Consider the following 92,486-nt stretch of genomic DNA (forward strand, 5'->3'; position numbering starts at 1 on the left):
CGCGTTGCAATATTCGCGGTAGGCGTTGTGCAGGTTGAAGAAGGCGCTCTCGCCGTAGTTGAGGCGGAAGTCGCGGGGGCTGTAGTGCATCTCGCCCTTGAAGCCGGCCTTGCGGGCCGCGGACTCGAACAGCGCGGCGAAGGCATCCGGCGAGGGCTTGCGGTTGAAGAGGAAGTCGAGCAATGCCATGGCTTTACCAAAAGAAATCAGGCGATGGACTCAGGAGGAGCCATTCTCCGTGCGCAACCCTACAGGACCGGCACAGCCGCACCAACCCGAGCAGAACCCACTAAGAGTGACGAATACAGCCTCATTGGAAATGGGCACGTTGACAAGGGTCAGCAAATCCTCGGTGGCGAAGGCATAGCGTGGTAACAGCTGCCCTCAAACGAACCCAGGAGATTCGCCGTCCATGTTTCCCGAATACAGAACGCTGATCACGAAACTCAAACACACCGATGCCCACTTCCAGAAGAAGTTCGACCAGCACAATGCGTTGGATGAGGAGATAACGAAACTGGAAAAACACAACGCCAGTGATTACAGCAACGAAGTAAGAGACCTGAAAAAACAGAAACTCAAACTGAAAGAAGAGCTGTACGAGATTCTCAAGCAGCACTCGCAACAAACACCCTGACACTCACCCCAAACCGCCTATCCCGCTGCCTGCATGCAAACCTCCTGCACGCAGGCAGCGGCCAAAGGGCGGGCCACCCAAGGCCCGCCACTCACACTCAGGCCTTGGAGCAGCTGGCCGGCGCCCAGTCACCCATATCGGGACTGTTGCACACGTCGCTGACCATGGTCGCGCCCTGGCTGGCGACCTTCTGGCTTTCGGCACGCTTGGCCTCGGCCTTCTGCAGGGTGCGCTCGGTGGCCACGGCTTCCTTCGGCACCTTCTTCGCGGCGGCGGTGGTCGCCTTGGTGCTGGCCTTGGTGGTGGACGCCTTGCTGGTGGAAGTTTTGCTGCCGGACGCCTTGGTGCCGGTGGCCTTGCCGCCCTGGCTGGCGACGCTCACCGGGTTCTCGGCGGCGACCACCTGGGTCACGGTCTGACGCTCGACGCCCACGGTCTGCAGGTCACGCTCGTAGGCCTGGGTGTAGGTGTTGATGTTCTCGCCGGCACGGCCGTCCACGGCAGCCATCAGGGCGTTGGTTTCCTGCAGGCCGGCCACGATCTCGGCCATGCGCAGGCGACCTTCGCTGTCGCTGATGCTCTTCGACTTGCGGGCGCTCATCAGGTTGTTGAATTCGCGCTGGTAGCAGCTCTGGGCGGCGCTGGCGTAGCGGATGCTGCGGTCCAGTTCGCCGCTGCTGCTGTCGATGTCGGCGGCGTAGGAGGCGATGCGCGCGTTGTCGTCGGCGATCTGCTGCTGGCGCGCGGTGTAGTAACCGGCTGCACCGCCCACCAGTGCGCCACCGGCGGCACCGATCAGGGCGTTGCGACCGGCGTGCTCGTCACTGGACAGGCCGCCCGCCAGAGCGCCGATCACGCCGCCGGCGATGGCGCCGGTGGCCACGGACTGGGTCACTGCCTGGTCGGAGGCGCGCAGCTGGCTCACCGGCTGGTAGCACTGCGGGTAGTACTCCGCCTTGGTGGTGGCGGCAACCTTGGAGCTGGGCGAGCCCATGCCGGCACAGCCGGTGAGCAGGACGCTGGTGCAGGTAACCGCGGTGATCAGCGCAGTGCGCACCGCAGAGAAAGCCGGAATGTTGCGTGGAGTAGCCATAGCCATGGTCATTGCTCTCGTTCTATGAGTTGTCCTGGTTCATGCGAACGCACAGTCGTCCGCCTGATCTTCATCCCTGCGCCCTGCCTGGGTACCGGATCGTTGCCGACCGACGCTCAGGGGCCGAGCAGTTCTTTCAGAATCACGTCCTTGTCCGCCTTGCGCTGTTGCCGATATTGGCTGACATGCTTGACGAAAAGCGTGGCCCGGTTCACGAGGCTCTTGCCCAATACCGGGTTTCGGTTGAGTTCCTCCTTGGTTCGCTGGAACTGCGCCTGGATCACCGCGTCGGTATAGCGGGTGCCGGTGGCCAGGTTGTCAATATAGATCGCCAGGGCGCCGTCGAGCGCCGTACGGCCGTTGGTCATCGCGCTCTCGTAGAGCTTGGCGGCGTTCTCGTCCTTGGCCGCCTGGGCCTGGTCACGGCTCTTCTTCAGGTTGGTCAGGCGGATGTTGTAGTTGTTGATGGTCTCGGCCACCAGGGCGGCGGACTGTATCAGGTTGCCCGCGGCCTCCTCGCGCTGTTTCGCGATCAGCGAGATGTTGCGCTTGAGTTCCTCGTTGACCAGCGCCAGGCGCCCCTGCAGCTCCGGGTCGGTGCTGCTGGCGATCACGCTGTCGAGCAGTCGGGTGGGGTCCTGGTCTTCGCTGATCTCGTCGGTGAGGGACGAGGATCGGCCTTCGGCCTTCCATTGCTCGAACAGCTCCTTGTAGCGCGAGCGCGGGGCCGAGAGTGCACCGATGGCCACGCGAAAGCCCGTGGTCTCGTTGCGCTGCTCGGTGCCGTCGGCGGCGAACAGGGGGTACTCGCGGCGCATGCCGGTGAACAGCGTCATTTCACCTTCCAGGTAGTTGCCGCCTTTGACCACGAAGCCGCCGTAGGTTCCCTGGCGACGCCCCGCATGCACCAGCTGGAAGGATTCCTGGACCATCTCCGCGGCGTTGCCGATCACATCGAACAGGCCGATCGGGTTGGGCTTCTTCAGGCCCACTGGCAGCAGCCGCGCCGCCTGGCCGGTGCCGCCGGCCACCTGGTTGAACACCGCCCAGTCGGCCAGCGGGCCGTCCCCCTCGGCACCTTCCTGCTTGCGCGGGAACAGCCGGGCTTCCAGCTCCTGGCGGCTGACGGCATGGGCGCCACGGGCGGCGTATTCCCATTCCACTTCGGTGGGCAGGCGCACGAAGGCGACGCCGCCCTCTTCCGCCTTGGTGCCCCGGCCGCTGACCGGCAGCAGGTCGCGGTGGTTCTTCAGCAGCCAGGCACTGTAGACGGCGGCGAAGCGCTCGGCGTCGAAGTGCGACAGGTTGACCTTCGGCAGCCGCGCCGCCATGCCCGGCTGGGCCGGTTCGCACGCCGGCGGCTCGCCCTGGCCGGCCAGGGACGGCGCCTGGGCCATCACCAGGTCGTACTGGCGCTGGGTCACCTCGTACTTGCCGACGAAATACAGCATGGGCTTGAGCAGCGTGCCCTTCTCCGGCTTGGGCAGGCCGGGGCCGACCTTCGCCTGCCAGGGCTTGGGCAGGTCGTTGAGGGTGAACTGGCCGTTGATGTAGTCGCGCCGGTAGCCGGAGATGAACGACTGCTGGTAGCCCGTCTCGCCTTCGCTGAAGGGGTAGCCGAGGCTCACCTCGCGGTCGTCCAGCGCCCCCTTGGCCAGCACGTAGACGTAGCGGAAGGCCATCTGCCCCTCGCAGGGCAACGGCAGCAGCACGTCGTCGTCCATCGGCTTGGGGTTGTAGAGCGGGTCCGGGTCGGCCTGGGCCACGGCGGCGACCAGGGACAGTGAAAATGCGACTGTCAGCAGCTTATACATCACGTAGTCCTTCCGAGGCTTCGATGCGGGCCGCGCGCCACCCACCGGAGGCAGCGGCCAGGGCGCTGCAGCCGAGGGTCGCCAGCAGCGCCAGCAGGTAATGGGAGAGTTCCAGCCGGCAGGCCTGTTCGCCCTCGGCCGACTGGAACAGCTGGTTCAAGCCACTCTCGGCCGCCAGGTACAGCAGGCCGGCGAGCACCAGGGCGATCAGCCCCGTATAGAGCGCCTGGAGCACCACGAACAGCACCAGGCCGAAGGTCGGGAAGCCCAGCAGGCGCAGCACCGAGAGGTCGCGGCGCTTGCGTTCCACCGCCGCCAGGGTGCTCGCCGCCATGGCGGCGAAGGCGCCGGCCAGGGCGAGCGCGGCGATGACCCAGAACACCAGGGTCAGGTTGCGGCTCAGGGCGCGCACCTGGGCGATGGCCTGGGCCTGGGTGGAAACCTCCAGGCCGCGCTCGGCGAAGTACAGCCGCAGCGGCTCCACCGCATCCAGGTCGCGGGCGTAGAGGCGGAAGCCGGGGTAGACCCGCGCCCGCGTGGCGCCGGCCTCGACGCCCGGCCAGCCGAAGCGCGGCACGGCCAGGCCGTCGCGGTAGTCCTCCACCGCTTCCAGCAGGTCGAGCCGGGCAAACAGCGCCGGACGCGGGTAGGCCTCCAGGGGCAGCACCGCCTTGACCCGCAGGCGCGTGCGCTGGAATTCCGGCTGGCCGTTGCTGGCGCGGCCGAAGGCGGCGGTGAGCAGCGCACCGGCCTGCACGCCGAGGCGCTCGGCGGCGCGCTGGCTGAGCACCACCTCGTCGGCGCCGGGCAATTGCGCAGCATTCACCAGCGGATCGCCCTCGGCGCTGGGGACCATCTCCACGGTGAGCGGCTGCGCGCTGTCGTCGGCGTACAGGTCGGCAGTGGCGGCGATCTGCCGGGTGCGGGGCACCACGAAGGCCACGTCGGGCCGGGCCGCCAGCTCGGCGATGCCCGCCAGGCTGAACCGCGCACCGCCCAGGGGGATCACCTCGCGCACGGCCGGATCACGCTCCAGGCGCTCGGTGAGGGTGCTGACCAGGCCGTGCTTGAGGCCGAACAGCACCAGCAAGGGCGCCACCACGGCCACCAGCGCCAGCACCGCGCACAGCGACAGGCGCGCCTCGTCGCGGTAGTCGTCCCAGGCCAGACCGGCCAGCAGCGCGCCGCGCATCAGCGGGCCTCCGCCAGGGTCGCGGTGACGCCGCCATCGGCGCCGCGCTGCAGGCCGATGGGCAACGGCACCAGCCCGGCGCGCTCGGCCAGGGCGTGGTCGTGGGTGGCCACCACCAGGCACAGCTCGCGGTACTCGGCCTGCTCCACCAACAGGTGCATGACCCGCTCGGCATTGAGCGGGTCCAGCGAGGCGGTGGGTTCGTCGGCCAGCAGCAGGCGCGGCTGGTGCGCCAGGGCACGGGCGATGCCGACCCGCTGGCGCTGGCCGACGGAGAGTGCCGCCGGGCGCTTGTGCAGCTGGTCGGCGATCTCCAGCTGCTTGGCCAGGCGCTCGACGCTGCCGTTCTCCGGCAGGCCCAGCAGACGCCGGGGCAAGCCGATGTTGCCGGCCACGTCGAGGTAACCAAGCAGCCCACCGGTCTGCAGCACGTAGCCGATGGCGCGACCGCGCAGGGCCGCCAGGGCGTCCTGCCGGCCGTCACGCCAGAGCGCGGCGAGGTCGTGCTGGCTGCCGGCGTCGTCGAACTCCATCAGCGCGCCCGGGTCCGGCGACAGCACCAGGGCCAGCAGGTCGAGCACAGTGCTCTTGCCGCTGCCGCTGGGGCCGACCAGGGCCAGGCGCTGGCCGCCGCGCAGATCCAGCCGGGGGATCTCCAGGCTGTAGCGCTGGCTGCCCTGCCCGCGCGTCTTGCGCAGGTCGCGGATGCGCAGCATCAGGGCAGCGTCGACAGCGGCACGCGGTAGAGGGCGTCACCGGGGGCGGCGTCGCCGAAGCGCACCCAGTTGGCGGTGTCGTTGTGGAAGGTCTCGTAGAGGCGGATCTTCGATTCCAGCTCGTCGATGAAGTCTTCCTGCTCGGCCACCGACAGCGACAGCCACAGGTCCTGGCTCATGTTCAGCGCCTTGCTGCGGTACGGCAGGCCGTCCAGGTACTCGCCCAGCAGGCCGCTCTCGGCCAGGTTGCCGCCCTGGGTCAGCTTGGCCGGGTCGCGGCTCATGTAGGCGCTGGCGCTGGCGATTTCCTGGAAGAAGTCCTTGGGCGAGCTCTGGGTGCGGCGCGCGGCGTCGACGATCACCTTGAGCGCCTGCTGCAGGTCGTTGAGCTGCAGCTTGGTGAGCAGCGCACAGACCTGGAAGGCCGGCAGCTGCGGGTTGGTCAGGTCACGGTCGGAGGTCCAGGCGGTGACCAGTTGCGGGGCACGGGCCTGGTTGCGGTGGCCGAGAAAGTCCATATGCATGGCGTAGCCCACCGCCTCGGTCTTGGCGGCGATGCTGGCGCCACCGGTGGGCGCCTCCAGCTCGGCGTTGCTGCGCACCTTGTGCACCAGGTCGGCGAAGGTGCTGGCGATCTCGTTGACGCTCTCGCCGAACTTCTTCACGTCGCCGCCGCCCACGGGGATGTACAGGTCGCCGATCTGCGGGTTGGCGTCGGCGGTGAGCACGCGGTACTGCTGCTCGGCGAAGCTGTGGTTCTTCTTGCCGGCGTCGGTCTTCAGGTGCAGGGCGTAGATCTTGATCTGCTTGCGCAGCGCCGCTTCGCGCACCTCGGCCTCGTTCATGTGGGTCTGGCCCAGCGGGTCGCTCTTGCGCAGCGCGCCGGCATCGCTGACCAGCAGGATCAGGCGGCCGCCGTAGCCGCTCCAGTCCATGCCGTCGACGGCCTGCATCACGCCGGCGAAGGCGTCTTCGTTGAAGTCGTGGCTGGAGACGTTGGTGGCCTTGACCTGCTGGGCCAGCTCCAGGAAGCGCGCCGGGTCGCGGCCCTCCTCCAGGCTGACCAGGGTCTTGGCGGTGTACTGCAGGCCCGGCGTCTTGTCGGTGTTGTTGCGGAACCCGACCATGCCGAAGCTGACGCTGTCCAGCTCGCCCCGCGCGGCGATCTCGCCGTGGAGCTGGTGGACCACATCACGCACGCGGTCGATGTAGGGCTGCATGGAAACGGAGGTGTCCACCACCAGCACGATGCCGGTGCGGAAGGCGTCCGACGAGGCCGCTGCGGCGGGCTTGCCGTCCCCCTGCTTGCGCGGGGTGTCGCCCGGGTCGATGGAGGCGACGTTGAGCACCTGCACCGGCTGGCCGTTGCTGTCGAAGCTCTCCCGCGCGTCGAAGATCGGCAGCAGGTAGAACTGGTCCTGGGGCACGGCGCTGGCCGGCGGCTCGATGGCCACCAGCTCGGGGTCGGTGGCGTCGCCGAACTGGGCCTGGTGCACCGCGTTGCGGGCCTTGGCCGAGTCCATGAGGAACTGCTCCACCTGGTTGGCATCACGCAGGAACATCACCGGCGAACGGCCCGAACGCTCGGTGAACTTCAGCACCAGGCTCTGCTTCCAGTCGCTGACCTTGTCCAGCGGCAGCCAGCCGTCGCGGTGGCCATCGCTGGAGGCGCCCACTTCCACCCAGGGGGTGCCGTTCACCACCTGGCGGGCATACACGTAGAATACCGAGAAGGCCGGCACCGCCTCGCCGTCGCCCTGGCCACCGGCCTGGCTGGCGAAGCGTGCGCCGGGCTTGCTCAGCACGCGTTCGAAGAGGGTCTTCTTGCCGGCCATCAGCAGCGGGCGGTCGCCGGCCTGCACGTCGGTCGCCGGGGTGGCCTGGGTCGCTACCGTGGCCGTGGTGGTATCGGGCGTGGACGGGGTGCCGGTGGTCGGCGCCGTGTTGCTGTCGTCCCGCACCTGCACCACCGGCGGCGTGCTCTCGCCACCGCGGTTGAGCCACCAGTAGCCACCGCCCCCCAGGGCGGCAACGCCGAGGGCGGCCAGACCGGCGGCGACGATCAGCGGCGCACGGCTCTGCCCTTCGGGCTTCTGCGTGGCGACCATCTCGGTGTCCAGCACCGATTCGCGCTTGCGGCCGGCGCCGCTGTCCGCCACCGGCGGTGCGGGCGGCACCTGGGTGGCGGCGTCGGGAATGGAGACGGTGACCGGGGTCAGCCCGGTCATGCCGCTGGCGGCCGGCGGGTTCACCGCACTGGCAGAGGTGCCGGGCAGGTCCAGCGGGCGGAACTGGGTCGCTTCGTTGTCGTCGGCCACCGGCGCCACGGGCGCGGCCGGCAGGCGGTCGAGGGCGGCGATCAGCGCGGCGGCGTCGGGGTAGCGGTCGTTCGGGTCCTTGGCCAGCAGCCGGGTGAGGATCTCCTGGTAGCGCCCCTGGGCGATGGGCAGCTCCGGCAGCGGCTGGGTGATGTGCGCCAGGGCGGTGGACAGCGAATCGGTGCCCACGTAGGGCAGCTGCCCGGTGAGGATCTCGTAGAGCACCACGCCCAGGGCGTAGAGGTCGGCGCGGCCGTCGATCTCCTGGCCACGGGCCTGCTCGGGGCTCATGTAGCTGGGGGTGCCGACGGCGAAGCCGGCCTGGGTGAACTGGGTGCGGTCGTCCAGCGCCTTGGCAATGCCGAAGTCGGAGAGCACCGCGCCGCCGTCGGCGCGGAACAGGATGTTGGCCGGTTTGACGTCACGGTGCACCAGGCCCTGGGCATGGGCGTAGCCCAGCGCCGAGGCGATCTGGCGCAGCCACACCAGGCCCTGCTCGGGGCTAAGACCGGCGGCGATACGCTCCTTCAGGGTGCCGTTGGGCAGGTACTCCATGGCCATGTAGTACAGGCTGCCGACGTTGCCGATGTCGTAGATGGTCACCGTGTGCGGGTGCGACAGCCGCGCCAGGGTCTTGCCCTCACGCAGGAAGCGCTCGCAGAAGCTGGCGTCGTTGGCCAGCGCAGCGGCCATCACCTTCAGCGCCACCTTGCGTTCCAGCGAGCGCTGGGTCGCCAGGTAGACGACGGCCATCGCGCCATCGCCCAGTTCGCGCTCGATCTCGTACCCCGGAATCTGAATGTCCATGCTGGTCTTTTTTTCTTTCTCAGGATGCTTTGACGACTACCGCCGTGATGTTGTCCGGCGCGCCCCGGGTCAAGCCCAGATGCACCAGGCTGCGGACCACCTGGTAGGGGTCCGCGTGGCCCAGCACTTCGCACAGTTCGTGGTCGTCGGCGGTCTTGTTCAGACCGTCGCTGCAGAGCAGGAAACTGTCTCCCGGCAGCACGACGAACCGCGATTCCTCCAGCTCCAGGTCATCCTGCACGCCGATGGCCCGGGTCACGATATTGGCCATGGGGTGCGCCCTGGCCTCCGTTTCGTTGAGCAGGTGGCTGTCCACCAGATCCTGGACGTAGCTGTGGTCGCGGCTGATGCCTTCCAGGCGCCCCTCCCGCAACCGGTACAGGCGGCTGTCACCGGCCCACAGGCAGGTGCCTTCGCCCCCGCGTGCGGCCAGCACCACCACGGTGCTGCCCATCATGTTCACCCCGCGCTGGGCCGCCTCGGCCCGCACCAGGGTGTTGACGTGCACCAGCGCCGCGCGCAGGGCCTCCACGTAGAGGTCCAGCGCATCGGTGCAAGGCACGCCACGGAGCGTATCGACGATCAGGTTGCTGACGTAGTCACCGGCGGCGTGTCCGCCCATGCCATCGGCCACCACCCAGAGCCCGCGTTCGCAGGCGTCCAGGCAGGCGTCTTCGTTGACCTGGCGGACCATCCCCACATGGCTGTGGCTGGCCGACTGGTACTGCGTGACAGGAGGCAGCGGCATCACAGGCTCCCGAAATCGATCTGCCCGATGGCCGGGGGCTGGCCGACGGCGCCCTCGCCCACCAGGAAGCGACTGAAGTAGCGGGTCGGCGGCAGCCCCTGGAACCTCACCAGTTGCGCCTCCACCCGTTGTGATCCCCGCCCCCAGAAGAAGCTGCAGCCCTCGCCCGCCAGTTGGCCGAGCACCGCGCGGCGCGCCGCCTCGCCCTCCACCGGGTAGGCCAGTGCGCCCAGGTCGCTGACCCGGGGCGTCACCCGTGGGCTTGCCTCCGGCGCGCCCAGGGCCTGGACCCCGCGCTCGAAGGCATCGACGTCCGCCTCCGGCTCCAGGGTCGGCAGCAACAAGGCCTCGGCCTGTTCGAACCAGGCATCGGCGCCCCCCACCAGCGCGCCGCTGTTGCACGACGGTTCCAGCGCCACGGCGATGGTGAGGGGGAAATAGCGGCCCACGCGGTCGATGCTGGGCATCATCACGCCGGCCACCGCCTCGGGCACCAGCAGGCCCGGGGCGATGCTGAAGCGCCACAGCGGGCTGATCAGGTAGGCGTCGAGCCAGGCGCCGCCCAGCTCGGCCTGGCTTTCCGCCATTCCGGCGGCCAGCCAGCGGTCCCAGGCCTCGATGAAGGCCGGGGTCAGGCCGCGATGGATGAAGTCGCCGCGGCCGGCGAGCTTGCCGTAGAAACCCGCTGCGCTCATAGCCGCTCCGGCAGGCCGAAACCGCTCACCACGCGGCTGCGGAACGGGTTGAAGGCGCTGCTGGCACGCAGCTCGCTGGAGATGCTCAGGTTGTCCACGCGCATGCGCAGGGTGAAACGGTCCGGCGCGTTGCCCTGGGTCAGGTCGGACTGGTCCAGCAGGCGGAACCAGGCCCACGGGCCCTCCAGGGTCAGGCCGGAACGGCCGGCGCTGGTGGGCGGAGTCACGCTCAGGCGCACCACGCCCAGGCTGTTGGGGCTCGGCCACTGCATGGCCACCGGGCGGCTCGGGCCGTGGTCATAGCTGAACTGCTGGCCGTCCAGGTCCAGCTGGAACTGGTCGATGGCGGCGTCCATGGCCACCGCCTTCAGCTCAAAGCGCACCATCGGCGTGGTGTTGCCGGAGCGGAAGAAGGCATCGCGGATCTGCGCCGCACGCTGGAAGGTGCCCAGCACGCCGGCACTGATGCCCAGCTTCTCCGCTGCGCCCGGCTGCCAGCGCCAGGTGGTGGCGGAGGTGTCGACGTAGGGCTGCAGGTACTTGCGGAAGTAGCTGTCCATCACCCCGCCGACGCCGAAGAAGGCGCCGAAGTCGTCCAGGGTGGCGTCGCGGGTGCTGTTGCGGTCCAGCGGGTAGCGACCGGCCAGGGACTGGCGGTAGACGTTGACCACCTCGGCCGTCCAGGCGGCGTTCAGCTGGTTGCGGATGCCGCCCATCATGGTGTTGGTGGAGGCGCTGACCACCGATTTGACCAGCCCCTGCACCAGCGGCGGCTGGCGCTCGGCGCCGAGGCTGACGCGCTGGGCGGCGGCCTGGGCCTGGTTCTTCGCCTCGCCCAGCAGCTGGTCGCCGCTGGCGCCGCTCATGGCGCTGAGCTGCACGTAGAGGGCGTTGAGGTCAGCCAGCAGGGCCTCGATGGGCGCGGCGGTGTCACCCTCGCCCTTGTCCACCAGGCTGTTCAGCTCGGCGAAGTGGCGGCTGATGGGGTCGTCCGCACCCGGCTGGGCCGGCTGCTGGGTGTCGTCCCCGCCCTGCCCCACCAAGGCCTTGAGCTTGTCGACGGCGCCGTTGCCTTCCTTCGCCAGCTTGGCGGCGGCCAGGCGCTCTTCCTTCTGCAGGTCGGTCTCCTTGGCCACGGCTTCCAGCAGCTTCTTCAGCGGCGACTGCGGGCCGGACAGCACCCGCAGCACATCGGCCGCCTGGCCGGTGCTGGTGATGGGCACGAAGTCGATGTCAGCCAGCAGCGCATCCCACTGCCGCAGGTAGTCCTGGAAGTACAGCTGGCGCACTTCCAGGGCCAGGCTGGCGGCGTCCTGGGCGTCCTCCACGGTGCGGCCGAGCACCCACTGCTCCTCGGCCAGGGTCCCGGCCTGGCTCAGGCTGGAGACCATGAACACCTCGCGGTAGCCACGCTGGGTGAAGAAGCCGGGCAGCGGCTCGTTCAGCGGCTTGCCGCTCTTGCGTGCGAAGACCAGCGCGGCGTCGCGACCGGCGGCTTCGCTGATGCGGAAGTCCGGCACGTTCTGCGGCAGCTTCTGGCGCTTGACGCGATCGTACACGCGCTGGGCGACGGAGAGCTGCTGCAGCTGGCGACGGGTGTCCTGCACCAGGTCGTCGTCCAGGCGCACGGCCGGCGGCGCGCGGTCGTACAGCGCGGCCAGGTGGTCGTTGAGGGCCTGGCGCTGTTCCGGCGCCAGGTCGCGGGGCAGGCTGCGGTCCCAGTCCAGGGCGATCCAGGCCTTGATGAAGTCGCCGTCGTAGTGCTCCGGGTCGGCCAGCATCAGGTAGGCCTTGAGGCCCTCGTAGAGGAAGTCGGAACTGCCGCCCCCGCGCAACTGCTCTTCCAGGCGCGCCATGACCCGGGGGGCCATGACCGCGATCAGCAGCTTGCGGTACACGCTGGCGCCCTCGGCGCCGAGCATGTCGCCCTGGTAGAGGCCGAAGCCCTCGGCCCAGGACGGCGCATCACCCGGCGCATTGCGGATGGCATTGAGCAGCGGCAGCACCGCCAGCACGTCGCGCTGGGCCGGGCTGAGGGCCTGCAACTGGCCGTGCAGCGGCTTCACCCGCGCATCCACTTCGGCGATGTAGGCCTGGTTGGCGCGGAAGCTGGCGATCCACACACCCAGCACGGCCAGCACCAGCACCACGGTGGCGGCGAGCACGCCCCGGGCGATCCAGGTGCGCTGGCGCTCCACCTTCGGGTTGGCGCCCACCAGGCCGCGTTCGCCGAAGGCCACCTCGCGGAACAGCCGCTCGATGAAGTAGCTGCGCCCGGTGCCGGTCTGGCGCGCCAGGTGCTGGCGGTCCAGGTTCATGCTCTGGGCCATGGCACCGATCAGGCGGTCGATGGGGCTGCCTTCCTGGGTGCCACTGGTGAAGTACACGCCGCGCAGCAGCGGGCGCTCTTCATAGGGGTTGGGCTTGAACACACCGTCGAGGAAGCCCGACAGCGCATCGCGCAGGGCCGCGAACTGCTGCGGGAAACCGTAGATCAGGTCGCGACGGGCAGGGTCGCGCTCCTGCTGCAGGCGCTCCACCAGGCGCTCGTTGAGGCGCTGTTCGAGCAGGGCGAACTCGCTGCCGAACACCGACAGCGGGCCTTCGGCGCTCTTGCCGTCGTCCAGGGCGAAGGTCATGCCCCAGACCTGGGCGCGCTCTTCCTTGCTCAGCGCGTCGAAGAACTCCATGAAGCCCGGCACCAGGTCGAGCTTGGTGAGCATCACGTAGATGGGGAAACGCACACCGAGCTGGGTGTACAGCTCCTGCACCCGGGCGCGGATGGCGCGGGCGTGGGCGGCACGCTCGGTCTCGCTGCCCAGCAGCAGGTCGGACAGGCTGATGGCGACGAAGGCACCGTCGATGGGGCGGCGCTTGCGCTGGGTCTTGAGCAGGTCGAGGAAGCCCAGCCAGGCGGCCTTGTCCACCTCGGCGTGGCTGTCCTGGGTGGTGTAGCGGCCGGCGGTGTCCAGCAGCACAGCCTCGTCGGTGAACCACCAGTCGCAGTTGCGGGTGCCGCCGACGCCACGGATGGCACCCGAGCCCATGTGCTCGGCGAGGGGGAAGTTGAGGCCGGAGTTGACCAGCGCAGTGGTCTTGCCCGAACCCGGCGGGCCGATGATCACGTACCAGGGCAGCTCATAGAGGTTGCGCCGCTCATGGCCGCCGAGCTTGGCGCGCTTGAGCAGGGCCAGGGCCTCGTCCATGCGCTGCTTGAGGGTGGCCAGCTCTTCGCTGGTGGCCACGGTGGCGGCGTCGGGAGCAACGGCCACCAGGCCCTGCATGACCTTGGCCGCGTTGCGCCGGGCCTGGATCAGGCGCAGCACGCGCCAGCCGATCCACACGGCGAACAGCAGGATGATGATCACCCAGCGCACGGTGGCCGAAGCCAGGGGCTCGAAGCCGCCGATGGCGATGAGCGGGCCGACGAACCAGATCACCAGGCTGAGGGCGATCAGGCCCAGCACCGGGATGACCCAGCGGGCCAGGAAACTGAAAAACGCCTTCACTCGACGCCCTCCGCGAAAACAGTGATCTCCACCCGGCGGTTGCGCGAACGGCCGTCGGCGGTGTCGTTGGATGCGACCGGCTCGGTGTCGCTGCGGCCTTCGGCGCGGAAGCGCTCGGGCTGGCCGGTCTTGGCGGCGAGCACGTCCATGACCTGCTGGGCGCGGTCCTGGGACAGCTTCCAGTTGGACGGGTAGCGCAGCGTGGCGATGGGCCGGTTGTCGCTGTGGCCGGTGACCAGCACCTGGCCCTTGACCTTGCGGATCGCCTCGGCGATGCGCAGCAGCAGCGGCTGGAAGTCGTCGTCGATGCTGGCGCTGCCGGAGGCGAACAGCTGGTCGCCACGGATGGTCACCACGGAGCGGTCCACGGCGTCTTCCACGGCCACCTTCTGGGCGCGGATCTCGTCGGCGAGGAAGCCGGCCAGGCGCGGGCGCTCGACGATCTTCGGCTTCTGCGGCGGACGGTCGATGGTCTGCACCGGGATGTCGCCCAGGGCATGCAGGTTCTTGAACACCGGCTCGGCCTCGGCGGCCAGCTTCAGCCGCATGCCGAACAGCAGGGCCAGCAGCAGCGCGGCGCCGATGGCGATCACCACCCAGGGCGGCAGGAACTGGCGCAGGCGGTCACGGGCGACCACCAGGCCGCGCCAGTGCGGCGACAGCTCGCGCTCGATCTCGCCATGGGTGGCGCGGATGGTGGCGGCCACCCGCTCGCGCAGCGCGTCGAGCTGGCTGCGGCCGTCATTCATGACCCGGTAGCGGCCTTCGAAGCCGAGGCTGATGCACAGGTACAGCAGTTCGAGGATGTGCAGGCGCTGGCGCGGGTTCTGCAGGCAGTGGTCGAGCAGCTGGAACACCTTCTCGCCACCCCAGGCCTCGTTGTGCAGGGTGATCAGCAGGCTCTGCTTGCCCCACTCGCTGGCACTGCCCCAGGGGGTGCTCATGACCGCCTCGTCGAGGGCGGTGCAGAGCACGTAGCGGCTGAGCATCACCTCGTCCTGGGGGACGCCGGCGGCGCGGGCCTTCTCTTCGAACTGGCGCAGGTAGCCCAGCAGCTGCGCGCGCAGGCTGGCGGGCATCGGGTGGGCGATGGTGTTGCGCAGCCGGGTGAGCAACGCCAGCATCGGGCCGGCGGCGTTCTCCAGGGGGTTCAGGCCCAGGCCGCGCGCGGTGAGCATCGGCCCGCTGGCCGGAGCCGGGCCGGGCGGCGGTGCGTCATGGCGCGGCGCCGTCGGCTCGGGGCCACGCCCGCCCGGGCGCGGCATGATCATGGTGCGGTCGTTGTTGTTGCCGCCACTGCCGCCACCGATGGGCGGGCCGCCGAAGGGATCGTCGATCGGGTGCATCGCGAATTAACTCCGGATGGCCCAGAAGGCCAGGTTGAGGCCGGGGAACTTGCCGGCGATGTGGAAGGCGAAGCCGCCGGAATGCACCAGCTGCTTCCAGTGGTCGCTGCCACGGTCCAGTTCGAAATAGGTGCTGCCGGCGTGGTACGGCAACTGGCGCGGCGCCACCGGCAACGGCAGCAGGCCGATGCCCGGCAGCTGCAGGTTGACCAGGTCGCGGATGTGCTCCACCGAACCCACCTTGGCCTGCTGCGGGAAGTGGCCACGGATGGATTCGCCGGGCACGTCGGCGCGCACCACGAGGATGAACGCGGAGTTCTCCAGCAGGGTGCGGTCGGCCAGCATCGCCACGTGCACGCCGTAGGCCTTCTCGACGATGGGGATCGGCACCGCACGGCTGTCGATGACCATCGACAGGGCCTGGCGCAGGGCCAGCATCACCGGGGCGAAGCTGTTGGCCAGGTCGTCGTGCTCGTAGGCCGGGTATTCGGCCGGGCGCCGGCCACTGGCGGTGAAGGTGGAGAACTCGCCGGCCAGGGCCACGGCCTCGCGGTAGAAGTCCTCGGGGTGCAGCGGGGCAATGCGCGCCAGGTGCGCCACCAAGGGCTCGGCACGGTTGACCAGTTGCAGCAGCAGGAAGTCGGCGATTTCCGAGGCGCCGCCCGCGCCGGAGGCGACCACGCGGCCGGCCAGGGCTTCGCCACGCTGGTGCAGCAGGCCCAGCAGCTCGCTGCGGAAGGCCGCCAGCGGCTTGGACACGGCCACGTCCAGCAGCGGCGGGATGTAGGACTCGTCCAGCACCACGGCGCGGTCGGCGCGCTTCTCCAGCACCCGCACCACGCCCACGGCGGCGTATTCGCCCAGGCCGTCGCGCTCGGTGACCAGGCGCAGGGCGCGACCGCCGATGGACACGGGGGCACGGCTTTCGAAGGCGGCGTTGTCGTCGCGCACTTCACGCACCTGGCTGCGGTAGCGGGCACCGCCCAGCTCCTCGCCCTCCTCCACCGTGTCGCGGGCACCGGCCCGCTTGAGCGGCAGCGCCAGGTAGATGATGCCGTCACGCAGGCTCTCTTCCACGTCGAACGGCTCCGGCGCCACGTCGTCGCCGGGGATGTCGAACGGGGTGCCGTCGGGCAGCAGGCCACGGGCGGAGAGGATCGCCAGCTTGCCCTGGGTGAGCAGCGACTCGTCGATCTTCAGCTCGGAGAACCCCCAGCTGCCGGGGCGCAGCGAACGGCAGCGCCCTTCCACCAGGGCTTCGAGGTAACGGTCATGCTGCTGGAAGTGCTGCGGACGCAGGAACATCCCTTCCGACCAGACCACACGGTTGTTCCATGACATGGGCTGTCTCCGCTTTTCAGTGTTCGGTGATGGGCGCCGGCGCGACGGTCACGCCGCGTGCGCCGAACTTGAGGCTGTAGGCGCTGGTCTGGTTCAGCGGAACGGTGATGACGTCACGCCAGACGGCGGCATCCAGTTCGCGGTAGCCGACCACGATGCCGAACTGCCGGGTGCCCTCGTCGAGGGTGCGCTCCTGCATCTGGCGATCGGACGGCTTGACCAGCAGTTCGTCCTGGGCGACCAGGTCGGCGGCGAGGGTCGCCTGGGCCTTGTCCACCAGGGAGAAGTAATCGGCACGGCTGAAGGTGGTGGCGTTGCGCAGCTCGTACAGGCGCACCCGCACCGGGGTGCCGGCACCGCCGGGCAGCGCGTTGAGGTCGGCACTGGCTTCGATCTGCAGCTGCACCACGGTGGGCGGCGGCGGGGCTTCCTTTTCCGGCTCGGAGGCACAGGCGCTGAGCAGCGCGGCCATGGCGAGCAGAAGAATCCTTGGCATTCGGTACGTCCTCGTTGACTGCTGTTGATCCACGGAAGCGACGGCGGGACGGGCCTGGCCACGCCCCGGCAGGCGGGCGGCGCTAGCCACCGCGCAACCTGGCGCTGTGCTCCTCGTAGGCGCGACTGAACTCGCGTCCGAACAGGTCCTGGAAGTCGTCCTCAGCCTCCCGCGAGATGCTCGCGTAGAGGTCGGTGAACAGCTCCCAGTACTGCGACTGCCGGGAACCCGGCAGCAGGGCCGACAGGCCCGATGGCTTGCTCAGGCGGGCTTCGAGGGTGGCGGGTTCGAAGCGCTTGAGCAGGTGCTTGATGGCGGCCTGCACACCGGCCATGACGGCCAGCTGGTGCGCCTTGACGTCATCGAAGCTCTCCTTCACCGCCTGGTCCGGCGGCATGAAGGCGGCGTTGCCGTGGCGCAGCAAGAGCAGCAGCGCCTCGTCGGCATTGGGGGCGAACTTGAGCGGGTTGTTCTCCACCGGGCGGATCATGGTCTGCGACATGCGGAACTCGCCCTTGAGGCTGGAGCGCGCGCGCAGCACGTCCACCAGCCCCTCCACCATCAGCCGGTAGCTGCGCCCGATGGCCTCCATCTGCGCAGCCGCCTCGGCGCGGTCGATGCGCAGCTGGGATAACCCGGCACCGCGCAGGAAGGCTTCCAGCAACTCGCCCTGGGGCGCCTGGGTAGCCCCCTGGGGCGGCGTGGCGGCAGGCGGCGTCGGCACCGGCATGGCCGCGGCCAGGGGTTCGAGCGGCGGCGTGGCGATGGCGGCGTGGGTGGCCTGGGCGGTGGGCGTCAGCGCCGGGGCGACGGGCACGTCCACAGGCGCTTGCACGGGCACGGCCACCGGCGTCTCGGCCTGGGGGCTCGGCTCGAACGGGGTACTGCCGAACAGCACGGCCATCGGGTCCGGCTGGGCGGCGGCCTGGGGCGGCGGCACGGACGTGGCCTGGGCATCGCTGACAGGCGTGCCGATCCCGGCGAAGAAATCCTCGGGCACGTGCACCGGCGCCGGCTCGGGCACCTGGGGCGTGGCGGCCGTGGGCATCGGCACCGGGATCGACGGAGCCGCCGACGGGGTGGAGAGTCCGAGGTCGGCAAAGGGGTCCCAGTCGGCCGGTATCGCATGGGCCTCGGCGGCGGCGGCCGGGGGCGGCGTCACGCTGGGCAGCGGCGGCGGCGCGGGCGGAGCCACCGGTGTCGGCGGGCGGAAATCATGGCGCTCGGCGGGCACGTGGTCGGGAATCGCGGCCGCCGGCGGTGGCGCCGGGTTGAGGAAGTCGAACAGGTCCGGCTTGGTATCCAGCGGCGAGCCGCCCATGGGCATCTGGGTGGCCGAGGGCGCGGCGTAGGGTTCGGGGATGGCGCTGGAGGCGACCTGTCGGCTCATCAGCGCATCGAAATTGCTGAACGGGTCCGCACCGCCCACCGACGGAGCAGCGGCCGGGCCACTGGAGAACGGCTGCGAGGTGGCCGGCGCGGTGATCTGCACGAGGATCTCGTACTCGCCGAGCTTGAGCACTTCGCCATCATTGAGGCGCTCGCTGTTGCCCCGGCGCAGGCGGATGCCCGACTGCGCGAGCATCACGCCGTTGGTGCTGGTGTCGGTGAGGTAGTAGACGCCGTCACGGCTCTGGATGGTGCAGTGCTGGCTGGACACCAGGCGCTCGGGATCAGGGAGCACCCAGTCGTTTTCCGTACCACGACCTATCCTCAGTTCACCACGGTCCAGCTCGGCGTCGGGACGTTGCCCGGGGGTGAGCTTGTGATAACTGGTGATGGTCAAACGCAGTGGCATTGCGACTCCTTGCACATCTCACTGGAGAGGGGCGCGAACACCGAACCCTTCGATGCCGTGCAACAGCGCGCCGGTCCGGACCCTGCACGTGCCCCTGTTTCGCCAAGCCGCGCGAACACTCTCAGCGAAGAAAAATCTGATGGCTTTAGCCGACTTATCTTAGAACGAAAAAAGTAAACTTTTACAATCCGAAGAGGCTAGCGTCGACTAGCGCACATCTGTCGGTTGTGGTTCGCGTTTGTCTTGACAAGGGCAAAATACGACCCGAAAAATGGATAGGAGTTGCAGCGGTTGAGGCCAGAAAAATGGCGTCACCAAGACGTTGATCCAAGGGACTGTGATCAAGTCGTACGTCTGCTCCAGAACCATGCTCGCCCCAGCCCTGACAAGGAGAACACCCACCGTGGTGGACGTGTCGCACCTGCTTTCCCCCGTTTCCGCCGAGTCCCCGTGCGGTGACGACCTCGAATACGACGCCTCGTATCTCGAACTCGAACGAATCGCCCAAGGCCAGCCCGAACGTCAGATGGGCGACTCCGTGCTGCCTGCCGAACCGCCCGCGTGGCGCGACGTGCGCGAGCTGTCCAGCCAGTTGCTGGGCCGCAGTAAGGACCTGCGCATCGCCAACTACTTCCTGCAGAGCGCCATCGCCCTGGAAGGCCTCGCCGGCCTGGCCCAGAGCCTGACACTGGTGCGCGAGCTGCTGACCCAGTTCTGGGACGGCGTGTACCCGCAGCTCGACGCCGACGACGACAACGACCCGACCTTCCGCATCAATGCCCTCACCGGCCTCGCCTCCGAGCCGGTGATCCGCCTGGTGCGCGAGGCGAACCTGACCAGCTCCCGTGCCTTCGGAGCGGTCACTTTGCGTGCTGCCCTGAACGCCCTCGACCTGCAGCGGTTCCCCAGCGAGACGCTGACCGCCGAGCAGCTCCAGGGCGCCTTCCGCGACACCGACCCGGCGCTGCTGGAAAGCACCCGCCAGGCCCTCACCGATGCCCAGTCCGCACTGGCGGCCATCGAGTTGACGCTGTCCGACCAGGTCGGCTCGGCCCAGAGCGCCGACCTCGCCCCGCTCAAGCAGCTGATCCGCCAGGCCCTGCAGATCGTCAAGGAGCACGCGCCCCTGGACGACAGCGCGCCGGCCGAAGACGCCGCGACGGACGACGGCGACGGCAGTGCCGGCGAGAGCCCGGTCGCCGTGGCCAGCGCGCCGCGCGCCGCCCCCCACGAGATCAACAACCGCGACGACGTGTTGCGCACGCTGGACCGCATCCTCGCCTACTACGAGCGCCAGGAGCCCTCCAGCCCGGTTCCGATGCTGCTCAAGCGTGCCCGGAAGCTGGTCACGGCGGATTTCGCCGAGATCGTGCGCAACCTCATCCCCGATGGGATGTCGCAATTCGAGAATTTGCGCGGCCCCGAGTCCGAGTAACCCCGATCCGGCAGACCGCGCATCCGTTACCGGCTAGCGGCCGATGACGCCCCAACAGCCGTAAAGGCAGCGAAGGAGGAGCAACCATGGGTAGCACCAGCAGTCAGAAATTCATCGCGCGCAACCGCGCACCCCGCGTCCAGATCGAGTACGACGTGGAGCTCTACGGCGCCGAGAAGAAGGTGCAGTTGCCCTTCGTCATGGGCGTCATGGCCGACCTCGCCGGCAAGCCGGCCGAGCCCCAGGCCGCCGTCGCCGACCGCAAGTTCCTGGAGATCGACGTCGACAACTTCGACTCGCGCCTCAAGGCCATGAAGCCGCGCGTCGCGTTCAACGTGCCCAACGCCCTGACCGGCGAAGGCAACCTCTCCGTGGACATCACCTTCGAGAACATGGACGACTTCAGCCCGGCCGCCGTGGCGCGCAAGGTCGACTCCCTGAACCAGCTGCTCGAAGCCCGCACCCAGCTCGCCAACCTGCTGACCTACATGGACGGCAAGACCGGCGCTGAAGAACTGATCATGAAAGCGATCAAGGATCCGGCCCTGCTACAGGCCCTGGCCAGCGCGCCGAAGCCGCAGGACAACGAGCCGCAAGCCTAAGAGGACAACCAGATGGCCGAGTTGATGACCGACGCCGCGCCCCAGGCCGGCCAGACCACCGAGCAGACCAGCGAGTTCGCCTCGCTGCTGCTGCAGGAATTCAAGCCCAAGACCGACCGGGCCCGCGAGGCGGTGGAAACCGCCGTGCGCACCCTGGCCGAGCATGCGCTGCAGCAGACCAACCTGATCTCCAATGACGCGATCAAGTCGATCGAATCGATCATTGCCGCGATCGACGCCAAGCTCACCGATCAGGTCAACCTGATCATGCACCACGCCGATTTCCAGCAGCTGGAAAGCGCCTGGCGCGGCCTGCACTACCTGGTGAACAACACCGAGACCGACGAGCAATTGAAGATCCGCGTGCTGAACATCTCCAAGGGCGAGCTGCACAAGACCCTGAAGAAGTTCAAGGGCACCGCCTGGGACCAGAGCCCGATCTTCAAGAAGCTCTACGAAGAGGAATACGGCCAGTTCGGCGGCGAGCCCTACGGCTGCCTGGTGGGCGACTACTACTTCGATCAGTCCCCGCCGGACGTGGAGCTGCTGGGCGAGATCGCCAAGGTCTCCGCCGCCATGCACGCACCGTTCATCTCCGCCGCCTCCCCCACCGTGATGGGCATGGGTTCCTGGCAGGAGCTGTCCAACCCGCGTGACCTGACCAAGATCTTCACCACCCCGGAATACGCCGGCTGGCGCTCGCTGCGCGAGTCCGAGGATGCGCGCTACATCGGCCTGACCATGCCGCGCTTCCTGGCCCGCCTGCCCTACGGTGCCAAGACCGACCCGGTGGAGGCGTTCGCCTTCGAGGAAGACACCGCCGGCGCCGACAGCAGCAAGTACACCTGGGCCAACTCGGCCTACGCCATGGCGGTCAACATCAACCGCTCGTTCAAGCTCTACGGCTGGTGCTCGCGCATCCGTGGCGTGGAGTCCGGTGGCGAAGTGCCGAACCTGCCGGCGCACACCTTCCCCACCGACGACGGTGGCGTGGACATGAAGTGCCCGACCGAGATCGCCATCTCCGACCGCCGCGAGGCCGAGCTGGCGAAGAACGGCTTCATGCCGCTGCTGCACAAGAAGAACACCGACCTGGCGGCCTTCATCGGCGCCCAGTCGCTGCAGAAGCCGGCCGAATACGACGACCCGGACGCCACCGCCAACGCCAACCTGGCCGCGCGCCTGCCGTACCTGTTCGCCACCTGCCGCTTCGCGCATTACCTGAAGTGCATCGTTCGCGACAAGATCGGCTCGTTCAAGGAGAAGGACGACATGCAGCGCTGGCTGCAGGACTGGATCCTGAACTACGTCGACGGTGACCCGGCGCATTCCACCGAAACCACCAAGGCCCAGCACCCGCTGGCCGCCGCCGAGGTGGTGGTCGAGGAAGTGGAAGGCAACCCGGGCTACTACAGCTCCAAGTTCTACCTGCGTCCGCACTACCAGCTCGAAGGGCTGACCGTGTCGCTGCGCCTGGTATCCAAACTGCCTTCGGCCAAGGGGGCCTGAGGCGCGTCACTTTAAGCGCCTGCCAGGTGGCGGGCGCGTCTGACAAGGTGGCGAAAGCCACGAAGGAGGAATAGATGGCTGTTGATATGTTCATCAAGATCGGGGACATCGAGGGTGAGTCCGCCGACAAGGTGCACGCCAAGGAAATCGACGTACTGGCCTGGAGCTGGGGCATGTCCCAGTCCGGCAACATGCACCAGGGTGGTGGTGGCGGCGCCGGCAAGGTGAGCGTCCAGGACCTGTCCCTGACCAAGTACATCGACAAGTCCAGCCCCAACCTGATGATGGCCTGCTCCAACGGCAAGCACTTCCCGGAAGCCAAGCTGACCATCCGCAAGGCCGGCGGCGAGAACCCGGTGGAGTACGTGATCATCACCATGAAGGAAGTCCTGATTTCCTCCGTGAGCACCGGTGGCAGCGGCGGTGAAGACCGTCTGACCGAGAACATCAGCCTCAACTTCGCCCAGGTCCAGGTGGACTACCAGCCGCAGAAAGCGGATGGCGCGAAGGACGGCGGCCCGGTCAAGTACGGCTGGAACATCCGCGAGAACGTGAAGATCTGATGTCTTCGCCAACGGTCCCGGCCCTGCCGGGACCGTTGTTGCTCCACCCTCCTCCCGGCGAGGCGAACCCCCATGGCAAAGCCTGCGTTCATCAACCTCTGGAACAACTACCCCACCGAGCAGCACCCGTGCGACGGCGGCTGGGACAACCAGTGCGCGATCCGCATGAGCCTCACGCTCAACGCCGAACGGTCCATCACCATCGACCGCAACACCTACCCGGAACCCAAGTGCGCACACGGCCACGCCCGTGGAGCCGAGTCGCTGGCCAACTGGCTGTGGCGAAACCACCTGGGACGTCCGCAGATTTTCACGGACGGTGCCGCCGCCAAGCGCACGCTCAACGAGCGTACCGGCATCATCTTCTTCAAGGACTGCTTCACCCGCAGCGGCGAGACCCGCGCCACCGGCGACCACATCGACCTGTGGAACCGTGGCCTGACCAAGACCTACGACGACCCGGCCAATCGCGCCGCCCAGGTCTGGTTCTGGGAGCTGGCATGACCCGCCCCACCCTGCTCCTCGCCTGTGCCCTGCTCCCCTGCCTGAACGCCTGCGCCGCCACCCCGCCCGGACCGGCCGCGCCCGAGCAGGCCATGCTGGGCGACCAGGCCCTGCACCTCGAAGACCAGGCCGGTCGCTGCACCCTGGTGCATCCCGCCGGCCGCCTTGAACTGGCCCTGCCCTCGCCCTGCGAATTCCACCGCAACGCCGAGGGCGCGCCGCGTATCGAACACCAGGGCGCGGTGCCCATCCTGCTGGTGCAGCACAGCCAGCCGGAGGCGCCCCCCGGCCAGGGCTGCGTGACCCGCCTGCAGGCCGTGCGCCTGCGCCAGGGCACGCTGCAAGCCTCGGCCCCCATGACCAACGCCAGCTGCCCGCGCGGGCCATGGGACCAGAAACTGTTCACCGGACCTTTCGACTGGTGACCCGGATTCCCCAAGAGCCCCATTCAATGCAGCCACGCTGCAGACAGGACGACCATGAACGCTGAAGAACTCTTGCGCGCCGGCCGCGTCGACGACGCCCTCAAGGCCCTCCAGGACCAGGTCCGCACCCAGCCGGCCAATGCCGAGCTGCGCGTCTTCCTGTTCCAGCTGCTGGCCGTGCTCGGCCAGTGGAGCCGCGCCAACAACCAGCTGAAGGTGGCCGGCGAGCTGGATGCCGGCGCCCTGGCCATGGTGCAGACCTACCGCACTGCCCTGGAATGCGAGGCCCTGCGTGCCGAAGTGTTCGCCGGCCGCCTCACCCCGGTGGTGCTGGGCGAACCCGCTGACTGGGTGGCCCCGCTGATCCAGGCCCTCAAGCACGACGCCGACGGCCAGCCCGAAGCCGCCCAGGCCCTGCGTGACGCCGCCTTCGACGCCGCACCGGCGGTGGCCGGGCAGGTCAACGAGCAGCCCTTCCAGTGGCTGGCCGACGCCGACCCGCGCCTGGGCCCGGTGCTGGAGCTGATCGTCAACGGCCGCTACGTGTGGCTGCCGATGCACAACATCCAGCACCTGGCCATCGAAGCCCCCACCGACCTGCGCGACCTGGTGTGGCTGCCGGTGGAGATCACCCTGGTCAACGGCGGCACCACCGTGGGCCTGATCCCCAGCCGCTACCCGGGCAGCCAGGACGACGCCGACGGCGCCATCCGCCTGGCGCGCAAGACCGACTGGCTGGACAGCGGCCTGCCCCTGGGCCAGCGCCTGTTCGTCACCGATGAAGGCGATGTCGCCCTGTTCGAGGTGCGCACCCTCGCCTTCGAGCAGCCGAGCGCCTGAACATGGCCGACCTGACGCTGCAGGAACGCCTGCAACCGTCCCTGCTCGATCGCCTCACCGACGACGATCCGGGCAACCCGAAGGAGAGTGCCGACAAGCGCGTGCTCTCCCTCACCCAGCTCAAGGCCTCGGTCCTGCGTGACCTGGCCTGGCTGTTCAACACCATTGCGCCGCTCGACAGCGACACCTCCGGCGAGATCCAGGCCGGCAGCTCGGTGGTCAACTACGGGTTGCCGCCGCTGGCCGGGCACACCGCCTCCAGCGTCGACGTGCAGGCCATCGAGGCCCTGCTCACCGAGACCATCGCCGGCTACGAGCCGCGCATCATCCGCTCCACCCTGCGCGTACGCGCCCAGCTGGCAGCCGACCAGATGAACCACAACGCTTTGTCCTTCGAGATCGAGGGCGACCTGTGGGCCGAGCCCGTGCCCTTGCGCATGCTGCTCACCACCGACCTCGACCTGGAGACCGGCCACGTCCGCGTGGTGCCCGCCGAACAGGTCAGGAGGCGCAAATGAACCCGCGCCTGCTGGAGTACTACAACCAGGAGCTGCAGCACATCCGCGAGAGTGCCGCCGAGTTCGCCAGCGAGTACCCGAAGATCGCCGGGCGCCTGACGCTCTCCGGCATCGACTGCGCCGACCCCTACGTCGAGCGCCTGCTGGAAGGCTTCGCCTACCTCACCGCCCGCGTGCAGCTCAAGCTCGACGCCGAGTACCCGACCTTCACCCACAACCTGCTGGAGATCGCCTACCCGCACTACCTGGCGCCGACCCCGTCGATGACCGTGGTGCAGCTGCAGGCCGATCCCAACGAGGGGTCGCTGGCCAGCGGCTTCGTGGTGTCGCGCAACGCCTCGCTGCGGGCCAGCCTGGGCGCCGACGCGCAGACCGCCTGCGAATACCGCACCGCCCAGCCGGTCAGCCTGTGGCCGCTGGAAGTGACCAAGGCCGAATACTTCGGCAACCCCGCCGCCGCCCTCGGCCGCCTGGCTGCCAGCGAGCCCACCGCCAAGGCTGGCCTGCGCCTGCGCCTGCGTACCGGGGCGGGCCTGCCGTTCAACAGCCTGTCGCTGGAAGACCTGACCTTCTTCCTCCACGGCGCCGACGAGCAGCCCTTCCGCCTCTACGAGCAGCTGATGGCCAACGCCTGCGCGGTGTTCGCCCAGGCCCCCGGCGGCGAGTGGGTGGAGCGCCTGCCGCCGGACAGCCTGCGCTCGCGCGGCTTCGACGACGAGGACGCGGTGCTGCCGGTGGTGCCCCGCGCCTTCCAGGGCTACCGCCTGCTGCAGGAATACTTCGCCCTGCCCAACCGCTTCCTGTTCGTCGACCTGGCCAACCTGCGCCGTCCCGTGAAGCGCTGCGCCGGCCAGGAACTGGAGATCATCGTGCTGTTCAACCGCCTGGACAGCACCCTGGAAGGCAGTATCGGCGCCGACCTGTTCCGCCTGTTCTGCACCCCGGCGGTGAACCTGTTCCCGCGCCGGGCGGACCGCATCCACGTGAACGAGCGGGTCAACGAGCACCACGTGATCGTCGACCGCACCCGCCCGCTGGACTTCGAAGTGCACAGCCTCACCGAGGTGACCGGCCACGGCGCCGGCCCGGAGCAGCCCTTCCAGCCCTTCTATGCCGTGCGCGACCCCTCGCGCTACGGCCGTGAGCAGGCCTGGTACACGGTGCGCCGCGAACCCCGCGTGCTCTCCAGCAACCAGCGTCGCAAGGGGCCGCGCTCCACCTACATCGGCAGCGAGACCTTCATTTCCCTGGTGGACGCCAAGCAGGCGCCCCACCGCCACGACCTGCGCCAGCTGGGCATCGGCGCGCTGTGCACCAACCGTGACCTGCCGCTGTTCATGCCGGTGGGCACCGGGCGCAGCGACTTCACCCTGGAAGACAGCGCCCCGGTGCAGGCCGTGCGCTGCCTGGCGGGCCCGAGCCGGCCCAAGGCCAGCCGCGCCCATGACGCCAGCGCCTGGCGGCTGATCAGCCAGCTGTCGCTCAACTACCTGTCGCTGAGCCAGGACGGCCAGGGCGCTGCCGCCCTGCGCGAGATGCTGCGGCTGTATGGTGAGTCCAACGACCAGGCCCTGCAGATGCAGATCGAGGGGCTGCGCAAGGTCGCCAGCAAACCCTGCACCCGGCGCCTGCCGATGCCGGGCCCGATCGTCTTCGGGCGCGGCCTGGAGATCGACCTGGAGTTCGACGAGAACGCCTTCCGCGGCACCGGCGTGTTCGTGCTGGCCTCGGTGCTGGAACGTTTCCTGACACGCTACGTGTCGATCAACAGCTTCACCGAAACGGTGTTGCGGACCACTGAACGGGGCGAGGTGATGCGATGGCGGGCGAAGCCCGGACGTCGTCCGAATCTGTAGACACCCTCGCGGAAATGGAAGCCGCGCCCTGGAACTACGACTTCTTCCAGGCGCTGCGCCGCATCGAGTGCGAATACCCCGACCGGCCGCGCCTGGGCCATTCCCTGCGCCTGGCCGACGACCCGTTGCGCCTGGGCCAGAAGCCCGATTGCGGCTTCGCCCCGGCGACCCTGGCCAGCGTCGAGCACAACCCCGACGGCACACCGCGTATCGAGCAGTACTTCTTCGGCCTCACCGGGCCCAACGGGCCGTTGCCGCTGCACCTGACCGAGTACGCCCGGGAGCGCCAGCGCAACAGCGCCGACGCCACCTTCAAGCGCTTCCTCGACGTCTTCACGCACCGCCTGCTGACACTGTTCTACCGTTCCTGGGCCGAAGCCCGGCCGACGGTGAGCATGGACCGCCCCGACCAGGACTACTGGTCGCCACGCCTGGGCGCGCTCTCCGGCCGGGGCATGGAAAGCCTGCTCGGCCAGGGGCCCATCGACGACGCCGCGCGCTACTACTACACCGGCCACCTGGCGGCGCAGACGCGCTACCCGGACGGCCTGCGCACCATCCTCGCGGAGTTCTTCGGCGTGCCGGTGGCCATCGAGGAATACGTCGGCCAGTGGCTGGAGCTGCCCGAGCGCAGCCGCCTGGGCGCGGCTGCCAGCACCCTGGGGATGGACCTGTGCCTGGGCACCCACGTGTGGGACCGCCAGCACAAGTTCCGCATCTGCATCGGCCCGCTGGACCTGTCGCAGTACCAGCGCTTCCTGCCGGGCGGCGAACTGTTCCACGAACTGGCCGCCTGGGTGGCCGAATACCTGGGAGAAGAACTGGACTGGGACGCCAACCTGGTCCTCAAACGTGAGGACGTTCCGCCGCTGACGCTGTCCGGCGGGGACCGACTCGGCTTCAACACCTGGCTCGGCACCCCCGGCCAGGACGCAAAGGACCTGCTGCTGGCACGCCACTACGCCGACGCCACGCCGCGCCAATACCCGGATCGAGGAGAGTGAAAATGGGAGAAATCAGTCGCGCCGCGCTGTTCGGCAAGCTGAACAGCCTGGCCTACAAGGCCATCGAAGCCGCCACGGTGTTCTGCAAGCTGCGGGGCAACCCCTATGTGGAGCTGGTGCACTGGTTCCACCAGATCCTGCAGCTGCAGGACTCGGACCTGCACCAGATCATCCGCCAGTTCAGCATCGAGCCGGCACGCCTGGCCAAGGACATCACCGAGGCCTTGGACCGCCTGCCGCGCGGCTCCACCTCCATCACCGACCTGTCCTCCCACGTCGAGGAAGCGGTGGAGCGCGGCTGGGTGTACGGCAGCCTGATGTTCGGCGAGAGCCAGGTGCGCACCGGCTACCTGGTGGTGGGCATCCTCAAGACCCCGAGCCTGCGCAATGCGCTGCTGTCCATCTCCCGCGAGTTCGAGAAGCTGAAGGTGGACACCCTCACCGAGCGCTTCGACGAAGTGGTCGGTGCCTCCCCCGAGAACGCGCTGACCGCCACCGACGGCTTCAACGCCGGCGCCCCGGGCGAAGCCAGCGGCGCCATGGCCCCGGCGGCCATGGGCAAGCAGGAAGCCCTGAAGCGCTTCACCGTGGACCTCACCGAGCAGGCCCGCAGCGGCAAGCTGGACCCGATCGTCGGCCGTGACGACGAGATCCGCCAGCTGGTGGACATCCTCATGCGCCGCCGGCAGAACAACCCGATCCTCACCGGCGAGGCCGGTGTGGGCAAGACGGCGGTGGTCGAGGGCTTCGCCCATCGCATCGTCGCCGGCGACGTGCCGCCCTCGCTGAAGGACGTGGAGCTGCGCGCCCTGGACGTCGGCCTGCTGCAGGCCGGTGCCAGCATGAAGGGCGAGTTCGAACAGCGCCTGCGCCAGGTGATCGAGGACGTCCAGAGCTCCGAGAAGCCGGTCATCCTGTTCATCGACGAAGCCCACACCCTGGTCGGTGCCGGTGGCGCCGCCGGCACCGGTGACGCGGCCAACCTGCTCAAGCCGGCCCTGGCGCGCGGCACCCTGCGCACCGTGGCGGCCACCACCTGGGCCGAATACAAGAAGCACATCGAGAAGGACCCCGCCCTCACCCGCCGCTTCCAGGTGGTGCAGGTGGACGAGCCCTCCGAGCACCGCGCCATCCTGATGATGCGCGGCGTGGCCTCGACCATGGAGCAGCACCACCAGGTGCAGATCCTCGACGAGGCACTGGAGGCGGCGGTCAAGCTGTCCCACCGCTACATCCCCGCGCGCCAGCTGCCGGACAAGTCCGTGAGCCTGCTGGACACCGCCTGTGCCCGCGTGGCCATCAGCCTGCACGCCGTGCCGGCTGAAGTGGACGACAGCCGCCGTCGCATCGAGGCGCTGGAGACCGAGCTGGCCATCATCGGCCGCGAGCACGCCATCGGCGTCGCCATCGGCAGCCGTCGCACCGACGTGGAGAACGCGCTGGTCGAGGAACGCGCCCGCCTGGCTGAGCTGGAAGAGCGCTGGAACGAAGAGAAGGCCCTGGTGGACGAACTGCTGGCCACCCGCGCCCGCCTGCGTGCCGCCGCCGAGCCGGTGGACGGCACCAGCCGCGAAGGCGGCGCCGACACCCCGCCGCTGGCCCCCGAGGAACTGGACGCCCTGCGCGCCCAGCTCACCGACCTGCAGGCGCGCCTGAGCACGCTGCAGGGCGAGGACCCGCTGATCCTGCCGACCGTGGACTACCAGGCCGTGGCCTCGGTGGTGGCCGACTGGACCGGCATCCCGGTCGGGCGCATGGCGCGCAACGAGATCGAGACCGTGCTCAACCTGGGCGGGCACCTGAAGAAGCGCATCATCGGCCAGGACCATGCCCTGGAGATGATCGCCAAGCGCATCCAGACCTCCCGCGCGGGGCTCGACAACCCGAGCAAGCCGATCGGCGTGTTCATGCTCGCGGGCACCTCGGGCGTGGGCAAGACCGAGACCGCGCTGGCCCTGGCCGAGGCCATGTACGGCGGTGAGCAGAACGTCATCACCATCAACATGAGCGAGTTCCAGGAAGCCCACACCGTCTCCACCCTCAAGGGTGCCCCGCCCGGCTACATCGGCTACGGCGAAGGCGGCGTGCTCACCGAGGCGGTGCGTCGCAAGCCCTACAGCGTGGTGCTGCTGGACGAGGTGGAGAAAGCCCACCCGGACGTGCACGAGATCTTCTTCCAGGTGTTCGACAAGGGCGTGATGGAAGACGGCGAAGGCCGGGTGATCGACTTCAAGAACACCCTGATCCTGCTCACCACCAACGCCGGCACCGACCTGATCGCCAGCCTGTGCAACGACCCCGAGCTGATGCCCGAACCCGAGGGCATCGCCAAGGCGCTGCGCGAGCCGCTGCTGAAGATCTTCCCGCCGGCGCTGCTGGGCCGCCTGGTGACCATCCCCTACTACCCGCTGAGCGACGAGATGCTCAAGAGCATCACCCGCCTGCAACTGGGCCGGGTCAAGAAGCGCGTCGAGTCGGGCCACAAGGTGCCGTTCGAGTTCGACGACAAGGTGGTGGACCTGGTGGTCTCCCGTTGCACCGAGACCGAGAGCGGAGGTCGCCAGATCGACGCCATCCTCACCAACAGCATGCTGCCGGACCTCAGCCGCGAGTTCCTCAACCGCATGCTGGAAGGCCGCAAGGTGGAGAAGGTGCAGGTGAGCGCCGAGAACGGCGAGTTCACCTACCGCTTCGAGTGAAGCGATGCGGCGCGCCCCGCCACGGGGTGCGCCGCCTGAATGTGGAAGGTTCCGGCGCGTCGGAACCCGGCAGTGACGCGTACAGCGCTAAGGAAGTGTGGGATGGCGATTTCGCAACGGGCACGCATGGCCAAGGTCAGCAGCCCGCTGGGCGGCGATGTGCTGCTGCTCGACCGACTGGACGGCCACGACGAGCTGGGCCGGCTGTTCGACTACGAACTGGAACTGGTCTCCGAAGACCACAACCTGCAACTCGACGCCCTGCTGGGCAAGCCCATGGGCGTCTCGGTGGAGCTGTCGGACGGCAGCCAGCGTCACTTCCACGGCATCGCCGCGCGCTGCAGCCAGTCCTCCGGCACCGGCCAGTTCGCCGGCTACCACGTCACCCTGCGGCCCTGGCTGTGGCTGCTGTCGCGCACCTCCGACTGCCGCATCTTCCAGAACAAGACGGTGCCGGACATCGTCAAGCAGGTGTTCCGCGACCTCGGCTTCTCCGACTTCGAAGACGCCCTCACCCGCAGCTACCGCGAGTGGGAGTACTGCGTGCAGTACCGCGAGACCAGCTTCGAATTCGTCAGCCGGCTCATGGAGCAGGAGGGCATCTACTACTACTTCCGCCACGAGCAGTCACGCCACGTGCTGGTGCTCTCCGATGCCTACGGCGCCCACACCACCGCCCCCGGCTATGGTTCGGTGCCCTACTACCCCCTCGAAGACCAGATGCGCGAACGTGACCACGTCTACGACTGGCACATGGCCCGCGAGGTGCAGCCGGGCTCCCTGGCGCTCAACGATTACGATTTCCAGCGCCCCAGCGCGCACCTGGAGGTGCGCTCCACCATCAGCCGGGGCCACAGCAACGCCGAGCACCCGCTCTACGACTACCCCGGCGAATACGTGCAGACCGGCGACGGCGAGCAGTACGCGCGCAACCGCATCGAGGCCATCCAGACCCAGTACGAGCGCGTGCAACTGCGCACCAACGCCCGTGGCCTGGCCTCGGGGCACCTGTTCAAGATGACCGGCTACCCCCGCGCCGACCAGAACCGCGAGTACCTGATCATCGGCGCCCGCTACGCGGTCAGCCAGGAAGCCTACGAAAGCGGTTCGGCCGGCGGCACGCTGCAGTTCGACAGCAGCCTGGAGTGCATCGAGGCACGCCAGCCGTTCCGTCCCATGCCGACCACCATCAAGCCCATCGTCCAGGGCCCGCAGACGGCCATGGTCGTCGGCCCCAAGGGCGAGGAGATCTGGACCGACCAGTACGGACGGGTGAAGGTGCATTTCTATTGGGACCGGCATGACCAGTCCAACGAGAACAGCTCCTGCTGGATCCGCGTGTCCCAGGCCTGGGCCGGCAAGAACTGGGGCCACATCCAGATCCCGCGCATCGGCCAGGAGGTGATCGTCAGCTTCCTCGAAGGTGACCCGGACCGCCCGATCATCACCGGCCGCGTGTACAACGCCGAGCAGACCGTGCCCTACGACCTGCCCGCCAACGCCACCCAGAGCGGGGTCAAGAGCCGCTCCAGCAAGGGCGGCACACCGGCGAACTTCAACGAGATCCGCATGGAGGACAAGAAGGGCGCCGAGCAGCTCTACATCCATGCCGAGCGCAACCAGGACATCGTCGTGGAGAACGACGAGACCCACTCCGTGGGCCACAACCGCACCAAGAGCATCGGCAACGACGAGACCGCCCGCATCGGCCAGGACCGCCTGCGCGCCGCCAAGCGCCACGACACCCTGGTGGTGGGCGGTGCGAAGAGCGACAGCGTGAGCACCCGCTACCTGATCGAGGCCGGTGCGCAGATCCGCCTGGTGTGCGGGCAGAGCGTGGTGGAGTTCAACGCCGACGGCGTGATCAACATCTCCGGCACCGCCTTCAACCTGTTCACCGCCGGCAACACCGCCATCGACACCGGCGGCCGGCTGGACCTGAACTCCGGCGTGGCCAGCGCCATGCCCACCAATGGCGAAGGCGACAAGGGCGCCATCGACGGCAAGGTCAACGCCCTCTTCCCGCCGCCACCCAAGAGCTGAAATCTGCCGGGGCCGTGCAAGGCGGCCCCGGTCTTTCCGGGCTCGACACGCCGCGCCGGCCCGAAGCAAAGCCCCATGTAGCCGTAGGCAAGCGCGAAGGCGCCCACGCCGGTCTTTGCCCTTCCTGCTCGTCAAACCCGCACCCGGCCTCGCCTTCGGCCTTCCGGCGCCGGCCTACAGCCAGCCGCGCGAAGGGCCTGTAGTAGTCCCCTATTACCCCCGCCTGCCGCTTCGCGGCCAAGCTGCCTGCTCCCTTCCCAACACGGAGCACGCAATGCCCAAGTTCATCCACACCATGATCCGGGTCGGTGATCTCGCCGCCTCCCTGGCGTTCTACCAGCAGGGTTTCGACCTGGCCGAAAGCCACCGCCTGGAGTTCGAGGATTTCACCCTCGTCTACCTGCGCGACGCCAACAGCGGCGCCGAGATCGAGCTGACCTGGAACAAGGGCCAGGCGCAGTACACCCACGGCAGCGGCTACGGCCATGTGGCCTTCGTGGTGGACGACCTGGAGGCCCACTTCGAGCGGCTGCAGGGCCTCGGCTACGCGCCGGCGCCCATCAAGGCCTTCGAGCGCGACGGCGAGCTGCTGGCCCGCTTCTTCTTCGTGCAGGACCCAGACGGCTACAAGATCGAAGTCCTGCAGCGCGGGGGCCATTACCAGTAGCCAGCCGCTCCCGCTCCGTCCCCCTGCTGATCCGACGACAACAACAAGGAGATCCGCATGTTCGACGCGACCCTCAATCGACGCCACTTCCTCAAGGGCAGCAGCGGTGCCCTCCTCGGCACCCTGCTGTTCACCTCCGGCCCCATCGCCCTGGTCGCCCCATCACTCACCTGGGCCCTGGACCTGCACCACCTCGACAGTGCCCTGGCGCTCAGGCTGATGGCCGTGGTGAAGCGCCTCTACCCCCACGACGGCATGGAGGACGCGGTCTACGCCTTCGCCGTGCAGGCGCTGGACAGGCAGGCCGGGCAGGACCCCGCCCTGGGCGGCCTGCTGCGGGACGGGCTCGATGCCCTCGACCGGGATGCGGGGGGAGACTGGTCCTCGCGCAGCGAGGCCGAGCAGGAGGCGCTCCTGCGCGCCATCCAGCACACGGCGTTCTTCAGGCAGGTACGTGCCCAGGCGTCACGGGCGCTGTACAGCAACGAGCTGGCCTACCGCCACTTCGGCTACGAGGGCGCCTCCTTCGGCAAGGGCGGCTACCTGATGCGGGGCTTCAACGACCTGCGCTGGCTGCCCGCTGCGCCCGCCGATGCCAGCCCCTCCGCCACCTGACGAGGTACTCCCATGACGACGTTCAGCCTGAATGATGACTCGGTCATCGTGATCATCGGTTCCGGTGCCGGCGGCGGCACGCTGGCCAACGAGCTGTGCCGGCGGGGGCTTCCCGTGGTGCTGCTGGAGGCGGGCAAGCGCGAATCCCCGGCGACCTTCATCAACGATGAGTGGCCCTCCTTCGAACAGCTCGCCTGGAGCGACCCGCGCACCACCTCCGGCAGCTGGCAGGTGGCACGGGACTTCCCCGACCTGCCCGCGTGGATCTGCAAGACCGTCGGCGGCACCACCACCCACTGGGCCGGTGCCAGCCTGCGGTTCCAGGCCCATGAGTTCCGCGCCCGGCAGACCTACGGCAACCTGCCCGGCGCCAACCTGCTGGACTGGCCGCTGAGCCTGGAAACGCTCGAACCCTATTACGCGAAGGCGGAAGCGCGCATGGGGGTGACCCGCACCCACGGGCTGCCCGGTCTGCCGGGCAACAACAACTTCCAGGTGATGTACAACGGCGCCCGCAAGCTGGGCTACACCCAGTGCTCCACCGGCCACATGGCGATCAACAGCCGGGCACGGGACGGCCGGGCGCAATGCATGCAGCTGGGCTTCTGCTTCCAGGGCTGCAAGATGGGCGCGAAGTGGTCGACGCTGTACACCGAGATTCCCCAGGCCGAGGCGACCGGGCGGCTCGACCTGCGCCCGCAATCCCAGGCGGTGCTGATCGAGCACGACGCCCGTGGCCGCGCCAGCGCCGTGGTCTATGCCGACGCCAAGGGGCAGCTCCACCGGCAGCGTGCGCGGGCGGTCGCCGTGGCCGGCAACGCCATCGAGACCCCACGCCTGCTGCTGCACTCCAGCAGCACGCTGTTTCCCCATGGGCTGGGCAATGGCTCCGGCATGGTGGGCAAGCACTACATGCGCCACACCACGGGCTCGGTCTTCGCCGAATTCGCCGATCCGGTGCACTTCTACCGCGGCACCATCATGGCGGGCATCGTCAGTGACGAATCACGCTTCGACCCGGACCGTGGCTTCGTCGGCGGCTACGAGATGGAGACAATCTCCCTCGGCCCCTCCTTCATGGCGGCCTTCTTCGACCCGGGTGCCTGGGGACGGGACTTCACCCGCGTGATGGACCGCTACACCCACCTGGCGGGGATGTGGCTGGTGGGCGAGGACATGCCCCGGGAGAGCAACCGCGTGACCCTCAGCGATACGGTGAAGGACCGCTTCGGCATCCCCGTGGCGAACGTGCATTACGACGACCACCCCAACGACATCGCCATGCGCGAGCACGGCTACCGCCAGGGCCAGGCCCTCTACGAGGCAGTCGGCGCGCTGAAGACCCACCGCGTCCCGCCCTACCCCTCCACCCACAACCTGGGCACCTGCCGCATGAGCGAGAAGGCGGCGGACGGCGTCTGCAACGGCTACGGCCAGAGCCACGAGGTGCCCAACCTGTTCATCTCCGATGGCAGCCTGTTCACCACCAGCGCGGCGGAGAACCCCACGCTGACCATCGTCAGCCTGGCGATCCGCCAGGCGGAATACATCGCCCAGGCACTCGACAAACGTGCGGCCTAGGCTGCGCTGACCGGTTAATGGGCCAGGGACGGCCCTTTTTTCTCTCGGGTGGTGGGCCACTTGGAAACCGGCGCCGCGCAAGGCGGCTCCGGTCATGGCGCGGTCAATCGGGTATTCAGGGCAGGTCGACCTTGAGGCCACGCCCGGTCTGCACCGCCACGTAGTGGGCGTCCTTCAGGGCCCTGGCAAGATCAGGGTCGGTTTCGTCGAACTCCTTCACGGCAATGCTGCCAAGGGTGATCTGGTGAAGCATCGAGCGATCCAGGCCCTTGTCCAGCAGCACAGCCCTGACGTACCTCAGTTGCCGTTCTGCGGACACCAGCACCTCTTGCCCGGGAAGCGCGGCGGCACGCTGGATCACCAGCGCCAGCGCGCGATCTATGTATTCAACGGGAGTCATGGTCCACCTGGGGAGATAATTCCAAATGCGTCCTTCTGGTTGGAGAACAACTGCGTCGCTCCACCCTTGGCATCGTAGTTCTGGCCCTTGACCGACCAGAAGTCCGTGGTGGGCGCTGCAGTACTGCGCAGCACCTCCACCTTCTGCGTGGTCTTGTAGGAGTTGAGGACCTTCGGCTCGATGGTGTTCGCCGCCCGGTTGGTGCCCATGGGGTTGATCCCCAGTTCGGTCGGCTGGACTTTGGGGCTGATTGTATACCAGTTGCCCTGGGGCGCCCCGGGGGACTGGTACTGCCAGAGGGCCTTGTTCGGGGCCAGGGTCTCGACGCGCACGGGATGGTTGAAATCCAGGCCGTTCATGTACGACTCGGCATCGCTCTTCGAGTAACCCTTGGACTTGAAGAAGTTGCTCGCCACCTCGCGGTTACCGCGGTAGTTGATGTCGTGGTCGAGATCACCACTGCGCCCGAACTTCTTGTTCAGGTACGCGCGTCGTTGCGCCGCCTCCGAGGTCACGGCGGCGGTCGGCTTGCGTCCGGCCAGCTTCGGTCCCATACCGAGCAGCGCCAGGCCGGCGACGCCTTGCAGGAGGTCGCGGTAGCCAGGTCCCAGGCGATCACCCAGTTGGCCGAGCAGCTCCATGCCGCCGTAGATGGCGCCGCCCACGACAACGGTCGCTGCCAACACCGCGAGCCCCGCCATGGCCGCCATCACCAGGCCGACGCCCAGTGCTGCCAGGCCGAGGATCTCCAGGCCGCTGTGCACCCAGCCCTCGATGTCCAGCACGAAGGCCACGCGCTCCGTCGGGCCGCCGATGAAGGTGTTCTCGCTGCCGGTCTTGATGTGCGCACCGCAGCTCATCTTGCTGGTCAGCCGGGCCGCCGGCTTGCCGTTGATGTAGACCGTGGCGCTGCCTTCGGCGATGACCACTTCGAACGGCCAGTAGGGGTGGTTGCACGGCAGCCCGCTGCAGGAGGACGCGGCGTCCTCGCCGGCGCGCATCGCGTTGCGGGCGTTGACGAAGACGTTGGGGCTGCCACGTATGAGCGCCCCGGTTGTCGGCTCCGGCAGGTTGAAGATGGTGCTGAGTCCCTTGACCACCTGGAACATGGACAGGCCGCCGGCAGCGATGGAGCCGGCCATCACCGCCAATGCGACACCACCCGTGGCGGCCGTGGCCGCGATCACCGCTGCACCGATCAGCGCCCCCGCCACCGCCCCGGCGACCATGGCCGCGAGGCCGAAACCGTGAGCGATCTCATCCCCTAGCCGTGCTGCTGCCTGCGCATCCATCGAGGTACTTCACTTCCTTGCTCGGGCCGTCGGCGGCCCCGGTCAGGCTGCCGGAGGCAGCGGCTTGAGGGTCTGCATCGCCTGCTTCCAGGCCGGCTCGTGGAACGGCAGGTCCTGGGGCGTGGTGGTCAGCGTGGTGATCAGCACCGCCGGCTTGCGCTCGATGAACACCTGGCGAAGCATCAACACCCGGCCATCGCGCTGCCAGGTGTAGTCCAGCAGCACCGCAGGGGCACCGTTCAGGTTGATGTCCCACTGCTTGACCAGGGTGAACCCGGGCAACTGCTGGCGCGCATTGGCGAGCTGCTGGGCGATGTAGTCAGCGAAGGGCATGTCGCCCTGGCTGGGGTCGCGGCTGATGACGAAGCTGGCTTCCTTGGCGCTGCCGGTGGCGGGCAGCTTGAAGATGTTGATGCTCTGGTCCTGCCAGGCATCGGGGACGTCCAGGTCCGCCTCGTTGAGTCGGTAGAGAGTCACTGTACTGAAGGCCTTCCCTAGGTGATGGGCTCTGCGTAGGAACTGCCTTATTGACAACGACACATCATCCTACGCCCGGCGGGCGAAAATCTTCCGGCAACCGGGCCCAACAATCAAGGACAACCCCCCGCGCGATGCTCAGGGCTTGCGCTTGGTCTCGCTTCTTGGCCTGGAGCGGTGGAAACGGGATCACCTTCAAGGACACCTCACGGCGTGCAGCTCTACCTTTGCCGCAGAACGCCCCACCCGCTTTCGGACAAACACCCCATGACGACCGCGCCAAACACCCTCTACGACGACAACGCACCCGCCCTCGCCACGCTCTACACGCACGTCGAAGAGGCCGACCTGAAGGCCGTGCGCGCCGCCCTGGAGGCTCATCCACAGTGGCTGGTCGTGCCCCTCTTCGGCCTGGCCAGCCAGGGAACGCTGCTGCACCTGGCGGCTCGTCATGGCTGCCTGGAGATCGTCGATTACCTGGTGAAGAAGGGGCTCGACACGGGGGTTCTCGATGGCAGCCACGGCACGCCGCTGGTCGACGCAGCGGGCGCGGGCCACCTTGCGACAGTGCGCTGGTTGCTGGATAACGGCGCGGCGGTGGATGGCGATTGCAGGGGCATCCTCACGCCGCTCATCGCCGCGGCCGTGGGCGGCCACAGTGAGGTGGCTGAGCTGCTGGTGCAGCACGGTGCCGACCTCGACCGCCTGCACCTGCGCTTCAACCAGACCGCTCGCGATACGGCGCTGGTCTGGGGTCATGCGGCGCTGGCGGAGTGGCTGGCTGAACAGGGCGGGCACTGCGCACAAGAACAGATGGACTACACGCGGGTACGTGGCAGCGGGATCTTCGAGCACATCTTCGAGCGGGTCGGTTTCGTCCTCACGCCTTGCCCCAGCCAGAGGCTGTGCGGGCAGGACATCGACCTGCGGACGGCACTGGTCGGCAACGGCCGGGCCCACAAGCTGCTGTTCACCCTGGGGGTACACCTCTCCCAGCCGCGCATCGAGCTGATGGTCGCCCTGCCCTACGACTGGCCGTTGAACCAGGCAGCCATCACCTCCGACCTGCCTTGCGCCTTCCCCGCCCAGCTGCTCTGGCGCGCAGCGCAGGCACGCCTCGAAGGCGGTGCGATCCACGAGGGTTGGCTGGCCGAACGCGGGGATGAGCGCTTCCACGACCTGCCCTGGCCGGAGGGTGTCGATGCCATGGTGGCGGTGGACTACCGCTTTCCGCCCGCCACCGAGGGCGCGGCCGAAGGCGAGGTGACGCTGTTGCTGCTGGTGCCCATGTGCTATCCCCGCGCCGGGCGGCCTACGCCAGAGAAGCTGGCGGACTGGGCCGGCAAGAAGCGCACGGCCAGTTGGAAGGCGGTGGCGATCAAGGCCTGATTGGTCGCGCCGCGTTCATTCCGATTCGCTGGGCACCAGGTCCGGCCCTCTCAGCCGGTCTCGCAGGTGCAGCGAGGCACGCAGCAGCGCTCCCCAGATCCCGTCGGCGCCGTTCCAGGAAGCGCCGGCCCAGCGGGTATCGGCCACCAGAACCGTGCGTGCCCGCTCGATGCACGCCTTGAGCATCACGGCGACGGGCTCCAGCCTCCAGTCGAACAGCGGAATGCCCTTCCCCACCTGGGCATAGCGGTACTCCCAGATCCAGGCGTGGACGCAATAGATCGCGCGGTTGTGATCGGGATGCCCAGCGAGCAGCGCCAGGCAGGCACGCGTCAGGCGCTCCCCCAGTTCCGGGTCAGCGGTCTCGCGCCAGTACGGCAGCAGCAGCGCCTCGAACGCGGCACCGAAGTTCTGTGGCTCCTCATGCTCGGCGCGCGCCTCGTGGAAATATGGCGGCTCGCCAAGCAGGAAGGCACCCAGGGCGTCGCGGGCCAGCGCCTGGCTCAGCACTCTGCCAGGCTCACGTCGGCTCGCCCCGCTGCGTTCCGACAGGCTCCAACAACAGGTGGTCCAGGGTACGGGCGCGGCAGGCGCGGACCATGGGCAGCGCGCTTTCCAGGTCGCGGCGGTAGCGCTCGAAGGATTCGCGGGTGATGGCGTAGCGCTCTTCGTAATCGACCAGGCCATTGCTCACCGGGATGGACAGGTAGTAACGGTCGCCACCTTCTTCGACCCCCAGGGCGAACCGGTGCCGGGGGCTGAACACCACGTCACGCCAACTCACTCGGGGCGCTCCAGAGCGACCAGGGCGCGGTGGTAGCGGGCAACGCGGGCCAGGTCGGCCTCGCCCAGTTCGGGCAGGCGGGTGACATCGAGGTTGTCGCGGATATCCTCGCGCTTGATCCGCCGGGCCAGGGCGTTGGGCCGGATGCGCTCGATGAAGGCTTCGTAGGTCTCGCCTTCACGTCGACTGAGGCAGTCGACGGCCTGTACCACGGACTCGGGGATGCCGAGGATGCGCAGGTCCTCGAGCTTGACGTCGCCATCCTCGACCACGTCGTGCAGCACGGCTGCCATCTGCGCCTCGGGATCCTCGAAGCGCAGCATCAACCGCAGGGGGTGCAGCACATAGGCCCGACCGGCCTTGTCCCGTTGACCGGCATGGACACGGCAAGCCAGGGCAATGGCGGTTTCCAGTGGGGTATTCATTCCTTGGGCTCCTCTGTGAAGGGCGCGGAGGTTAGCAGCCTGAAACCTGCCGTGCCGGAACTGAGACACGCCACGCAGCCTTGACGGCAACCGATGGACAGCCTCCGGGGACTGTTCTAAAAAGTTCGCCGGCCCTGCCCGCCGCCGTGCGGTCGGGGTTACGCAAGGATTCGCGGATATCGGAAAAAGCGCTCGGCAACGGCCTCGTCTGCTACAACTTCGACCCAGGGTTTTCCCGCCCTCCCGGCTCGCCGGGCAAGTCGATTTCCTGGCGACGGGCCGCTGACGCGGAACCACGCCCCGGCGGTGGCATACGAGGCAAGGAAGGCGATGCAAATCACTCAATCGACCCGCATGGCGAAAGTCAGCAGCCCCCTGGGCGCCAACGTCCTGGTGCTGGAACGGCTGGACGGCCACGAACAGCTGGGTCGCCTGTTCGACTACGAACTGAGTCTGGTTTCAGAAAACCCTGCCATCAAGCTCGACGCGTTGCTGGGCAAGCCCATGGGGCTCTCGGTGGAGCTGCCCGACGGTAGCAAGCGCTACTTCCACGGCATCGCCGCACGCTGCAGCCAGTCCTCCGGCACCGGCCAGTTCGCGGGCTACCGCGTCACCCTGCGGCCCTGGCTGTGGCTGCTGTCGCGCACCTCCGACTGCCGCATCTTCCAGAACAAGACGGTGCCGGACATCATCAAGCAGGTGTTCCGCGACCTCGGTTTCTCCGACTTCGAAGACGCCCTCACCCGCAGCTACCACGAGTGGGAATACTGCGTTCAGTACCGCGAGACCAGCTTCGAGTTCGTCAGCCGGCTCATGGAGCAGGAAGGCATCTACTACTACTTCCGCCATGAGCAGTCGCGTCATGTGATGGTGCTCTCCGATGCCTATGGAGCCCACAGCCCGGCCCCCGGCTACGCGTCGGTGCCCTTCTACCCCCTCGAAGACCAGATGCGCGAGCGTGACCACGTCTACGACTGGCACCTGGCGCAGGAAGTGCAGCCCGGCTCCCTGGCCCTCAACGACTACGACTTCAAGCGTCCCAGCGCACGCCTGGAGGTGCGCTCCAGCGTCAGCCGCAGCCACAGCAACGCCGACCATCCGCTCTACGACTACCCCGGCGAATACGTGCAGACCAGCGATGGCGAGCAGTACGCACGCAACCGCATCGAGGCCATCCAGACCCAGTACGAGCGCGTGCAGCTGCGCACCAACGCGCGCGGTCTTGGAGCCGGCCACCTGTTCAAGATGACCGGCTACCCCCGGGACGACCAGAACCGCGAGTACCTGATCATCGGTGCCCGCTATGCGGTCAGCCAGGAGGCCTACGAGACCGGCTCCGGTGGCGGTCTGCAGTATGAAAGCGACCTGGAATGCATCGACGCCGGGCAGGCCTTCCGGCCGATGCCGACCACCATCAAGCCCATCGTCCAGGGTCCGCAGACGGCCATGGTTGTCGGCCCCAAGGGCGAGGAGATCTGGACCGACCAGTACGGCCGGGTGAAGGTGCATTTCTATTGGGACCGGCATGACCAGTCCAACGAGAACAGCTCCTGCTGGATCCGCGTGTCCCAGGCCTGGGCCGGCAAGAACTGGGGTCACATCCAGATCCCACGCATCGGCCAGGAGGTGATCGTCAGCTTCCTCGAAGGCGACCCGGACCGCCCGATCATCACCGGACGCGTGTACAACGCCGAGCAGACCGTGCCCTACGACCTGCCCGCCAACGCCACCCAGAGCGGGGTCAAGAGCGGTTCCAGCAAGGGCGGCACGCCGGCGAACTTCAACGAGATCCGCATGGAGGACAAGAAGGGCGAGGAGCAGCTCTTCATCCACGCGGAGAAGAACCAGGACATCGAGGTCGAGAACGACGAGACCCACTGGGTCGGCCACGACCGCACCAAGACCATCGACCACGACGAAACGGTGCACGTGAAGCACGACCGCACCGAGACAGTGGACAACAACGAGACCATCACCATCGGTGTCGACCGCACCGAGCAGGTCGGCAACAACGAGACCATCACCATCGGCGTCAACCGCACCGAGAAGGTCGGCAGCAACGAGAGCATCACCATCGGCGCCAACCGCACCGAGCAGGTCGGCAGCAACGAGAACATCACCATCGGCAGCAACCGCACCGAAAGCGTGGGCAGCAACGAAAGCGTGGACATCGGTGCCAACCAGACCACCAGCATCGGCAAGAACGAGTCCCGCAGCGTCGGCCAGAACCGCAGCACCAGCGTGGGCCAGAGCGACAGCCTGGACGTGGGCAAGCACTTCTCGCTGAACGCCGGCGACTCCATCACCCTGGTCACCGGCTCCGCCAGCATCACCATGAAGAAGGACGGCACCATCGTCATCAGCGGCAAGAACATCACCATCGACGGCTCCGGTGCGATCAACGTCAAGGCCAGCAAGAACGTCGTGGTGAAAGGCCAGAAGATCCTGCAGAACTAGGCCCTGCGGCCAGGGAGTAGCACATGACAGTCCACACCCACACCCCGGCCACCACCCGCCTCGACGGCGTGGTGATCGGCGTCCTCCTCGATGTCCCCGAAGCGTCCAGCCCCGTGGTGGCCTTCCCCGGCTGCCCATCGGAAACCGGCATCGCCGCGACCACCACCACCGTGCTCGCCCGCGAAGACATCGGCACCCAGGTGGCGCTGATGTTCGTCGGCGGTGATCCGTCCCGCCCGCTGGTCATCGGCCGCATCCAGCGCCTGCCGGAAGCCCGCCAGGCGCCGGCGGTGGCCCACATCGACGGCGAACGCCTGGAGTTCTCCGCCGAGCGCGAGATCGTCCTGCGCTGCGGCAAGGCCAGCATCACCCTGACCCGCGAAGGCAAGGTGCTGATCAAGGGCGCCTACCTCTCCAGCCGCTCCTCGGGCGTCAACCGCATCAAGGGCGGTTCGGTGCAGATCAACTGACAGAGCCGCGCCCATGGAATTGCTCAACGCCACACGCCTGATGGCTGCCTATACCCAGGGCCTGGCCCCGGATGGCCGGGAATCCCTGGTGGTGGTCGCCAAGGGCACCTTCGACCTGCCCCTGGACGGCCGCGAGGCGAGCCTGGCGGAGGTCCAGCGCCCGCTGCTGATGGCCGACGAATACGTTGGCGAACCCGGCCTCTCGGCACCCCGCCAGGAAATGGACTTCGCCCCGGTCAAACCCTTCTGCGACGTGCTGGTGATGGGCAAGGCCCATGCACCCAACGGGCGCCCCGCCACGCAGATCACCGCTGGCATCCGCGTCGGCCGGGTCAGCAAGGCCTTCAGCGTGCTCGGCCCCCGTCAGTGGGTGCCCGGCGCCCTCGGTGCGGCCCCGGGCGCCCCGCAGCCCTTCATCGAGCAGGACATCGGCTACGCCCACGCGTTCGGCGGCAGCCACGCCATGGCCGACCGCCCCGACTTCGCCGACAGCTACCTGGCCAACCCGGCCGGCCGCGGCTGGTACCCGAGGAGCGCCAGCACCGCCGACATCGTCGGCATGCCCATGCCCAACACCGAAGCCCTCGGCCAACCCATCGACAGTCCCTACGGCGACTTCACCCCCATGGCCCTCGGCCCCATCGGCCGCCACTGGCCGCCGCGCATCGGCCACGCCGGCACCTATGACGACGCCTGGCTGGCGGACCACTTCCCCTTCCTGCCGCCGGACTTCGACACCCGCTACTACCAGGCCGCCCCGCCGGACCAGCAGACCGAGTACCTGCAGGGTGGCGAGGACGTGCTGCTGCTCAACCTCACCCAACAGGAAAGGGCCGGCTTCAAGATACCGAGGATGCAGGTGCCGGTGACGTTCTTTTTGAAGAAGGGCGGCCACGAGACGGTGCAGGCGGTGATCGACACGCTGGTGGTGGACACCGACGCCGGCAAGGTGGAGATCACCTGGCGCGCGAGCCGCGTACTGAAAAAAAATATGTTCGAGATCAACAGTGTGCTGTTGGGCACTAAGTCCTCGGCCTGGTGGCGTGCCCGTGAGTTGGGCAAGACTTACTATCCGTCCCTGGATCGGCTGGTAGATTCTCGGCTAACCAAGGAAAGCGAATGAGCCAGGCGGTCTGCATCATCGGCTCCGGCATGATTAGTGCCGTAGGCCATAACGCGCCATCCAGTTGTGCGGCCATACGCTGTGCGATAGACAACTTTCAGGAAAGCCGCTTTCTTGATAGTGGCGGCGAATGGCAAATGGTGGCGGAGGTTCAACACGAACAGCCCTGGCGAGGGCGCACCAAACTGGTGAAGATGGCGGCAGCCGCCATCCTCGAAGCATTGTCCAACAGCCCCGTTAAAGATGCGTCCTTGGTCCCCCTGCTACTAGGCGTCGCGGAAAAGGAACGGCCAGGCCGACTCGCCAATCTAGACGAGTCCCTCATCAAGGATATCGAACGAGAACTGAACGTTCGTTTCCACACCTCATCTGCCGTAATCCCCAGAGGAAGAGTTAGCGGAGCAATAGCCTTACTCAACGCAAGGAAGCTGATTTACCAAGCTGGTCACCAGCATGTGCTGATCGCCGGTGTCGACTCCTTTCTCAACGGCGAAACCCTTGCCTTTCTCGACAGCCAGGAACGACTGCTCACAAGCCGCAACTCGAATGGTTTCATCCCAGGCGAAGGCGCTGCTGCCGTCCTGCTCTCGGCACCGACTCAAAGCCCAGCCCCCCAGTTGGGTTGCATTGGATTGGGATTCGGTGTCGAGGAAGCCACGGTCACCGCTGAGGACGTTGCTCATCGGGCAGAAGGACTAACTCAGGCAATTCGCAACGCCCTTGTCGAGGCGAGCTGTGGCTTGGAAGCCATGGACTACCGGCTGACTGACCTTTCAGGTGAACAGTATTACTTCAAAGAAGCAGCCCTGGCTCTCAGCCGTGTATTGCGTGTTCGCAAAGAGCATTTTCACCTCCACCACCCTGCAGACTGTATCGGCGAATGTGGTGCGGCAATCGGCCCTGCAATGCTCGTGGTCGCGTTGGCGGCCTGCAGGAAGGGGTACGGTGAAGGAGCAAATATTTTCTGCCACCTGGGCAACGATGCGGGTGAACGCGCAGCGATGTTGCTCAGCTATCAGACTGTAAGGGTGAACTGATGGCCAACCAGGTTTTCGCCAACGGAATGGAGGTGTCCTGCAAGTCCGCAAACGGAAAATCGATCGCGGCCTTCCCGGACGTTTGCTTTACACCACCGCAGGCCCCTCCCACCCCCACGGGCGTGCCTATCCCCTATCCGAATACGGGGATGGCCAGTGACACAAGTAACGGCAGCAGGACCGTCAAGATCACCGGCAAGGAGGTCATGCTCAAAGATAAAAGCTACTTCAAGACGAGCACAGGGGATGAGGCTGGCTGCGCGCCCAAGAAAGGCATTATTACCAGCAAGATCAAGGGCAAGGTCTACTTCACCGCTTGGTCCATGGATGTGAAATTCGAAGGCGAGAATGTGGTTCGTCACATGGATCTCATGACCCACAACCATGCATCCCAAGGCCCCAATACCCCACCTTGGATGTACATGGACGAGATGGCGTTGGCCAGTGCATCCGAGCAATGCAAGGCAGAGTCGAAGAAGACTCAGGACTGCATGGAAAAGCACGCCAAGAACAATACCCATCAGCAGAAGCGTAAAGACCACCGAAAACCGGGTGCCACGCAAGCGGCCGCCGTCAGCGACAACAGTCAGGTGGACTGGAATGCCCTTCTGAAAGCCGATGCTGGCAAAGGTGAGTTCTACAACAAGACTGGCGCGCTCAACGACATGTGTGAGGACAAAGACTGTAAGGATCAGTTCGACTGCAGCCTAGTGCCATTCGACCACGGGTGCTGCGCTGGAAAGACTCCGCACCATGTGGTCCCCGCCCACTGCTTCCTGCCCTCTGGCGAGCGCAAGAGCGGCTCTGGGGATCGTTACCCCGGCACAGACAGCTACGACGACACAAAGGCGCCCTGCATATGTCTTGAAGGTGCAACCAAAAGCGACAGCGCTGACGGCAAACTCAAAGAACACGGCCAGGTGCACGCTATCGTCGATGTCGCCGAAGACAAGTTCATGAAAAGCGAAAAGCAGTTCACGCCCACCGGCAAACCGAAAATGAAGAAGGGCGAAGAGGTCATCAAGAAGACAGCCGGGTCATGGAGCTTCGAGCAAGCCAACGACGCAGGCTGCGACGCGGTTTCCAAGGTGAAGCAGAAGTGCGACAAAGAATGCATGAAGGCCCAGAGTGAAGCAGCCCATAAGAAAATGGGACTCGATGTAGGCAAGGGCAAATCGGACAAACTCATGCTACGCGCTGACTCATCGGGCAATCGTACACCACCAGGTTTCGTTCCTCAGGGAGCTGTAAGTGCCCCCGCAGGCATGTTCTGATTCTTTTAAGGAGCTCCAATGTCATCTTCTAAGGTCCCCGTCAGCTTCCTCAATGGATTTTCCCCGCGAAATGGGGTGATCGGGGTGCTTGGCTTTCCACACGGGCTCGACAAACGAGCCGAGTTCACTCGCTTCTTCACCTACATCGACGGCAACTGGGGTGCATCAGATCTGGAGTACCAAGGCAAGTCGCTAACCAGCCTTACTGATGCGTCGAGAGGCTACAGAGCATGGTGGCTGCTAGGAAAAAATGGCGAAACCACTGAACTGACAGCCAGCGGAAAAGTGGATGAGCAGATACCTGGAGCAGGCCTCAATGTGGCTGAACCTTACGGGTATGTAGAGGTGATCCGGAACATCGCGGGGCAACTCTACGTATGCGGATACGGGCGACAGGTCTACAAGCGGGTGGGTGACGACTGGATATCCATCGCCACGGACATCCTTACCCGCGAGACAGCGAAAGGATTCATGGACATTGCCGGAATCTCGGAAGATCAGGTCTACGCCGTGGGCTGGGGTGGAGAGATCTACTTCCACGATGGACGCCGCTGGCACAAGGACGACAGCCCGACTACAGCACACCTGACGGGTGTGCGTTGCCTGGAGAATGGCCAGGTTGTTGTTTGCGGGCACAAGGGGGTGGTCTTGCGTGGTGCCTTCAACCTTTGGGAGGTAGTTGACGATAATGGATTGAATGGCAACTGGTATGACATCGAAGTCTATGGCGATACCATCTACTTGGCCGGTAACAACCAACTGGCGAAGGTCGAGAATGACAAGATTGTGCCCATAGATATCGGCATTGGCCGCTCCGTCTCCACCCATAAACTGCATGTAAAAGACGGTCTTTTATGGTCGTTTGGCGAAGACGACATTGTCGTATTCGACGGGCAGAAATGGCAGGAGATTATCCATCCGGACAATGCCTGATGGATATGGAGGTCCTGATCCTTGCAAGTCGCTAACGTCCTCGACCAACACGCCGAAGAAGCCGGCTTCCTCGCCGGCCTGCGCGACTACGCCGTTCGCGCGCCGCATTACGACCTCAAGCACCTGCGCACCCTCGACAGCCGCATCGAAGCGCACCTGGACGGGTTGCTGATCGCCGGGCTCAAGGGTCTCGACCTGCTCCTCAAGGCCCTGTCGCCCCACGCCACCGGCGAAGTGTTCGCCGCCACGGCGCTGGCCTTCATGGCCGGCAACGGCCCCGCGCTGTCGAGCCTCGCCGAGCACCTGCGCAAGGCGCCGGACGGCGAGCGTGGCTTCACCTCCGCACTGGGCTGGCTGGAGTGGGCGACCGTCGAACCCTGGATCGAGCGGCTCCTGGCCTCACCCGAGCCGCTGTTCCGGCGCATGGGACTTGCAGCCTGCGGCATGCACCGGCGCGATCCCGGCCCGGCCTTGCTGGCCGGCCTCGCCCACAGCGACCCAGGCGTGCTGGCGCGGGCGGCACGCACGGCCGGTGAACTGCGGCGGCGGGACTTGATGCCCGTCATCCGGACCCACCGTCTGCACGACGACATGGCGGTGCGTTTCTGGGCCAACTGGGCCACGGTGCAGATGGGCGACGAGGAAGCCCTCGGCCCGCTGCGCCTGCTGGCCGAGCACCCCGGCCCGTTCCGACTGCGGGCGTTGGGCGTGCTGCTGTGCTGGCAGCCCCGGGAGGCCAGCATCCAGTGGTTGCGCGCATTGATGGGCGATGCCCGTCACCACCGCCTGGTGATCCAGGCCACCGGGCCCTTCGGTGACCCGGTGGCGGTGCCCTGGCTGATCCAGCGCATGCACGAACTGCCCCTTGCCCGGGCGGCCGGCGAAGCCTTCACCCTGATCACCGGGGCGGACCTCGCCGACCTGGACCTGGAGCGGCGCCAGGTCCCCGACTACGACGCCGGCCCCACCGATGATCCTGAAGACCCGAACGTGGACATGGACCCGGACACCGACCTCCTCTGGCCCGACCCCGCGCGCGTCGAGGCCTGGTGGCAGGCCAACCGCCCACGCTTCGCCAACGGCACGGGCTACCTGCTGGGCGAACCTCTCAGCGAAGCACGCTGCCTGGCCGTGCTGCAGAGCGGCTACCAGCGCCAGCGCGTGGCAGCCGCCAACGCCCTGGCGCGCTTCGTACCGACCCGCCCCGTCTTCCCCACCAGCGCCCCTGCCCTGCGGCAGCGTCAGTTGCTGGGCTGACAAGACCAACCTGACCATGGCCGGCGGCCCGCAGCCGGATTACCGCTCGCCAGTACCGGAACCCAAATGGATACCAAAGCAGCACTCCAGGGCTACAGCATCACCTCAGGTACCGTCCGCTATTCCGACCTTGCCTACCTGCTGGCGACCAATAACCAAGTCATAGCGGAGGGGCATACGAGCTCCCTGATCCTCGACTTCGACATGGGCAACTGGGCTGCTGGCGCTGTGAAGTGGCTGGCCTGCTCGGGAACGGTCTGCCATGTGCCGGCGGAACGCTTCATCGTTCTCGGTACTGACGGCTCCATCAATGTCAGTGGTGGCGGCGAAGTGAAGGAAGAACCCCCAATCCGCCCAGCAGGTATCGACCCGCGCAAACGTGGCCCCTTGCGTGAAATTCGTGGTATCGCAAACGGGCGGGCCTATGTGGTGGGCACCTGCAGACAGGCTTACGTGCGTGATGACGAAGGCCAGTGGCGGTGCATCGACCAGTCCGCCCAGGGCGGCGACGTGGACATCACCGACACCAGTTTCGAATCCATCGACGGCTTCGACGAACAGGAAATCTATACCGTCGGCTGGGAAGGCGAGATCTGGACATACGACGGCGCCACCTTCACCCAGCTGACCAGCCCCACCAACCTGGCGCTGTACAAAGTGCGCTGCGCGCCGGACGGCTTCGTCTACGCCTGCGGCCAACTCGGCACCCTGCTGCGCGGCCGAGGCGACCAGTGGGAAGTGATCGAGCACGACAGCACCACCGAAGACCTCTGGGGCATGGAAGTCTTCAACGGCGAGGTCTACGTGTCGTCCACCCGCTTCGTCTACCGCCTGGTGGACGGCAAGCTGAAGGCTGTCGATTTCGGCGATGACGTTCCGAGCAGCTGCTACCACCTGAGCGCAGCGGACGGAATCATGTGGTCCATCGGCCCGAAGGACGTCATGGAACTCAACGGTTCCACCTGGAAGCGGATCCTGCAAGTTGGCTGATAGCGCTATGGCTTATGCCCAAGACAAAAGGACCGAAGGACGATGAACACCCTCCCCATCGTCCTCGACCAACACGCCGAAGAGGCCGGATTTCTCGCCGGCCTGCGCGACTACGCCGTGTTCCCGTCGCAATACCGCCTAGAGCGCGTGCCGTCAGCTCTGCTGCTGACAGCCGATAATCGAACACTAAATCCCGGTGCATCCCTGCACCGGTGCGGTGCAGATTGACCGAATTAACCGGTTAGTACATTTTCCTCGCACACGGTGGAGACCACCCCGCCGTGAATGACCTGGAGAATGAGATGCCCCCGATCGTCCTGGTGCTCAACGGCCCCAACCTCAACCTGCTGGGAACCCGAGAGCCCGCCACCTACGGCCACGAGACCCTGGCCGACATCGCCGACCAGTGCACCCGCACCGCTGCCGGGCTGGGCCTGACGGTGGACTTCCGGCAGACCAACCACGAAGGCCAGCTGATCGAGTGGATCCACGAAGCCCGTGGCCGCTGCGCCGGCATCCTGATCAATCCGGCGGCCTGGACCCACACCTCGGTGGCCATCCGCGACGCCCTGGCGGCGGTCGAGCTGCCGGTCATCGAGGTGCACCTGTCCAACGTGCACAAGCGCGAAGCCTTTCGTCACCACTCCTTCATTTCCGCCATTGCCGTGGGCGTGATCTGCGGCCTCGGTAGCCAGGGCTACAGCCTGGCACTCCAGCATTTCGGCCAACTGCTCAACAACAAGTGAATGCCATGTCCAACCCGTCCAATTCCGTACTCGCCGGCCTGATCGGCGCCGGCATCCAGGCTTCCCGCACCCCTGCCCTGCACGAGCACGAGGGCGACGCCCAAGGTCTGCGCTACCTCTACCGACTGATCGACCTCGATGCCCTCAGGCTGGACAGCGGCGCCCTCCCCGACCTGCTGCGCAGCGCCGAGCAGATGGGCTTCACCGGGCTGAACATCACCTTCCCCTGCAAGCAGGCCATCCTCCCGCTGCTGGATGAGCTGTCCCCCGAAGCCGCCGGCATCGGCGCGGTGAACACCGTGGTGCTGAAGGACGGCAAGCGCGTCGGCCACAACACCGACTGCCTCGGCTTTGCCGAAGGCTTCCGCCGTGGTTTGCCCGGCGTGCAGCGCCGCCAGGTGGTGCAGATGGGTGCAGGCGGTGCCGGCTCTGCCGTGGCCCATGCCCTGCTGGCCAAAGGCGTCGAGCGCCTGACCCTGTTCGAGGTAGACGCTGCCCGTGGCCAGGCCCTGGTGGACAGCCTCAACCAGCATTTCGGCCCCGGCCGCGCCGCCCTGGGCAGCCACCTGCCCAGCGCCATGGCCGAGGCCGACGGCCTGGTCAACACCACCCCCATCGGCATGGCCAAGCTGCCGGGTACACCGGTGCCGGCCGAACTGCTGCGCGCCGACCTGTGGGTGGCGGAGATCGTCTACTTCCCGCTGGAGACCGAGCTGCTGCGCGACGCCCGCGCCATCGGCTGCCAGACGCTGGATGGCAGCACCATGGCGGTGTTCCAGGCGGTGAAGGCCTTCGAGCTGTTCAGCGGCCGCACGGCCGACGCCGACCGCATGATGGCGCACTTCGCCAGCCTGAACGGCTGAAACGAAACGGGGCGGCCAATGCCGCCCCGTTCATGTCGGTGAGATGCGTCAGGGCTGGGCGAGGAAGCGCAGCACCGACTCGCAGATCATCGCCTTGTGCCGCGCCTTCACCTGCTCGTCGGTGAGGTCGATCTCGAAGATCTGTCCGAAGGTGTTGCGGTTGGACACCCGGTAGAAGCAGAACGAACTGATCAGCAGGTGCAGGTCCAGCGCCTGGATGCCCGGCCGGAACGCCCCCTCGGCCTGGCCGCGCTGGATGATCTCGCCCATGGCCTCGAGGATGGTGCTGCTCATGGTGCGGATGGTCCTGGACTGCCGCACGTACTCCCCGTAGTGGATGTTCTCGATGCAGACGATGCGCACGAAATCCACGTTGCGGTCGTGGTGGTCGAAGGTGAACTCCACCAGTCGCTGGATCGCCTCGCGGGGCGGCAGCTCGGCCAGGTGCAGCTGCGCCTCGGTGCCACGGATATCGCCGTAGAGCTTCTCCAGCACCTCCAGGTAGAGCTGCTCCTTGCTGCCGAAGTAGTAGTAGATCATCCGCTTGGAGGTCTGCATGCGCTCGGCGATGGCGTCGACCCGGGCGCCCGAAAGCCCCTGCTGGACGAACTCGACGATGGCCGCCTTGAGGATGTCCTCGCGGGTCTTCTCGGGGTTGTTCTTGCGTCCTTTGCGGGGGGCGTCGGCGGGGGGGTCTGGCAGTTCTGTCGTTATTGTCATGGTGGGCTCACGGCCTGCGGAAACCGGCCGATTATGGGCGGCTCAACCCGGAGGGGGAAGCCTGGCGCACGCGGCGCCAGGCTGCCCGGATCAGAGCCTGGCCTTCGCCGGTGCCCCGCTGCGGGCCTTGGCCATGGCCGCCAGGCGCACCGCCACGTTGGCCGCCCCGTAGCCGGCGTAGCCGTTACGGCGCTGCAGGACCTCGAAGAAGAAGCGCCCCTCGAACGGCTCGGTGTACACGTGAAACAGCTCGCCGCCCTGGGCGTCGCGGTCGTAGAGCACGTTGTAATAGGCCAGTTCGCTGAGGAATTCGTCATCGAAATCGAAGCGCGCGGCCAGGTCGTCGTAGTAGTTCAGCGGAATGTCCAGCAGCGGCACCCCCGCCTCCTTGGCCCGGCTCACCTCGGCGAAGATGTCCTCGCAGGCGAAGGCGATGTGGTGGGCGCCCGAGCCCCGGTAGCTGGAAAGCGCGTGAGAGATGGCTGTGTTGCGGTTCTCCGAGATGTTCAGTGGCAGGCGAATGCTGCTGCAGCGGCTGCGCAGCGCCCGGCTCTTCACCAGGCCGTACGGGTCCGGCAGCACCACCTCGTCGTCGGCCTCGAAGTCCAGCACGCTCTTGTAGAACAGCACCCAGCTGTCCAGGCCGTCCGCCGGCAGCGCCAGGGCCATGTGATCGATGCGCTGCAAGGCGCCACTCTGGGCGGCATGGGCGTCGAGCACGAAGTCGCTGTCGTAGATGGTCTGCCCGGCCGGAGCCTGCTCCACCAGGTACAGCAGGCTGCCGTCGGGGGCGCGTACGGCGGGGATTTCCCGCTCGTTGGGCCCTACCAGCCCACGGAACGGCTGGCCCCGGTACTCCCGGGCACGCTCCAGGGCGTGGCTGCTGTCGTCCACCCGCAGCGCGGTGGCACACAGCGAAGGGCCATGGGCCTCGAAGTAGCCATGGGCGAAGGAATAGGGCTCGGCATTGAGCACGATGTTGATGTCCCCCTGGCGCAGCAGGCTCACGTCCTTGGAGCGATGCCGCCCGGCGCGGGCGAAGCCCAGGCGTTCCAGCCAGCCGGCCAGCTTCGCGCCCTGGGTCTCGTCCACGGCGAATTCGAGGAACTCCACCCCGGCGTAATGGCTGGCCGGCGGCGGTGCGAAGAGGATGTCGAGGTTGGCCGGCGGCACCGGGTCCTTCTGCAGCAGCGCGCGGGTCTTCTCCTCCAGGTACAGCAGCGAGCGCAGGCCGTCCGCCGCATTGGCACGGGGCGGCGCAGCGCGGAAACCGTCGTTGAAGATCTCCAGGGACAGCGGGCCGGTGTAGCCGCTGCGCAGGATCGACGCCAGGAAGCCCGGCAGGTCGAATTCGCCCTGCCCCGGGAAGCAGCGGAAGTGCCGGCTCCACTCCAGCACGTCCATGTTCAGCAGCGGCGCATCGGCCATCTGCACGAAGAAGATCTTGTCCCCCGGAATGTCGGCAATGCCGCTCGGGTCCCCCTTGATCGACAGGGTGTGGAAGCTGTCCAGCAACACCCCGAGAGCCGGGTGATCGGCCTGGCGGACGATGTCCCACACCTGCTGCCAGCTGTTCACGTGGCGGCCCCAGGCCAGGGCCTCGTAGCCGATGCGCAGGTCTCGCGCGCCGGCCCGCTCGGCCAGCAGGCGCAGGTCGTCCACCAGGATGCGTTCGTCCGCCAGGGCATCGGCCTGGACGTTGCTGCACACCAGCACCAGGTCGGTGCCCAGCTCCTGCATCAGGTCGAACTTGCGCTCGGCGCGGTCGAGGTTCCTCTGCAGGCGCTCGCGGCGGCAGCCCTCGAAGTCACGGAACGGCTGGAACAGGGTGATGGCCAGCCCCAGGTCCGCGCACATCTGGCGGATTTCCCGGGGGCTGCCGGCGTAGTACAGCAGGTCGTTCTCGAAGATCTCGACGCCATCGAAGCCGGCAGCGGCGATGGCTTCGAGTTTTTCCGGCAGGGTACCGCTCAGGGAGACGGTGGCAATGGAACGCTGCATGTTCAGCTCCTGGTAGAGGGCCGGCACAGTGGCCAGCGGCGGACCCGGGTCGCTGCGTGAACACACGCAAAACCCTTTCGTTCTTGTGGCCGGATGGATTATTCGCGCGTAAAGTCAGCGCCTCAATCAAAATGTACGAACTGGTTAGTTTTGTGTTCGATCATCGAACAGAAGGCCGGTAATCGAATTGACGCTTTTTCGATCACTGCGCAACATGCCTCCCATGTTGCAGGCCTCCCCGCCGGTCGGCGCCTCTGCCGAACCCGCCGCCCGGCTGACCCTGCGATGGCATACACGCGTTACGACATAACAATTTCAAGAACGGGTACCTGCTCATGCTCACTTCCGCCCTGCACCCCAGCCGCATCCCTTGCACCCCGGCCCTGCCCCGCCCAGCGCGACCTGCCGAGCCCGTCTGACCCCGCATCCCCGACACCGAGAATGGCCCCGACCGGACGTCACCCGACGCGCCGGCCACGACCCGACTCCGCCCCACTGCGCGCGTGCCGCCCCGGACCTGTCCAAGGGCGAAGCGCAGGGGCGACAGCACAATAAAAACGGAGACAACGATGGCGACTTCCTCCTCGAACCAGGCCAAGAAAGCGACGGCCAGCGGCTGGATCGGCTCCGCCCTGGAGTACTACGACTTCTTCATCTACGCCCAGGCTGCGGCCCTGATCTTCCCGCAGATCTTCTTCCCCAACAGCGATCCCAAGATGGCGATCATCGCCTCCCTGGCCACCTACGGCGTCGGCTACCTGGCCCGCCCCATCGGTGCCTTCGTGCTGGGCCACTGGGGCGACACCCGGGGCCGCAAGAACGTCCTGCTGCTGTGCATGTTCCTGATGGGCATCTCCACCATGGCGGTGGGCCTGCTGCCGACCTACCACGACATCGGCATCCTCGCGCCCATCGCCCTGGTGATCCTGCGCCTGGTGCAGGGCTTCGCAGTGGCCGGCGAGATCTCCGGTGCCAGCTCGATGATCATGGAGCACGCCCCCTTCGGCCGGCGCGGCTACTACGCCAGCTTCACCCTGCAGGGCGTTCAGGCCGGCCAGGTGATGGCCGCCGCGGTATTCCTGCCGCTGGCCTACTTCATGCCCAGTGATGCCTTCAACGAATGGGGCTGGCGCATTCCCTTCCTGATGAGCGCGTTCGTGCTGGTGGCCGGCTTCATCATCCGCCGCGAAGTCCACGAGACCCCGGCCTTCGTCCAGGAAGAGAACCAGCAGAAAGTCGCCAAGTCGCCGGTCTCCGAGGCCTTCCGCCACAGCTGGAAGCACATGGTGCTGGTGATGTTCATGGCCCTGATGAACGTGATCCCGGTGGTCGCCACCATCTTTGGCGCCGCCTATGCCGTGCAGCCGGCCTATGGCATCGGCTTCGACAAGAGCGTCTACCTGTGGATCCCGGTGGTGGGCAACATCGTCGCCGTGCTGGTCATCCCCTTCGTCGGCAACCTCTCCGACAAGATCGGCCGCCGCCCGACAATGATCACCGGCTGCCTGGGCTCCGGCCTGCTCGCCTTCGGCTACCTCTACGCCATCAGCATCCAGAACGTGCCGCTCGCCTTCGCCCTGTCGATCCTCATGTGGGGCATGGTCTACCAGGGCTACAACGCGGTGTTCCCGAGCTTCTACCCGGAGCTGTTCCAGACCCGCTACCGCGTCTCCGCCATGGCCATCGCACAGAACATCGGCACCATGCTCACCGCCATGCTGCCGGCCCTGTTCGCCGCCGTCGCCCCGCCCGGCTCGGACAACATCCCGGTCGTGATCGGCAGCCTCGCCTTCCTCATCACCTGCGTCTGCGCCCTGGCCGCCTACCTGGCGCCGGAAACCCATCGCCTGGCCATGGACGACCTCGGCAAGCCCGACGCCCAGCCGATGGACAAGCACCAGTACGAAGCCACCCGCCAAGGCAGCCTGCGCACCGCCGGCTGACCCTCCACCGCTCCATCCAGGGCCCCCGCATGGGGGCCCTGTTCGTTCTAGGCTGAGTTGTGGCTGCGACGATGCCTGGGCCTTACCGGGCGAAAATGAACTAGACGAACATCTGGGCGCGGCGGCGGGAGCGCGGCAGGCGCTGCTTGCCGGGGGTCTGGCTCAGGCGGGCCTGCCAGCTCTGCCAGGCGCTGCCCTGGGTGGCGGCCTGCTGGGGGCTCTTGCGGGCAACAGGCTCGCTGCGCGGCGGCGTGACACGCGCCTGGGCGGCTGTGGCCTGGGGCGCGGCGCCCTGTTCAGCCTGGGTGAAGGCGTTGGTCCGGCGACAGGTCTTGCAGGTGACCTCGGCCGGCTGGTTGGAGGCGTTCAGGTTGGCATCGCTGCGGCCGCAGGCACCCTGACCCTCTCCGCTCAGGAAATGGATAACCATTTGATTCTCCTAATAAAAAGGGGGCGGCATTATTCCCGCATCGCAGGGCCATTTCCAGCCGAATGGACCAGCGGCAGGCATCAGGCCGCTCCGTCGGCCGCCTGCGCCTGCAGCCAGGTGACGAAGGCCTGCGCCAGCGCCGACAAGGGGCGTTGCCGGGGCCACACCAGCCAGTAGGGGAATGGATAAGGCGCCGTTACGTTGCCGAGCTGGACCAGTTCGCCCCGGACGATGGCGTCCTGCACCAGGCTGCGTCGTTCGAGCGCAACGCCCTGCCCCAGCCGCGCCGCCTCCAGCACCAGGTTGGAGTCGTTGCACTCCAGGCCACTGCGTGCGGGCGGTGCCACCCCGGCCTGCTGGCACCAGGCCTGCCAGGATTCGCTGCAGAACAGCGAGGCGCCCGCGACGATCGCGTCGGGCTCCTGGGGCAATTGCCCGCCGTTGAAGAAGGGCGCGGCCACCGGCACCCACTCGTCGTGCAGCAGCAGGCGCGCCTCCACGCCGTCCCACTGGCCATCGCCCATGCGGATGCCCAGGTCCGCCGCGCTGTCGCCGAGGTGGACCACCTCTAGGGACGCCAGCAAGCGCAGGTGGATGCCGGGGTGACGCCGCTGGAAATCCGGCAGGCGCGGCACCAGCCAGGCCCGGCCGAACGACGGCAGCACGGCGACCGTGACGGTCCCGGCCTGGGGAGGCGCCTTCACGCGGCGGGTCGCCTCGGCCATCTCCACCAGGGTGCGACGGATCTGCAAGGCATACAGGCGCCCGGCCTCGCTGACCCGGAGGCCCCGCCCTTCACGCACCAGCAGTGCGACGCCGAGGGCCTCCTCCAATTGGCGCAGTTGCTGGCTGACGGCCGAGTGGGTGACGTGCAGTTCGCGGGCTGCGCGGGTCACGCTGCCGAGCCGGGCCACGGCTTCGAAGCTGCGCAGCGCCGGCAAGGGTGGAAGGTCGGACATGCAAGCGCACCTAACGGAAAAGCCGAGAAAATAGCGATTTTATTCGCACCTTTCACGCTTTAGCGTAAGCAGCACTACGCAACAGGAGATCCCCCATGAAGCTCTACGGCATGCTCGACTCGCCCTATGTACGCCGCGTCGCCATCAGCCTCGATTGCTACGGCGTCCCCTTCGAGCACCATCCGCTGTCGGTATTCAGCGACTTCGAGGCCTTCGCCCGAATCAATCCGGTGGTGAAGGCACCGACCCTGGTGCTGGACGATGGCACGGTGCTGATGGACTCGAACCTGATCCTCGACCACTTCGAGGCACAGGCGTCGCGCCCGCTGCTTCCTCCCACGGATCGGCACCGTGTCCTGGCCCGGACAGGGCTGGCGCTGGTGGCCTGCGAAAAGGCCGTGCAGGTGGTGTATGAACGCCGCTTGCGGCCGGAAGCCAAGCAGCATGGCCCCTGGCTGGAGCGCGTGAGCCTGCAGCTGCGTGCTGCCTGTGCCGGGCTGGAGGCCAGCGCCCGCGCCGAGGTGGACACCCTCGACCAGGCAGCGATCAGCAGCGCCGTCGCCTGGGCCTTCATCCAGCATGTGGCAGCGGACCTGATCGACCCGGCGGACTACCCAGGCTGGAGCCGCGAGGCGCGCGCGCTCAACGACAGCGCGCTGTTCCGGCGCTATCCGCTCGAATGAGCAGCCGCCGCCAAAATTCCAATTCGAACTCAATCAAGATCTATTTATTCCATTCAGCTATTAAATAGACCGATTCATTCTTTTTCAGCCCCTGCCCGCCCCTGACACACTCCGCGTCGCCTGGAGCCACCCTCCGGCAGCGGCGGGCGCCCTCACCCAGGGCGCCCGCCATCCCCGCATACGGTGCCCTGCGAATCGACAGGGCCCATCCAGGAGCTGTCATTTCATGAAGAAACTCACTGCCGTCACCGCCCTCGCCCTGGCCGTACTGTCCGGCCTGGCCCATGCCGACCGCCTCGAAGACATCCGCAAGGCCGGCGTCCTCCGGGTCGCCGCCTTCGACAGCAACCCGCCCTTCGGCTTCGTCGACCCGCAGACCAAGCAACTGGCCGGCCTCGACGTCGACTACGCCAAGGCCCTGGCCGGCAAGCTGGGCGTGAAGCTGGAGCTGCTGCCCACCAACCCGGCCAACCGCATTCCGCTGCTGACCGCCAACAAGGTGGACCTGGTGCTGGCCAACTTCACCATCACCCCCGAGCGGGCCCAGCAGGTGAACTTCAGCATTCCGTACTTCGCCTCCGGCCAGCAGTTCATCGTGCGCAAGGGCACCCTGACCGAGCCGGAGCAACTGAACAAATGGCGCGTAGGCGTGGACAAGGGCACGGTCAACGAAGGCGTCCTGCGGGAGAAATTCCCCGGCGCCAAGGTCATCGCCTACGACGACACCCCCTTCGCCTTCACCGCCCTGCGCAACGGCCAGGTGCAGGCCATCACCCAGGACGGGCCCAAGCTGATCGGCCTGCTGGCCAACGTGCCGGACAAGGACAAGTACGAGGTGCCGCCCTTCACCATCTCCAACGACCTGATCGGCGTCGGCATTCCCAAGGGCGAGGCCGCCCTGACCGAGTTCGTCGACCAGTCGCTGCGCGAGCTGGAAAACAGCGGCGACGCCCAGAAGATCTACGACGCCTGGTTCGGCCCGAGCACGCCGACGCCCCTGGCTCGCCTCTACCGGATCGGCGACAAGAGCTGATCGCCCTCTCTCCCTGCGCCCCGCTTCGGTGGGGCGCAGTCGTTGATGCCCCTGCTCCGGAAATCCAACCATGTTCGGCGACCTCCTCGCCCCGCTCTACCTGCAGTGGCTGCTGGACGGCTTCCTGCTGACCCTCGGCCTTTCCGCCCTGTGCTGCCTGCTGGCCACCCTGCTCGGCGCGCCCCTGGCCATCGCCCGCCTGGCGACCTCGCGCCTGTTGTCCTGGCCGGCACAGGCCTTCCTGACCACCTTTCGCAACACGCCCCTGCTGGTGCAGCTGTTCTTCTGGTACTTCGGCGTGCCGGCGCTGTTGCCGGAAGCGCTGGTGTTCTGGCTCAACAGCCCGCACGAACTGGCCATCGGGCCGCTGGTGCTGGCCTGGCCGTCGTTCGAGTTCCTCGCCGGGGCCTGGGGCCTGACGCTCTACACCACGGCCTTCGTCGCCGAGGAGTTCCGCGCCGGCATCGCCTCGGTACGCCCGCAGCAGCGCGAGGCCGGCCTGGCGCTGGGCATGACGCCTGGCCAGGTGTGGCGCGTGGTGCTGCTGCCCCAGGCGCTGCGCACGGCCTTCGCCCCGCTGCTGGGGCAGTACATGAACGCGCTGAAGAACTCCTCGCTGACCATGGCCATCGGCCTGGCCGAGCTGTCCTACGCCTCGCGCCAGGTCGAGACGGAAACCTTCAAGACCTTCCAGGCCTTCGGCCTCGCCACCCTGCTGTACATCGGCACCATCGCGCTGATGGAAGCCCTCGGCCAGGTGGTGCAACACAGCCGGCGCTACCGCCAGGGAGCCGCCTGATGGACATTTCGGTCATCCTCGACAACCTCGACTACCTGCTGCTGGGCCCCTGGCCCGAGGGCCCGCTGGGCGGCGCCGCGCTGACGCTGGTGCTGGCCCTGTGCTCGGCCCTGGCGTCGGCGCTGATCGGCCTGGTGCTGGGCATCGCACTGGCCCTGTCGAAGGGCCGCTGGCGCCTGCTGCTGGTGGCCGTGCTGGGCTTCTTCCGGGCGATCCCGGTGCTGATGCTGGTGTTCTGGACCTACTTCCTGCTGCCCATCGTCTTCCACGTGGACGTGCCCGCCCTGGCCACGGTGGTCTGCGCCCTCTCGCTGATCGGCGGGGCCTACCTGGCCCACTCGGTCAGCGCCGGCATCCTCAGCCTGCCGGAGGGCCAATGGCACGCGGCGCGCGCCCTGGGCATGCGCCCCTGGCAGGTGCTGCGCTGGGTGATCCTGCCCCAGGCCCTGCCGATCATGCTGCCGTCGTTCCTCAACCAGTGGGTCTCGCTGATCAAGGACACCTCCCTGGCCTATGTCATCGGCGTCGGCGAGCTGTCGTTCGTGGCCACCCAGGTGAGCAACCGGGTGATGGTGCACCCCACGGAGATCTTCCTCTTCGTCGCCCTGCTCTACTTCGTCCTGTGCACCAGCTTGGACCTGGCGGCCGGGGCGCTGGCGCGCTACGGCGGCGGCCCCCGGCAGGCGCGTTGACGCGGGTCATGGCACTGCCCTGGCGAGCCGTCATGATCCGCCCACCCTGCCGCCCGAGGACCCGACATGACCTACCTGCTGCTCAAGTTCGTGCACATCACCGCTGCGGCGTTCTTCATCGGCGGGGTGTTCTTCGAGGTGATGATCCTCAGCCGCGCCACGTCGGTACTGGACGAAGACGCCCGCAGCCGCCTGTCCCAGGCCCTCGGCAAGCGTGCCCGGCAGGTGATGCACTGGGTGGTGCTGGCACTCTACGGCGCCGGGCTGGGCCTCGCGTGGCACTACCGCGCGGTGCTGGCGGCGCCCTTCGCCAGCCACTTCGGCACGCTGCTGGTGCTGAAGATCAGCCTGGCGCTGAGCATCCTCGGGCACTTCCTGCTGGTGGTCCTGCTGATGCGCAGCGATCGCATGACGCCCGCCCGCTCCCGCCTGATCCACCGCAGCGTGCTGCTGCAGATGCTCGCCATCCTGTTCCTCGCCAAGGGCATGTTCCTGCTCTGACGGCCGGCGTGCCCTACTCGAACCACACCGAGCGAGCCCCGTAGCGCCAGATGGCCTCGCCCAGCAGCTGCGCGCCGCAGGAGCCGTCCCCCAGGGCCTGGTGAGCGGCCTGCGGCGAGCGCCAGCGGCTGCGCTGGACCAGCCAATCGCCGTCGGCGCCGACCTCCAGGGAGCTTTCCAGCAACCCCTGGTGCGACGCCAGGCAGGCGGCCAGGCGCGGTGCCAGCCCCTCCAGCAGCGCCTGGCGGCGCTCGGGATCGAAGGCGAACCGGATGGCGGTGTGGATTTCCTCTGCGTACTGCATGTCCCGACTCCTCTGCGGACCGATCTTGTGCATGAACGGCGCCGAGGGTAAAACCTCAACTTAACTTGAGGTCAAGAGCCCAGCACGATGCCCGCCGTCACACCCGCCAACATCCACAAGCCCCTCACCGTCGGCCAGGTCGCCGAACGCAGCGGCGTACCGGTTTCCACCCTGCATTTCTACGAAGCCAAGGGGCTGATCCGCAGCACCCGCAACGCCGGCAACCAGCGCCGCTATGCCCGCGACGTGCTGCGCCGGGTGGCGATCATCAAGGTGGCGCAACGCCTGGGCGTGCCCCTGGCGGAAGTGGCCGAAGCCCTGGCCGCCCTGCCCGAGGGCCGCACCCCCACCGCCGCCGACTGGCATGCCCTCTCCGAACGCTGGCGCCACGAGCTGGACCAGCGCATCCAGCGCCTCACCGCCCTGCGCGACCAGCTCAACGGCTGCATCGGCTGTGGCTGCCTGAGCATGGAGACCTGCCCCCTGCGCAACCCCGGCGACGCCCTGGCCGAGTTCGGCAGCGGGCCGGTGCTGCTGGAGGACGGTTCGCAACCAAACGCTAAAGCTGGACTCACAAGCCCCCAGGGAACGCGCGAACCATCATGAAAAACGTTCAGGAGCGGCACTTCGCCAGCATCCATTTCCATGTCTAGAATCCGGGGGCGGTAATTTCCACGCTACGGATACTGACAGGAGTCTTTCCCATGCCGGCACAACAACTGTTCAAAACGATCCGCGACGAATTGCAAAACGGCGCCATCATTATTGACGGCGATAACTACCAGGCCGATATCGGGATACTTCAACCTTTGGTCGATGGCTTCCCACTGGTTCCACCTGTTCGCCTGGTGTCTTACCAGAATCACAATGGTGCACATGACATCTCCGATGCAGTCGAAGCGGAGGTGCCCTACATCCTTGGGGTTCGCATCCGCTCCACTGATCAACAAGGGAGGCTGCAGGTCAATGCACACCCTCATGTGCAAGCCAATTACCTCACTCTGTTAGCCGACACGGTCGATACAGGTGTCCCAGCCCCCTTGGAAGGCAACTTCAGAGCGGACGTCGTGCTTTACAAGCGCTATCCGTAACCCCACGACCTCCCGAGCCCGCCGCTGACTCCCCGTCGGCGGCGTGCGGCAAGTGCCGTCGCCACTCCAGTTCCACCCCTGAGACAAACACCCGGTACAACAACGCCGATTGCATTACATTGCCGACCTTTCCATCGGCAAGGGACTGCAACGTTGAACCTATTCTCTGGCGCCACTGCCCGGCGCATCGGCATTCGTGGGCTTGGCCTTGCGCTGGCCCTGCTGGCAGGCGCTCCCGTGGCCCTGGCCTTCGACATCGACATGGACGGGATCAAATGGTCGGGCATGGCCCGCAAGTTCGTGCTCGACCGACCGGAAACGGCCACCCTGGAGATCAAGCCATTCCGCCTGCCGGGCCTGGCGCAGGTGCCGGCGCGTATCGTCATGAGCCAGCACCGCGGGTTGTTCTACCTCAATGCCTACCAGGACCTGGCGTACCAGCAACGGGTCTACAAGTCGCCGCCCATTGCGCTGTTCAGCCCCGAGGAACTGCGTGCCTGCGAGCCCTCGGATTTTCCCATCCGGGTCAGCGAGCGCTGGCCAGCGAGCAACACCCTGGACACCGGCCTCAGCCTCACGTCGCTGAGCTTCGACTGTTCGGTCCCCTCGGACTGGCAGCTCAGCCAGCGCTACCTGCTGGTCGACCAGCGCGACCCGCAGATCCCGCTGCTGGCCTTCAGTCACCGCCGCGACATGGACCGGATGGACTTCACCCCGCTGCAGCCCATCAGCGAGGCAATCGCGCAGCAGTGGTTGCAGGCACTACAGAAGTTTCCGCCCTGGTTCCGCCCCTTCACCAGCGCCAAAGGAACGATCACCCTCAACGCCTATGTGCCGGCCCAGTCCCCGGATGACACCTGGAAGCAGTTCCGTGCCCTGCACCAGCAACTGCTGAAGACCAAGGGCAAGCGGCCGGGCATCCGCGAGGTGGAGGACTTCTTCGCCCTTCATGACTTCCGCAGCATCGCCACCGAGCGCCGCGAATACCCTGGCCTGCTCAACGACATTGCCTTCTGGGCCAGCGAGGCCGGCCAGCTGCAAACCGCCCGCCCCTGGCTCGAAGAAGTGCTGCGCCGCGACCCGGGGCGCATGCCCGCCTACCTCAACCTGGCGGACCTGGATTGGGCGATCTACGAGCAGCGCCCTGAGTACACCATCCACCAGGGCCGAGCCGTGGAGGCCTACCGGGTGTACTGCGGCCTGCGCCTGAAACGCCAGATGAGCATCCCGCCCCGGGTGCTCGAACGCCTGGGCATCACCACCGCCAACCCGCAGGCCTGCCAGGGTTTCTGGCCGCTGGTGGCCGCCGTGGACGCCGGCGACCTGGCCGAGGTGCAGCGTCTGCTGGCCAGCGGCATCAGCGGCGAGGTCATGGCCGACGATGGCCGCAGCGCCCTGCTGCACGCCCTGGACGTGCCGCATCTGGACATCGCCCGGCTGCTGCTGGAGCACGGCGCGCGCACCAGCGGTCTCTACAACGGCAGCACCTTGGCGATCCTGACCATGCAGCGCGACCTGAGAGACAACCTCGACCTGAGCCAGGGCGGACGCTTGAAGTTCCTCATCGAGGCCGGTGTCCGCATCGATGAGCCGGACAGCCGAGGCGAGACGCCCCTGATGCAGATAGCCGGAAACACGCGTGGCCTGCAGGCCTTCGGTTGGCTGCTGCGCTATCCGCAAGATCTCGATGTGCGCAGCAAGGACGATGGCGAAACCGCTCTGTACCGAGCCTTTTCCGCCCACAATTTCGGGGCCGTGAGGCAACTGATAGCCGCCGGCGCCAACCTCGACCTGAGCTACGGCCGTGGCACCTGCCATGGCCAGCCCATCGGCAAGAGCCTGCTGACCCTGGTGGCCGAGCAGACCGCTGCCGATGCCCAGTCCCCTACCGTCAGCCAGCAGGACACCCTGGCGTTGTTCACCCTGCTGCTGGAAAAAGGTGCCGATCCCACTGTCGGCCAGCAGTGCGAGAAGAAGGGCTATGCCCTGTTGCTGGAAGCCATCTCCCGGAACAAACGCGAGGACCTGCTCGACGTGCTGCAGCGCTTCGCCGCCGCCCCGCCTGTTCTGCAGCAACCTGCTAGAGACTGACCCCATCGCGGTAGATCACCCGCCCCTCCGGGGTGATCTCACCGATGGCGCAGAGCATGTGGTCGGCCGCGGCTTCGGCCTCCCGGGCGCAGGTGCAGCCGGGGGCGTACACCCAGAGCACCTGCACCTGCGCATCCTCGCGGCTCGGCTGGTACTCGATCAGGCCGACGTAGCCGCTGCCGCTGGGCATGGCGTCGGTCCAGGCGATGGCGTAGGGAAAGTCACGGAACATGGGGTATCCAGGTGGTCAGCGCTGGGGCCGGTCGAAGCGGCCCAGCAGGTGCGGCAACAGGTTGAGGATGGCCAGCACCACCAGGGCGGCCAGCAAGGCGGTGGCTTCGTAGCCGAGGCCCACGGTGACGCCGATGGCGGTGGTGGACCAGAGGCCGGCGGCGGTGGTCAGCCCCTTCACTTCGTCCATGCGGTCGCGCTTGAGAATGGTGCCCGCGCAGAGAAAGCCGATGCCCGCCGTCAGCCCCTGGATGACCCGGCTCATGGCGTCGTGCTCGGCCCCCGCCATCTGCGGCACCAGGACGAACAACGCCGCCCCCAGCGCCACCAGCATGTGGGTCCGCACCCCGGCAGCCTTGCCGTGCTGCTCCCGCTCGAAGCCCAGCAGGCCGCCCAGCAGCGCAGCCAGGAACAGCCGCAGCAACACGCGGGTGGCCCGGGCCGGGTCCTCCAGGTCGGCGAACTCCTCGGCCAGGGTCTCCAGCACACGCTCCCAGGCGCTCACCCGCTATCGCCTCAGGGCACCAGGGGCAGGTAGCGGCAGGCACCGCAGCGGCTGCACACCTGGCACAGCATCGCCTCGCGGCCCATGATCACTTCGGTTCCGGTGGCCCAGCTGCAGCCACCCAACAGACACAACAGGGTCATTGCGTCCTCCTTCGGCCAACGGGCCGGACGGGTCCTGTCAGGAACTTTGATGCGGTGGCAGCGAGTTGGTTTGAGGTTTTTCAGTGCCGCGCCGCCCAGCCGGAAAGCTGAACTCGCTCCAAGGTCCTGGTGGTCTACAGGGTGAACCACCCCGAGGAGACGACCATGAGCCGACACCGCTTCCTGGTGAGCTACATCCACGACAACCAGCCCGGTTCCGTGGAGGTGGAGTCCACCCACGCCCACCTCACGCCGGAGCAGGCCCGCCTGCAGGTGCAGACCCTGCGTGACATCGACGACCCGTCGCGCCTCAGCGACATCCAGGTCACCCCCATCCTCCATCCCAAGGAGCCCGGCACCACGCCCGGCCATTACCAGCAACCCTGACGCAGCCGCCCGAGGCCCCCATGCACAACCTGGAAACCCCGACCTACAAGCTGGCGTTGTTCGGCGCCCGCAGCAGCCTTGGCAGCGCCCTGCTGGTGGAGGCCCTGTCCCGCCAATGGGAAGTGACGGCCCTGGTGGACGATCTCAACGCACTGGACAGCCGCCCCGGCCTGCGCACCAAGGCGGGTGCGCTGGACGACGCCCTAGCAGCGAGCCAGGCCGTGGCGGGCATGGATGCGGTGCTCTGCTACCTGCCGGGCGTGCCCCTGGCACCGGAGCGGGCCATGCGCAGCGATGGCGCCTTCGACCAGGCCTTCATCGCCATCAGCGCACTGCTCGACGGCCTGGCAGTGGCGCGGGTCAAGCGCCTGATGGTGATCGCCGACTTCGGCTGGATGGACACCGACAGCGGCCACCCGGCCCAGCCCGGCCAACAGCTCCAGCAGCGCCTGGTGGACAGCCCGCTGGCCTGGACCCTGGCCGATGCGCCCGCCGGAGCGGAAACGCCCGGCCAGTACCTGACCCTGGCGGACTTTCGCGAAGGCCACGAGGAACCCCGGGTAGCGGCCCTGCTCGCCCAGGCCCGGGCGCTGCTGGACGAGTGCCGCCTCGCCGCCCACGTGCGCCAGCGGGTGAAGGTGGACGCCAGCGGCTGAGCCGCTGGCGCCCGCCGGCTCAGGCCGGGACGATGGCGGCCTTGGGCTCGCGGGCCCAGACCCGGTGCCGAGAGATGGCCTCGAAGAAGGCCTGGCGCACCGCGTTGGCATCGGGCCCGCTCAGCAAGCCGTCGTCCTCTTCCAGGTAGAGCTGGCTGGCCAGGTCCCCCGCCTCTGCGCAGAGGGCAATGGCCTTGAGGTGCTTGTAGGCCTCCAGCAGGTAGTGCAGCGCCTCGCCGTTGCGGCTCAACGCCTTGGCCGCTGCCACCCCGCCGGGGACGAACACCGCGTCGAAGGCGATGGAGGGCAAGCCGGCGAAGGTTGCGTCCGGTTGCAGCTTCTGGCCCTCGGCGGACACCACCGGGGCCGAACTGGGGGCCAGCAGCTTGGCGCTCGCCCCGGCCTGCTCCAGTGCGTCCCTCAGCGTTTCCACGTCACGCCCGCAGGCGCCGTCGGCCAGCAGGATGGCCACCTTGCAGGAGCGGATGTTGCCCGGCAGCAGGTTCATCTGGCTGAGGGCCGGCGACTGCTGCAGGCTGCCATCCGTCACTGCCACGGTGGGCCCGCCGGGCGGCGTGATTCCGAGGTTCTCGGCCACCTGGCGCGCCAGGTCGAGGTCGATGTTGGCGAGGATCTCGTTCACCTGCCGCTCGCGGATGGCCACGCGCTCCACCTTGCCCAGCTCGAAGCTGTAGGCGGCGACGATGTGCCCGCGCTCCACCTCGCTCATGCTGCGGTAGAACAGCCGGGCCTGGGAGAAGTGGTCGGCGAAGGAGTCCGCGCGCTTGCGCAGCTTGGTGCCGGAGACCGGCTCGTGGTAGCTGCTGAAACCACCGTTGCGCGCGGCCGGCGGTGTCTCCTTCGGCCAGCCACCGTCGATGGAGTTGGGCTCGTAGGCGGCACGCCCCTTGTTGATGGTCTGCCGGTGCATGCCGTCGCGCTGGTTGTTGTGGAACGGGCACAACGGCCGGTTGATCGGCAGCTCGTTGAAGTTCGGCCCGCCCAGGCGCGACAGCTGGGTGTCGGTGTAGGAGAACAGCCGGCCCTGCAGCAGCGGGTCGTTGCTGAAGTCGATGCCGGGCACCAGGTGGCCGGGGTGGAAGGCGGCCTGCTCGGTCTCGGCAAAGAAGTTGTCTGGGTTGCGGTCCAGTACCAGGCGCCCCACCACCTTCACCGGGACGATTTCCTCGGGCACCAGCTTGGTGGGGTCGAGCAGGTCGAAGTCGAAGGCGTGCTCCTCATCCTCCGGGATCAGCTGCAGGCCCAGCTCCCACTCCGGGCAGTCGCCGCGCTCGATGTCTTCCCAGAGCATGCGCCGGTGGAAGTCCGGGTCCTTGCCGGCCAGCTTCTGCGCCTCATCCCAGACCAGGGAGCGCACGCCGGACACCGGCCGCCAGTGGAACTTCACCAGGGTCGAACGGCCATCGGCATTGACCAGGCGGAAGGTGTGCACGCCGAAGCCCTGCATGGCCCGGTAGCCCACCGGGATGGCGCGGTCGGACATGGTCCAGAGCACCATGTGCGCCGACTCCGGCACCAGCGAGACGAAGTCCCAGAAGGTGTCGTGGGCGGAGGCGCCGGTGGGGATCTCGTTGTGCGGCTCGGGCTTCACGGCGTGGACGAAGTCGGGGAACTTGATCGCGTCCTGGATGAAGAACACCGGCATGTTGTTGCCCACCAGGTCGAAGTTGCCCTCGTCGGTGTAGAACTTCACCGCGAAGCCGCGCACGTCACGCACGGTATCGGCGGAGCCGCGCGGCCCCTGCACGGTGGAGAAGCGTACGAACACCGGGGTGCGCTTGGACGGGTCGTTGAGGAAATCCGCCTTGGTGTACTCGGCCAGCGATTCGTAGACCTGGAAGTAGCCGTGGGCGGCCGCGCCCCGGGCATGGACGATGCGTTCGGGAATGCGCTCATGGTCGAAGTGGGTGATCTTCTCCCGCAGGATGAAGTCCTCCAGCAGCGACGGGCCACGCTCGCCAGCGCGCAGGCTGTTCTGGTTGTCGGCGATGCGGGTGCTGGTGTTGGTGGTCAGGGCCTCGCCGGTGGCGTCCTCGCGGTAGGCCTCGAGCTGCTTGATCTTGCGGCTGGTGTTGCGGCGGTCTTCGGTGTCGGTACCGGCGAGATCGCTGTCGGCGCCTTTCTTGTCGGTCATCGGGGTGTCCTCGGCTGGGCAATGGGGCCGCTGGGCGGCGGGTGGATGACCGGGCCGGCGGCAACTGCCGCCGGCCCGGTGGCGCTCAGTCCTCGCTGGTGCGCCGGGCGTGGCTGCGTTGCCCGCCCTTGCGGCCGGCGGCCGATGCCCGTTCCGGGTCGTTGCGGAAGTTTCCCCCGCTCACCTGCCCGCCTTTCTTGCCGGCCTCGGATGCACGCTGGGGGTCTTCCGCGAAGTTGCCTTTGCCACCTCGATGTTGAGCCATTGCACGGTCCTCTCTTGTCTGTGGGTCCATTCGGGTCCGGCGTCGATGACGCCTAGAACGTCTGAGGACCGGGACGGCGAGAGGTTCTAACTTTTTGCCAGGCGGAGCGGGCTCAGGGCGCGGGCAGTACCTGCAACCCTTTCAGGTCGCAGCCCTGGTCGCAGCGCAGGACGGTGAGGGTCTGGCTCCCGGCGAGCACCCTCGCCTCTTCCACCACCGGCGGCCCCTGCGTGTCCGAGGCTGCCTTCCAGCCCAGGCGCTCGGTGTGGATGACGATGCGTGACGGATGGGCCAGGTAGAGGTATTCGCGGCCATCGAAGGTCGGCCCGCTGCCCTTGATCACGTCCAGCTGCACGTCGTCGTAGACCAGCGAGGCAACCGTATAACCGCCTTCGGGGACGGCGTGCCCGACCAGGTTGGCCGCGCGTTGCGCGCTGGGGTCTGCACGCCAGGCCTGGTAGCGGGCGTACAGCGGCCCCGCGTTGCAGTAGAGCCGGTCGTTGTAGCGGGTCGAGCCGGCCTTCTCGCAGGCCAGGGCCTGGTTGTGCCAGGCATTGGCCACCAGGCGGGCATCGCGGCTGCCGTCGATCAGGGCCTGCCCGGCCTGCAGGGAAAGGCCGTAATCCCCGTCCCGCAACGCCACCAGGGACAGGTCGGCCAGCGCCCGCTCATGACCGGGCTGCAGGTTGATCGCCAGGTCGAGCGCTTGCAGCGCGCGCTTCAGGTCGCCGGCCTGGTAGGCCTTCTCGCCCTCCAGCACCAGCCGCTGGGCGCGGGCCTGCAACACCGGGGCCGACGGCGGTTGCAGCAGCGCCGCCACCCCGGCCACCTGCTCGTCGGCGATGTTCGGGTTGCGCTCGGCGGCACCTGGCGCGGTGTACTGCTGCAGCCAATCCAGGGGCGTGCGCCCCGGCTCGCCGTCCCAACGGGCCTTCATGGCGGGCTCGGCGCCTCTGTCCAGCAGCAGCTTCACCAGCTCCGGGCCGGCATAGCGCGCGGCGTAGTGCAGCGCTGTCATGTTGGTGGTCCGCAGGCTGTAGCTGCAGCCATCCACGGGAATCAGGGTGGTTGCGTTTGGGTAGGCTCCCTTGTCCAGCAGAGTGCGAGCGCTCTGCACCTGGTTGTACTGAGCGGCGTACATCAGCGGCGTCTTGCCGAAGGCGTTCGCCTGGTTGACGTCGGCACCCTGCTCGATCAGGTAAGCCAGGGCCTCGGGGTAGTCGATGGCCACCGCCAGGTCGTCCACTTTGCCCGGCAACGCGCGGATCTCAGCCATCGGCCGGTGGGCGAGGATGGCGTCACGCAGGGCGGCCTCGTCCTTCGGGTAGGGCGCGTACTGGTAGAAGCGGATGCCCTCGCTGACAGCGTTCTGCAGCGCCTGCCGGGACAGGGCAGCCGCCTGCGCCTTGGCCAGGCCGTAACGCTGGGCGAAGAAGGCGGCGACAGTCGCCTGGCTGCGCTCCATCTGCTGGACGAACGCCTCGTAGGCCTGGCGCTCGAACACTCCCTTGTCGGCCCAGCGCTGCAGGCCCTGCAGGTCCTGGTCGTAGGTGCCGGTGGGGTTATCGACGCGCTCGAACACCGCCCACGGACGGTAATGGACCGCCTGCAACGCGTCATGCATGGCCGTTTCCCAACGGGCGTGGGTGCGCGCGCTGCCGCACATCCAGCCGGCGTCCTGCCGAACCCGCGCCGCAGCCCGCTCCATCGCCTCCACTGCCGAGCGCACCGCTGCGGGGATGCTCTGGGCGATCTGCGCCTCATCCGGCCCGGTGCTGATCCGGCAGGTGGTCCAGGTCAGGTCGTCGTTGAGGCGGCTGACCTCCAGCCGGTCCGGCTGGCCGTCGATGCCGCTGCCGATGCTGACGTAGCGGTCGTCCCGGTCCTTGAACAGCTCCACGTCGACCGCCGGGCCGGGCAGCCCTTTTGCCAGCTGCTCCAGCGTCTCGCGGTCCTGCCCTGGCGTGCGGCTGGCGATCACCTGGTAACGCTCGCAGGCACCGCCACAGCCCGGGTGGGTCAGCAAATCGAAGTAGACCGGCCCCTGGCCGGCCTCGGCACCACGCAGTTCGACACGCTGCATACCGGGCAGCACGAACGCCGCCCAGCGCTTGCGGGTGAGGAAGTGTGCCCTGGCCGCTTTCAGCACCTCGTCGCAGAAGGCGCCGTCCCCAGCCACCCGTTGCGGAGTGAACCAAGCCTTCGCCGAGGCGTTGGTCCCCGCCTGCCCGGCTGTGGTGGCCCAGGTCGCGGGCGTCACGCTCAGCAGCAACAGCGTCGACAGGCAGCGGGCAGTACGGGAAGCGATCAGGGGCATGGTCTTCATCCTTGAGGGAGGGCGCAGGGCCTTCCCGGTGGCGTCCGGAAAATCGGCGTAGCAGACGCCTTTGGCCCTTTGCCGTCAATCACGACCCGTTGGTTTCCGTGACGCGGTTCAGCCCTTCCCCGACCCGCCGAAGCGCCCCAGCCGGTACGCCTCCAGCCCCGCCACGGCCTGACCCTGGGCCAGTTGGCCGATGTATTCGGCGGTGACGGCGGCCTGGGTCAGCCCGAGGTGCTGGTGGCCGAAGGCGAGCAGGACGCGGCCCTCGCCCACCCGGTCGATGATCGGCAGCGAGTCCGGCAGCGAGGGGCGGAAGCCCATCCAGGGGCTGGCGCCTTCGGTGTCCAGCTCGTCGCGGAACAGCCCCTGGCTGAGGCGGTGCAGTTGCCAGGCGCGGGCCATGTTCGCCGGCTTTTCCAGCCCGGCGAACTCCACGGTGCCGGCCAGGCGCAGGCCGCCGGCCATGGGCGTCATGATGAAGCGCCGTTCGAGGCTGGTGACGGCGAACGGCAGCCGCCCCTGTTCCCGGGGCAGCATCAGGTGGTAACCACGTTCGGTGTCCAGCGGCACCCGCGTGCCGGTGAGGCGTTCGGTGAGCGGCGCGGAGTGGGCCCCGCAGGCCAGCAGCACCTGGCGGGCGCGCAGGCTGCCGCCATCCAGCCTCAGGGCGACGCCCTCCCCCAGCCGCTGGCCATCGAGCACGCGCTGGCGATGGAAGGTGACGCCCAGCGCCTCGGCCGCCTGCGCCAGTTCGACAACCACGAGGTGCGAGTCGATGAAGTGCCCGGTGGCCGGGAAGAACAGCCCGCCGCGAATCCCGTCGCTGAGCCGGGGCGCCGCCGCGTGAACGGCCTCCGCTCCCCAGAGCGCCACCGGCACGCCCTGCCCGGCCATGCGCGCCTGGAGGGCCTGCAGCACCACGCGGGAGGCGTCCTGCTCGTACACCAGCAGCGAACCGTCTTCGCGCAGCAGGTCGGGCCGCTCGATGGCCTGCAGCAGGCGACGCCAGGCGCCCAGGCTGGCTTCGTTGAGGGCCCGCAGGCCGGCCACGGTGCGGGCGAAGGGTGCCGCCCGCAGGTTGAGCAACAGGCGCAGGAACCAGGGGGTGGCGCGCGGCAGGTAGGTCCAGTCCAGGCGCAGCGGGCCCATGGGGTCGAGGAGCATGCCCGGCAGGCGCTTGAGGATCGACAGGTCGGCGATGGGGAACACCTGCTCGGTGGCCAGGTGCCCGGCATTGCCGAAGGAGGCGCCCTGCCCCACGCCGTCCGGGTCGAACACCTGCACCCGCAGCCCCTGGCGCGCGAGCTGCAGGGCGCAGGCGACACCGATGACACCGGCGCCGACCACCGCGACATCCACATCCGCTGGCTGGAGATCGCCCATGTTCAGGCCTCCCGCTCGCCGTCGAGCAGCCGCCGCAACCCCAGGGGATTGGCCTCGCGCAGCGCCGCCGGCAGCAAGGCATCGGGGAAGCCCTGGTAGCACACCGGTCGCAGGAAGCGCTGGATGGCGGCGGTGCCCACCGAGGTGGAACGGGCATCCGAGGTGGCCGGGAACGGCCCGCCGTGGACCATGGCGTCGCACACCTCCACCCCGGTCGGCCAGCCGTTGACCAGCACCCGACCGGCCTTGCGCTCCAGGGTCGGCAACAGCGCGTGGGCGGCGTCCAGGTCGGCATCGTCCAGGTGCAGGGTGGCGGTGAGCTGGCCCTCCAGGGCATCGAGGATGCGGGACACCTGCTCTGCGCCCTCGCACTGCACCACCAGCGCCGCCGCGCCGAAGACCTCGCCGTGCAACTGCGGATCGGCGAGGAAGGCCTCGGCATCAGTGACGAACAGCTGCGCCTGGCAGCGGTTCGGCCCGTCCCCGGGTTCGCCGCTGGCGACCCGGCGCACCTGCGGGTGGCGGGCCAGGGTTGCGACCCCAGCCGCGTAGGCCTGGTGGATGCCGGGGGTGAGCATCACCTGGGCCTTGCACGGGCGCAGCTGTTCGGCGGCGTGGGCGAGGAAGGCATCCAGCGCCGCCCCGCGAGGGGCGATGAGCAGGCCCGGGTTGGTGCAGAACTGCCCGGCGCCCAGGGTCAGCGAGGCGATGAAGCCTTGGGCCAGGGCCGCGCCACGGGCCTGCAAGGCGGCGGGAAACAGCAGCACCGGGTTGATCGAACTCATCTCCGCATAGACCGGGATCGGCTCCGGCCGCGCCTGGGCCGCCTGGCACAGGGCGAGACCACCGCTGCGCGAGCCGGTGAAGCCGACCGCCTTGATGCGCGGGTCCGTCACCAGGCCAAGGCCCACTTCACGACCGGCGCCGAACAGCAGCGAGAACACGCCTTCGGGCATGCCGCAGCGCTCGACCGCGCGGGCCACCGCCTGCCCCACCAGTTCGCTGGTGCCGGGGTGGGCGCCATGGGCCTTGACCACCACCGGGCAGCCGGCAGCCAGGGCCGAGGCGGTGTCGCCGCCGGCCACGGAGAAGGCCAGGGGGAAGTTGCTGGCACCGAACACCGCCACCGGCCCCAGGGGCACCTGGCGCTGGCGCAGGTCGGGCCGTGGCAGGGGTTGCCGCTGGGCTTGCGCGCGGTCGATGCGCACGTCCAGCCACTCACCCGCGCGCAGGGTACGGGCGAAGGTGCGCAGTTGCTGGCAGGTGCGGCCGCGCTCGCCCTGCAGGCGCGCCTGGGGCAGGCCCGTCTCAGCCATAGCGCGCTCGATCAGCGCCTCGCCCAGGGCTTCGATGGCATCGGCGATGGAGTCGAGGAAGGCCGCCCGGGCGGCCGGTGCGGTGTCCCGGTACGGGTCGAAGGCGGCCCAGGCCAGGGCGCAGGCCTGTTCCACCTGCTGGCGGCTGGCGCCCGGGTAGGCGGGTTGCAGGTGTTGGCCGGTGGCTGGGTCAATGGCGTGGAGGGCGTCGCGGGTGCCGGGCACCGCTGCGCCGCCGATCAGCATCTTGCCTGTGAGGGTCATGGGGCATCCTGGATGGCGGGTGGGCCCCACCGCCCACGGGCGGCGGGGCGGGCGGGTTCAGGCGAGGTTCTGCTCGGCGGTCCAGTTGGCGTACCACTGGCGGAACAGGCCGTACTGCTGCTCGGCGTAGCGGCGCTGGGAGTCGCTGAGGGCGTCGCTCTCGTTGAAATGCAGGCGGTACTCGCGGTCGCCGTTGAGCACCATCAGGTACTTGTAGAACAGCACCAGGTCGCAGCCCTCGTCGAAGGACGAGAGCACGTCCAGGGCGGCGCTCAGCTCCAGGGCCTGGCGGCGTGCGCGGGCATCGCCCTGGGCGGCCTGGCGGCTCAGCGAGACCAGTTGCAGCACCTCGCGGGGCAGCACGTTGCCGATGCCGGTGATGGTGCCGGTGGCGTTGCAGTTGACGTAGCCGTGGAACACCTGGGTGTCGACGCCGGCCATGAGGATCACCTCGTCATCCCGCGAGGTGATGTGCTCGGCGGCGTAGCGCATGGCGTCGGCGCCGCCGAATTCCTTGAAGCCGATCAGGTTGCGGTGCTGCCCGCGCAGTTCGAAGAACAGGTCGGCGCGGGTGGAGAAGCTGTAGTACGGGCTGTTGTAGATCACCGACGGCAGCTCCGGCGCGGCCTGCAGCACGGCAGTGAAATGCGCCTTCTGCGCTGCCGGCGAGGCCGCGCGGGACAGCAGCCGCGGAATCACCATCAGCCCCTGGGCGCCGACCTTGGCGGCATGGGCGGCGTGGGCCACCGCCTCGCGGGTGCTCACCGCGCCGGTGCCGACGATGGTGGGCACGCCGGCCTTCACCAGGCGCGCCACGCCTTCCTGGCGCTGGGCCTCGCTGAGCAGGGGCCAGTCGCCCATGGAGCCGCAGTAGACCACGCCGCTCATGCCGGCCTGGACCAGTTCGTGGCCCTTGGCCACCAGGGCGTCGTAGTCCGGCTGGCGTGCGTCGGTGCAGGGGGTCATGAGGGCGGGGATGCAGCCACGGTAGATATCGATGTTCATGCTGTCGCTCCTTGAGCAGGGATTCAGGGTTCGGGAAAACGGGGCTCAGATGCCCCAGGCGAAGGGGTCCTGCTCGTCGATGAGCAGGGTGCAGTCGGCGGTGAGGTGGGCACGCCCGGTGATGAAGGGGCGGATGCGCTCGCCCTCCCACTCGTAGTGCCCCTCGAAGCAGCTGCCGGTGATGCTGGCCTGCACCCAGCGCTGGCCGGGGGCGAGCTTGCCGTCCGCCGCCAGGCAGGCCAGCTTGGCGCTGGTGCCGGTGCCGCAGGGGGAGCGGTCGTAGGCCTTGCCGGGGCACATGACGAAGTTGCGGCTGTCGGCCTCGGCGTCGGCGGCGAACAGCTCGACGTGGTCGATCAGCGCCCCGCCCTCGCCGTGGATGCCCTGGGCCTCCAGGGCCCGCAGCATCGCCCAGGTGTAGGCGGTCAGGGCCTCGACGTTGTCCAGCTCCAGGCGCTGGCCGTGGTCGTTGACCAGGAAGAACCAGTTGCCGCCCCAGGCGATGTCGCCATGGACCATGCCATGGCCGGGCACCTCCACCGGCACCTGCCGGCGGTGGCGGTAGGCCGGCACGTTGCCGAGGGTGACGCGGCCGTCCTCGTGGAGGGTGGCGCTGACGGTGCCCACCGGGGTGTCGATGCGGTGCTCGCCGGGGGCCATCAGCCCCAGGTGCCGGAGGGACGCCACCAGGCCGAGGGTGCCGTGGCCGCACATGCCGAGGTAGCCGGCGTTGTTGAAGAAGATCACCCCGCAGGTGGCGCCCGGCGTCACCGGCGGGCGGTACAGCGCGCCCACCAGCACGTCGTTGCCGCGCGGCTCCAGCAGGCAGGCGCGGCGCCAGTGGTCGTGTTGCTCGCGCAGGCTGTCGCGCTGCTCGGCGAGGGTGCGGCCGGCAGGTTCGGGAAAGCCGTCCATCACCAGGCGCGTGGGTTCGCCGCCGGTGTGGGAATCGATGACATGGATGCGCTTCATGGGGCGGCTCCGTCAGGTCGGGGAATGGGGGTGGTCGATCAGGCGCTGGATCTCGTCCAGCAGCACCCGGCCGACCCAGACGCCTTCGCGTTCGCTGCGCTGGCGGGCGGCGAAACGGCGTTGCGACGGCAGCCGCGCGCCCTGGTCGGTGATGGCGGCGAACAGCGCCTCGGCCCGCTGCCGGCCGGCCTCCAGCTCGCCGCCGAGAAAGCGCGCGGGCTCGAAGGCCAGCAGCAGCTCGCCATGGAGCGGCGTGGCACCGGCACCACCGTCGAAAGCCAGAGACTCGGCGCTGGTGAGGTCGCCGATCAGCGCGCCGGCCATCAGCTCGATCATCGCCGCCAGGGCCGAGCCCTTGTGGCCGCCGAAGGTCTGCATGGCGCCCTCCAGCACGGCCCGCGCATCGGTGCTGGGCCGCCCTTCGGCATCCAGCCCCCAGCCCAGGGGAATCGGCTTGCCCTGGCGGGCGTGCAGCTCGATATCGCCCCGGGCGATGGCGCTGGTGGCGAAATCAAAGACGAAGGGCTCGCGCCCCGCGCGGGGCCAGGCGAAGGCCAGCGGGTTGGTGCCGAACACACCTCGGCGGCCGCCTTCCGGGGCCACCCAGGCGTGGCTGGGGGTCATGGCCAGCCCAACCAGGCCTTCGGCGGCGATGGCCTCCACCTCCGGCCACAGCGCGGAGAAGTGGAAGCAGTTGCGGATCACCAGGGCGGCGACGCCCAGCTCGCGGGCCTGCTCCACCAGCAGCGGCAGGCCGGTCTGCAGCGCCAGCAGCGAGTAGCCCCGCTGCGCGTCGACGCGGACGATGGCCGGCGCCGGCCGGCTCACCCTTGGCTGGGCCTGCGGGTCCACCTTGCCGCTGCGCAGCGAATGCACGCACACCAGCACCCGGTACAGGCCGTGGGAGTGGCATTCGTCACGCTGGCCCCGGGTGATGGTGTCGGCGATGGCGCGGGCATGGTCCTCGCCCATGCCGTTGACGGTCAGCGCACGCAGTGCCAGGGCGTGGACCTGGTCGAGGCTGAGATTGATGAGGTCGTTCATGGCCAGACTCCTTCCGGTCATCGGGTTGCAGACAATGGGCTAGGCGCGGCCGGGGAAGGCCGTGGCGGAAGGCGCGACGTCCGCATCGGTGCCCTCCTCGCTTTCGTCCTCGCCGCTGAGGCGGATCAGCTCGGCCGGCACGCCGGTGGTGGCGCCCCAGTGGTAGATGCCCAGGGCACAGGCGGCCACGGCGAGGGTGTCGTAGGGGTGGCCGAGCACGCCCAGGCCGCCGAAGCTGCCCAGCCAGGAGAGCAGCAGGGTCACGGCGTAGAAGCCGATCAGCCAGGCGGACGAGCGCACCTGCTGGGCGATGCCCAGGTGCTCGGTGGGCACGAAGCGGCGGCACAGCAGGTAGATCACGAACATCAGGATCTGCAGGCTCAGCAGCCAGGACACGGTGCCCCAGCCGGACCAGTAGACGATCAGCGCGGCGATCACGAAGGACAGCGGCCCCATCACCGCCAGGCCCCGCACGCGGAACGGGCGCGGCATGTCCGGCGCGTTGCGACGCAGGGCCGCCACCGTCACCGGCGCCACCGCGTAGCTCAGCACCAGGGCGGCGGATACCACGTTGATCAGCGCCTCCCAGGAGGGAAACGGCAGGGTCCAGAACACCGACAGGCCGAAGGTCAGCCACAGCGCCGGGCGCGGGATGCCTGACTGTTCATCGATGCGGGTGAAGAGGCGGAAGAAGGTGCCGGTCTGCGCCCAGCCGTAGATCACCCGCGGCGTGGCGTTCATGTAGATGTTGCCGCAGCCGCTGGGCGAGACCACCGCGTCGGCCACCACCAGGTAGGCCAGCCAGCCCACGCCGAGCACCAGGGCGATGTCGCGGTACGGCAAAGCGAACTCCTTGGACATCCCGACCCAGCCGTTGGCCAGCAGCTCGGTCGGCACCGCACCGAGGAAGGCCACCTGCAGCAGCACGTAGATGGCGGTGGAGAGCAGCACCGAGAGGATCAGCGCGAAGGGAATGGTGCGCTGCGGATTCTTCACCTCGCTGGCCACCGAGATGATCGGCGTCAGCCCCAGGTACGCGAAGATGATGCCGCCGGCCGACACCGCCATCTCGATGCCCGAGAGGCCGAACGGCGCGAAGCCCTGCACCTGGAAGTTCTCGGGCTTGAAGAAGGTGAAGAGCACGCCGATAACCAGCAGCGGCACGATGAACTTGAACACGCTGACCAGGTTGTTGGCGCGGGCGAAGGTCTTCACGCTGCGGTAGTTGAGCCAGAAGAACAGGCACAGCAGGCCGAACTGCACCAGCCAGCCGATCAGCGTCGGGTCGCTGGAGCCCGCCTCGGTGAGGCCCGGGAACCAGGCCGCCGCGTACTGGCGGGAGGCGACCACCTCGATGGCCACCAGGCTGGAGAAGGCGATCAGCGTGATGAAGCCCATCAGGTAGCCCAGCAGCGGGCCGTGGGAGAACACCGGGTAGCGCACCACCCCGCCGGCACGCGGCAGCGCCGCCCCCAGCTCGCAGTAGATGATGCCCAGCAGCAGCACCGCGAAGCCGCCGAGGAGCCAGGAGAAGATGCCCGCCGGGCCTGCGATGGCGGAGACGTGGCTGGCCGCGAACAGCCAGCCGGAGCCGAAGATGGCCCCCAGGCCGATGAAGGTGAGGTCCGTCAGGGACAGCTGTTTCTTGAACTTTCCAGACATGGCGTAGCCTTCTTGTGCGTTATTGGATGGGCTGGAGAGATCCCTGTGCAGCACCGGGGCCTGGCGACGAATCAGGCACGGAGACGAACCGGTGCGACGGCGCCCCGAGGTCTGCAACGGCCATAGGTTGGCCCGCCCGGGCGCCTGCGGGCTTGATGCATTTCCTCGGTTCCCATGACGAAATCGGCACAGTCGGCGGAATGGCCGGGCAAGGCTCGACAGGCCCTGGCCGCCTGCGGCAACCTGCCGGCTCGCCGCGCACTGGGAGGCAGGACGATGCCGCAGAACCCGCTGGAAGGACTGTTCGCCGACGAGGGGCTGGAACGCCCCGAGAGCATGGACGCGCTGCTGGCCAGCGCACGGCTGCTGTTGCCGATGCTGGATGCGATCCCCAATGCGGCGATCTTCATCAAGGACACCCAGGCGCGTTACCTGCTGGCCAACCGCACCCTGGTCCAGCGCTGCGGCCTGAAGGGGGCATGCCGAGATAAAGGAAAATTAGGACATAGGGATCCTATCCTATTGATGTAAATAGAATTTCATTTGATCTGTTTGTCTCGCCTGCCTCATGCCCGTAAGCGTCTATGCTGATCTATTTGCATGCATGGGGGCTGAGCGATGGCGGCTTTGGAGAGAACGGCATATCCACGACTAGCGACTACCCTCAGTGCTAAGGAATTACACCGCAACTATTCGCTTTCCCCAGGAGAGCTTGAATGGATTTCCAGAACAGCTCGTAGCCCTGCCCTTTCCCTTGGGCTGGCAGTCCAGCTCAAGGTATTCCAAGAGCTCCATTACTTTCCTCCCTTAGACGAGATACCTCCAGAAATCACTGGCCATATCAGGAATACACTCGGTTTTGGCCCTCGTATCACTTCCCGCTATACCAACCCGCGTACTTTTTATAGGCATCAGGCGGCCATTCGTGAGTACCTCCAGATCAAGGCTTTCTATGGTAGTGAAGCGCTCACCATAGCTCTCCACCTTGCGCACGAGTCTGCCGAGGTACTCGACCAGCGGGCGGATATCATCAATGTGCTGATCGGCGAGTTGCTGCAGCGCAGCTACGAACTCCCAGCCTATTCCACCCTCAATGACGCTGCTGAAGATGCCTTAGTTGCAATGCAGGAGCGGCTGTTCAATCTCGTTGTGACCAGGGCGCCAATTGACGTGGTCTACAAACTGAAAGAACTGCTCGAAACGGATTTCGGGCGACGCCAAAGCGACTTCAACGCCCTCAAACAGGCACCCAAGAAACCATCCCGCAAACACTTGGAAGTGCTGATAGATCACATGGCTTGGCTCGAGAGCTTTGGGAATCTAGATGCCATTTTTGATGGAATCGTCGATACCAAAATCCGCCACTTCGCTGCCCAAGCTGCGGCGTCGGACGTCGCCGAGCTTAAGGACTGTTCGCCGCCGAAGCGTTACACGCTGATGCTTGCCTTGATCTATCGGATGCGCGTGCGGACTCGGGATCACCTAGCCGAGATGTTCATCCGGCGAATCTCTACGATTCACAAACGCGCCAAGGAAGAACTGGAGCAAATCCAGGCACGGCAACGTCAAAAACTGGAGCAGCTGGCGGCCACCCTGGACGGTGTGGTGCAGATTTTGGTTCAGGAACCGGATGACCTAGAGGCAGGTAGCCTGATTCGGGAATACCTCTCCCCCGACGGCAACCTGGAACGGTTGCGCGAAACCTGTGCCGAAGTCCAGGCTACCGGCGGTAATAACTACCTGCCGTTGATCTGGAAGCATTTCAGGTCCCATCGCTCGCTGTTGTTCCGTCTCAGCCACCTTCTCCAACTGGAGCCCACGACTCAGGATAGGTCGCTGGTTCAGGCACTTCAACTGATACAGGACAGCGAGAATTTGCACCGCGAGTGGATCGACGAGCACGTCGACTTGTCGTTTGCGTCGGAGCGCTGGGTCAAGGTCGTTCGTCGTCCTGCCAGTGAGGGGCCACCGACCAACCGGCGCTATCTGGAAGTTTGCGTATTCTCCTACCTGGCCAACGAACTGCGATCCGGTGACATGTGCGTACAAGGGTCGGAATCCTTCGCCGACTATCGCAAGCAGTTGCTACCCTGGGACGAATGTCTCCAGCGACTACCGGCCTACTGCGAAAAGATGGAACTGCCTGGCACGGCGAAGGAATTTGTTACCTCCCTCAAGACCCAGTTGGAGGAAACCGCGCAGCAACTGGATGACAAATTCCCCTCTTGCCGAGGGGACGTATCGATCAACGAAGCCGGCGAACCGGTATTGCGACGAGTGACGGCGCGCGACATCCCGCCATCGGCCATCTCGCTACAGACGGCCCTCATGCAACGCATGCCGGCCAGGCACGTACTCGACATCATGGCCAACATCGAGCACTGGATTCAGTTCACTCGACATTTCGGGCCGATGTCCGGCAACGAGCCAAAGCTCAAAGAACCTGCCGAGCGCTACCTGATGACGATCTTCGCCATGGGTTGCAACCTCGGCCCCAGCCAGGCCGCGCGGCATCTGGCCGGTAATGTCACCCCGCACATGCTTTCCTATACCAATCGCCGTCACCTCTCGTTGGAGAAACTGGACAAGGCTAACCGCGAGCTAGTGGAACTCTATCTACAGCTCGATCTGCCCAAGCTCTGGGGCGATGGCAAGGCGGTGGCTGCGGACGGCACCCAGTTCGACTTCTATGACGCCAACCTGCTGGCCGGCTACCACTTCCGCTACCGCAAGATGGGAGCCGTGGCCTATCGGCACGTGGCCAACAACTACATCGCTGTATTCCAACACTTCATCCCCCCGGGCATCTGGGAGGCAATTTATGTAATCGAGGGGCTGCTCAAGGCCGATCTCAGCGTCGAAGCTGATACGGTGTATTCCGATACCCAGGGCCAGTCGGCCACGGTGTTCGCCTTCACCCATCTGCTGGGCATCAACCTGATGCCACGCATCCGCAATTGGCGCGACCTGGTGATGTGCCGGCCGGATCGCGGCGCTGCGTATAAGCATATCAACCGCCTGTTCACCGACACCGCCGACTGGCACCTGATTGAAACCCATTGGCAGGATTTGATGCAGGTCGCGCTATCGATCCAGGCGGGCAAAATCTCCTCGCCTATGTTGCTGCGAAAACTCGGTTCCTACAGCCGGCGTAACAAGCTCTACCACGCGGCACAGGCACTGGGCAGCGTGATCCGTACGATCTTCCTGCTCAACTGGATCGGCAGTCGCGAGTTGCGCCAGGAGGTTACCGCGAACACCAACAAGATCGAGTCCTACAACGGATTCTCCAAGTGGTTGTCCTTCGGCGGCGACGTGATCGCCGAGAACGATCCGGACGAGCAACAGAAGCGACTGCGCTACAACGACATGGTGGCCTCGTCGGTGATCCTGCAGAACACTGTGGACATGATGCGGATCCTGCAGAAATTGGCCCGCGAGGGCTGGCAGTTCACCGATGAGGATGTGTCCTTCCTCAGCCCCTACCTGACCAGCAACGTCAAGCGTTTCGGCGAGTTCAACCTCAAGCTCAACCGGCCGCCGGAGCCCTGGATCAAAGACTCGGTGTTCCAGCAGGCAGCCGGGTCCATCCGCACTGGCAAGCTCGGTACTGCGGAAACCGAGGAGATGACCTGATGAACATTCCTCCTGCGTCATTTCGCGTCACGCCCTACGGCGAGGTAGATGCCGAGGCGCTGGAGCGTTTGCATGACGACTACGACACCATCCAGTTGCTGCGTCTAGTCGATGGGCTGGATCTGCTGCTGAAGGAAATGAACAACATCGGCGGCCTCAGGGATGGCCTCCTGCGGGTACATGCCATGGCGAAAACGGTGCTCGATGGTGCGGCACTATCGGTGTCTGTGACGGAAGGCGGCAGTATCTGGGAGGAAGCCGAGTCGCTTGATGAGGATCTGGTGGAACTGGGCAATTGGCTGGCCAGCGTCAGAGCTCAACTGAGGCCTTTGATTGAACTCATGCCGGCCGATCCTCATTAACCAACCAGTCGCCAGCGACACCGTGCAAGCTACTGGCTTCTGAACGGCTCAACAAGCTGACCCACATAGCCTGTCGGATAGTTCCGGTCATGCAGTCCTACTTCGGCGCTGCCGGGCTTGCTTACGCTGTCATAGTAGGTTCCAAGCAGCTGATCCCACACCAGCAAGAACTCACCGAAATTGACCTGCGCATCCTCGAAGTCGCGTTTGTGATGCCAACGGTGTGTTTCTGCAACGCCGATGACGCGCCGTAGCCAGCCCAACGAGTAGTCCAGATTTGCTTTCGCGGGAGGCAATCTGGGACTTTTGGCCGAATTTGACCTGTTTCTTGATCGCATTGGAAGGCAACTTGGGACTTCGTTGGCGCTTTGGAAGGCAATGTGGGACTCCATCTGCTTCTTGGAAGTCAATGTGGGACATCGATCCTAGTCTCTTCCATCAATAATAACGGCTTAGTGAAAATATCTGACTTTCTGACGTGAGCTCTCTCCCTGCCTCTCCCGGGCCAAGGCTGAGGCGATGGAGGTGTTCTAGATTGGGCTTTATAGCCGATTATAGAGCGATTATAAAATCGCTCTTTCACGATATACTTTAGAGTTAAGCTGCATGCGTTAGACGGACCCTAATGACCTGCCCCGATCACTTTTGTCCGCACGCCCCGCGGTGCCTGAAGGCTGATATCCTAAGACGGTGATCACGAGCAAAAGTCCATCGTTCAGATTCTCTCGCAGGAATCGATTTCCCCCGAATCTAGTGCCGCCCCTGCATACCCTCCAGCCGTTCGACACGCTGCTGTAGTTCAGCTACCTGTTGCTCTAGGCGAACGACACGGCTTTGCGGGCTGCTATCGCCGAAGCCCCATCCGCGATCTTCCCGGTAAAGGGTTGCCCATATCCACAGGAACGGCCAGATCGCATGCAATGTGAACATACTGACCCAGCCGGCTGCATGGATCGAATCCTGATGGGGGTGGTTGCGCTGCCGGGCAATTTCGCAAGGGATGTCATGGATGACAATCATCCCGTAAAACAACACCAACCCAACAAAAATCAATAAACCCAGTGCAAAGTAATCGAGCATAGTTTCTACCGTTCTTGGAGAACTAAACGCTGGCAGTGTAGTGCAGAGGGCTATGGCCTGCCCCATAGCCCTACCCGCTTCTGGTTTACCGGACTCTAGCTAGCTTCGTGCCGAAGGAGTGTTGCGAATCCTGCGAGTTTGAGACATCCGCTTAAACGGAGCTACCAGTTGAGCCCCATATCGCGTTGGATAGTCACGTTCTTGCAGCCCTACTTGAGCATCGCCGAGCTTGTCTGTCCCATCGTAGAAGGTCCTAAACAGGTGGTCCCACAGAAGCAGGAACTCGCCGAAGTTAACCTGAGCATCTTCGAACTCCCGCTTGTGGTGCCAGCGGTGTGTCTCAGCGACGCCAATCACATTACGCATCCAGCCTAGCGAGTAGTCCAGGTTGGAATGCTGAAATGCGAGATGCACTGTGAGGATGCCGAACCAGGTTGCGACAAGAGCAGAAGGTGTTCCCATCGCAAAGAGCACCAAGAGTCCAGGGCCCGCCATGATAGCCGCATGCAGTGGATGCCGGCGTTCGCCATTCATCCAGTAGAGGCGCTCTGCACTGTGGTGTGGTTCATGCAGGCGCCATAGCCATGGTGTGTAATGGCTGAATCGGTGCATGGCATAGAGACTGATATCCAAAACCATGGCTACGATGAGCAATTGTGCCCACAGCGGCAAATCCGTTGGGAAGGTACGCGCGGCATCAGGCATCAAATCACCCAGCCGAGCCAGAAACGTGGCGGTGAACTGGATGACGGACAGATTCACCACCATGTGAAGCATATCGGTCAGTGTATCTTGGTGGTCGGCAAGCCAGCTCTTACGGAATGGTTGTAGGCGCTCCAATATAGCGACCAGAATAATTCCAGATGCCGCGATGAGGGCTGTGCTGGGCCAATATGGCAAGCCCTTGTACAGCAGCCAGATCATCCAGCCAGCCGTACCACCAAAAATGACCGGATAGCTGAACCAGCGAACCATGAACCTGAAGCAATTGGTCATCATGCGGCCCTCCTCTTGAGTACCTTACGATAAGAGGCTCCTACGGCGCTGGCTTGAACGAAAAAGCTGATTTCAGCTGCTGAGACTGATCTGGCTCAGCGCTGAAGATGGATCGAGGCCAAACAGGCTGCGAAAGGTTCGAGAAAAGTGCGCGGAATCCGAGAACCCTGCCGCATGGCCGGCCATGGTCAGACTTTGGCCTGCTGTAATGAGTTGGAGTGCTGTAACCAGACGAAGCCATTTTCGGTAACTGCGCAATGGCAACCCGGTCTGTTCAACAAACCAATGAGAAAAGCGAGTCGGTGACAGGTGCATCAGATCGGCCAGTTCCTGTCTGCCATTGGCGGGTTTGCTTAAGGCTTCAAGTACAAGCCGCAAGCGTGGATCGATGATCGGAACATGGGGGAGATTAAGAAACTGGCGAACCGCACCTCGCATTTGCTGGGCGGTGATACTGGGAGTTGCCAGCAGTCTCTGCAAAGCCAAGATGTTGTGCACTTCGATAGGCAAGATGCTCGTGGGGGCATTGAACGCCTCCGCCTCCTCAGAAAGCGCGTCAAGGTAAATCGAAACAACCTCTACTGCTTCGATTTGATGAATTACGCCCGCTTGGATGCAAATGGCTCGGGCCGTGACGCTGCCATCAGGTGTAGTCACCCTCAAGTCGTGATTGATGCCAATGGTGATCTGGTGGGCCATGTGCCGGTGCCAATCATGATTGCCTACCTGTCCGGAAAACACTCCAAAGCCTGGAGATATCCAGGCTTTGCCGTGCCAACCGACGGTCTGTGATGCAATCACCTGATAGTCCCTCTTGTTTTCTGCACCCTACCCTTCGGCCTGCTAATTGACACCCTATTTGATCCAAGTCAACGAAGTGCTGTTATCGCCAAAGGGAGCGTTCATGCCTCGGAGCAATCTGCTATCGTCGGCCTGTTGCCCCGCCTGGTGAATTGCTGTGCGTCGGATTGGATTGATCCTGCTAATGATTGCTAGTCTCTTGCTGCCGACCTTTGGCGGTGTGGCTTTCAGCATGCCGGCACAACCTTGCCCGATGCAGAGCACCGATCATCAGGGCCATGCAACGGCTGATGTTCCGTGCTGCGAGCAGATGGACAAGTCTGATGGACTGGCCAGTAAGTCACCCTGCAAATCTGGTCAGGAATGCAAGACTGGAGGTCTTCTCCAGACCACCGTGATCAAGAGCATATCCCCTCTTCCCTCGCGCCCCGAAATATTGCTGACCCAGTCGGTGATCAAGCGAGAGCCCACAGGACTCTGGCGCCCTCCTCGTTTCGTCTAATGCAGTGATCATCCCGCGCCTCAAACCAGGCGCATCGTCGCGGCCAAGGCTTCATGGTAGCGACCCCGATCAATCGCATTGGAGGCGAAAGCATGTCCGCTTTCCTTTTCCCGCGCCGTGGCTATCTCGGTGTGTTAGCTGCCGCATTCTGGGCAGTTCCCTGGGTTGCCGCGCAGGCGCAGCCCCTGACCTTCGAACGAGCGCAGGCACTCGCCGAACAGCGCGCACCTGAGAACCTTGCACGGCAAGCCCAGGTTGCCTCGGCACAGCAGGCCATAGGGCCCGCAGACGCCCTGCCCGATCCCAAGCTGATTCTAGGCATCGACAACCTGCCGATCGAAGGCCCGGACCGTTACACACTTAATCGTGACTCCATGACCATGCGCCGCATTGGACTTATGCAGGAGGTACCCAACGGCGACAAGCGTCTGGCCCGTCGCCAACTGGCCGAAGCCTCCATGACACGAGCCGAAGCTGAGCAACGTGCCATGCAGTTGGAAATCAAGCGCCTGACGGCATTGAGCTGGCTGGACGTTTACTACTCAGAGCGCAGCGTTGGCCTCTTCAATCAGCTGGATCGTCAGATCGAGATGCTCCGCTCGACCGCGCAATCGCTGATTGCCGGTGGTGGTGCCCAGCCTGGCGAGCTGTTACAGGCCGACCAGGAAGCTTTGGCGTTACAAGATCGGCGAGATGAGCTGAATCGGGATGTCGCAGTTGCTCGCGCCAAGCTGCGCCGCTGGATCGGCAACGAGGCCGAGCAGCCTTTGCAAGGCGATGTACCCGAGCTGAGGCTAACGGTACCCCACCTGCAACAACGCATGGCCTCGCACCCCGAACTGCGAGCTGCCTCAGCCCGGGTCGGCGAGGCTAGCGCCGAGCTGAACGAGGCCATCGCCGAGAAGACCCCCGACTGGGGAGTCGAATTTGCCTACAACAATCGCGACAACCAGTTCGGCGATATGGTGATGGTGCAATTCACCTTTGACCTGCCGTTGTTCGTAGGTACACGTCAGGGGCCCAAGATCAAGGCCAGACAACAAAGCGTGTCGCAGATGGAAGCCGAGCAGGAGGCGCTACTGCGCGCCCATCAGGCTGAACTGGAAGGCGGCCTTGCCGAGCTTGAGCAATTGCGCAGGACTCTGGCGCGCACCGAAAACACCCTGATCCCGCTCTTAAGCAAACGCGCCGATCTCGAACTGGCCGCCTACCAGGCCGGCAACAGCCAACTGACATCCGTCATCACCGCCCAGCGCGATCTGATCGAGGCGCAGCTGCGGCAGATCGAACAGCAGCGCAAGCTGAACCAGCTCTCCGCAAGCCTGTATTACGCCTATGTGGAGGGACTGAAATGAAGATATCGTCTTTTGGATTTGCAGTCGCCTTGCTGGCTGTGGGGATTAGCGCGGCAGGCGGTGGCTACTGGCTGGCCCAGAGGCAGGCCAAACATGACGCCATACCAAGCAGCGTACCGACAGATGAGCGCCAAGTGCTCTATTGGTACGACCCGATGCAACCGGAGCAACGCTTCGACAAACCGGGCAAGTCACCTTTCATGGATATGGACCTTCTCCCCAAATACGCGGGATCTGAGAAGGATTCGTCTGTTCTGAGCGTCTCCGCTCAAGCCGTGCAAAACCTCGGAATGCGAACCTCAACAGTGATCCGCGGTGTACTGCCCTCGGGCATCGAGGCCGTCGGTTCCCTGGCCTACAACCAGCGTGAGGTGGCAAACCTGCAGGCCCGTGCCGGCGGCTTTGTCGAGCGGGTCTATGGACGCGCCCCGGGCGATGTGCTGCCTGCAGGTACCCCCCTGGTCGACCTGCTGATACCCGAGTGGTCCGCCGCGCAACTGGAGTTTCTCGCCGTGCTGGCGACAGCCGACGCCCGTCTGATCGACGCGGCCCAGGGGCGCTTGCGCCTGCTCGGCATGCCGCACGCGCTGATCGAACAGGTGCGCCGCAGCGGCAAGCCTCGGGCGCTGCAGACCCTCACCACGCCCATCAGTGGTGAGCTGCAGGCATTGGAGGTGCGTGCCGGGATGACCGTTACAGCCGGCCAGGATCTGGCGCGGATCAACGGCCTGTCCACGGTCTGGCTCGATGCGGCGATACCCGAGGCCATGGCCGGAACGGTTCAGGTCGGAAGCGAGATCAACGCCAGCCTGACGGCCTTTCCCGGGCAACCGCTGCAAGGCCGCGTCATCGCCCTTTTGCCGAGTGCAGACCCACAGACCCGCACCGTCACCGTACGCAGTGAGCTGCCCAACCCGACAGGCAAACTGCGCCCCGGCATGTTCGCCGCCGTGCGCCTGAACAGCGAAGCCGAGCAGCCCGCGCTGCTGGTGCCCAGCGAGGCGGTGATCCGCACCGGCAAGCGGGCGCTGGTGATGCTGGCCGAAGACGACGGACGCTACCGTCCCCAGGAAATCACCCTGGGCCGCGAGGCCGATGGCCGCCTGGAGGTGCTGTCCGGTCTCGCGGAAGGCCAGTCGGTGGTCACCTCCGGCCAGTTCCTGATCGACTCCGAGGCCAGCCTGCAGGGCGTCATGGCCGGCAAGGCGGAGCAGCCGCTCGCCCCGGGGCTGCACGAGTCCCATGGCGTGATCCGGGCGCTGGATAGCCAACGGATCACCCTGGAGCATGGTCCCTTCGAGAGCCTGAACATGCCCGGCATGACCATGCCCTTTCCCCTGGCCGGTCCTTCGGTGGCCGCCGGTCTCAAGCCGGGCGACCACGTGCGCATCGGCGCACGGCTGACGGATAGCGGGCTGCTGATCGAGCGGCTCGACAAGCAGGGGGAGCAGCCATGATCGCGCGCCTGATCCACTGGTCGATCGGCAATCGCTTCCTAGTGCTGCTGGCCACCCTGTTCATCAGCGCCCTGGGCATCTGGTCGGTGCGCAGCACCCCGCTGGATGCACTGCCGGACCTATCTGACACCCAGGTCATAATCAGAACCAGCTTTCCCGGGCAGGCGCCGCAGATCGTCGAGAACCAAGTGACCTATCCGCTGGCCACCACCATGCTCTCGGTGCCGGGGGCGAAGACGGTGCGCGGCTACTCGTTCTTTGGCGACTCCTTCGTCTATGTGCTGTTCGAAGACGACACCGACCTCTACTGGGCCCGCTCGCGGGTACTGGAGTACCTCAACCAGGCCCAGGAGCGCCTGCCCGAGGGCGTCACCACCACCCTCGGCCCGGATGCCACCGGTGTAGGCTGGATCTACCAGTACGCCTTGGTCGACCGCAGCGGCCGGCATGACCTGGGCCAGCTGCGAGCGCTGCAGGACTGGTTCCTCAAGTACGAGCTCAAGAGCCTGCCCAACGTGGCCGAGGTGGCCACCCTCGGCGGCATGGTCAAGCAGTACCAGGTGCTGCTCGACCCGCAGAAGCTGGTGGCCTATGGCGTGACTCAGCAGGAGGTCGAGGCCGCACTGAAAAGCGCCAATCAGGAGACCGGTGGTGCCATTCTGGAACTGGCCGAACGGGAATACATGGTGCGGGCTTCCGGCTACCTGCAGAGCCTGGAGGACTTTCGCCAGGTGCCGCTGCGGGCCTCGGCCAGCGGCGTGCCGGTGCTGCTGGGCCAGGTAGCCACCATTCAGCTGGGCCCGGAAATGCGCCGCGGCATTGCCGAGTTGGATGGCCAGGGCGAAGTGGTCGGCGGCGTGGTCATCCTGCGTTCCGGCAAGAATGCCCAGGACACCATTGCTACGGTGAAGGCCAAGCTGGACAGCCTGAAGGGCAGCCTGCCGGCCGGTGTCGAGGTGGTGACTACCTATGACCGCTCGCAGCTGATTGATCGCGCCATCGACAACCTCAGCTATAAGCTGCTGGAAGAGTTCGCGGTGGTTGCCCTGGTCTGCCTGATTTTCCTCTGGCACCTGCGCTCTTCGCTGGTAGCGATCATCACCCTACCCTTGGGCATCCTCATGGCCTTCATCGTCATGCGCTACCAGGGCATCAATGCCAACATCATGTCGCTCGGTGGCATCGCCATCGCCATCGGCGCCATGGTCGATGCCGCCGTGGTGATGATCGAGAACGCGCACAAGCACATTGAGGCCTGGAAGGCCCGGCACCCCGGTGAGCAGCTCCGGGGTGAAGCGCACTGGCGGGTGATCGGCGAAGCCTCGGCCGAGGTTGGGCCGGCGTTGTTCTTCAGCCTGCTGATCATCACCTTGTCGTTCCTTCCCGTGTTCACCCTGGAGGCCCAGGAGGGCAGGCTGTTTGGCCCATTGGCCTTCACCAAGACCTATGCCATGGCCGCCGCCGCCGGGCTCTCAGTCACCCTGGTGCCGGTGCTGATGGGCTATTGGATTCGCGGGCATATCCCCAACGAACAGCAGAACCCGTTGAATCGCTGGCTGATCGAGGCCTACCGGCCGGTGCTGGAGTGGGTGCTGGCCTGGCCCAAGGCCACGCTGGCCATGGCCGTTGTGGTGTTCCTCTCCAGCCTCTGGCCGCTAAGCCAACTCGGCGGGGAGTTCCTGCCGCCCATGGACGAGGGCGACCTGCTGTACATGCCTTCTGCCCTACCCGGCTTGCCGGCCAGCAAGGCCAGCCAGCTGCTGCAGCAGACCAACCGCATGATCCTCACGGTGCCGGAAGTGGCGCGGGTATTCGGCAAGGCCGGGCGGGCGGAGACTGCCACCGACCCGGCGCCGCTGGAGATGTTCGAGACCACGGTGCAGTTCAAGCCGCGCGAGCAGTGGCGCGACGGGATGACGCCGGAGAAGCTGATCGAGGAACTAGACCGCGCGGTGAAGGTTCCCGGGCTCTCCAATATCTGGGTACCACCGATCCGCAACCGCATCGACATGCTGGCCACCGGGATCAAGAGCCCGATCGGGGTCAAGGTTTCCGGCACCTCGCTGGGCGACATCGAGCGCATCACCCGCGATATCGAGGCCGTGGCCAAGGCGGTGCCAGGGGTCAGCTCAGCGCTGGCCGAACGCCTCACCGGCGGCCGCTATGTCGACATCCAGATCGATCGTCTGGCCGCAGCGCGCTATGGCCTGAACATCGCCGATGTGCAGTCGGTGGTGGCCGGCGCCATCGGCGGCAGCAACATTGGCGAGACCGTCGAGGGGCTGGCCCGCTTCCCCATCAGCCTGCGCTATCCCAGGGAGTGGCGCGATAGCCCGGAGGCGCTGCGGCGACTGCCGGTGCTCACCGCCAGCGGTCAGCAGATCACCCTCGGCACGGTAGCCGAGATTCGCCTGAGCGAAGGGCCGCCGATGCTGCGCAGCGAGAATGGGCGACTGTCCGGCTGGGTCTATGTCGATGTCCGCGGGCGCGACCTGGCTTCCACCGTGCGCGAGTTGCAACAGCGCGTCGCCGAGCGTGTGCGGTTGGACGCCGGCATGACCGTCTCCTACTCCGGCCAGTTCGAGTTCCTCGAACGCGCCAATGCGCGGCTGACCTGGGTGGTGCCGGCGACCCTGCTGATCATCTTCGTGCTGCTCTACCTGACCTTCAGCCGCTTCGACGAGGCCCTGTTGATCATGGCCACCCTGCCCTTCGCCCTGTCGGGCGGCATCTGGCTGCTCTACTGGTTCGGCTTCAACCTGTCGGTGGCCACCGGTGTGGGCTTCATTGCCCTGGCCGGGGTCTCGGCCGAGTTCGGGGTGATCATGCTGCTGTACCTGAAGAATGCCTGGCATGCGCGTATGGATGCCGGTCGCATCGGTGATCCGGCCCTACTGGAGGCAATTCGTGAAGGCGCAGTGCTGCGCGTGCGGCCTAAGGTGATGACAGTAGCCGTGATCATCGCCGGCCTGCTACCAATCCTCTGGGGCGGCGGTGCCGGCTCCGAAGTGATGAAGCGCATCGCCGCGCCCATGGTCGGCGGCATGATTACCGCGCCGCTGATGTCCATGCTGGTTTTGCCGGCAGCCTACTGGCTGATGCGAAGGCAGCGTACACAGAGAGTTCGCGCACCGCAGGAGCTATAGCTGCACAAACCCGGGCAACCCATGCACTAGGTTCTGTACGAAAAGTACTGCCGCAGGCATCGCAGCGTGCAAGCCAGCGTGACCATTGCGGCAAAACTCCTGGCGAGCTTGTCGTAACGGGTGCCAATTCTCCGGTTCTCTTTTAGCCAGCCAAACATCCGCTCAATGATATTCCGCTGCCGGTATTTCGGACGATCAAACAGTCGGGGTAGTCCTGGCTTGGGTTTGCGCTTCATGGTGCGCTGTGGAATCACCGGCTGCATGCGGTAGCGGTCGCAGTACTGGCGCAGATGCTCGGCATCGTA

The 92,486-nt window shown here is 66.7% G+C and carries 85 protein-coding genes and 1 pseudogene (1 of these 86 running past the window's edge); 46 read left to right on the plus strand and 40 right to left on the minus strand.

Annotation, left to right across the window (positions count from 1 at the left end; translation table 11 throughout):
• Positions 1-189, minus strand: partial view of a DUF1444 domain-containing protein gene (locus BM198_RS16955; protein ID WP_074971455.1) — the beginning only. Its footprint begins 1,035 nt before the window's first position; 189 of the gene's 1,224 nt are visible here — the first part of the coding sequence; its start codon is at positions 187-189; its stop codon lies off the left edge, out of view.
• Between the two features lie 223 nt (positions 190-412).
• Here BM198_RS16955 and BM198_RS16960 point away from each other — a divergent pair, with 223 nt between their 5' ends.
• Positions 413-637: an HP1242/YdcH family protein gene (locus BM198_RS16960; protein ID WP_044407480.1), complete on the plus strand. Its 225-nt coding sequence runs from the start codon at positions 413-415 to the stop codon at positions 635-637.
• A gap of 97 nt (positions 638-734) precedes the next feature.
• Here the strand turns inward: BM198_RS16960 and tagQ are convergent, their stop codons facing one another.
• The 12 genes from tagQ to tagH all read right to left on the minus strand — a co-directional run bounded on the left by tagQ (position 735) and on the right by tagH (position 18,510).
• Positions 735-1,730, minus strand: coding sequence for a type VI secretion system-associated lipoprotein TagQ (gene tagQ / locus BM198_RS16965; RefSeq protein WP_074971526.1), 996 nt, complete (start codon positions 1,728-1,730; stop codon positions 735-737).
• Between the two features lie 116 nt (positions 1,731-1,846).
• Entirely contained in the window at positions 1,847-3,544 is a 1,698-nt protein-coding gene (locus BM198_RS16970; RefSeq protein ID WP_074971456.1) for a formylglycine-generating enzyme family protein, read from the minus strand.
• Positions 3,537-4,736, minus strand: a complete 1,200-nt coding sequence (locus tag BM198_RS16975) for an ABC transporter permease (RefSeq protein ID WP_074971457.1) — start codon at positions 4,734-4,736, stop codon at positions 3,537-3,539. Before BM198_RS16975 ends, BM198_RS16970 begins: the two co-directional genes overlap by 8 nt.
• The gene (locus tag BM198_RS16980) at positions 4,736-5,452 is read right to left on the minus strand and encodes an ABC transporter ATP-binding protein (protein WP_074971458.1); all 717 of its coding nucleotides are present in this window, start codon (positions 5,450-5,452) and stop codon (positions 4,736-4,738) included. The genes BM198_RS16975 and BM198_RS16980 overlap by 1 nt, the downstream gene beginning before the upstream one ends.
• A complete protein-coding gene (locus tag BM198_RS16985) occupies positions 5,452-8,577 on the minus strand; it encodes a serine/threonine-protein kinase (protein ID WP_074971459.1) in 3,126 nt (1,041 codons plus the stop codon). Before BM198_RS16985 ends, BM198_RS16980 begins: the two co-directional genes overlap by 1 nt.
• Positions 8,578-8,596: 19 nt before the next feature.
• Complete coding sequence (locus tag BM198_RS16990; protein WP_044407498.1) at positions 8,597-9,325, minus strand: PP2C family protein-serine/threonine phosphatase; 729 nt, start codon at positions 9,323-9,325, stop codon at positions 8,597-8,599.
• Positions 9,325-10,020, minus strand: coding sequence for a type VI secretion system-associated protein TagF (tagF, locus tag BM198_RS16995; protein ID WP_074971460.1), 696 nt, complete (start codon positions 10,018-10,020; stop codon positions 9,325-9,327). The genes BM198_RS16990 and tagF overlap by 1 nt, the downstream gene beginning before the upstream one ends.
• Positions 10,017-13,529, minus strand: coding sequence for a type VI secretion system membrane subunit TssM (gene tssM / locus BM198_RS17000; protein WP_074971461.1), 3,513 nt, complete (start codon positions 13,527-13,529; stop codon positions 10,017-10,019). The genes tagF and tssM overlap by 4 nt, the downstream gene beginning before the upstream one ends.
• Positions 13,526-14,875, minus strand: a complete 1,350-nt coding sequence (locus BM198_RS17005) for a DotU family type VI secretion system protein (RefSeq protein WP_074971462.1) — start codon at positions 14,873-14,875, stop codon at positions 13,526-13,528. Before BM198_RS17005 ends, tssM begins: the two co-directional genes overlap by 4 nt.
• 6 nt (positions 14,876-14,881) lie before the next feature.
• On the minus strand, positions 14,882-16,216 hold the full coding sequence (tssK, locus tag BM198_RS17010; protein WP_074971463.1) for a type VI secretion system baseplate subunit TssK: 1,335 nt from the start codon (positions 16,214-16,216) through the stop codon (positions 14,882-14,884).
• 16 nt (positions 16,217-16,232) lie between these two features.
• Complete coding sequence (gene tssJ, locus BM198_RS17015; RefSeq protein ID WP_074971464.1) at positions 16,233-16,712, minus strand: type VI secretion system lipoprotein TssJ; 480 nt, start codon at positions 16,710-16,712, stop codon at positions 16,233-16,235.
• A gap of 82 nt (positions 16,713-16,794) precedes the next feature.
• On the minus strand, positions 16,795-18,510 hold the full coding sequence (gene tagH, locus BM198_RS17020) for a type VI secretion system-associated FHA domain protein TagH (RefSeq protein ID WP_074971465.1): 1,716 nt from the start codon (positions 18,508-18,510) through the stop codon (positions 16,795-16,797).
• A 403-nt stretch (positions 18,511-18,913) separates the two neighbouring features.
• Here tagH and tssA point away from each other — a divergent pair, with 403 nt between their 5' ends.
• The 15 genes from tssA to BM198_RS17095 all read left to right on the plus strand — a co-directional run bounded on the left by tssA (position 18,914) and on the right by BM198_RS17095 (position 35,371).
• Positions 18,914-19,945: a type VI secretion system protein TssA gene (gene tssA / locus BM198_RS17025; RefSeq protein WP_074971466.1), complete on the plus strand. Its 1,032-nt coding sequence runs from the start codon at positions 18,914-18,916 to the stop codon at positions 19,943-19,945.
• A gap of 86 nt (positions 19,946-20,031) precedes the next feature.
• Complete coding sequence (gene tssB / locus BM198_RS17030; protein WP_044407521.1) at positions 20,032-20,547, plus strand: type VI secretion system contractile sheath small subunit; 516 nt, start codon at positions 20,032-20,034, stop codon at positions 20,545-20,547.
• Positions 20,548-20,559: 12 nt separating this feature from the next.
• Positions 20,560-22,056, plus strand: a complete 1,497-nt coding sequence (gene tssC / locus BM198_RS17035; protein WP_044407522.1) for a type VI secretion system contractile sheath large subunit — start codon at positions 20,560-20,562, stop codon at positions 22,054-22,056.
• A 74-nt stretch (positions 22,057-22,130) separates the two neighbouring features.
• Positions 22,131-22,619 carry an Hcp family type VI secretion system effector gene (locus BM198_RS17040; protein WP_044407523.1) on the plus strand — a complete coding sequence of 163 codons (489 nt, stop codon included), beginning with the start codon at positions 22,131-22,133 and terminating at the stop codon, positions 22,617-22,619.
• Between the two features lie 72 nt (positions 22,620-22,691).
• Positions 22,692-23,123 (plus strand): type VI secretion system amidase effector protein Tae4, encoded by a 432-nt coding sequence (locus BM198_RS17045; protein ID WP_044407525.1) that lies wholly within the window; start codon positions 22,692-22,694, stop codon positions 23,121-23,123.
• Complete coding sequence (locus BM198_RS17050) at positions 23,120-23,548, plus strand: hypothetical protein (RefSeq protein ID WP_074971467.1); 429 nt, start codon at positions 23,120-23,122, stop codon at positions 23,546-23,548. The genes BM198_RS17045 and BM198_RS17050 overlap by 4 nt, the downstream gene beginning before the upstream one ends.
• A gap of 54 nt (positions 23,549-23,602) precedes the next feature.
• On the plus strand, positions 23,603-24,388 hold the full coding sequence (locus tag BM198_RS17055; RefSeq protein ID WP_074971468.1) for a type VI secretion system accessory protein TagJ: 786 nt from the start codon (positions 23,603-23,605) through the stop codon (positions 24,386-24,388).
• Between the two features lie 2 nt (positions 24,389-24,390).
• Positions 24,391-24,906, plus strand: coding sequence for a type VI secretion system baseplate subunit TssE (gene tssE, locus BM198_RS17060; RefSeq protein ID WP_074971469.1), 516 nt, complete (start codon positions 24,391-24,393; stop codon positions 24,904-24,906).
• The gene (gene tssF / locus BM198_RS17065) at positions 24,903-26,762 is read left to right on the plus strand and encodes a type VI secretion system baseplate subunit TssF (RefSeq protein WP_074971470.1); all 1,860 of its coding nucleotides are present in this window, start codon (positions 24,903-24,905) and stop codon (positions 26,760-26,762) included. The genes tssE and tssF overlap by 4 nt, the downstream gene beginning before the upstream one ends.
• Positions 26,726-27,766, plus strand: coding sequence for a type VI secretion system baseplate subunit TssG (gene tssG / locus BM198_RS17070; protein WP_074971471.1), 1,041 nt, complete (start codon positions 26,726-26,728; stop codon positions 27,764-27,766). The genes tssF and tssG overlap by 37 nt, the downstream gene beginning before the upstream one ends.
• Before the next feature lie 2 nt (positions 27,767-27,768).
• Positions 27,769-30,465: a type VI secretion system ATPase TssH gene (gene tssH / locus BM198_RS17075; RefSeq protein ID WP_074971472.1), complete on the plus strand. Its 2,697-nt coding sequence runs from the start codon at positions 27,769-27,771 to the stop codon at positions 30,463-30,465.
• A 126-nt stretch (positions 30,466-30,591) separates the two neighbouring features.
• Complete coding sequence (locus tag BM198_RS17080) at positions 30,592-32,508, plus strand: type VI secretion system Vgr family protein (protein WP_394328347.1); 1,917 nt, start codon at positions 30,592-30,594, stop codon at positions 32,506-32,508.
• A 274-nt stretch (positions 32,509-32,782) separates the two neighbouring features.
• Entirely contained in the window at positions 32,783-33,175 is a 393-nt protein-coding gene (locus BM198_RS17085) for a VOC family protein (RefSeq protein WP_044407547.1), read from the plus strand.
• A gap of 57 nt (positions 33,176-33,232) precedes the next feature.
• Entirely contained in the window at positions 33,233-33,790 is a 558-nt protein-coding gene (locus BM198_RS17090) for a gluconate 2-dehydrogenase subunit 3 family protein (RefSeq protein WP_044407550.1), read from the plus strand.
• Between the two features lie 12 nt (positions 33,791-33,802).
• Positions 33,803-35,371 (plus strand): GMC family oxidoreductase, encoded by a 1,569-nt coding sequence (locus tag BM198_RS17095; RefSeq protein ID WP_044407553.1) that lies wholly within the window; start codon positions 33,803-33,805, stop codon positions 35,369-35,371.
• A 115-nt stretch (positions 35,372-35,486) separates the two neighbouring features.
• Here the strand turns inward: BM198_RS17095 and BM198_RS17100 are convergent, their stop codons facing one another.
• Genes BM198_RS17100 through BM198_RS17110 form a run of 3 tightly spaced genes read right to left on the minus strand, consistent with a single transcriptional unit; the run spans position 35,487 to position 37,540 of the window.
• Positions 35,487-35,771: an immunity protein Tsi6 family protein gene (locus BM198_RS17100; protein WP_069566640.1), complete on the minus strand. Its 285-nt coding sequence runs from the start codon at positions 35,769-35,771 to the stop codon at positions 35,487-35,489.
• The gene (locus tag BM198_RS17105) at positions 35,768-37,063 is read right to left on the minus strand and encodes a polymorphic toxin type 46 domain-containing protein (RefSeq protein WP_074971474.1); all 1,296 of its coding nucleotides are present in this window, start codon (positions 37,061-37,063) and stop codon (positions 35,768-35,770) included. Before BM198_RS17105 ends, BM198_RS17100 begins: the two co-directional genes overlap by 4 nt.
• A 42-nt stretch (positions 37,064-37,105) precedes the next feature.
• Positions 37,106-37,540, minus strand: coding sequence for a DcrB-related protein (locus tag BM198_RS17110; RefSeq protein ID WP_044407562.1), 435 nt, complete (start codon positions 37,538-37,540; stop codon positions 37,106-37,108).
• A gap of 267 nt (positions 37,541-37,807) precedes the next feature.
• Here BM198_RS17110 and BM198_RS17115 point away from each other — a divergent pair, with 267 nt between their 5' ends.
• Entirely contained in the window at positions 37,808-38,929 is a 1,122-nt protein-coding gene (locus BM198_RS17115) for an ankyrin repeat domain-containing protein (protein ID WP_074971475.1), read from the plus strand.
• Positions 38,930-38,944: 15 nt separating this feature from the next.
• Here the strand turns inward: BM198_RS17115 and BM198_RS17120 are convergent, their stop codons facing one another.
• The 3 genes from BM198_RS17120 to BM198_RS17130 are packed head-to-tail and all read right to left on the minus strand — an operon-like array spanning position 38,945 to position 40,138.
• The gene (locus BM198_RS17120) at positions 38,945-39,439 is read right to left on the minus strand and encodes a hypothetical protein (RefSeq protein WP_074971476.1); all 495 of its coding nucleotides are present in this window, start codon (positions 39,437-39,439) and stop codon (positions 38,945-38,947) included.
• 10 nt (positions 39,440-39,449) lie between these two features.
• Positions 39,450-39,713, minus strand: a complete 264-nt coding sequence (locus BM198_RS17125) for a hypothetical protein (protein ID WP_074971477.1) — start codon at positions 39,711-39,713, stop codon at positions 39,450-39,452.
• Positions 39,710-40,138 (minus strand): GTP pyrophosphokinase, encoded by a 429-nt coding sequence (locus BM198_RS17130; protein WP_074971478.1) that lies wholly within the window; start codon positions 40,136-40,138, stop codon positions 39,710-39,712. The genes BM198_RS17125 and BM198_RS17130 overlap by 4 nt, the downstream gene beginning before the upstream one ends.
• Before the next feature lie 330 nt (positions 40,139-40,468).
• Here BM198_RS17130 and BM198_RS17135 point away from each other — a divergent pair, with 330 nt between their 5' ends.
• The 11 genes from BM198_RS17135 to BM198_RS17185 all read left to right on the plus strand — a co-directional run bounded on the left by BM198_RS17135 (position 40,469) and on the right by BM198_RS17185 (position 51,288).
• A complete protein-coding gene (locus BM198_RS17135) occupies positions 40,469-42,595 on the plus strand; it encodes a type VI secretion system Vgr family protein (protein WP_074971479.1) in 2,127 nt (708 codons plus the stop codon).
• A gap of 23 nt (positions 42,596-42,618) precedes the next feature.
• Positions 42,619-43,065 carry a DUF6484 domain-containing protein gene (locus BM198_RS17140; RefSeq protein WP_074971480.1) on the plus strand — a complete coding sequence of 149 codons (447 nt, stop codon included), beginning with the start codon at positions 42,619-42,621 and terminating at the stop codon, positions 43,063-43,065.
• Positions 43,066-43,078: 13 nt separating this feature from the next.
• The gene (locus tag BM198_RS17145) at positions 43,079-44,188 is read left to right on the plus strand and encodes a DUF2169 family type VI secretion system accessory protein (protein WP_074971481.1); all 1,110 of its coding nucleotides are present in this window, start codon (positions 43,079-43,081) and stop codon (positions 44,186-44,188) included.
• Positions 44,185-45,225: a 3-oxoacyl-ACP synthase gene (locus BM198_RS17150; protein WP_074971482.1), complete on the plus strand. Its 1,041-nt coding sequence runs from the start codon at positions 44,185-44,187 to the stop codon at positions 45,223-45,225. The genes BM198_RS17145 and BM198_RS17150 overlap by 4 nt, the downstream gene beginning before the upstream one ends.
• Positions 45,225-46,499 (plus strand): PAAR-like domain-containing protein, encoded by a 1,275-nt coding sequence (locus BM198_RS30190; RefSeq protein WP_044407586.1) that lies wholly within the window; start codon positions 45,225-45,227, stop codon positions 46,497-46,499. The genes BM198_RS17150 and BM198_RS30190 overlap by 1 nt, the downstream gene beginning before the upstream one ends.
• Positions 46,500-46,517: 18 nt before the next feature.
• Entirely contained in the window at positions 46,518-47,432 is a 915-nt protein-coding gene (locus tag BM198_RS17165; protein ID WP_044407589.1) for a hypothetical protein, read from the plus strand.
• Between the two features lie 21 nt (positions 47,433-47,453).
• The gene (locus tag BM198_RS17170; protein WP_074971483.1) at positions 47,454-48,689 is read left to right on the plus strand and encodes a TIGR02270 family protein; all 1,236 of its coding nucleotides are present in this window, start codon (positions 47,454-47,456) and stop codon (positions 48,687-48,689) included.
• 66 nt (positions 48,690-48,755) lie between these two features.
• Positions 48,756-49,679: a WD40/YVTN/BNR-like repeat-containing protein gene (locus tag BM198_RS17175; protein WP_074971484.1), complete on the plus strand. Its 924-nt coding sequence runs from the start codon at positions 48,756-48,758 to the stop codon at positions 49,677-49,679.
• A 42-nt stretch (positions 49,680-49,721) separates the two neighbouring features.
• Positions 49,722-49,907: a hypothetical protein gene (locus BM198_RS29695; RefSeq protein WP_139233646.1), complete on the plus strand. Its 186-nt coding sequence runs from the start codon at positions 49,722-49,724 to the stop codon at positions 49,905-49,907.
• 74 nt (positions 49,908-49,981) lie between these two features.
• Positions 49,982-50,425: a type II 3-dehydroquinate dehydratase gene (gene aroQ, locus BM198_RS17180; RefSeq protein ID WP_074971485.1), complete on the plus strand. Its 444-nt coding sequence runs from the start codon at positions 49,982-49,984 to the stop codon at positions 50,423-50,425.
• Between the two features lie 5 nt (positions 50,426-50,430).
• Positions 50,431-51,288: a shikimate dehydrogenase gene (locus tag BM198_RS17185; protein ID WP_074971486.1), complete on the plus strand. Its 858-nt coding sequence runs from the start codon at positions 50,431-50,433 to the stop codon at positions 51,286-51,288.
• A gap of 48 nt (positions 51,289-51,336) precedes the next feature.
• Here BM198_RS17185 and BM198_RS17190 read toward each other — a convergent pair whose 3' ends face one another.
• Together BM198_RS17190 and quiC are read right to left on the minus strand one after the other, a co-directional pair.
• Complete coding sequence (locus BM198_RS17190) at positions 51,337-52,008, minus strand: TetR/AcrR family transcriptional regulator (RefSeq protein WP_074971487.1); 672 nt, start codon at positions 52,006-52,008, stop codon at positions 51,337-51,339.
• A 90-nt stretch (positions 52,009-52,098) separates the two neighbouring features.
• Complete coding sequence (quiC, locus tag BM198_RS17195; RefSeq protein ID WP_074971488.1) at positions 52,099-54,009, minus strand: 3-dehydroshikimate dehydratase QuiC; 1,911 nt, start codon at positions 54,007-54,009, stop codon at positions 52,099-52,101.
• A 569-nt stretch (positions 54,010-54,578) separates the two neighbouring features.
• On the opposite strand from quiC, the gene BM198_RS17200 reads away from it, so the two are divergent.
• A complete protein-coding gene (locus BM198_RS17200) occupies positions 54,579-55,952 on the plus strand; it encodes an MFS transporter (protein ID WP_074971489.1) in 1,374 nt (457 codons plus the stop codon).
• Between the two features lie 100 nt (positions 55,953-56,052).
• Here BM198_RS17200 and BM198_RS17205 read toward each other — a convergent pair whose 3' ends face one another.
• Together BM198_RS17205 and BM198_RS17210 are read right to left on the minus strand one after the other, a co-directional pair.
• Entirely contained in the window at positions 56,053-56,382 is a 330-nt protein-coding gene (locus tag BM198_RS17205) for a hypothetical protein (protein WP_074971490.1), read from the minus strand.
• An 80-nt stretch (positions 56,383-56,462) separates the two neighbouring features.
• Positions 56,463-57,341, minus strand: a complete 879-nt coding sequence (locus tag BM198_RS17210) for a LysR substrate-binding domain-containing protein (RefSeq protein WP_074971491.1) — start codon at positions 57,339-57,341, stop codon at positions 56,463-56,465.
• A gap of 95 nt (positions 57,342-57,436) precedes the next feature.
• Here BM198_RS17210 and BM198_RS17215 point away from each other — a divergent pair, with 95 nt between their 5' ends.
• The 5 genes from BM198_RS17215 (at position 57,437) to BM198_RS17235 (ending at position 61,049) form a co-directional block, all read left to right on the plus strand.
• Positions 57,437-58,024 carry a glutathione S-transferase gene (locus BM198_RS17215; RefSeq protein ID WP_074971492.1) on the plus strand — a complete coding sequence of 196 codons (588 nt, stop codon included), beginning with the start codon at positions 57,437-57,439 and terminating at the stop codon, positions 58,022-58,024.
• Between the two features lie 226 nt (positions 58,025-58,250).
• Positions 58,251-59,057, plus strand: a complete 807-nt coding sequence (locus BM198_RS17220; protein WP_044404664.1) for an ABC transporter substrate-binding protein — start codon at positions 58,251-58,253, stop codon at positions 59,055-59,057.
• Between the two features lie 70 nt (positions 59,058-59,127).
• The gene (locus BM198_RS17225; protein WP_074971493.1) at positions 59,128-59,856 is read left to right on the plus strand and encodes an amino acid ABC transporter permease; all 729 of its coding nucleotides are present in this window, start codon (positions 59,128-59,130) and stop codon (positions 59,854-59,856) included.
• Entirely contained in the window at positions 59,856-60,548 is a 693-nt protein-coding gene (locus BM198_RS17230) for an amino acid ABC transporter permease (protein WP_074971494.1), read from the plus strand. The genes BM198_RS17225 and BM198_RS17230 overlap by 1 nt, the downstream gene beginning before the upstream one ends.
• A gap of 66 nt (positions 60,549-60,614) precedes the next feature.
• Positions 60,615-61,049, plus strand: coding sequence for a CopD family copper resistance protein (locus BM198_RS17235; RefSeq protein WP_074971495.1), 435 nt, complete (start codon positions 60,615-60,617; stop codon positions 61,047-61,049).
• 13 nt (positions 61,050-61,062) lie between these two features.
• On the opposite strand, the gene BM198_RS17240 is transcribed toward BM198_RS17235, so the two are convergent.
• On the minus strand, positions 61,063-61,353 hold the full coding sequence (locus BM198_RS17240) for a hypothetical protein (protein WP_074971496.1): 291 nt from the start codon (positions 61,351-61,353) through the stop codon (positions 61,063-61,065).
• A gap of 87 nt (positions 61,354-61,440) precedes the next feature.
• On the opposite strand from BM198_RS17240, the gene soxR reads away from it, so the two are divergent.
• From soxR to BM198_RS17255, 3 genes are all read left to right on the plus strand, one after another.
• Positions 61,441-61,959, plus strand: coding sequence for a redox-sensitive transcriptional activator SoxR (soxR, locus tag BM198_RS17245; protein ID WP_074971497.1), 519 nt, complete (start codon positions 61,441-61,443; stop codon positions 61,957-61,959).
• Positions 61,960-62,057: 98 nt separating this feature from the next.
• On the plus strand, positions 62,058-62,444 hold the full coding sequence (locus BM198_RS17250) for a hypothetical protein (RefSeq protein ID WP_074971498.1): 387 nt from the start codon (positions 62,058-62,060) through the stop codon (positions 62,442-62,444).
• Positions 62,445-62,597: 153 nt separating this feature from the next.
• The gene (locus BM198_RS17255) at positions 62,598-64,535 is read left to right on the plus strand and encodes an ankyrin repeat domain-containing protein (RefSeq protein WP_074971499.1); all 1,938 of its coding nucleotides are present in this window, start codon (positions 62,598-62,600) and stop codon (positions 64,533-64,535) included.
• Here BM198_RS17255 and BM198_RS17260 read toward each other — a convergent pair.
• From BM198_RS17260 to BM198_RS30665, 3 genes are read right to left on the minus strand one after another with little or no spacing between them, the layout of a single operon-like run.
• Complete coding sequence (locus BM198_RS17260) at positions 64,525-64,767, minus strand: hypothetical protein (RefSeq protein WP_074971500.1); 243 nt, start codon at positions 64,765-64,767, stop codon at positions 64,525-64,527. The genes BM198_RS17255 and BM198_RS17260 overlap by 11 nt on opposite strands.
• 15 nt (positions 64,768-64,782) lie before the next feature.
• Positions 64,783-65,271: an MgtC/SapB family protein gene (locus BM198_RS17265; RefSeq protein ID WP_074971501.1), complete on the minus strand. Its 489-nt coding sequence runs from the start codon at positions 65,269-65,271 to the stop codon at positions 64,783-64,785.
• An 11-nt stretch (positions 65,272-65,282) separates the two neighbouring features.
• Positions 65,283-65,414, minus strand: a complete 132-nt coding sequence (locus BM198_RS30665; RefSeq protein ID WP_139233647.1) for a PSPA7_2676 family Cys-rich small protein — start codon at positions 65,412-65,414, stop codon at positions 65,283-65,285.
• 165 nt (positions 65,415-65,579) lie between these two features.
• Here BM198_RS30665 and BM198_RS17270 point away from each other — a divergent pair, with 165 nt between their 5' ends.
• Both BM198_RS17270 and BM198_RS17275 read left to right on the plus strand, forming a co-directional pair.
• The gene (locus BM198_RS17270; protein ID WP_074971502.1) at positions 65,580-65,801 is read left to right on the plus strand and encodes a hypothetical protein; all 222 of its coding nucleotides are present in this window, start codon (positions 65,580-65,582) and stop codon (positions 65,799-65,801) included.
• 20 nt (positions 65,802-65,821) lie between these two features.
• On the plus strand, positions 65,822-66,457 hold the full coding sequence (locus BM198_RS17275; protein ID WP_074971503.1) for an NAD(P)H-binding protein: 636 nt from the start codon (positions 65,822-65,824) through the stop codon (positions 66,455-66,457).
• A 19-nt stretch (positions 66,458-66,476) separates the two neighbouring features.
• On the opposite strand, the gene katE is transcribed toward BM198_RS17275, so the two are convergent.
• The 9 genes from katE to BM198_RS17320 all read right to left on the minus strand — a co-directional run bounded on the left by katE (position 66,477) and on the right by BM198_RS17320 (position 78,846).
• Positions 66,477-68,612, minus strand: coding sequence for a catalase HPII (katE, locus tag BM198_RS17280; RefSeq protein WP_074971504.1), 2,136 nt, complete (start codon positions 68,610-68,612; stop codon positions 66,477-66,479).
• Between the two features lie 85 nt (positions 68,613-68,697).
• Entirely contained in the window at positions 68,698-68,877 is a 180-nt protein-coding gene (locus BM198_RS17285) for a con-10 family general stress protein (RefSeq protein WP_044404703.1), read from the minus strand.
• A 112-nt stretch (positions 68,878-68,989) separates the two neighbouring features.
• Positions 68,990-71,194, minus strand: coding sequence for an ankyrin repeat domain-containing protein (locus BM198_RS17290; RefSeq protein WP_074971505.1), 2,205 nt, complete (start codon positions 71,192-71,194; stop codon positions 68,990-68,992).
• 117 nt (positions 71,195-71,311) lie between these two features.
• Positions 71,312-72,583 carry an NAD(P)/FAD-dependent oxidoreductase gene (locus BM198_RS17295; protein WP_074971506.1) on the minus strand — a complete coding sequence of 424 codons (1,272 nt, stop codon included), beginning with the start codon at positions 72,581-72,583 and terminating at the stop codon, positions 71,312-71,314.
• 2 nt (positions 72,584-72,585) lie between these two features.
• Complete coding sequence (locus BM198_RS17300; RefSeq protein ID WP_074971507.1) at positions 72,586-74,163, minus strand: aldehyde dehydrogenase (NADP(+)); 1,578 nt, start codon at positions 74,161-74,163, stop codon at positions 72,586-72,588.
• A gap of 57 nt (positions 74,164-74,220) precedes the next feature.
• Complete coding sequence (locus BM198_RS17305; protein WP_074971508.1) at positions 74,221-75,168, minus strand: dihydrodipicolinate synthase family protein; 948 nt, start codon at positions 75,166-75,168, stop codon at positions 74,221-74,223.
• A 45-nt stretch (positions 75,169-75,213) separates the two neighbouring features.
• Positions 75,214-76,140, minus strand: coding sequence for a 4-hydroxyproline epimerase (locus tag BM198_RS17310; protein ID WP_074971509.1), 927 nt, complete (start codon positions 76,138-76,140; stop codon positions 75,214-75,216).
• A 12-nt stretch (positions 76,141-76,152) separates the two neighbouring features.
• Positions 76,153-77,184, minus strand: a complete 1,032-nt coding sequence (locus BM198_RS17315) for an Ldh family oxidoreductase (protein ID WP_074971510.1) — start codon at positions 77,182-77,184, stop codon at positions 76,153-76,155.
• A 39-nt stretch (positions 77,185-77,223) separates the two neighbouring features.
• Positions 77,224-78,846: an APC family permease gene (locus BM198_RS17320; RefSeq protein ID WP_074971511.1), complete on the minus strand. Its 1,623-nt coding sequence runs from the start codon at positions 78,844-78,846 to the stop codon at positions 77,224-77,226.
• A 276-nt stretch (positions 78,847-79,122) separates the two neighbouring features.
• Between BM198_RS17320 and BM198_RS17325 the strand changes: the two are divergent.
• From BM198_RS17325 to BM198_RS30490, 4 genes and pseudogenes are all read left to right on the plus strand, one after another.
• A pseudogene (locus tag BM198_RS17325) lies at positions 79,123-79,320 on the plus strand (AraC family transcriptional regulator); the annotation flags it as partial.
• A 144-nt stretch (positions 79,321-79,464) separates the two neighbouring features.
• Positions 79,465-82,482: a Tn3-like element ISPa42 family transposase gene (locus tag BM198_RS17330; protein WP_074971512.1), complete on the plus strand. Its 3,018-nt coding sequence runs from the start codon at positions 79,465-79,467 to the stop codon at positions 82,480-82,482.
• Positions 82,482-82,844, plus strand: a complete 363-nt coding sequence (gene tnpC / locus BM198_RS17335) for a Tn3 family transposase post-transcriptional regulator TnpC (RefSeq protein WP_083422408.1) — start codon at positions 82,482-82,484, stop codon at positions 82,842-82,844. The genes BM198_RS17330 and tnpC overlap by 1 nt, the downstream gene beginning before the upstream one ends.
• Positions 82,845-82,933: 89 nt before the next feature.
• Positions 82,934-83,098 (plus strand): hypothetical protein, encoded by a 165-nt coding sequence (locus BM198_RS30490; protein ID WP_244165708.1) that lies wholly within the window; start codon positions 82,934-82,936, stop codon positions 83,096-83,098.
• 496 nt (positions 83,099-83,594) lie between these two features.
• Here the strand turns inward: BM198_RS30490 and BM198_RS17345 are convergent, their stop codons facing one another.
• From BM198_RS17345 to BM198_RS17355, 3 genes are all read right to left on the minus strand, one after another.
• Complete coding sequence (locus BM198_RS17345; protein WP_074971514.1) at positions 83,595-83,924, minus strand: DUF3302 domain-containing protein; 330 nt, start codon at positions 83,922-83,924, stop codon at positions 83,595-83,597.
• Between the two features lie 99 nt (positions 83,925-84,023).
• Positions 84,024-84,923, minus strand: coding sequence for a sterol desaturase family protein (locus BM198_RS17350; RefSeq protein ID WP_244165709.1), 900 nt, complete (start codon positions 84,921-84,923; stop codon positions 84,024-84,026).
• Positions 84,924-84,992: 69 nt separating this feature from the next.
• Entirely contained in the window at positions 84,993-85,721 is a 729-nt protein-coding gene (locus tag BM198_RS17355; RefSeq protein WP_074971515.1) for an AraC family transcriptional regulator, read from the minus strand.
• Between the two features lie 594 nt (positions 85,722-86,315).
• Between BM198_RS17355 and BM198_RS17365 the strand changes: the two genes are divergently transcribed.
• The 3 genes from BM198_RS17365 to BM198_RS17375 are packed head-to-tail and all read left to right on the plus strand — an operon-like array spanning position 86,316 to position 92,181.
• Positions 86,316-87,578 carry a TolC family protein gene (locus tag BM198_RS17365; protein ID WP_074971517.1) on the plus strand — a complete coding sequence of 421 codons (1,263 nt, stop codon included), beginning with the start codon at positions 86,316-86,318 and terminating at the stop codon, positions 87,576-87,578.
• On the plus strand, positions 87,575-89,035 hold the full coding sequence (locus tag BM198_RS17370) for an efflux RND transporter periplasmic adaptor subunit (protein WP_074971518.1): 1,461 nt from the start codon (positions 87,575-87,577) through the stop codon (positions 89,033-89,035). Before BM198_RS17365 ends, BM198_RS17370 begins: the two co-directional genes overlap by 4 nt.
• Positions 89,032-92,181 carry an efflux RND transporter permease subunit gene (locus tag BM198_RS17375; RefSeq protein ID WP_074971519.1) on the plus strand — a complete coding sequence of 1,050 codons (3,150 nt, stop codon included), beginning with the start codon at positions 89,032-89,034 and terminating at the stop codon, positions 92,179-92,181. Before BM198_RS17370 ends, BM198_RS17375 begins: the two co-directional genes overlap by 4 nt.
• Positions 92,182-92,207: 26 nt before the next feature.
• Here BM198_RS17375 and BM198_RS17380 read toward each other — a convergent pair.
• Positions 92,208-92,486, minus strand: a 279-nt coding sequence (locus tag BM198_RS17380) for a transposase (protein WP_139233648.1), incomplete at its 5' end; no start/stop codon positions are given.

Origin of the sequence: Metapseudomonas otitidis (assembly GCF_900111835.1) — a bacterium.
Lineage (GTDB): Bacteria > Pseudomonadota > Gammaproteobacteria > Pseudomonadales > Pseudomonadaceae > Metapseudomonas > Metapseudomonas otitidis.

What these genes read in the sequence shown, in the direction of transcription:
- aroQ (WP_074971485.1), top strand. Translation starts at nt 49,982, where the DNA reads ATGCCCCCGATCGTCCTGGTGCTCAACGGCCCCAACCTCAACCTGCTG.
- BM198_RS17315 (WP_074971510.1), bottom strand. Translation starts at nt 77,184, where the DNA reads ATGAACGACCTCATCAATCTCAGCCTCGACCAGGTCCACGCCCTGGCA.
- BM198_RS17175 (WP_074971484.1), top strand. Translation starts at nt 48,756, where the DNA reads ATGGATACCAAAGCAGCACTCCAGGGCTACAGCATCACCTCAGGTACC.
- tssH (WP_074971472.1), top strand. Translation starts at nt 27,769, where the DNA reads ATGGGAGAAATCAGTCGCGCCGCGCTGTTCGGCAAGCTGAACAGCCTG.
- tssE (WP_074971469.1), top strand. Translation starts at nt 24,391, where the DNA reads ATGGCCGACCTGACGCTGCAGGAACGCCTGCAACCGTCCCTGCTCGAT.
- BM198_RS30490 (WP_244165708.1), top strand. Translation starts at nt 82,934, where the DNA reads ATGCAGTCCTACTTCGGCGCTGCCGGGCTTGCTTACGCTGTCATAGTA.
- BM198_RS17005 (WP_074971462.1), bottom strand. Translation starts at nt 14,875, where the DNA reads ATGCACCCGATCGACGATCCCTTCGGCGGCCCGCCCATCGGTGGCGGC.
- tssF (WP_074971470.1), top strand. Translation starts at nt 24,903, where the DNA reads ATGAACCCGCGCCTGCTGGAGTACTACAACCAGGAGCTGCAGCACATC.
- BM198_RS17215 (WP_074971492.1), top strand. Translation starts at nt 57,437, where the DNA reads ATGAAGCTCTACGGCATGCTCGACTCGCCCTATGTACGCCGCGTCGCC.
- BM198_RS16990 (WP_044407498.1), bottom strand. Translation starts at nt 9,325, where the DNA reads ATGCCGCTGCCTCCTGTCACGCAGTACCAGTCGGCCAGCCACAGCCAT.
- BM198_RS17290 (WP_074971505.1), bottom strand. Translation starts at nt 71,194, where the DNA reads ATGCCCCTGATCGCTTCCCGTACTGCCCGCTGCCTGTCGACGCTGTTG.
- BM198_RS17045 (WP_044407525.1), top strand. Translation starts at nt 22,692, where the DNA reads ATGGCAAAGCCTGCGTTCATCAACCTCTGGAACAACTACCCCACCGAG.
- BM198_RS17310 (WP_074971509.1), bottom strand. Translation starts at nt 76,140, where the DNA reads ATGAAGCGCATCCATGTCATCGATTCCCACACCGGCGGCGAACCCACG.
- BM198_RS17230 (WP_074971494.1), top strand. Translation starts at nt 59,856, where the DNA reads ATGGACATTTCGGTCATCCTCGACAACCTCGACTACCTGCTGCTGGGC.
- BM198_RS16975 (WP_074971457.1), bottom strand. Translation starts at nt 4,736, where the DNA reads ATGCGCGGCGCGCTGCTGGCCGGTCTGGCCTGGGACGACTACCGCGAC.
- BM198_RS17080 (WP_394328347.1), top strand. Translation starts at nt 30,592, where the DNA reads ATGGCCAAGGTCAGCAGCCCGCTGGGCGGCGATGTGCTGCTGCTCGAC.
- BM198_RS17145 (WP_074971481.1), top strand. Translation starts at nt 43,079, where the DNA reads ATGGAATTGCTCAACGCCACACGCCTGATGGCTGCCTATACCCAGGGC.
- BM198_RS30665 (WP_139233647.1), bottom strand. Translation starts at nt 65,414, where the DNA reads ATGACCCTGTTGTGTCTGTTGGGTGGCTGCAGCTGGGCCACCGGAACC.
- BM198_RS17300 (WP_074971507.1), bottom strand. Translation starts at nt 74,163, where the DNA reads ATGACCCTCACAGGCAAGATGCTGATCGGCGGCGCAGCGGTGCCCGGC.
- tssK (WP_074971463.1), bottom strand. Translation starts at nt 16,216, where the DNA reads ATGTCATGGAACAACCGTGTGGTCTGGTCGGAAGGGATGTTCCTGCGT.
- BM198_RS17200 (WP_074971489.1), top strand. Translation starts at nt 54,579, where the DNA reads ATGGCGACTTCCTCCTCGAACCAGGCCAAGAAAGCGACGGCCAGCGGC.
- BM198_RS17210 (WP_074971491.1), bottom strand. Translation starts at nt 57,341, where the DNA reads ATGTCCGACCTTCCACCCTTGCCGGCGCTGCGCAGCTTCGAAGCCGTG.
- BM198_RS17100 (WP_069566640.1), bottom strand. Translation starts at nt 35,771, where the DNA reads ATGACTCCCGTTGAATACATAGATCGCGCGCTGGCGCTGGTGATCCAG.
- BM198_RS17165 (WP_044407589.1), top strand. Translation starts at nt 46,518, where the DNA reads ATGTCATCTTCTAAGGTCCCCGTCAGCTTCCTCAATGGATTTTCCCCG.
- BM198_RS17250 (WP_074971498.1), top strand. Translation starts at nt 62,058, where the DNA reads ATGCCGGCACAACAACTGTTCAAAACGATCCGCGACGAATTGCAAAAC.
- BM198_RS17185 (WP_074971486.1), top strand. Translation starts at nt 50,431, where the DNA reads ATGTCCAACCCGTCCAATTCCGTACTCGCCGGCCTGATCGGCGCCGGC.
- BM198_RS17270 (WP_074971502.1), top strand. Translation starts at nt 65,580, where the DNA reads ATGAGCCGACACCGCTTCCTGGTGAGCTACATCCACGACAACCAGCCC.
- soxR (WP_074971497.1), top strand. Translation starts at nt 61,441, where the DNA reads ATGCCCGCCGTCACACCCGCCAACATCCACAAGCCCCTCACCGTCGGC.
- BM198_RS17055 (WP_074971468.1), top strand. Translation starts at nt 23,603, where the DNA reads ATGAACGCTGAAGAACTCTTGCGCGCCGGCCGCGTCGACGACGCCCTC.
- BM198_RS17275 (WP_074971503.1), top strand. Translation starts at nt 65,822, where the DNA reads ATGCACAACCTGGAAACCCCGACCTACAAGCTGGCGTTGTTCGGCGCC.
- BM198_RS17050 (WP_074971467.1), top strand. Translation starts at nt 23,120, where the DNA reads ATGACCCGCCCCACCCTGCTCCTCGCCTGTGCCCTGCTCCCCTGCCTG.
- tagH (WP_074971465.1), bottom strand. Translation starts at nt 18,510, where the DNA reads ATGCCACTGCGTTTGACCATCACCAGTTATCACAAGCTCACCCCCGGG.
- BM198_RS17240 (WP_074971496.1), bottom strand. Translation starts at nt 61,353, where the DNA reads ATGCAGTACGCAGAGGAAATCCACACCGCCATCCGGTTCGCCTTCGAT.
- tagF (WP_074971460.1), bottom strand. Translation starts at nt 10,020, where the DNA reads ATGAGCGCAGCGGGTTTCTACGGCAAGCTCGCCGGCCGCGGCGACTTC.
- BM198_RS17115 (WP_074971475.1), top strand. Translation starts at nt 37,808, where the DNA reads ATGACGACCGCGCCAAACACCCTCTACGACGACAACGCACCCGCCCTC.
- BM198_RS17095 (WP_044407553.1), top strand. Translation starts at nt 33,803, where the DNA reads ATGACGACGTTCAGCCTGAATGATGACTCGGTCATCGTGATCATCGGT.
- BM198_RS17135 (WP_074971479.1), top strand. Translation starts at nt 40,469, where the DNA reads ATGCAAATCACTCAATCGACCCGCATGGCGAAAGTCAGCAGCCCCCTG.
- BM198_RS16970 (WP_074971456.1), bottom strand. Translation starts at nt 3,544, where the DNA reads ATGTATAAGCTGCTGACAGTCGCATTTTCACTGTCCCTGGTCGCCGCC.
- BM198_RS17260 (WP_074971500.1), bottom strand. Translation starts at nt 64,767, where the DNA reads ATGTTCCGTGACTTTCCCTACGCCATCGCCTGGACCGACGCCATGCCC.
- BM198_RS16960 (WP_044407480.1), top strand. Translation starts at nt 413, where the DNA reads ATGTTTCCCGAATACAGAACGCTGATCACGAAACTCAAACACACCGAT.
- BM198_RS17140 (WP_074971480.1), top strand. Translation starts at nt 42,619, where the DNA reads ATGACAGTCCACACCCACACCCCGGCCACCACCCGCCTCGACGGCGTG.
- BM198_RS17285 (WP_044404703.1), bottom strand. Translation starts at nt 68,877, where the DNA reads ATGGCTCAACATCGAGGTGGCAAAGGCAACTTCGCGGAAGACCCCCAG.
- tagQ (WP_074971526.1), bottom strand. Translation starts at nt 1,730, where the DNA reads ATGGCTACTCCACGCAACATTCCGGCTTTCTCTGCGGTGCGCACTGCG.
- BM198_RS17130 (WP_074971478.1), bottom strand. Translation starts at nt 40,138, where the DNA reads ATGAATACCCCACTGGAAACCGCCATTGCCCTGGCTTGCCGTGTCCAT.
- katE (WP_074971504.1), bottom strand. Translation starts at nt 68,612, where the DNA reads ATGACCGACAAGAAAGGCGCCGACAGCGATCTCGCCGGTACCGACACC.
- BM198_RS17235 (WP_074971495.1), top strand. Translation starts at nt 60,615, where the DNA reads ATGACCTACCTGCTGCTCAAGTTCGTGCACATCACCGCTGCGGCGTTC.
- BM198_RS17365 (WP_074971517.1), top strand. Translation starts at nt 86,316, where the DNA reads ATGTCCGCTTTCCTTTTCCCGCGCCGTGGCTATCTCGGTGTGTTAGCT.
- BM198_RS17345 (WP_074971514.1), bottom strand. Translation starts at nt 83,924, where the DNA reads ATGCTCGATTACTTTGCACTGGGTTTATTGATTTTTGTTGGGTTGGTG.
- BM198_RS17225 (WP_074971493.1), top strand. Translation starts at nt 59,128, where the DNA reads ATGTTCGGCGACCTCCTCGCCCCGCTCTACCTGCAGTGGCTGCTGGAC.
- BM198_RS17105 (WP_074971474.1), bottom strand. Translation starts at nt 37,063, where the DNA reads ATGGATGCGCAGGCAGCAGCACGGCTAGGGGATGAGATCGCTCACGGT.
- BM198_RS30190 (WP_044407586.1), top strand. Translation starts at nt 45,225, where the DNA reads ATGGCCAACCAGGTTTTCGCCAACGGAATGGAGGTGTCCTGCAAGTCC.
- BM198_RS16980 (WP_074971458.1), bottom strand. Translation starts at nt 5,452, where the DNA reads ATGCTGCGCATCCGCGACCTGCGCAAGACGCGCGGGCAGGGCAGCCAG.
- tnpC (WP_083422408.1), top strand. Translation starts at nt 82,482, where the DNA reads ATGAACATTCCTCCTGCGTCATTTCGCGTCACGCCCTACGGCGAGGTA.
- BM198_RS17375 (WP_074971519.1), top strand. Translation starts at nt 89,032, where the DNA reads ATGATCGCGCGCCTGATCCACTGGTCGATCGGCAATCGCTTCCTAGTG.
- tssJ (WP_074971464.1), bottom strand. Translation starts at nt 16,712, where the DNA reads ATGCCAAGGATTCTTCTGCTCGCCATGGCCGCGCTGCTCAGCGCCTGT.
- BM198_RS17090 (WP_044407550.1), top strand. Translation starts at nt 33,233, where the DNA reads ATGTTCGACGCGACCCTCAATCGACGCCACTTCCTCAAGGGCAGCAGC.
- BM198_RS29695 (WP_139233646.1), top strand. Translation starts at nt 49,722, where the DNA reads ATGAACACCCTCCCCATCGTCCTCGACCAACACGCCGAAGAGGCCGGA.
- tssB (WP_044407521.1), top strand. Translation starts at nt 20,032, where the DNA reads ATGGGTAGCACCAGCAGTCAGAAATTCATCGCGCGCAACCGCGCACCC.
- BM198_RS17220 (WP_044404664.1), top strand. Translation starts at nt 58,251, where the DNA reads ATGAAGAAACTCACTGCCGTCACCGCCCTCGCCCTGGCCGTACTGTCC.
- tssC (WP_044407522.1), top strand. Translation starts at nt 20,560, where the DNA reads ATGGCCGAGTTGATGACCGACGCCGCGCCCCAGGCCGGCCAGACCACC.
- BM198_RS17040 (WP_044407523.1), top strand. Translation starts at nt 22,131, where the DNA reads ATGGCTGTTGATATGTTCATCAAGATCGGGGACATCGAGGGTGAGTCC.
- BM198_RS17190 (WP_074971487.1), bottom strand. Translation starts at nt 52,008, where the DNA reads ATGACAATAACGACAGAACTGCCAGACCCCCCCGCCGACGCCCCCCGC.
- BM198_RS17295 (WP_074971506.1), bottom strand. Translation starts at nt 72,583, where the DNA reads ATGGGCGATCTCCAGCCAGCGGATGTGGATGTCGCGGTGGTCGGCGCC.
- BM198_RS17370 (WP_074971518.1), top strand. Translation starts at nt 87,575, where the DNA reads ATGAAGATATCGTCTTTTGGATTTGCAGTCGCCTTGCTGGCTGTGGGG.
- tssG (WP_074971471.1), top strand. Translation starts at nt 26,726, where the DNA reads ATGGCGGGCGAAGCCCGGACGTCGTCCGAATCTGTAGACACCCTCGCG.
- BM198_RS17205 (WP_074971490.1), bottom strand. Translation starts at nt 56,382, where the DNA reads ATGGTTATCCATTTCCTGAGCGGAGAGGGTCAGGGTGCCTGCGGCCGC.
- BM198_RS17150 (WP_074971482.1), top strand. Translation starts at nt 44,185, where the DNA reads ATGAGCCAGGCGGTCTGCATCATCGGCTCCGGCATGATTAGTGCCGTA.
- BM198_RS17350 (WP_244165709.1), bottom strand. Translation starts at nt 84,923, where the DNA reads ATGATGACCAATTGCTTCAGGTTCATGGTTCGCTGGTTCAGCTATCCG.
- BM198_RS17330 (WP_074971512.1), top strand. Translation starts at nt 79,465, where the DNA reads ATGGCGGCTTTGGAGAGAACGGCATATCCACGACTAGCGACTACCCTC.
- quiC (WP_074971488.1), bottom strand. Translation starts at nt 54,009, where the DNA reads ATGCAGCGTTCCATTGCCACCGTCTCCCTGAGCGGTACCCTGCCGGAA.
- BM198_RS17305 (WP_074971508.1), bottom strand. Translation starts at nt 75,168, where the DNA reads ATGAACATCGATATCTACCGTGGCTGCATCCCCGCCCTCATGACCCCC.
- BM198_RS17085 (WP_044407547.1), top strand. Translation starts at nt 32,783, where the DNA reads ATGCCCAAGTTCATCCACACCATGATCCGGGTCGGTGATCTCGCCGCC.
- BM198_RS17320 (WP_074971511.1), bottom strand. Translation starts at nt 78,846, where the DNA reads ATGTCTGGAAAGTTCAAGAAACAGCTGTCCCTGACGGACCTCACCTTC.
- BM198_RS16985 (WP_074971459.1), bottom strand. Translation starts at nt 8,577, where the DNA reads ATGGACATTCAGATTCCGGGGTACGAGATCGAGCGCGAACTGGGCGAT.